The organism is Paraburkholderia sp. SECH2, from assembly GCF_030464795.1.
In the GTDB taxonomy this organism is placed as follows: Bacteria; Pseudomonadota; Gammaproteobacteria; order Burkholderiales; family Burkholderiaceae; genus Paraburkholderia; species Paraburkholderia aspalathi.
On sequence record NZ_JALPRH010000008.1, the window covers coordinates 112192 to 227534 of the forward strand.

Below are 115343 nucleotides of genomic sequence, written 5' to 3' on the forward strand. Positions count from 1 at the left end.
CGGGCGGCCTGGGCTCGCCGGCAGCGATGTATCTGGCGGCGGCAGGCGTTGGCCGTCTGACGCTGGTCGATGAAGATACGGTCGACCTGACCAACCTGCAGCGGCAGATTTTGCATGTGACGGCGTCTGTCGGGCGCAAGAAGGTGGAGTCCGGGCGCGATGCAATCGCCCAGATCAATCCTGAGGTGGTGGTGAACGCGGTGGCCGAACGCGTCGACGATGCATGGCTCGACCGCGAGGTGCCGCACGCCGCAGTCGTGCTCGATTGCACCGACAACTTCGCGACGCGCCACGCGATCAATCGCGCCTGCGTGAAGCATGGTGTGCCGCTGGTCTCAGGCGCGGCCTTGCGCTTCGACGGCCAGATCAGCACTTTCGATTTCCGCGATGCAGCGTCGCCCTGCTATGCGTGCGTGTTCCCGGAAGATCAACCGTTCGAGGAAGTCGCGTGCTCGACGATGGGCGTGTTCGCGCCCACGGTCGGGATCATCGGTTCGATGCAAGCGGCTGAAGCACTGAAAGTGATCGGCGAAATCGGCACGCCGCTGATGGGCCGTCTTACGATGCTCGATTCGCTGCGTATGGAATGGAACACGATGCGCATTGCGCGTCAGCCGGATTGCCCGGTATGTGGGCAACGGCATCAGGCCTGAGCCTACGCAGGCAAGACGCTAAAAGGAAAACGCCGCACATATGTGCGGCGTTTTTCATTTGAACCCACCAATCCGGATTTTCAGTTTCAAGCCAGTATCACGCGCTTGAGCGCCGCCTGCACCTCTTCCGGTTCGAACGAAGCCAACACGTCGGCCACCGGCTTCTCGAGCGTCTTCAGATGCGAGCGCAGGACTTCCTGCTTGACCACCAGCAACTGGCTCGGGTGCATCGAGAACTCGGTGAGGCCCATGCCGAGCAACAGACGCGTCAATGCCGGGTCGCCCGCCATCTCGCCGCACACCGACACCGGCACCCCCGCCCGCTTCGCCTCGCGCAGCGTGAAGGCGATCAGATGCAGCACCGCCGGGTGCAGCGGGTCGTACAGGTGCGCGACCGAGTTATCCGCGCGATCGATCGCCAGCGTGTACTGGATCAGATCGTTCGTGCCGATCGACAGGAAATCCAGCCGCTTGAGAAACAGCGGCAACGCAATCGCGGCGGCCGGAATCTCAATCATCGCGCCGACCTGCACGTTCGGATCGTAGGCAATGCCGGCATCGTCCAGTTGACGCTTGGCCTCGCGAATCAGATCGAGCGTCTGATCGATCTCCTGCGCGTGGGCGAGCATCGGAATCAGAATCTTCACCTTGCCGAACGCCGACGCACGAAGAATCGCGCGCAGTTGCGTCAGGAACATCTGCGGTTCCGAGAGGCTCCAGCGAATCGCTCTGAGCCCCAAGGCGGGGTTCGGCGCGGTTTCGTAGCCGTCGCCCCCAGCCATCGAATCGAGCGGCTTGTCGGCGCCGACGTCGATCGTACGGATCGTCACCGGCAAGCCGTTCATCAACTCGACCGCGCGACGATAGGCCGCAAACTGCTCTTCCTCTTCCGGCAACTGGTGCTTGTGATTCATGAACAGGAATTCGGTGCGGAACAGGCCCACCCCGGTTGCGCCCGAATCGACCGCCGCGCGCGCGTCCTCCGGCAACTCGATGTTCGCGCACAGTTCGATGCGCGTGCCGCAAAGTGTTTGCGTAGGCGAAAACTTCAGGCGTTGCAGCTTGCGCTGCTCCAACGCTTTTTCGCTCTGACGGTACGAATATTCTTCCAGCACGATGGGTGCGGGATCGACGATCACGATGCCGTGATCTCCGTCGACAATGATCAGGTCGTCTTGCCGGATCAACTGGCTCGCATGCTGCACGCCGACCGCAGCCGGAATGCCGAGGCTGCGCGCGACAATCGCCGTATGCGAAGTCCGTCCGCCGAGATCGGTGACGAAGCCCTGAAACGTTTGCGTTTTGAACTGCATCATGTCGGCCGGCGCGATGTCGTGCGCGACCACGATCATCTCGTCGCACGTACCGTGCACGCCGTCCACCAGCGCCACCGATGCGCCGGCGAGCGCCTTCAGCACGCGCTCCACCACCTGTTCGATGTCGGCTTTCCGCTCGCGCAGGTATTCGTCTTCGATATCGTCGAAATGACGCGACAGGCGCTCGAGCTGTTCGGTGAGCGCCCACTCCACGTTGTAACGGCGCGTACGGATCAGGTCGATGGTTTCCTGCACGAGCATTGCATCGTTCAGGATCATTGAATGAACGTTGATGAACGCGCCCATTTCGCTCGGCGCGTCTGCCGCGAGATCGGCGCGCAACGTGTCGAGCTCGTAATGCACATGTTGCTGGGCCGTGCGGAAGCGCTCGATCTCGCCCTCGATCTGGGCGGGTTCGATCAAATAGTGGTCTACGTCAAGTGCAGCCGGGGCGATCAGATAGGCCCGCCCGATGGCGATACCGCGTGACACGGGAATTCCATGCAGCGTGAAGGACACGCGCACCTCCTCTAGTTGTGTGATGCCGCGGCAAACCGCTGCAATGCTCTCAGACTCTGCTGGCCATTATAAATTCCGCGCCCGTTGTAGATACGTTAGGGCTGTGTGCAGCGCAGCACGAAATACCGTAACCATCCACAACAATGCGCCTTCGGCGAACATGCGCTCCGGCAACGCGAACCCCCGCGCGCCGCGAGCAGGCGCTTCTCAAGCTGCGATTGTCTCGCGCTAAAAAAAATGCCGCGGACAGCCGCGGCATTTTGCTTCAGGCAACGGTAACGCGTGAATTCACTGACCTTCGCCGAATTTATCAGCAATCAGTTTCAACAATGCGTCCATGGCTTCTTTTTCGTCGGTGCCTTCTGTTTCGATGAGCACCGTGCTGCCTATACCCGCGGCCAGCATCATCACACCCATGATGCTCTTGGCATTGATACGGCGGCCATTGCGGCTCATCCAGATTTCCGCCTGGTAGTTGCCCGCGAGTTGCGTCAACTTGGCCGACGCGCGCGCGTGCAGCCCCAGCTTGTTCACAATAGTCGTTTCCTGTTGCAGCATGTGATGGTCCGAAGCGCGGGTAAGTGTTGTAGTGAAAGGTGAAACTGCAAACCAGCTGCGATTGGGCGCGACCCAATCGCAATCGTTTAAAGCCGTGAGATCCGCTTACAACCCAGTCGAGCCGGCTTTCTGAGTCAGGTCGGCCTCGGCCGGCAGCGCTTGCAAACAGTCAGCGGCGGCGGCCTCTGGCGGCAAAGCGGGCAAACAGTCACTGGACCCCGCGGGCGGCGCAACCGGCGCCGGCGTGGCAGGCCCGATTGCGTGTACGCCCTTGGTGGCTCCAGCGAGCGCTTTGTCGACCAGCGTGTCGAGCGGCGTTGCGCGATAACAGACTGCGCGCACCAGCATCGGCAGATTGACGCCACACAGCACACGAACGTTCGGCACCGAAGCGAGCCGCCCGGCGATATTCGCCGGCGTGGCGCCGAACATGTCGGTGAGCACGAGTGCGCCGTTTTCTTCCTTGAGCCGCTCGATTTCCGAATGCGCAAACGCGACCTGCTGTGCGGGATCGCAATCCGGCGATACATCGATCACGCCGATGCGAGCCGGCAAGCCACCGTAGATGTGCGAAATACAATCGCGCAACGCGGTGGCGAACGGAGCGTGCGCAATGATCAGAATGCCTGCCATGTCAGCCTTACTGCAAAAGAACGGCCCCGAACCGTGGACCGGGACGAAGCCCGGTTCGTAAGCGCCCTCGACTGGCCGTGGGTCGTGAGGGCCGGAACGCATCACCTGACGAGCGGCCCGCGGCGCCTGATATCGCCAGGGCACAGGCGGGAAACAGCTCGTTCACAGTCCGCAATCCATGCCAGTGGCGTCTGACAGACACCTTCCAGTCGGCTTGGCGCGGAAGAGCGGGCATTGTATCAGGCTCATTTTCTCGCCAAAGCTGGTGTTTCGCTTGATGCGGATTTACTACACAGTTTGGGGGGCTTGGCAGCCATTCAAGGGCTGCGCCTCAAGCGGCCGCGCGCTCCAATGCGTCGATGAACATCGCGGCGACGTCGAAGCCGGTCTGATCCATGATCTCGCGGAAACACGTCGGGCTCGTCACGTTCACCTCGGTGAGCCAGTCGCCGATCGCATCCAGCCCGACCAGCAGCAGACCACGCGCGGCAAGCACCGGTGCGAGCATGTCTGCGATCTTGCGGTCGTGATCTGTGAGCGGGCGCGCCACGCCCAGTCCACCCGCCGCGAGGTTGCCGCGTACTTCATTGCCCTGAGGAATCCGCGCGAGCGAAAACGGCACCGCTTCGCCGCCGATCAGGAGAATGCGCTTGTCGCCTTCCTTGATCTCGGGGATGAACTTTTGCGCCATCACCGAGCGCGCGCCGTCGTGGCTCAACATCTCGATGATCGAACCGAGATTCATGCCGTCGGCCTTCACGCGGAACACGCCCATGCCGCCCATGCCGTCGAGCGGCTTCAGGATCACGTCGCCGTGTTCTTCATGGAAGGCGCGCAAACGGGCGGCGTCGCGCGTCACCAACGTCGGCGCGACGAACTCCGCGAACTCGCCGATCGCCAGCTTTTCCGAATGATCGCGAATCGCCTGCGGCTTGTTGAAAATGCGCGCGCCGCCGCGTTCGGCGATTTCCAGCAACCACGTCGACGTCACGTATTCCATGTCGAAGGGCGGGTCTTTGCGCATCACGACCGCGCTGAAACTCTTCAGCGATTTCGGCGTGGCCGCTTCAGCGGCGTACCACGTGTCGCGATGGAGGTCGGTCACGTCGCCGGTAATCGCAAAGCGCTGCACGTTCGCCTCGACGTCGCCGCCGGTCCACGCCAGATGTTTCGGCTCGCACGTGTAGAGCGTGTGACCGCGGCGTGCGGCTTCGGCCATCATCGCGTAGGTGGAATCTTTGTAGATCTTGAACTGAGTGAGCGGATCGGCAATGAAAAGAATGTCCATGAGGATTCCGGTGCGCCCTTAGGGCTTGGCATTGATCGTCAAATATAGTCGCTGAAAATGACGATGGCGGCACGCATGCCGCCATCGACCATCTCGCGAGGCTTAAACCTGAATTGCTTCCGGATCGGTCTTTTCCAGTTCGACCGATGCGGCCAGCAACCCGAGCCGCGCCACCACGCCGTACATATAGAAGCGGTTCGGCACCGCCGCGCCGGGCTTGGCGTGCGCATCCGGCAAGGCCGTATGCTCGAAGCCGAGCGGCACGAAGTGCATGCCGGGCGCGTTCAGATTCTGATCGCGCTCGCGGCTGCCGTGCACGCGGTAGAAGCCACCCACCACGTAACGGTCGATCATGTACACGACCGGCTCGGCGACTTCTTCGCCGATCCGCTCGAAGGTGTACACGCCTTCCTGCACGATCACGTCATGCACTTCGAGGCCGTCTTTGGTGGCGGCCATCTTGGCGCGTTCGCGCTTGGTGAGCGCGGCCACTTCCGAGGCGTCGTGCACGGTCATCACGCCCATGCCATAGGTGCCCGCATCCGACTTGATGACAACATACGGTTTCTCGGAAATACCGTACTCGCGATACTTCCTGGCGATCTTCTTCAGGACACCGTCGATCGCATCCGTTAGCGCTTCCTCACCGGTGCGCTCCTGGAAATCGACGCCTTCGACGTGCGCGAAGTACGGATTGATCATCCACGGATCGATCTCGACCATCTTCGCGAACTTCTTCGCGACGTCGTCATAGCAGGAAAAGTGCGTCGATTTGCGGCGAACGGCCCAACCGGCATGCAGCGGCGGCAGCAGATACTGCTCGTGCAGATTTTCCAGCACGGGCGGAATGCCGCCTGACAGGTCATTGTTCAGCAGAATCGAGCACGGGTCGAAATTCTTCAGGCCGAGGCGCCGCTGCGAACGCTCGAGCGGTTCGAGGACGAGCTTCTGGCCGTCGGACAATGCGATTGTGACCGGTCCGACGATGCTTTCGTCGAGCGTGCCGAAACGTACGTTCAAGCCAGCCTGGCGCATGATCGCGGCCAGACGGGCGACATTCTCCAGATAAAACGCGTTGCGCGTATGGCGCTCGGGGATCACCAGCAGATTCTTCGCGTCCGGGCAGATCTTTTCGATCGACGCCATCGCGGCCTGCACGGCGAGCGGCAGCACTTCCTGCGGCAGATTGTTGAATGCGCCGGGAAACAGATTGGTGTCGACCGGCGCGAGCTTGAAGCCCGCGTTACGCAGGTCGACTGAACAGTAGAACGGCGGCGTGTGCTCCTGCCATTCGAGCCGGAACCAGCGTTCGATGGCGGGGGTAGCGTCGAGGATCTTCCGCTCGAGGTCGAGCAGCGGGCCGTTTAACGCCGTAACTAGGTGCGGAACCATTGATCACTCGCAGACTGGAGAAAAAAGATTGTAGAGCAAATGCTTTGTCCATTTGGGGACGCTTTCTCCATTCGCAAGCGGATGCGAATGCATTCTCGCTATCGCCATGATAGGCGGGGAAAACTGCTGTTCACAAGAGACGCGTCAAGAAAAAAGCCCGCCATGAAGGCGGGCCAAAGTCGCTGCGCTTGATTCTGATCCGCAAGTCCTGAGACTTGCGGGGGAATCCTTATTCGACGTGTTCGCCGTGCAGGCTCACGTCCAGACCTTCGCGTTCTTCTTCTTCCGTCACGCGCAGGCCCATCACCATATCGATCACCTTCAGCAGGATGTAGCTCACCACGCCGCTGTAGACCAGCGTCGTCAGCACGCCCTTGGCTTGCAGGATGACGCTGCCGTCCGCGCCGCCGATGTCCTTGACCGCGAACACGCCGGTCAGGATTGCACCCACGATACCGCCGATGCAGTGCACGCCGAACGCGTCGAGCGAGTCGTCGTAACCGAGCTTGTGCTTGAGCCACGTTGCCGACCAGAAGCAGATCACGCCTGCCGCGATACCGATCACCAGCGAACCCGCCATACCGACGAAGCCCGAAGCCGGCGTAATCGCCACCAGACCTGCCACGGCGCCCGACACGATACCGAGTACCGACGGCTTACCCTTGGTTGCCCATTCAGCGAACATCCATGCGAGTGCTGCTGCTGCGGTTGCCACTTGCGTTGCGAACATCGCGAAACCGGCACGGCCGTCTGCTGCCACTGCCGAACCCGCGTTGAAGCCGAACCAGCCTACCCACAGCATGGCGCCACCGATCAGCGTGAGCGTCAGGTTGTGCGGCGCCATCGCTTCCTTGCCGTAGCCGACGCGCTTGCCGAGCACCAGAGCACAGACCAGCGCCGCGATACCGGCGTTGATGTGCACCACCGTGCCGCCCGCGAAATCGAGGATGCCCGCGCTAGCCAGCCAGCCGCTCGGTTCCCAGACCATGTGCGCGATCGGCGAGTAGACGATGATCGACCACAGCGTCATGAACACGAGCATTGCCGAGAACTTCATACGGTCGGCGAACGCGCCCGTGATCAGTGCCGGGGTAATGATCGCGAACGTCATCTGATAGACGACGTAGACCGTTTCCGGGATCGTCGGTGCGAGGTGGCTGACGGTCAGCGTCGTGGCCTTGTCACCCTTGATGTAGTTCATGCCCGCCATGAAGAAGCGCGAGAAGCCGCCGATGAACGAGTTGCCCGGCGTGAAGGCGAGGCTGTAGCCCACGATGACCCAGATGATCGACACCAGGCAGGTGATCGCGAAGCTTTGCATCAGGATCGCGAGCACGCTCTTCTTGCGGACCATGCCGCCGTAGAACAGTGCCAGACCCGGGATCGTCATGAACAGGACGAGCGCGGTGGAGGTCAGCATCCAGGCGGTGTCGCCCGAATTGATCTTCGACGAATCGACCGAGAACGGCGCGGTCGGGGCGGCAGGTGCGGCGTCCGATGCTGCCGGCGCGGCTGCAGCGGCGCTGGCAGCCGGTGCGGCGGACGCATCAGCGGCCGGTGCCGAAGCCGCGGCGGCAGCAGGCGCTGCCGAAGCGTCAGGCGCCGGCGCACTCGCCGTCGTATCGGAAGCAGGCGCCGAGGCGGCTGCAGGGGCGGAAGCGTCGTCCGCGAGGGCGGCGCCGATACCGCCCGCGAGCAGCGAACCGGCCATCAGCATGGACATCAATAATTTGCGCATCTTCGTTTCCTCTTGTCGCTATCTGTGTCGCTATCTTTTGGTATTACAGAGCGTCCGCGCCGGTCTCCCCGGTGCGAATCCGAATCACTTGCTCGATCGGCGTGACAAAAATCTTGCCGTCGCCGATCTTGCCGGTGCGTGCCGCGCGTTCGAGCGCCTCGATCGCCTGATCGACGATGTCGTCCGAGACAGCCGCCTCGATCTTCACCTTCGGCAGGAAATCGACGACGTATTCAGCGCCCCGATACAGTTCCGTGTGGCCCTTCTGACGACCGAAGCCTTTGACTTCCGTCACCGTGATGCCTGAGACGCCGATGGCCGACAAGGCTTCGCGCGCCTCATCGAGCTTGAACGGCTTGATGATTGCGGTAATGAGTTTCATGAAATCCCTCGCTAAGTTGCGTAACCCGTTGCGTAACCCTGTTTGCGTATCCTGTAACCCGTTCGCGTGGTCTCGTTCCGCTGCCGGTAAAAAGCACCCGGCAGTGCGCGCGGGGCAGTAACAGCAACTCGCATGCCATGTTGTGTCAGACTTCGTCCGGGGCATGCTGCAGAAGGGGCGCAAGCGGCCTTGGCCGGATGGCCAACGTTGGCGGGGACCGGTGGCGCGGCGTATGGATCGTTGCTAGAGTGTTCGAAGGCTTTTAACGTTTGAGCGCGCACCAAACGGGCTCATACGGCAGCGGCAGGCAACAGGCCATGCACCAAGACGGCCCATTCAACGTGACAAAGCACAGGCGCAATGAAACATGCACATTTTTTGTGCATTAAGGGGAACACCATGAAACAACCGAACGATGTCTTTAACGATTTTCAGGCCCGCATGAGCGAGCTGTTCAAGAACTCGCCGGCCAAAGATGTCGAACGCAACGTGAAAGCCATGCTGTCGCAAGGCTTCTCCAAGCTCGACCTGGTCACACGTGAGGAATTCGATACGCAGACCCAGGTGCTGGTGCGCACTCGCGCGCGCCTCGAGGAACTGGAGCGCCGCGTCGCCGAGCTCGAACAGAAACTGCCGGTCACAACGCCAGCAGCCTGAAGCTTGGCCCGCAGCGCTTTAGCTGCGTAGTGCTGCACATCACTGGCAAGCGAGCCGTGACGTCATCAGCGTTTTAGGGGATTTGCGCGCGCCATCTGCGCGCGGTCCGACGGGAGAAAACATGTCGCTTGCCGTGGTGCGCAGTCGCGCGCCGGCCTCTGGCCGCGCGCCCGAAGTAACCGTCGAGGTCCACCTCGCGAACGGATTACCCTCTTTTTCGATCGTCGGCCTTCCTGATCTGGAAGTGCGCGAAAGCCGCGAGCGCGTGCGCGCGGCGCTGCAGAACTGCAGCTTCGATTTCCCTGTGCGGCGCATTACTGTCAATCTCGCGCCTGCCGACTTGCCCAAGGAGTCCGGCCGCTTCGATCTGCCGATTGCTTTAGGCATTCTGGCGGCGAGCGGGCAGATTCCGGCCGAGTCGCTCCTGCATCGTGAATTCGCCGGCGAACTGTCACTGACCGGCGCGCTGCGGCCGATGCGCGGGGCTTTCGCGATGGCCTGCGGAACGGCCCGCAGCGTTGCTTCTCCTGGCGGCGTGGCGGGCGTGTCTGCTTCTACTTGTACTTGTATTACTTCGGCCGGACCGGCAACGCCTGTTACGCCCGCTCAATCTGCCCCGCAGCTTTATCTACCCGCCGCGAGCGCGGCCGAGGCAGCGCTAGTGCCGGGTGTCGACGTCTATGGCGCCACCGATCTGCCGTCGCTGTGCGCACATCTGGCCGGAGCGCCCGACGCCCGGCTTTACCCTGTCGTGGCCCCCGACCTCAGCGAGACCGCGCCCACCGCCATTCCGGACATGGCCGACGTGATCGGCCAGCGCGGCGCGCGCCGCGCACTTGAAGTCGCTGCGGCCGGCGGACACCACGTCTTGCTGGTCGGGCCGCCTGGCGCGGGCAAATCGATGCTCGCCGCCCGCCTGCCAGGCCTGCTCCCGCCCATGACCGATGACGAAGCGCTCAGCTCGGCCGCGTTGCTGTCCGCCAGCCGGGCCGGCTTTACGCCCTCGCAATGGCGGCAGCGGCCGTTTCGCGCGCCGCATCATTCGTCGAGCGGGCCGGCGCTGGTTGGCGGGCGCAATCCGCCGCAACCCGGCGAAATCACCCTGGCGCATCTGGGCGTACTGTTTTTGGACGAATTGCCTGAGTTCGACCGCCATGTGTTGGAGACCCTGCGCGAGCCCCTCGAGGCCGGCCGCATCACCATCTCGCGCGCCGCCTTGCAAGCGGATTTTCCAGCCGCTTGCCAGCTAATCGCGGCGATGAACCCCTGCCCCTGCGGATGGCGCGGTGACCCCAACGGCCGCTGCCGCTGCACGCCTGAGATCGCGGCGCGCTATCTGCGCAAGCTGTCCGGGCCGCTGCTCGACCGGATCGACATCCAGCTCGAGATTCCTGCGCTCACGCCGGCGGAACTGTCGGCGCGTTCCGCCACCACCGGTGAGTCCAGTGCGGCGATCGCACTGCGGGTGAATGCCGCGCGTGAGCGGCAACTCGCCCGGCAAGGCAAAACCAATCGGGAACTGGGCGGACGGGAAGTGGACGAGGTCTGTCGGCCCGACGCGGAAGGAGAAGCTTTGCTGCGCCAGGCCGGCGAACGTTTCGGCTGGTCGGCGCGTGCTTACTACAGAGTTCTGAAGGTGGCCCGGACCATCGCCGACCTGGCCGGCACCGCCATGCCGAGCGCTGCACAAGTCGGTGAAGCCATCCAATATCGCCGGGCTTTTGGGTCGGTATAAGGCGAAAAATCGGCTGTCAAGACTTGACTTATGCACATGTACGCGTTCCGGATAGATTTTGAAACATCTGAAAGGCACGCGGAAGCATGCATCCAAAAGGCATTGATTCGATTGGACTTTTTCAAGCGACCGGAGCGGACTCGATCTGACAGAATGCCCACGGGATGGGCATCTACGGCAAAAAAAGCGAAGTTCTCAACAGAGTTATCCACAGGACCTGTGAGTAACCGGAAAACTTCAACGTAAACCGGGAATTAGCACGCGATGCTACGAAGGAACCTTCACTGTCTTCCACAAACTTGTCGCCCACCCGGTCGGCCAAAAAACATGCCGCTTTAAACGTTCAGTAGAGCTGGAACGACGAAAAAAACTGGTCGACCTGTTCCTGCTGCACGGGCTTGGAAGCAATGATCGCGGCCTGATACACATGCCGGCCACGCGCGACCAGCCGCGCATAGACGGTGCGCGTTTCGTGCTGCGACCCAGCCTCGCCGCTCAGTTTCATTTCCAGACCCAGCACCTTGCCGCCTGCGGCCAACGGGATTTGCACCGCGTGCGCATCCGGCGCGGCGCCGACGTTACGGGCGAGACCCGTGCGCAGGAATTCGAGGGCGGCGCGTTGCGTCGCTTCGTCATCGCTCGGCAGCATTACGGTGCCGACCGCGAACACGGCGTCGCCGGCTTCGGCTGTCTGCATCGCCATCTGCATCGGCTTGCCGTCGATCTGGACCGCGCGCTGATCGTTGTCCGGCTTGGCCGGCAAGTCGACCGTGTAGCCGTTGTCGTTATTCATGATGGTGCGCCAGTCGAAGGTCGGCGAACACGCTGCCAACGCGCCGCCCAACGCCAGCGTGCAGGCCACCGTGCGGAGAACTGCTCGCGCTCGCTGCAAGGGGAAAGCGACGCCGGCCGGGCGACCGTCTGTCAGGGCGAAACGTGGGGAACGGCTAACGGGGCGGCCAAACGGGATGATCGAGACTCGGGCGAGGAAGCGAAAAGCAGTTCGGAGCATGGGGACAGAAGATCGGGCTGACAGAAACGTAAAGTCCTATTATCGCCTCCCGGGCCGCCCGCTGCCGCGTTGCCGGAATCGGGCTACAATAACGACGCCAAGCAATACCGGATTTAACAGGCCAAATCCACGTACTGTTCCGCGCGTTCTGCGCGACTCTTGAGGTTCCGTTCATGAGCTCCACCCCGTCCACTGCCGCACGGCGCGCGAATCCGCTTCGCGCCATCATCATCGCCGTCGTGGCCATCGCGATTGCGACTGCCGGCTATTTCGCGTTCGCCGGCCAGCAGCGCGTGCCCGATGCGACCTTCACGTTGCTCTCGGGCCAGAAGGTCTCCACTGCCGATCTGAAAGGCAAGGTCTACCTGGTCAACTTCTGGGCGACCAGCTGCGACACCTGCATGAAGGAAATGCCGCAGATGGTCCAGACCTATAACCGCTTCAAGGGCAAAGGGCTCGAATTCGTCGCCGTCGCAATGAACTACGACGCGCCGATGTACGTGGCCAACTACACGCAAACCCGCCAGCTACCGTTCAAGGTTGCCATGGACGACGGCTCGGCCGCCAAGCAGTTCGGCAACGTGCAGCTCACGCCGACGACCTTCCTGGTCGACAAGGACGGCAAGATTCTGAAGCGCTATGTCGGCGAACCGCAATTCGCGGAACTCGACCAGTTGCTGGAAAAAGCGCTGAACGCTGCCTGATTGCAACGAAAGCCTGAATTAAACAACACCCAGATTCAAACACGCCGGCGCCGAGGTTATACCGCCTCGCCGCCGGCGTTTTTAATTCTCACCGCTCCCCTTCCCCTTTGGCCGCGAGGCCATATCGCTTGATCTTCTCGTAGAGCGTTGCCTTTCCAAGCTGCAGCTTGTCTGCCGCGACCGCCACTACGCCGCCCGCCTGCTCCAACGCCTCCGCGATCACCGCCCGCTCGAATTGCTCCACACGTTCCTTCAAGGGTTGTGTCGCTACGCCGTCGTCGGCGAATGACATGACAGGATCGTCGGCCACACCGAGCACGAAGCGGTCGGCGGCATTGCGCAGTTCGCGCACATTCCCCGGCCATTCCCGTTGCATCAGGCTCGCACGCTGCCGGTCGGTGAGAATCGGTGCGGGGCGTTGATAACGCACCGCCGCATCCAGCAGGAAGTGTTCGAAGAGCGGCACGATGTCCTCGCGACGCTCACCCAACGGTGGCAGCGCAATCGTCACCACGTTCAGCCGGTATAGCAAATCGCGACGGAACGAGCCGTCCGCGACATGCTCCGCCATATCGCCCTTCGCGGCAGCCACCACACGGCAATTCACGCGAATCGGCTGGTTCGAGCCGAGCCTTTCCAGCACGCCGTCCTGCAACACGCGCAGCAGCTTGACCTGCAACGCGAGCGGCATGCTCTCGATTTCGTCGAGAAACAGCGTGCCGCCCGAAGCGTGTTCGAGCTTGCCGATCCGGCGTTTTGCCGCGCCGGTGAATGCACCGGGTTCATAGCCGAACATTTCCGACTCGAACATCGGTTCCGGCAGCGCGCCGCAGTTCACCGCGATAAACGGTTTGTCACGGCGCGGCGACAGTTCATGCAGACTGCGCGCGATCAACTCCTTGCCCGCGCCGGTGTCGCCGTTGATCAGCACCGAGGCGTCGGTCGGCGCGATATTCGCGATCAGCCGCCGCACCTGCTCGATCGCCGGACTACGGCCGATGATGCGCGGCGCCACCGTGTTCTGTCCGGCCAGTTCACGCCGCAGCGCGAGGTTCTCCAGCACCAGCTTGCGGCGCTCCAGCGCACGTCGCACGGTTTCGATCAGACGCTCGGATGCGAAGGGCTTTTCGATGAAGTCATACGCGCCGTCGCGCATCGCCTGTACGGCCATCGAAATATCGCCATGGCCGGTAACCAGAATCACCGGCACGTCGGGCGCGCGTTCGTGGCACTGCGCAAGCAATTCGAGTCCACTCGCGCCAGGCAAGCGAATATCGCTGACGATCACCCCGGAGAAGTCCGCGCTAATCATCTTCGCCGCGGATTCCGCCGACGCATGGCCGATCACCTCGAAGCCCGCCAGTTGCAGACTCTGCACGCTGGCGCGCCGCACCAGTTCGTCGTCTTCGATATACAGCACTTGCAGGCCGTCGTTCAGCATGTTGTTCTCGTCTGATTCAGGAACCCGTGGTGAGCGGGTCCGATGTGTAGCTCGTCTGCACGCGCGCGCGGCGCAGCGTCAATACGAATAATGCACCGCCATCCGGCGCGTTGCGCGCCACCAGTGTGCCGCCGCAGTCGCGCGCAATCGACGACGAAATCGCGAGGCCGAGCCCCAGCCCCTGACCCATTTCTTTCGTAGTGAAGAACGGTTCGAACAGACGCGGCAGCACATCGTCCGGAATGCCTGGGCCGTTGTCATGCACAGCGAACGACACGCTCGACTCAGCGGTTTCGATCTCGATCGAAATGCGCGGCGGCATCAGCCCCGCCGTTGCGTCCAGCGCGTTGCCGAGCAGATTGATCAACACCTGCTCAAGTCGCAGATCGTCGCAATTGGCAACCAGATCGGCGGGATCGTCGGCGAGATTCAGCGGCGTGCGCACGCCGGCGCCGGCATCGAGCAAGGCGACCTCGACTTCCACGCCTTGCAGGCGTTTCTGCAGCAGCGCGATGACGTTGCGCAACGCTCGCATGACCGGCGCACGCGCACTGCGCGGCCGCGCGCGGCCGACAAACAATTTCAACTGATTGGTGATCTTGCCCATGCGCTCGGTGAGCGCCGCGATCGCTTCGAGATTTTCGAACGCCGACGCCTGATCGCCGCGTTCGAGCAGCACGCGTGTGTTGTCCGAGAAACCGCGCAGCGCGGCAAGCGGCTGATTCAATTCATGCGTGATGCCCGCCGCCATCTGACCGAGCGCGGCGAGCTTGCTGGCCTGAATCAGTTCGTCGTGCGCGTCGCGCAGTTCCTGCTCGGCGCGCGTCCGCTCGGCGACTTCTTTGTGCAACTGCTCATTCGCCTGCGAGAGATCCGCGGTGCGCTCCGCCACTCGCCGGTTCAGTTCAGCGTAGGCCTTTTGCAGCAGCGAACGGCTGCGCATTACTTCGCGCACCCGGGCGCGACGCATTCTCCAGTAGAACGCGAGCAACACCAGCGACACGTAGCCGAAGCCCGTCACAATGGTCGCCTTGCGCGCATCGGCGTCGACAGGACCGACGGGCGACATCGTAATCAGATGCCAGTCCGGCTCGCCCATGCCGCGCCGCGACGCCAGATAACGCGGTGCATAGCGGCCACCGCCGATCCGCACGATCTGCGCATTGCCTTCGAGCGTGCGCTCGATCGTCACCGGCAGTGGCGCGATCGGTTGCTGCGCATACTGGCGCGCCTGATAGATCGAATCGGCGACTTGCCCCGATAACGGGCGGATCGTGTGATATTTCCACGCCGGCACCGACGACAGAAAGATCACGCCGTGATCGTCGGCGACAACCAGAGGCTCGGACGCATCCGCGCCCTGAAACCATTCGAGATCGAGTTTGACGACGGCCACGCCGACGATCTTGCCGTCGCGCCGCACCGCCTGGGAGATGTAATAACCCGGCGCCTGCGAAACCGTGCCGATACCAAAGAAGCGGCCCACGCCACCCTTCACCGCATCGAGAAAATACGGCCGGAATTGATAGCCCGCGCCGATGAAGCTGCCCGGCCCGTGCCAGTTGCTCGCGGCGACGCAATAGCCGTCGAGCGGAATGATGTAAGTGACCGTTGCCCGCGCGTGACGGTTGAGGTCTTCGAGATAGAGATTGGCGCGTTCGACGTTGGCAGGGCTGGGATCGACCAGCACGTCTTGCACAATGGGATGCTCGGCCAGCAGATAAGGCAGCGATTCGTAGCGCTCGAGCGTGCTTTTCAGCGCGCTGGTCGTGCGATCGACCCGCACCGCGGCGTTGCGCCGCAAATTGTCGATCCCGCTCTGCCACGCGATGGTGTAAGTCAGCCCGCACGCCACCACGAGCCCGGCGACGAGCGCGAAGAGGATCAGCAGGCGGCGCGTCACGTTGGCAATATCCGATCGGTAAGGATCGGATATTGTGGCATAAGGCGCCGCGTCGCCGGCGTAAGCTTCGTCGGCCGACGGCGCGGGGGCCGGGCTCGTGGTCGCCGCTTTCATAGGTGGGCGTCCGCGGCCGAAGTCGTGCTCGTGACGGTTGCCTGGCTTACGCCTCGGCCGGCTCTTTGACCGCCACGTCACCCCGCAACGCAGCGTTCAGCTTGTTGCGGTCCAGTTCCTTTTCCCATGCCGACACCACCACCGTCGCCACACCGTTGCCGACAATGTTCGTCAGCGCGCGGCATTCGCTCATGAAGCGGTCGATACCGAGAATCAGCACCATGCCCGACAACGGAATGGTCGGCACCACGGCGAGCGTGGCGGCCAGCGTGATGAAGCCTGCACCCGTCACACCGCTCGCGCCCTTCGACGTCAGCATCGTCACCGCCAGCAGCGTGAGCTGCTGCGTCCACGTGAGGTCGGTGTTGGTGGCCTGAGCGATGAACAACACGGCCATCGTCATGTAGATGTTGGTGCCATCAAGGTTGAACGAGTAACCGGTCGGCACCACGAGGCCCACCACCGAGCGCGAGCAGCCGAGCTTTTCGAGCTTCAGCATCAGTTGCGGCAGCGCGGCTTCCGACGAGCTCGTGCCGAGCACGATCAGCATCTCTTCCTTGATGTAGGCGACAAAGCGCAGGATGTTGAAGCCCACCGCACGCGCGATGATGCCGAGCACGACCACCACGAACACGATCGAAGTCAGGTAGAACGTGCCGATCAGCTTGAGCATCGGCAGCAGCGAGCCGATGCCGTACTTGCCGATGGTGAACGCCATCGCGCCGAAGGCGCCGATCGGCGCCAGCTTCGTGATGATGCGCACAATGCCGAACAGAACATGCGAGAGCCCGTCGATGAAGTTCGTGACGACCTTGCCCTTCTCACCAGCCGTGGCCAGCACCGCGCCGAACAGCAGCGCGATCAGCAGGATCTGCAGGATTTCGCCCTGTGCGAACGCCGATACCAGCGTGTCCGGGATCAGGTGCATCAGGAAATCGACCGTGGTCTGGCCGTGCGCCTTCGCGGCATACGAGGCGACCGCCTTGCCGTCGAGCGTGGCCGGATCGATGTTAAAGCCGACACCGGGCTTCAGCACGTGGGTCGCGATCAGGCCGAGCACCAGCGCGAACGTCGAGACGATTTCGAAGTACAGCAGCGCCTTACCGCCGACGCGCCCGACCTTCTTCATGTCTTCCATACCGGCGATACCCGTCACCACCGTACAGAAGATGATCGGCCCGATCACCATCTTGATCAGCTTGATGAAGCCGTCGCCGAGCGGTTTCATGTCGACGGCGAAGTCCGGCGAAAAATGGCCGAGCGCGATGCCGATGATGATTGCCACGATCACCTGGACGTACAGCACTTTGTGGATAGGTTTCTTCACGATGTTTCCTGCGATATGGGTGAGCTCAAGGCCTGCCACGCTGCGCATCATGCGAACGAATAGTCGTCACGCCTGTGCACGGCATTAGGCCGCGACAAGACGACGAATTCAGAAATACCGGGAGGGGAAATCAGACATCGTTGTCTCCTTGCTTTAGTTGTCGGACCGTTGCGGCCGCGGTTTCTAAATTGCAAGGTCGATGCCAGCTTGATGCAAAGCGAATCGCTTTGATTTTTATAGGTTTTTTGGCGTGTTACAGCACCCGCCGTCCGGGATTCCGGAAATCCGGACGAGGGGTGTCGGGGAATCCGGAATCCGTACAGGCCGCGAATCCGGGAAAACCCGGAGAGCCTTTGGGGCTGCGGCTTTCGCCTGTTTCAGCCGAAACCGCCTGGTCTGTACGCGGGGTTTTCGCCCACGTCAGACACTGCTGTTCGGCTTCTATGCACCACCCTCTTCCAGCACCAGCAAGTTCTCGTGCGAGAAACCCAGCGATACCGGTTGACCCCGTTCGGGCAAGCCGCGATTCGGGTCGTTGAACACATCGAGTGAAATCACCGCGTCTTTCACGCGCGTTCTGATGCGCACCACCGCGCCGAGGAAATTCACTTCTTCGACAGTCGCGTTCAGCGTATTGCGACCCGGCGCGGCCGGTTCCAGCACAATGGCTTCGGGGCGCAGGGCGAGCATGCGCTTTTTGCCCGCATCGTCTGCCGGCAGTTCTTGCGTGGTGGTCAGCTCCTGACCGTCGACGGCCATCTTGCCGGTTTTCGGGTCGATCACATGCCCCGCCAGAATGTTCAGCGTGCCGACGAATGACGCGACGAAGCGCGTGCGCGGATAGTTGTAGATCTCCGAGGGCGAGCCGATCTGTTCGACGCGCCCCTCGTTCATCACCACGATGCGGTCGGAAATGGACAGCGCTTCTTCCTGATCGTGCGTGACGAAAATCGACGTGATGCCCAACTCGCGCTGCAACGCACGGATGTCTTGCCGCAACGAAATGCGGATCTTCGCGTCGAGCGCCGACAGCGGTTCGTCGAGCAACAGCACCTGCGGCTTGCCGGCGAGGGCGCGCGCCAGCGCCACGCGTTGCTGCTGGCCACCCGACAACTGCCACGGATAGCGTTCACCGAGATGCGGCAGCTTGATCAGTTGCAGCATCTCCTCGACGCGCTTCTTGATCTCCGCCTGCGGACGGTGCGTGATCTTCAAACCGAAGCCGATGTTATCGGCCACCGTCATGTTCGGAAACAGCGCATACGACTGGAACACCATGCCGACCTTGCGCTGCCGGGTACGCAGGTGCGTCACGTCCTTGTTATCCAGCCGGATGATGCCGCGCGTCGGCGTTTCGAAGCCGGCGATCATGCGCAGCACCGTGGTCTTGCCACAGCCGGACGGCCCAAGAAACGTGATGAATTCGCCGCGCTCGATCTTCATGTCGAAGTGATGCAGCGCCGTGTTCGCCCCGAAGGACTTATGCAGATTTTCGATCTCAAGGAATGCCATGATTCGCTGCCTTAGTCGGTCAAATTAGTCCGTCAAATTTTCTGGCCGCTAAGCGCGCGTGCCGAGCCGAATACCTGAATCAAACCCATCGACGCCCATGTGATCACAAACGCGATGATCGCAAGCGCCGACGGTTCATACGCGCGGTTCGCGCCGATCAATTGCAGATACGGGCCGAACGCGGGGCGGTCGAGCAGACTTGCCAGCGTGAACTCGCCGATCACCACCGCAAAGGTGAGAAACGCGCCGGACAGAATGCCCGAGCGGATATTCGGGAAGATCACCTTGAACAGAATCGTCGGCCAGTTCGCCCCGAGGCATTCGGCGGCCTCGGTGAGCGAGCGCACATCGACCGCGCGCAAACCGGCGTCGACCGCGCGATACATATACGGCAGCGAGAGCGTCACGTAACCGAACACCAGCAACAGGTCGGTCGCGCGTTCGTTGGCCGTGAGCGGCAGAATCGAACTGCTGTTGTAGATGCGCAGATAACCGAACACGATCACGATCGCCGGCACCACCAGCGGCAACAGCGTGATGAATTCGACAACCGGCCGCAGTTTCGGCAGCCGCAACTGCACGTAGTAAGCGGTCGGGACCACCAGCAATACGCCGACAATGATCGTCAGCACCGCCATCAGGATCGAATAACCGAACGAGGCCTGAAAGCGCGGATCGCTCAGCACGACGCTATACGCCTCGAAGCTGTACACGCCGCGCTTCATGCGCAGGCTGAATTCGAAAGTGGCGAGTAACGGAATCAGAAAGTACAGCGAACCGACGATCATCGCGGTCCATGCACCCACACGCGACTGGCTTTTCATCGACGGCCCCTTTCAGCGCGTGAACGCAGCCAGATGTAGCCGCCATTCGACAAGCCCGTCACGAGCACCATGCCGAGCGCGAGCGCGTAGCCGAGGTTCTGGTTGTGCATCACGTCGCCGCGAATCTGCGCGTACAGCAGGATCGTGACGATGTTCAGCGAACTGCCGGTCAGTGCGTAAGCCGTGGCGACCGCGCCGAACGAATTGGCGAACAGCAGCAGCGTCGCGCCAAGCACGCTCGGCCACAACACCGGCAACGCCACGTGACGCCAGTATTGGAAGGCCGTACCGCCAAGGCAGTCACAGGCTTCGCGCCACTCGCGCTTCAGGCCGTCGAGCGCGGGCGTGACGATCAGCACCATCAAGGGAATCTGGAAGTACAGGTAAGTCAGCGTCAATCCCGAGAAGCTCAGAACGCTGAAGCCCGTCGAGTACAGATTGAAGCCGAGGTACTTCTTCAGCAATACGGTCACGAGACCGACGCGCCCGAGCGTACAGATGAAGGCGAACGCGAGCGGCACACCGGCAAAATTCGAGGCGACACCGGAAAACGTCATCAACGTAGGACGAATCCAGCCCGGCAATTTGCCTTGCACCGCCGCCCACGCGAGCAGCGAGCCGATCAACGCGCCGCCGAGCGCGGAAGCGGCGCTCACCTTGAAGCTGATCCAGTAGGCGTCCAGCACCGTGGGCTGGAGCAGGTCGCGAAAGTTGCCGAGTGTGAAGTGGCCTTGCGGATCCTGAAACGCGCCGACCATCAGGAAGCCGGTCGGCAGAATCAGGAACAGCAGTGCGAAGGTGAAAAACGGCACCACGCCGATCCAGGCGAGAAACTGCGACGCGCGGCCCGGACCGTTGACGCGAGGCGTTGGCGTGGGCACAGGCGGAACCAGCAATTCCGGCTGCACCGATCCAGCATCCGATGAAGCGCTCATAGCTCACCCTTAGGCAATCTGGCTAACGCGTGGCGCGCCGCGCTCATGGAGCGGCACGCTATCTTTGAAACTGCGCGTTGCGGTTAGAGGCGGCGGCGTGTGCAGCCTGCGATTGCTCGCTGCTGCATGGCCGCCGCAACCGCGTGCGCCGCGGCAATTACTTGACGTTCGCGCCGACCGTTTCGTCCCAGTGCTTCGTGATGGTGTCCTTATAAGCGTCCTGTTGGGACAGCGTCGGGAACACCACATTCTTGTACGACGACGGCGGCGGCAGCTTGTCGAGCAGCGCTTGCGGGACCTTCTTCGCTGCCACCAATTCGTTATAGCGCATCGGGTGGCAATAGCCGGTCAGCCAGCCGATCTGGCCTTCGTCGGAGTACAGGTATTCCATCCACAGCTTGGCGGCGTTCGGATGCGGTGCGTAGGCGCTGATCGCCTGAACGTACACACCCGCGACCACGCCCGTCTTCGGAATCACCACCTGCACCTTCGGATTGCCCTTCAGCGTGTCGCGATCGGCTAGCGCGTTGTAGTCCCAACGCACGACGATCGGCGTGGTGCCTTGCGCGAGCGATGCGGCCTTGCCGATCACCGGCACGAAGTTGCCGTTCTTGTTCAGGTCGGCGAAATACTTGAGGCCGGCCTTGTCCGCCTTGCTCACATCGCCCTTGCTTTGCGACAGACCTGCCGCGAACACGGCCTGGATCGCCTGATTGGCCGTGCGCGGGTCGCCGGCCAGCGAGACGGCGTTCTTATAGTCTGACTTGAGCAGATCGCTCCAGTCGGACGGCGCCTTGTCGATCATGTCGGCGTTCACTTCAAACGACAGCACGCCGTAGTAATCGCCATACCAATAGCCATCGGCGTCTTTCGACTCTTTGGGAATCGAGTTCCACGAAGCGACCTTGTACGGCTGCAGCAAACCCTCGGCCTTCGCGGTCGGACCGAACGACAGACCCACGTCGATCACGTCAGGCGCTTGCGGACCCTTATTGCCCTTGTTCGCCTTGATGGCTTCGACTTCGTCGCCCGAACCCGCATCCGGATTCAGCTCGTTGATCTTGATGCCGTATTTCTTCTGAAAGCCGGCCACCAGTGCACCGTAGTTGCACCAGTCGTGCGGCAACGCGATCACGGTGAGTTGGCCTTCCTGCTTGGCGGCTGCGACCAGTGCGTCGAGCGGCGCGGCCGAGGCGCTGCTCACGCCGGCTGCGGCGACACCCGCAGCGGCCGACATCGAAAGTAAACGAGCTAACGCGGTGCGCTTCATAGTTATCCCCATCCTCTGCCGAAATTGCTACGTTTGGAAAATTTCTAATTTCTAGCTCTATGGGCGCACACCTGTGCAAGCTCGCACTCGCGCACCCGCGCCATGCCCGGTCCGGCTCAGTCTGGATTCACCGGCGCCGAAAACATGTCGTGCTCCAGTCTATCGATGCGATCTGTACAAATCATGTCGACGCCCCATTGCGCCAGCAACTGCGCGCGCTCGGGATCGTTTACCGTGTAGGCCAGCACGCGCAGTCCGGCCGCCTTGATCTCGGCGACGAGCGGCTCGGTCAGGTACCGGTGGCTCGCATGCAGCGACACGCAGTCCAGTTCCCGCACGATGCGCAGCCAGTCAGCCGGCACCTCTTCGAACAACATGCCGCGCCGCAGCGAGGGTGCCGCCTCGCGCGCAGCAGCCAGTGCCTCGAACGAAAACGATGACAGCAGTGGCGGCGTTTGCCCTTGCCACAAAATCAGCGCGCCGCTTGCGACCAGGCGCCCGGTGATCTCGTCGCGCCCTGGGCAGGGTTTGATTTCGATGTTGGCGGCGATGTCATCTTGTGCACAGCGCGCGGCGGCCTCGGCGAGCGTCGGCAGATGCGTGCCGACGAACTGCGGCCCGAACCAGGCGCCGGCATCGAGCGCGGCCAACTGGTCCCATGTGTGATCGGCAGCGGCGCCATGACCGTTGGTGGTGCGTTCCAGCGTGTCGTCGTGCAACAGAAAGAGCTGGTTGTCAGCAGAGAGTTTGGCGTCGAACTCGACCATGCGGTAGCCGCAGCGCACGCATGCGTCGAAGCCGGCCAGCGTGTTCTCCGGCGCCAGCGTGCCGCCGCAGCGATGCGCAACCAGCCTCGGATACGGCCAGTCTGCGGATAAGGTGCGATCAATCCCGTTTCCCACGTCTCGTTACCTTCCAGATAGAGCGGGTTAAATATGCTCTCGACACGTTCCCAGCTGCCACTGCCGTCATGCCACACCTGCGCCATGCAGCCTTTACGCGTGAGCCCCGCGCGTAGTATCGCGCCAATGGGCGACGCTGCGATAGCTGGCTGCACTGCCAACGCCGCGCACTGCCGCAATCTTATTGTCAGGATGCCGAACCGTACGGCTTCCCGGCAGCGAGGTATACAGTAGCGAACGGTTCAGACGGCAGATCCCAAGATCCATTATGGCGACGACATGTGTCTATCAAATTGCCAAAAAACGCCGCGAAATGCTCGAAATCGGACATTTCAATTCCTTTTCGAACATTTGATGTTCGAAATATGCGCCGCGCTTCGATCTGCGAAGGCTAAGGTTAAATACACAAACTTGCAAGCTGCCAAAAAAATACAACACAATTCGACTAAAGTAGTACGCTTGTCATTGTCCGGACACACATCCATGTCCACGATGACACTATTAAAACAAGCTGTGTGAACGCGCGTTCGCATCCAAGGAATAATGCATGTGGCAGGAAGACCGTCATCAGAGAATTCGCGCGTTGCTGTCCACGCTTCAACGCGTGTCGACCGAACGGATCATGGCGGACCTTGGGGTGTCGCGCGAAACGGTGCGGCGCGATCTGCTCGACCTGGAGGCACTTGGTGAATTGCGGCGCGTGCATGGCGGCGCAATCAAACCTGCCGACGAAGCGCCGATCGCCGAGCGCGCTCACACGCGCGTCAAATCCAAAACGGCAATTGCCAAGGCGGCCATCGGTTTGATCGCGAGCGGCCAGACGCTTTTCATCGACGCGGGCACCACCACCGCGGCGCTCGCTGAAGAGCTGGCGAAACTGGCGAACCTGACGATCGTCACCAATTCCATCGACGTCGCGCTGAAAATGCGTGGCGCCGTGGATCAAACGGAAACAGCCAACGAAGTGATTCTGCTCGGCGGCTCGATCAGCGATCGGGCGATGGCGACCACCGGCGCGACCACTGTGCTCGACATCCAGCGCTATCGTGCTGACATGGCCCTGCTCTCGCCGGTCGGCATCGATCACCGGCACGGCGCGACCAACTACGATCACGCTGAAACCGAAGTGGCGCGCGCCATGGTCGCCAACGCAGACCGCGTCGTGATCCTCGCCGACTACAGCAAGATCGGTCAACGCAGCCGGATTTCGTACTGTCCGGTCGATCGGATCGATGTGCTGGTCACCAACAAAAAGGCGGCCGAAGCCGCCGACTTTGCATCGCTGAAAAAGAAGCTGGAAGAGATCGTTCTGGCTTAGGGCGCCGGTGCGTTCGGCGCTTTGCACGAACGCTTCAAGGAACACTTCATGGAGCGCTGCAAGCGCGCCGCGCAAGCCGCTTATTCCTTCACATGCATCGTGTCGAGCACGCGCTTGCGCAAGCGCGTGTCGCGCAGCGCGCCGGCAGCTTCGAGCACCGGATAGGCCGTCGAGCAGAACAGCGAATTGAGCCGCTTCATGTCGCTGATCAGATCCAGATGCAACGCGCTGGTCTCGATGCTGCGCAAGGTTTGTCCGGCGAGCCGATCCAGGTGCTTGTATGAATACGCGCGCTCCAGATCGCGAAAGCGCTCTTTCTCCGCCAGCAGCCGCTCGGCGCAACGCAGATCGTTATTCAGAAACACCGAGAGGCCAAGCTGCAGATTGCTGACGAGCCGTGCCTGAAGGTCGTCCAGTTCGCCCAGCCCCTCCTCCGAAAACGACAGCCGGTGCGCGATCTTCTTTTCCTCGATATCGCCGACGATCCGCTCGATGATGTCGCCCGCATGCTCCAGGTTAATCGTCAACGAGATGATGTCGGTCCAGCGGCGGCTATCGGCTTCGTCGAGTTGCTCGCGCGAGATCAGCGTCAGATAGGTTTTGACCGCGGCGTAGAGCTGGTCGACGTCGTCGTCCATCCGGACCGTTTCGCGCGCCTTGTCGAGGCTGTTTTCATGGATCAGGCCCGCAACGTTATCGAGCATGGTGCGCACAATGTCGCCAATGCGCAGCACCTCGCGTGCGGCGTTCGCGAGTGCGAGCGTGGGCGTGGAAAGCGCGGCGGCATCCAGATGCAGCGGCCGCAGTTCACCGTTGGGCTGCGGCCGGTTCGGCAACACCCGCGTGCAGATACGCGCCACCGGATCGATCAGCGAGAGACATGCGCAGCAACGCAGCGTGTTGTAGATCACGTGAAAGCCGACCACGGCTTCGCGTGGATTCGCGATCAGCACCGGCAGCCCGCGTGCAAGCAGCGGCGCGAACGGCAGGATCAGCAACGCGCCGGCCAGCTTGAACGCCAGACTGCCCAGGGCCAGACGCCGCGCCGCCGCGTTCTGCGCGAGGGTGCCCATCAGCGCCAGCAAGCCGCTGCCGAGATTCGCACCGATCACGAGACACAGCGCCACCTTGAGCGAGATCACGCCCGACGAGGCAAGCGTTGCTGTCAGCAGGACCGCCGCGAGACTCGAATAAGACAGCATGGCAAATGCCGCACCGACCAGCGCGTCGAGCATGGTGTCGCCGGTCAGCGCGCCGAACATCACGCGTACGCCGGCGCCTTGCATCATCGGCTGGGCGGCTTCAACGATCAGGTGCAGCGCCAGCAGGATCAAGCCAAGCCCGATCAGCGTACGCCCGACCTGGCCCGTGCGGGTTTGCTTGCGCGACAAAAAGAGCGGCACGCCGAACAGAATCAGGATCGGCGACAGCCATGTCAGATCGAGAGTCAGCAGCCGCGCCATCAGTGCGGTGCCGACGTCGGCGCCAAGCATGATGGCGAGGCCGCTGGTGAGCGGCAGAAGACCTTGCGCGGCGAACGAGGTGACGATCACCGCCGTTGCATTGCTGCTTTGCACGAGGCTTGTGACGCCAACGCCAGAAAGGAAGGCGCGCCAGCGGCTACTGGTGCTGCGCCCGAGGACAGTACGCAGATCGGCGCCGAGCACGCGCAGGATGCCGGTACGTACGATGTGCGAGCCCCACACGAGGAGCGCCACACCAGCCAGAAGGTTAAGGAGAATCAACATAAGGCACTGCGCATCCGTTCCTGCTGCCATGACCCGAACCGCATGCCGCGTGAACCGGCACCCGGGGCGTTTATGACAGTAGTGTTGCACATTTTTGCCTTATTGTAATTTTGTGCTTTTAAATATACGCTCGTGCCGAACCGTGGATTGCTGTGTACCGGCTCGTCGTCCGGACCGCAATTCACTCGATCACTTCGTTTGCCCACTTCATCACAAGGACTCTGGATGAGCCGCAACCTTGCGCTGTTCGACCTGGACCATACGCTGCTGCCGCTCGATAGCGATCAGGCGTGGGCCCATTTCATCGCCGGACTGGGCATAGAAGGCGCTGCGCAGCACGCGGAAGAAATCGACGATTACTACCGGCAGTATGTGGCCGGCACGCTCGATATGGCCGCCTATCTGAACTACACGTTGGCGCCGCTCGCTCGCCACTCGCGCGAACAGCTCGACGCGTGGCATGCGCAGTTCATGAGGGATGTGATTGCGCCGGCGATCCTGCCGGCTGCACGGGAACTCGTGCAACGTCATATTGAAGCGGGCGACCTGTGCTGCATCGTCACCGCCACCAATGTGTTCATTACGAAACCGATCGGCAAGGCACTCGGCTTTGAACATCTGCTGGGGATCGATCTCGGCACCGAAGGCGGCGATCCTTTGGCGCGCTTTACCGGAACCGCTGTCGGCGTGCCGACCTTCCGTGAAGGCAAAATCACGCGCACCGAGAGCTGGCTGGCTTCGCTCGGTCATCGTCTGCAGGATTTTCCGCAGAGCTGGTTCTATAGCGATTCGATCAACGATGTGCCTTTGCTCGAGCTCGTGACGCATCCGGTCGCGACCAATCCCGACCCGCGCCTGCGCGCCATTGCCACAGATCGCGGCTGGCCGGTGATTGAATTGTTTGCTTGAGATTGCGCGGACTCTCGGCGCGGGCGGCGGCTACACACGGCCCTTCCACGGCACCAGCCGCCGCTCCAAAGCACGCATGCCAAGATCGAACAGCCACGCGATCAGTCCGATCAGCACGATGCCCATCACCACCACATCGGTACGCAGAAAGCTCGACGCGTTGAGCACCATCTGACCCAAGCCGGCAGTGGCCGCGACCATCTCGGCGGCAACCAGGGTGGTCCAGCCGAAGCCGATGGCAATCCGCAAGCCGGTGAGGATCTCAGGCAACGCCGCCGGCAGGACCACATAGCGCACGATCTGCCCGAAGCGGCCACCCAGCGAATACGCCGCATGAATCTGCTCGATGGTCGCGCTGCGCACACCGGCACGCGCCGCCATTGCAATCGGTGCAAAGCAGGCGAGATAGATCACGACGATCTTCGCGGTCTCGTCGATGCCGAACCAGATCACCACCAGCGGCAAATACGCAAGCGGCGGCAACGGCCGGTAGAACTCAAGAGGCGGATCGAGCAAGCCGCGTGCAACCCGGCTTACGCCCATCATGATGCCGACCGGCACCGCCGTGACCGCCGCCAGCGCGAACGCACCGAACACGCGCAGCGCACTCCATGCGAGATGCTCCGAGAGTGGCAAGCCGCCTTGAATACGGCCGTGCCAGGCGTCCAGAAATGCGGCCCAAACCGACTCGGGTGTCGGCAGAAAGAGTGGGGGCAGCCAGTGCAGATGCGTGGCAAGCCACCATAGCGCCGCGAGCGTCGTGACCGAGACCGCGCTCAGCGCAGCAGTCGGGCCTTCGCCCGGCAAACGCCAGCCACGTACCGCCCGTGTTTTACGCCGCGGCGGCTCGCTTGTCTGGGTCAGGGGCACGGTGCCCAACGATTCACGTGAGACCGTCACGACAGCACCTCTTCCTGGTCCTGGTTGCGCTCACCCCGTTCGTGCAGGCGGTGCACCAGCCGTTCGCGCCACTCGATGAAATCCGGCGACGACTTCACCGCACGCGCGTCGCGTGTCTCGAGAAAACGCTGCGCGAATGGCAGGTCGTAGCTCTCGGCGATGCGCCCGGGTCCCGGTGTCATCACAACGAGGCGTGTCGCCAGAAACAGCGCTTCCTCCACGCTATGCGTAATGAAGAACACCGTCTTGCGTGTGCGGCCCCAAACGTCGAGCACGAGTTCCTGCATCGACTCGCGCGTCATCGCGTCGAGCGCGCCCATCGGTTCGTCCATCAGCAGCACTTGCGGATCGCTTGCCAGCGCGCGTGCAATGCCCACGCGCTGCTGCATGCCGCCCGACAGCGCGTAGACCCGCGAGCGCGCATGCTTCTCAAGCCCAACCAGCGCCAGCATCTCCAGCGCGACACGCTCGCGCTGCGCCTTCGGCACACGCTGAAAACGCAGGCCGAGCGCGACATTGTCGAGTACGTCGAGCCAGGGCATCAGCGCGTATTTCTGAAACACGACGCCGCGATCCGCGCCCGGTCCAAGCACGGGTTCGCCGTTCAGACGCACCTCGCCTTCGGTCGGCTGAATGAAACCGGCGATGCAGTTCAGCAAAGTCGTCTTGCCGCAACCGGACGCACCCAGCGCAACGACGAACTCACCCGGTTCGATGTGCAGATCGACGTCAGCGAGCGCGATGTGCGGCGCCGCGCCACGTGCGCCTTCGTAGGCGACGTGCAGCCGCCGTATCTCAAGACCGCTCATCGCCATGCTCCATGATGCTGATGGGTCAGCACGTTTAAAAAGTTAATGCGCCGCACGCTGTACGAACTGCGGATCGACGCCGGTCGAGTAATCGGCCAGCACGTTCTGAATCGTGCCTTGCGTCTTCAGGAATGCAGCGGTTGCGGCGAGCGATTTAGCCGCGCCGGATTGTGCACCGCCGCCAAGCCATGCATTCGAGGCCTGCTGAGCCGGCGTCGGGAATGCATACAGTGCGAGGCTCGCCGGCACTTCCTGCGCGGTGGCGCCGGACTCCTTCGCAACCGCCTCGACCTGCGGCGACGTCGCGGTCCATGCCGACGTGTGATCGCGATAGCTCGCATCGGTCGCGGCCAGCACCTTCACGAAGCGCGCGACGAACTCGGCGTTCTGGCTCGCGAACTTGCGATCGACGACGAAGCCGTCGAACGTCGCCTTGCCGGTTTGCTGCGCGACCTGCCCGGACGTGATCAACACCTTGCCGTTCTTCTTCACCTTCGCCAGCACCGGGTCCCAGATGTAAGTCGCATCGATGTCGCCGCGCTCCCACGCCGCTGCGACTTCAGGCGGACGCAGATTAACGATCTTCACATCCGACGGATTCACGCCGGCGCTCTGCAGTGCAACCAGCGTATGAAAGTGCGAAGTCGACACGAACGGCACGCCAATCTTCTTCCCCTTCAGGCCGGCGACACTGGTGACATTGGAACCGTCTCGCGCGACCAGCGCTTCGGCGTCGTTGATGTTGTCGAGAATCCAGAACAGCGAAATATCGACGCCCTGCGACAGTCCGGCGGCAATCGGACTCGACCCCGCTTCGCCGAGTTGTACCGAGCCCGAAGCCAGCGCGCGGATCACGTCGGCGCCGCTGCCGAGCTTGCGATAGGTGACCTTGTAGCCGGTGGCTTTCTCGACTTCGCCCGTGGCCTGCGCATAACGCCAAGGCACGACCATGTCCTGATACGCGATCACGACTTCTTTGGTGTCGGCGTGTGCAATGGAAGAAAGCGGCGCGGACAGTGCGAGCAGCGTAGCGAACGCGGCGAGCGGACGAAGCAAGCGGTTCATCGAGAAACCCCTTTAGTGTGTGTTGCCTGGGAGGCTTTCGACTATAGGGAGTTTGTCCGCGGACGGTTCCAATTAATCCGCGATTGCTAATGACGCTGTTCGAGCATTGCTTTTCACGCTGAGTTGGATCGGCGCGACTGCTGCGGTGGCCAGTAGATGGGTTCTAGCGAAAGGTTACGGATTGGGATGCCTTTGCGCAAGCTGGCCGTTCGGTGGATTGTCGTGCTTCCGCGGCAACGGCATGATCAGCGAGTTGCCTTCAATCCGCATTCCTATGGTCGATTTTCTTAGCCGCTTGAGCTGGTTGTTTTTCAATATCGGCGTGCCTGTTTTTGCGCCGATTGCATTACTTCCTCTGTTGAACTTTTCGCGCTACTACCGGCACGCGGCGAAAGGTATTACACGGCGATCCATTCAGGATGGCCAGCTTTTCTGGGTCGTCATTTCGATGTGTGCCAGCGCATGCTACGAGATTGGAGGTGCGTTGAGCGAAGCGCCGACGCACAGCAGGTTAGCGCTCATGTTGGCCGCACTTCTCTGGCACGTGCTCTTTATCGTCGCAGCGTCAATACTAGTGTGCCTGGGTGCGGCCGATGCAGCGGCTCGCCAAGTGCGTCACGCGGGAGAACAGGAGCGTGATGGTTGGTTGATGTGGTTTTCGCTGCTCATAACCGTTGTCGTCGCAGTCTCCTTTTCCGCATCTCATTATTCGTTTACCTAACTAAATTCGGCGCTCTGATCTATAATTTTCATCCTAGTCTCACGGAGATCCAGCATGCCCAATTTGATCGACCGCCTCATCGAAGACCGCGCACTGCGCCATCGCTTCATCCTCTTTCTTTACCCGTTCACGATCATCGGCGGAATGATATCCGTTACTTGCAGTCTGCTCGCACGTTACTACCGCTAGGCAACGCAGGCAGATCTCAGGGCGGAACTGCTGAACCACCCACTTCCGCGCCCAAAAAACAAAGCCCGCAACATGTGCGGGCTTTGCATTTTCAAACTGACAACACACTAAACCGTTTAAACCACTCCGGCTCCATGCGCCTGCAGATCGGCGTGGTAGCTCGAGCGAACCATCGCGCCCACAGCGGCGTGCGTAAAGCCCATCTTGTACGCTTCTTCCTCGTACATCTTGAACGTGTCCGGATGCACATACGAGCGCACCGGCAGATGGTGTTCCGACGGCTGCAGATACTGGCCGATCGTCAGCATGTCCACGTCGTGCTCGCGCAGATCGCGCATCACTTGCAAAATTTCTTCTTCGGTCTCGCCGAGGCCGACCATCAGGCCGGACTTGGTCGCGACGTCCGGATGCAGCGCCTTGAAATCCTTCAGCAGCTTCAGCGAATGCGCATAGTCCGAACCGGGGCGCGCTTCCTTGTACAGACGCGGCACCGTTTCGAGGTTGTGGTTCATCACATCAGGCGGTGCGGCATTCAGAATGCCGAGCGCGCGATCCAGACGGCCGCGGAAGTCCGGCGTCAGAATTTCAATACGCGTCTCCGGCGACAGTTCTCGCGTCTGACGGATACATTCCACGAAGTGAGCAGCGCCACCATCGCGCAGATCGTCACGGTCGACGCTGGTGATCACCACGTACTTCAGCTTCAGGGCGGCGATGGTGCGTGCCAGGTTGCCCGGCTCATCCACGTCGAGCGGATCGGGGCGGCCGTGGCCGACGTCGCAGAACGGGCAGCGGCGCGTGCACTTGTCACCCATGATCATGAACGTCGCAGTGCCCTTGCCAAAGCATTCACCGATGTTCGGGCAGCTCGCTTCTTCACACACCGTGTGCAGATTGTGTTCGCGCAGGATCTGCTTGATTTCAGAAAAGCGCGAATTGCCGGTGGCCGCTTTGACGCGGATCCAGTCCGGTTTTTTCAGCTTTTCGATCGGGATGATTTTGATCGGAATACGGGCGGTTTTGGCTTGGGCTTTCTGCTTCGCGGTGGCGTCGTAGGCAGCGGCGGGAGCCGGCACGGCATCAGGAGCGGGAGAAGCTGCGAGGTTCGCGGTAACGTCAGTCATTCGTTCGGTCCAGTCAGGCGGTGAGGGCACCGGCCTGCGGTTGGGCGACGGCCGCGGGACTGCCGTCGAGGTTTGCGGTGAGGCGTGCTGCAAAGGTACGGGCCACGTCGTCCCAGCCGGCGGCAACGCCCAGCGTTGCCATGTCGACTGTTTCGAGCCCCGCGTAGCCACACGGGTTGATGGCCAGAAACGGCCGCAAGTCCATGTTCACATTCAGGCTCGCGCCGTGATAGCTGCAGCCGTTGCGGATTTTCAGACCCAGCGCGGCGATCTTGGCGCCGGCATGCAACCCGGCGTCCGGCCCGGGCGCCACGTAGATACCGGGGGCGCCTGCCTTGCGTTCTCCGGCGAGATTATACGCCGCGAGGGTGTCGATCACGGCCTGCTCGATCCGGGTGACCATCTCGCGCACCATCAGCTTGCGTCGGCGCAGGTCCAGCAACAGGTAGGCAACCACCTGTCCGGGGCCGTGATACGTGATCTGCCCGCCCCGGTCGACTTTCACAAGCGGAATGCCGCTGTCGGCGGCCAGCAGATGCGCCGGATCGCCGGCCTGGCCAAGCGTGAAGACGGGGGGGTGTTCAACCAGCCAGATCTCGTCGGGTGTATCGGCGGTGCGCGCGTCGGTGAACGCGCGCATCGCTTCAAAACTGGCTTCGTAAGGTTCGTTGCCGAGCCAGCGCAGCGTAAGCGGCGCCGTGGCGGGCAAGGGAGACGGGGAAACCGGGGTGGTGCACATGATCCCGACAGTTTACCGAAATCTGGGCATCCCCGCCGGACGCGCCCACTTTGGGACTCGGGGCGCTTCGTTTCGCGCCTGAGCGCCGTTCAACTTCAGCGCCGCTCCGCCATCGCGTCACGGCGCCGCCAGCGCTCACACCGTGCGCCAGCCCCCACGCATGCGGGCCGCCAGCCGTTCGCCCACCCGCGCGAGCCAGTTGAGCGCACGCTCATCGCAGCGTGTCGGCACTGAAAACGCGACCTTCGCATGCGTGCTGCCCTCGGCGCTCAACCATAGCCGTTCGCCGCGCCGCAGCCGTAGCGTATGGCCGGGCTGCAGCCAGTAGTCTTCGGTATCGTCGCTGCGCGTGACCCACACCGCACCACCATGCACGACCAGCTTGGTGCTGCGTGCTACCTTCATAGGAATGGTTTCGCCGTTGCGGATTTCAAAGCCGATACTAGAGGAAATTTCTCGCATGATGCCCTCGCCAAAATTCGTTTCGTGACTACAATCCTAGGCGTAGCAAGGGTTTACGCAAAACGATCTATTTTCACCTCTATGTGAGAAATATTGCGATGGATCTCCGGCAATTGCCTCCGCTGAACGCCATCAAGGCGTTCGAAGCCGCCGCCCGCCACGAGAGCTTCTCGCGCGCCGCCGACGAGCTGTTCGTCACGCACGGCGCCGTCAGTCACCAGATTCGCGCGCTGGAGGAGGAATTGGGCATCGCACTGTTCGCCCGCGACGGCAAGCGCGTGCGGCTCACGGATACGGGCCGCCGCTATGCCACGCGCGTGCGCACCGCGTTAATGGCGCTGGCTGACGCCACCCGTGAAGTCCGCGCCGGCGACCGCGAACGGCGCCTCGTCGTGTCCATGCTGTCCTCGTTTGCGGCGCGCTGGGTGACGCCGCGCATCGGCAGCTTTATCGAGGCGCATCCCCAGTGGGACCTCGAACTGCTGTCCACCAACGCGCTGACGGACTTCGCGCGCGACGACGTCGACGTGGCGATCCGCTTCGGCTACGGCAAATATTCGGGGCTGCACGCGGAGTTGCTGCTGGAGGAGATCTTCTTTCCGGCTTGCGCGCCGAATTTCAACGGCGGCAAGCTGCCGCAAACGCCGGCCGATCTGGCCAAGGTTCAGTTGCTGCGCTCGGACGACGAACTCTGGCGCCCGTGGTTCGACGCCGCCGGCCTCACAGACTGGCCTGAGCCGAAACGCGGTGTGTTGTATCAGGATTCGTCGAACCTGCTGCAGGCGGCCATCGACGGCCAGGGAGTCGCGCTCACGCGCCGTTCTCTGGCGATGCACGAGATCGCGGCAGGCCGCCTTGTGCGGCTATTCGATGTGGATGGACCGAGCCCGTGGCAGTACTACTTCATCTGCCCGCCGCAGATGCTCGAAACCGCGCGTGTCAAGGCGTTCCGGGCTTGGGTATTCGAAGAAGTGGGACGGTTCAAACAGCTTTTCGAGCAGGCTTGCGAGGTGGGCTCTGCTGCAAGCGCCGATCTCCCGGCGGACGCATTGCGCGTCACGCCGTAATCCGGAGGCATCCGTAGGCACAGAGCCTGGCTGGCCTTAAAGCACCACCTTCACCATAGGATGACCAGTAAGCGCGCGATAGATATCGTCGAGCTGCGCCTGGCTGGTCGCGCGCACAGTAACCGTCAAACCGGTGTAATTGCCGCCGCTGGACGGCCGCGTTTCCACGCGAGCAGGATCGACTTCGTTATCGAACTGCCGAACCACCGTGACGATCGTCTCGGCGAACTCGGGATGCGACTTGCCCATGATCTTGATGGGAAAGTCGCACGGAAACTCAAGCAATGATTCTTTCGCTGGATTCACTTTCTACTCCTTGCTGCGCTTCTTGCGCTTCCTTGGCCTTGGCGCGCTGATAGGCCGCGTACAACGCCGCAAACACCGCGCCCGGCTTGCCGTTACCGACCGGCTGGCCGTCCAGCTGCGTGACCGGCAGCACTTCCTTGGTGGCGGAGCTGACCAGAATCTCGTCGGCGGCACGCAACTCGGCTTCGGCGATCTCGCGCGCTTCGAAGCGAATGCCGCATTCGCCCGTCAGCTCTTCGATCAGACTGTAGCGAATCCCTTCGAGAATCTTGTGGCTGCGCGGCGGCGCATACAACACGCCGTCCTTCACCATCCAGATATTCGACGACGAACCTTCGGTCAGCATGCCGTCGCGAAACTGGATCGTCTCGAACGCGTCGTTTTCGGCCGCATACTGCGCCATCAGAACATTGCCGAGCAGCGAGACCGATTTGATATCGCAATTGAGCCAGCGGCGGTCTTCGGCGGTGACGCAGCGCACGCCCTGCGCGCGCTGGGCAGCGTCCGGCAGATTCAGCGGCGTGACCATCACGAACACGGTCGGCTGGATGCCGGCCGGGAACGCGTGACCGCGCTTCGCGACACCTCGTGTGATCTGAACGTAGGCAATCGCGTCCTGATCGGCGCGCAGGCCGGCGTCTGCTTCATTGGCCGCGACTACGTGGTCGATCAGCTCCCGCCAGCCGGTATCGTCGAACGGATTGACGATGCCGATCTTGTCCAGCGAACGCGCGAGGCGCGCCAGATGATGCCGGAAGCGAAACGCCGTACGGCCGCTCGCATGCGGATACAAGGGCGCGACTTCGTAAATGCCGTCGCCGAAAATAAAGCCGCGGTCGAGAACCGGCACGCGCGCTTCGGACAAGGGCACCAGCTCGCCGTTCAGATAAACGATCGGGTCGAGCGAAACATCGGAAACAGCGGTCATCGCAATCGGGCTCTTACTTCTTCTTGTTGAACATCAGCATCAGCGAATCCCACACGCGGCCGACCACACCGGCTTGCGGAACAGCCTGCAACGCGACGATCGGGAATTGCGCCAGCACCTTGCCGTCGGCCACGAGCTTCGCGGTGCCGACCTGCTGACCGTTCGCGATCGGTGCGATCAGCGGATCGATCTGCTCGATCTGCGGCTTCACCTTGTCGCCCATGCCCTTCGGCACGGTGATGTACTGATCGCCCTTCACGCCGATCTGCACGGTGTCCTGCGCACCCTTGTAGACGCGCGGCGTGCCCAGCACCTGGTTCGCCTTGTACAGACGCACCGTGTCGTACGCGGTGTAGCCGTAGTTCAGCATCTTCAGGCTGTCCTGCACGCGGTCGTGTTCCTTGACCTCGCCCATCATCACCGAGACAAGACGGCGCGAGCCGTCGGCCGCGCCCGGCAGCGGACGCTTCGCGCTGGCGATCAGGCAATAGCCGGCCGCTTGCGTATGACCGGTCTTCAGGCCGTCCACCGTCGGGTCGATCCACAGCAGACGGTTGCGGTTCGGCTGCTTGATCTTGTTGTACGTGAATTCCTTGACCGAAAAGATGTTGTAGTAGTCGGGGAAGTCACGAATCAGGCGCGCCGACAGCACCGCGAGGTCGCCCGCCGTGGTGTAGTGCTGCGCGTCGGGCATGCCGTTCACATCGGCGAAATGCGTGTTCTTCATGCCGAGTTTCTGCGCTTCGGTGTTCATCATGTTGACGAACTGCGCTTCGCTCCCGCCCACCAGTTCGGCCAGCGCGATCGCCGCGTCGTTACCCGACTGGATGATCATGCCGTACACCAGATCGTGCACGGTCACCGGCTTGTTCGCTTCGATGAACATGCGCGATTCGTCGGTGCGCACACGGCGTACCGCTTCGCTCGGCATCACCGTCTGGTCCATCGTGATCTTCTTCGTCTGCAGTGCTTCGAAGACGAGGTACGCGGTCATCAGCTTGGTCAGCGAGGCCGGTTCGACGCGTTCGTCGGCATTGCCCGAGGCGAGCACCTGATTGCTGGTGGCGTCGACAAGCACCCACGAGCGCGCGTTCACCGCGGGCGGCGGCACCTGCGCGAACGCCGTGCTGGCAACGAGCGTTGCCGGCAGCACGATGCCGAGGGTCACGGCACGGCTAAGCGTAGTGGGAACGAAAGAAGAAACTGACGGGAATGACGTGCGGCCGGAGGTGGAGAAACGCATAGGGTCGATTCGTGCGGAAAAATACATCGCGCGCAGGGCGCACAGATTGGAGGAGCCGGTCGGCGAGCGTCAGGCCGTAAAAACGGCGCGGCGCCCATTGGACTTCCGGCGACGCGATCGGTTCGCGCAGCACGCCTCGCATCCGGCACCGCTGCGCACGAGCAAGAAGCTACTCGTCGCGCGAACTGCCGGGTGGGCAATGCTGCGCCCAAAAAAGAGCGCTCATTATACGCGCGCTATCCTGGTATCTTTGAGCAAAGGTCGGCGATTAATTTGCGTTTGCACATACCTGTACCCCGGAAAACACGCGCGGCGCCCTCCGCGTGTGTCCCCAAGTGTGCCCCTTAGCGCCACGCGTCGACGATGATCCGCTTCAGAACGTGCAGCTTGCGATGCAGAAAATGCTCTGCCCCCGGAATCACGACCACCGGCAATTCCTGCGGCCGCGCCCAGTCGAAAACCGACTGGATAGGAACGGTATCGTCGATTTCGCCGTGAATCACGAGCGTGTTTTCCGGCACAGGCGCGACTTCCCAGCGGCTCGCCGCAGTGCCCACGAACACGATCCGCTCGATCGCCTGGCCTTCTTCGCGCAGCTTCGCGGCCACGTGCGAGAGCACAAAGGTGCCGAACGAAAAACCCGCCAGTACGAGGGGCAGATCGCCCTGCCCTGCCTGGGCGCGCATGTGATCGAGAACGGCGCGCAGATCGTCGCGCTCGCCGACACCGGCGTCATGCTCGCCTTGCGTTTCGCCGACACCGCGGAAATTCGAGCGGTACGTCACGTAGTTCAACTGCACGAGCGTGCGGGCGAGCGTCTGCGCGACCTTGTTGTCCATCGTGCCGCCAAACAGCGGATGTGGGTGCGCAACCAGCGCGATGCCGCGCGGCGCGGCGCCGTTCTCACGCATCTCGTCGGGCAGATCCAGCGCGACTTCGATCTTGCCGACCGGGCCGTCGATCAGATACTTCTTCGTATGTACATTCATGGCGCGGTTTATTGATCGATTTTCAGACGCTCGACGACTTTGCCGTTCACAAGATGCGAATCGACGATTTCATCGATGTCGCTCTCGTCGACATACGTGTACCAGACGCCTTCCGGATACACGACGAGCGCCGGGCCGAGTTCGCAACGCTCGAGACAGCCGGCCTTGTTGATACGCACCTGACCCGGGCCTGCAAGGCCAAGTTGCTTCACGCGCTTTTTCGCGTGTTCCTGCATCGCCTGCGCGTTGCAATTCGCGCAGCTCGGACGCTCCGCGCCGGGATCGCGCTGATTGAGACAGAAGAAGACGTGATACTTGTAGTAAGAATCCATGATGTCCGGAGAGGCGAGACTGTAAGAGTGGGGATGGCGCTGGAAGCGCCGCAGCGCGCCTGTTGTGCGGAAGATTATAGCGAGCGGGGCTGACGGTCGCTGAACGGCGGACGGCGGGCCGCACGCATGCGCCGCCGCTGCTTCATGCGCGCTTCATGCACCCCTCACGCGCCGCTTGAGCCACACCTGTTCGACCAGATAGGCGAGCCACACCAGCGCTGCATACGGCCAGATCCACGCGATCCAGTGCGCGAGACCGTTGAAGTGCAGATACCGTCCCTGGCGCCAGTCCGCCAGTACGGCATCGAAATACGGATTGACCGGCAGCAGATTGACGAACACCAGCGCGACCGTCAGCGCGCATCCCGCGAGCGCCGCCCGCGACCTGCGCCGCAAGCGCAGCGCCAGCAATGCGGCGACGGTGCCGCACACGAGCCCCATCAGTGCGCCGGGCGTCGCCCAGTCGAACGCAAGACCGGATTGCGATTGCAGAAAGGTCGCGCCCGCCTTCACGCACAAGGTCATGACGATAAACACGATCAACAGGCGCACGAGCGGCGCATGGCGGCGCACCGGCAGCGAGGCGAGAGCCAGTGCGGCGAACAGATTGAGCGTGGTGATGACGGCTTCCCAGGCGTCGTCCGGCAGCCAGGCGGCCACCAGCGCCGGCCACGCGCCGACGTGCCAGGCCGTCGGCGTCCACGCGAGCAAGGCATCTTGCGTCGTCGAATCGAAACGCAGCCACAGCTCGCGCGGCCAGTTACCTAGACCGAAAAGCCGCGGCGCCGGGTACATGGTCGCGAACGGCCACAAGGCGACGAGACAGGCAAGCGCTGCCGTGTCGCGCTCGAACCAGAGGAGTCGCGCACGCCGCAGCAAACCGCGATCGAGCAACGCGCCGGTGGCCGGCGACATGATCGCCGCGCCGAGCAGCGCACCGAGCGCATTGGCGGCCAGGTCGAGGTTGGAGGCCACGCGCGTCGGCAGATAGGTTTGCACCGCTTCCATCACGCCCGACAGCAAGCCACCGAGCACGAAGGCCAACGCGACCGCCAGCGTGCCGCGCCAGCGCGGATACACCGCGAGCACCACCAGCGCGCCGAACGGCATATAGCCGAGCACGTTCGTGACGACGTCGAACGCCGTCAGGTACTGCGGCATGGGATCGGACAGATAGGCAAACGGAGCGAGGCCGAGCGAACGCCAGCCGGAAAACGGATACCACGAACCGTAGACGATCAGCGCCGTATACAGCCCCAACGTCTGCCGGGCGAGCGCCGACGGGCGGCGCTGCCAGGGCTTAACGCTCATGCAGCGCTCCGTTCTTTGCGCTGCGAGCCGGTCATTGCGCGGCGACCAGCGCCTGCACGCCGAGCCATGCACCGATCTGCGCGACGAGGTCGTCGCTGGCCGTAGCGAGTGCCTGCGCACCGCCGGCGGCATCCGCCGAACTGGACGGCGCGCGTGCGAGGAAGGTACGCTGGCCGATCACTTTGCCGTTTTGCGTCAACGTGGCGCGCGCGGTCACCGCGGCGTGGCTTTCCGACTGGCTATCGAAGACCTGTTCGAACTCGCTCAGATCGACTTTCAGAACCGCTGCGTGCACGCCGTCGGCCCCGGTCAGCACGGTGCCACGCGAACTGAGCGCACCGCGCAGCCGCTGGGTCAGCAGTTGCGACGGCGCCATGGTCCAGTGGCTATTCGCGTACGACGCCGTTTGCTGCGCGTCGGCGTAGCTGAGCCGGTAAATCAGCTTGTCGGATTCGAGGTTGTCGGGCGCGGTGACATCGAGTACCTTCACCGCCGGCAGCGTGCCGGCCGAGACCGCCGGGTTCGGCGGCCCGAGGTCGTAGCGGATGTCCGAGATCGCCGCGGGGGTGCCGGCGCAACCCGCGGCCAGCACGCCGAACGCGAGCAGCATCGCAAGCGTGGCGCCAGAGGACAACAATCGGTGGGTCAAGCGTGACATGACAATCTTCCTTCTTCAAAACCTGCAAATCATTTCATTTGGCGACGGGTGTAACCCCGGGCGCAGCAGCGCGCGCGGCGGGCCATGAGAAACCGGCCTCTCCAGGACCCGGCGCCACACGCGGCGCACCGAACAGCACGCTGCGCGGATTGGTGCTGAACGTATCGGCAGCGCGGTCCACGGAACGGGCCGCCGAGCGCACGTCTTCGGCGAGCGAATTGACGCGCGGCAGCGTGTCGTAACCGACGCGCGCCGACAACTCCTGGATCGAACTGTCCATCGACACCAGTGCGTCGCCCGCTTGCTGCGCCGCCGTCCCGACCTTGTTCAGGTTGGTCTCGAACGGCCCGTCGGGACGGTTCAGACTGGTGATCAACTGATTGGTCGACGCCAGCGTGCGATCCAGTGCGTTGATCGTGCCGGGCAGCTTGCCGGCTGCCGGCGCCATCTGCTGGGTCAGCGTGGCGACGCCGTCGGCGGCCTTCTGAAGGCTCGCTACCGTGCCCTGCAACTGGCTGACCATTTCCGGCGACAACAGATTGTCGACGTCGTCGGTGACTCTTTCGAGTTTGCGCAGCAAAACGTCGCCGCGTTGCTGCAATTGATCGAGCAAGCCCGGACGCATCGGCAATTGCGCCACCGCTTTCGCCGACGACGCGAGCGGCGTCGGATCGCGCCCACTGTCATCCAGCTGGATGAAGGCGATACCCGTCACGCCCTGGAACCCGAGGCTGCCGAACGTGGAATGCGTAATCGGCGCGTGCGTGTCGACGAGGATGCGGATCAGGATTTGCCCAGGATGATCCCGATCGAATTTGATCGACTGCACCTTGCCGACGTCGAGCCCGCGATAGCGCACCGCCGCGTCGGTATAGAGCCCCGTGACGTTGGTGCGCGCAATCAGATCGTACGGCACCCGCACGGAACGGTCGACGTTGAACAAAAAAGCCGCCACTGCGATCGCAGCCAGCAAGGCCACCGTGAAGATCCCTGCCCAGAAGGCATGTGATTTGTTTTCCATTGTCAGGTTCCCTGGTTCACAGCGGCAATTCGGACGATGCCGATTCGAGCGCGGCGCGCGGCAATTTCGCGCGGCGTTCCGGCGGCAGCGCCTGCAGCGCGCGACGCCCGCGCAGGCCGAGGAAATATTCCCGGATAAAAGGATGATCGACGCCCGCCGCCTCTTCGACTGGCGCGGCGACCAGCACCTTGCGATCCGCCAGCACGGCGACGCGGGTGGACAGCGCGATCATCGTGTCGAGATCGTGCGTGACCATCACCACCGTCAGACCGAGCGCGCGATGCAGCGCGGAAATCAGTTCGACGAATTCATCTGACGCCTGCGGATCGAGGCCGGCGGTCGGTTCGTCAAGAAACAGCAACTCGGGCTCGAGCGCGATGGCGCGCGCAATGCCCACGCGCTTGATCATCCCGCCCGACAGCGCCGACGGCATCTTCGACGCGTGCTTGCACGGCAGACCGACCATTTCGAGCTTGAGCATCACGATGTCGCGCAGCAGGTCGCTGGGCACCTTGCCGAGTTCGCGCAAGGGCTGCGCGACGTTGTCGAACACCGAGAGCGACGAGAACAGCGCGCCGCGCTGAAACAGCATCCCGGAGCGGCTACGCATGAGCAGCGCATCTTCCGGCGAAATGGTCGCAATGTCCTGACCAAACAGCTTGATGGTTCCCGACGACGGCCGCTCCAGGCCCAAAATCTGCCGCACCAGCGTGGTCTTGCCCGAGCCCGAGCCGCCCACGATCGAGACGATCTCGCCGCGCCGCACGTCGAAATTCAGATGCTGATGCACGATGTTGCGGCCGTAGCGCTTGGTGATGTCGATCACCTCGATCACCGGCTCCGCGATCTCGGGCATCGGTTGGCCGCGTACGGCCTGGGTGAGTGGCGCGATCATCCTAGCCCCACGTTCTGGAAGAGGATCGCGAACACCGCGTCCGCGAGAATCACGATGGTGATCGAGGTCACCACCGAGGTCGTCGTGCCTTCGCCGAGGCTTTGCGAATTCGCCTTGATACGGAAGCCGAAGTGACAGCCGACAATCGCGATCAGCATGCCGAACGCAACGCCTTTGCCAAGGCCGATCCACAAATTCGCGACCGGCACCACGCCCGGCAAGGCGCGCGCGAAGTAGCTCATGTCGATTCCGAGGACGATCTTCGCGGCGAGCGCGCCGCCCGTCAACGCGATGATGTTAGTCCACATCACGAGGAGCGGCATGGCGACGCCGAGCGCGACCACGCGCGGCAAAATCAATCGCAGGCCGTGCGGGATGCCCATCACACGCATCGCGTCGAGTTCTTCGGTGACGCGCATCACGCCGATCTGCGCGGTAATCGCCGAACCCGAGCGGCCCGCCACCAGAATCGCCGACAGCACCGGCCCCAGTTCGCGAATCACCGACAGCCCGAGAATATTGACGATGTACTGATTCGCGCCAAAAAGCCGCAGTTGCTGCGCCGACAGATAGCTCAGCACGATGCCGATCAGAAACGCGACCAGCGCGGTGATCGGCAAGGCCTTGGCGCCGGCGTTATAGATGTTCGCGGAGATCTCAGTCCACGGCGTGATCTTCGGTTTGCGCGCGATCGCGAGAAGATCGAGCACGACCTGCCCGAGCATGCCGAACCCGCCGTACAGGTGCTCGAAGAACGAGAAGATCGAGAGGCCCAGCCGGGTGAACGGATCGAACTTGACCACCGGCTCGACTTTTTCGCGCGCCGTGTCGAGCAGCGCGATGCGCTCGAAAATGTCGCGTTGCGTATCGGTGAGCGTGGTGTCCGGGGGCATCTTGTGGCCCCACACGCGCCACAGCGCCTGACCGCCGACGTGATCCATCCGGTCGATACGCGACAGGTCCCACTGGCGGATGCCCGTAGCGCCAGCCAGCGAGTGCAACAGCGGGATCACGTGGCCAGTGGCCTTGTCGCGTGCGAGCGCGAGCGCCGTCCACTGGCCCGAAAGCCGGACGATCTTGCCTTGGCTGCCGGCCGCGACTTCAAGGCCGGGCGGAGTGTCGTAGTTCAAGGATCGCTGGAATCTGGTTATCGGATTAGGGGTCATTGTAACGAAGGCGCGGCGCTTGAACCGTGCTCACGGACTCCTGGCGTTCGCAGTGGCTACAATATGAGACATGAACGCCTCCAAGACCCCACCCCAAGCCGCTGCGGCCTCCGACTGGCGCATCGACCGTGAGCGCGCCGTCGCGCTGTTCGGTGCGCATGCGCACGACTGGCCGATCGAAATCGTCGAGGAAACCGGCTCGACCAACGCCGACCTGATGACGCGCGTCAAGGCATTGCCGCGCAAGGCCGGCGCACTGCCGCGACCGATCGTGCGGGTCGCGTATCTGCAAACCGCGGGCCGCGGCCGTCGTGGCCGCCCATGGTATGCGGAACCGGGCAATGCGTTGTTGTTTTCGGTGGCATGTGTGCTGCCGCGCCCGCTTGAAGGGCTGGCGGGCTTGAGTCTCGCGGTGGGCGTGGCGCTGGTCGACGGGCTGCGTTCGTTACCGGTCGCGGGTCCGGGGCAGATCGCGCTGAAGTGGCCCAACGACGTCCTGCTCGAAGGCGACAAGCTGGCCGGCATCCTGATCGAAACCGCTTGGAGCACGGACGAAGCGAGCGCCGTGGTGATCGGTATCGGCACCAATGTAAAGGGTGCGGACGAGCTCGCCGCCAAGGTCGGCGCGCTCAACGCGAACGTGCCGGCGCAAGCGCGCGGCGCCACACCGACTGCGCTGCAACGCGCGCTGCCGAATGCAAACCTCACCGACACGCTGGCGGCGGAACTGAACGCGCTCGAACCCGCGCTGCAGCGCTTCGGCACGGAAGGCTTCGCACCGTTCCAGACGCGCTGGAACGCGGTGCACGCCTATGCAGGCCGTGAAGTCGTGCTGTTGGAGCAAGGTAAAGAGCTGGCGCGCGGCGTGGCCGCGGGCGTCGACGAAAGCGGACAACTGCTGCTCAATACGGCGGCCGGGCGTCTCGCCGTCGCGACCGGTGACGTCTCGCTGCGTCTGGCCGACGATACGGCATGACGAGCGGCGCGCCTTATCTGTTGATCGACGCGGGCAATAGCCGCGTCAAGTGGGCGCTGGTGCAGCCGGACGGTACGCAAATCGCAGCCGGCGCGCTCGCGCACGGCGGCGTTGACCTGCCGGACTGGTCGACGTTGCCGACGCCGAGCGGCGCATGGTTATCCAACGTGGCGGGCGAAAGCGTCGCGGCACGGATTGCCGCGCTACTCGACGCTCACTGGCCGCAACTGCCGCGCACGACGATCCGCGCCTCTGCGCAGCAGTGCGGCGTGATCAATAGCTACACGACGCCGCATGCGCTCGGCAGCGATCGCTGGGCGGGCCTGATCGGCGCGCACGCGGCGTTTCCCGGCGAGAACCTGCTCATTGCAACGTTCGGCACGGCAACCACGCTTGAAGCGCTGCGTGCGGACGGTAGCTTTGTCGGCGGCCTGATTGCGCCAGGTTGGACTCTGATGATGCGCTCGCTCGGCGAGCACACGGCGCAACTGCCGACGCTCGACGCCCACGCAGCGCGCGGCTTGCTCGATGCGGATGCTCCGTCTGAGCGCGAGCGTCGCGGCCCATTCTTCGCGACGGACACGCCGCGCTCGTTGTCGGCCGGATGCACGTTGGCGCAAGCCGGTCTGATCGAACGCATGTGGCGTGACTTGCAGGACGAATGGCAGGTGCCGGTGCGCCTGGTGGTAAGCGGCGGCGCCGTGGACGAAGTGACAAGTGCGCTAAAAGTGCCGCATACTCGCCACGATTCGCTGGTGCTGTCGGGGCTTGCGCTGATTGCGGCCGAGCACGCGATGGAACGCGACGCCTGAGCCGCGACCTTCCGAACAACGGCGGGATAGCAGCGCGAGAACGGCGGCTGAACTTATTAACGGGGAATACTAACGATGCTGCGCTGGCTGATCGCCATCCTGTTTCTTGCCAATATGCTGGCATTCGTCGCGATGCGCGGCGTATTCGGCCCGACGCCCACAGCCGGCGGCCGCGAGCCGAACCACCTGAACCGCCAGCTCCATGCGGAGTGGTTGAAGGTGCGGCCCGTCACGGCAGCCGAAGCCGCCGACCAGGCCGTGGTAGGCGGCCCGGCGCCGACGGCGCCGATCGCGGCATCGGCGCTGCCGCAGTAAGGATCACCCTTGCGCGCGAACCTTCTTCAATAACGCGGTAGTCGAGCGTTCATGCTCGAACGGAATCGCCAAAGCCTTGCCGCCCCAGCCCCGCACAATAGCCGACTCCGGCAACACATCCATGTCGTAGTCGCCGCCTTTGACAAGCACATCCGGACGCAGCGCCGAAATCAGCTCTACGGGCGTCTTCTCGCCAAAACAAACCACGTAATCGACGCTCTCCAGCGCCGCCAGCAAAGCCATCCGGTCAGCCTCGTTATTGATCGGCCGGTCATCGCCTTTGCCTAGCATGCGCACAGAGGCATCGCTATTGACGCCGACAATCAGGCAAGCGCCGAGTGCTTTGGCGTCGGCCAGATATGTCACATGCCCGCGATGCAGGATGTCGAACACACCATTGGTAAATACAACCGGTGCGGACATCGAAGCGCGGAGCTTCACCAGCGCATCGCGCGTAAAAATCTTGCGTTCAAAAGTAGCGGCCATGACGGAGTCGCAAAAGAAAAAAGAAGTGCCGCCACGATACACGCCGGACGGCATGAAGCAAAACGGCCCAGCAAGCTCACGCCTGCCGGGCCGTTCCTGAAACTTTAAAACCGCGAACCTGAACCCATCAAGCCGGCTGTTCAGCCGATTTCTGATCGGCCTGCAGGCGCAGCACGACTTCCTTGCGATAACGGTTCAGTTCCTGCGCCGTGTTGAACGTGCGCTCGAACAGAATCGACAGGTTATGCAGAATCCGCTCGACTACCTTCTTTTCCCAACCGTCGTCAAAACGGATCTGCTCGTCGAGCCAGCGTTCGAGCCATTCCGGATCCGGCAGACGCGATTGAATCGTGTCGCGCGGGAACAGCGCCTGATTCACGTGCAGGTTGGTGGGATGCAGCGGCTTTTCCGTGCGGCGCGCCGATGCCATCAGGACGCCGATCTTGGCGAACGCAGCACGCGCGATGTCGCCGGTTTGCACCATCGCTTTCTTCATGTAGCGCAGGTATGCGCCGCCATGACGCGCTTCGTCGCGCGAAATGGTTTCGTAGATGGCCTTGATGACCGGCTCGGTGTGCCATTCGGCAGCACGGCGATACCAGTGATTCAGGCGGATTTCGCCGCAGAAGTGCAGCATCAGCGTTTCGAGCGGCGGCGCCGGATCGAATTCGAAGCGCACGGCGTGCAGTTCTTCTTCGGTCGGGCACATTTCCGGCTTGAAACGGCGCAGATATTCCATCAGCACCAGCGAATGCTTCTGTTCTTCGAAGAACCACACGCTCATGAACGCGGAAAAATCGCTGTCGTGATGGTTGTCACGGAGGAACATTTCCGTGGCGGGCAACGCCGACCATTCGGTGATCGCGTTCATCTTGATCGTCGCTGCCTGCTCGTCGGTCAATAGCGATGCATCGAACTTGTCCCAGGGAATGTCTTTCTCCATGTCCCATCGAACGGATTCGAGCGATTTATAAAGTTCCGGATAAAGCATGGTGTTCATAGTCCCACCCCTGTTCTGCGCATACTGTCTGTGTCTGTAACTACTACGTGTAGCACTTTTGCTTATGACGAACGAAACGCACCGTTTTGTGCACCGTTTATCGGCCAAGCATTCAATTTTACGCGGTAATCGGCCGCCTAGATGCACCGGGCAGCAAAGAAGTCCGGCGTTTGCGCGGCGCTGCTAACCAGAAGTTACGCGCTGCGCGGCCAACCGTGGGTGAGGGATACCCTATGCCTGAGGTCGAGCCAGTCTGCGATGAATCCGCACCGTCCAGCTCTGCGCCGGTGGTACCGGCGGCGAATGGCGCAAGGACGGGTCGCATGGGTTGTTTTCAGCGCACGCCCAAAAGCCAAATGAAGCTTACACAATGATAGCACGCTGACTTTACGGTTCCCGTGCCTTAGCAGACGCAATTCCCGCGCCTGATTGACTTCTCTCAATAAACAGCCCGATTCACGGAGTGTGGCGGACGATCGGGGTCAAAACCATGACAGGCGGCGAATTCACTTCGTTAGCGCCGCCGGTCGGCACGGCTGCGCACGCTGTCGGCGCACAGATCGCGCCGACCCGTTTCATTCCCGCCGTCAAATGTCCTTTTTCGTCGCTCGGGGAGCGGCGCTCGCGCTGCCTGCGCGCTTCGCGGCCGTTGAAGCCGACGTCGCTGCCCGTTTCGCTGCAGGCTTTTTGGCTGCGGTTCCCTCCGGCACGTCAGCCGCCTCGCCTGCCGATGCTGAAGCGCTCGCCGCGCCTTCTGGCGAGTCCATTACCGAACCTTCCGCCGCGGCGCCTGGCTGCGTCATCGCAAACTGGGCAATCTGATTGAACTGCGATTGCAGCAGATTCCACCAGCCGGAGGCATCGAACGGCGGTGCCGCGGCGGCTTCGCCTTCTTCGGCTGCCGGTTCGGGCGCGGCCGATGAGCTTGCACTGGCCGAAGCCGCAGAGGCTTCCGGGTGCGGCCAGCCGGTCGGCGAGGGACTCGGCGCGGCAGCCGCGGAAGCCGGCTGCGCCATCGACGACTGCGCGAACGCACCGAACGCACGCAGCGTCGCGAGCGTGGCGCGCTGCACTTCGAGCGCCTGAATGGCGGACTGCAGCATGTTCAGGTTCAGCTTGAGCCACTGCTCGACCGCGCGCATATCGGTGATGCGCTTATCGAGTTCTTCAACGTTGGTGAGCGGCGCCATCATGTCGGACATCATCGACAGCGACGGCCCGAGGTTGCTGCCAGGCTGCGCACCCGAAAACGCTGAGCCGAATGGCGAGAGACGCATCATGCCCCACATGCGTTCGAGCATTTCAGCGGGCGGAAAACCGGGAAAGCCGGGAAAGGGCGGCGTGGTGCCAGATGTATCAGTCATGCTTGTCGCCTCGCTGCATAAAGGGAAGGAAATAGCGCCGTCCCGCGCGCGTCCGATTCGATCATACCGCGCGTGGTGCTGCGAATCGCGCTTAGTTTGGGCTGCTGCATGCCCCATGTTTGCCCCGCTCGCGCAGCACCTCAAGATGCCGACCAGCGGGGCTTTGCGCAATATGCGCCGGCCTCCGGTTTCAGGAGCGCCCACCGCCCGATGCGCCGCCGCCAGGTGTGTGCCGCGGCTGCCCATTCCACGGGTCCGCGCCACCAAAATCCGGCGCACGCCGCTCACGCAGCGAGTTCACGCCTTCGCGCACATCCGGCCCGGCGAAGCCCATGAATTCCAGTGCCAGCGACGTATCGAACGCCGGCCCCGCCGAGCGCAGCCAGTTGTTCAGCGCGTACTTGGTCCAGCGAATCGCCGTTTGCGAGCCGTTGGCCAGTTTTTGAGCGACTTCGAATGCTTTGGGCCGCAGATCGTTTTCGTCGACGGCGAGCGACACGAGACCGATCCGCTCAGCCTCCTCGCCGCTCACCGGCTCGCACAGCAGCAGGTAATACTTGGCCTTCGCCATGCCGCACAGGAGCGGCCAGACGATGGCCGCGTGATCTCCGGCGGCCACGCCCAAACGCGTATGGCCGTCGATAATGCGCGCCGACTTCGTCGCGATCGAGATGTCTGCGAGCAGCCCGGCCACGAGCCCCGCGCCGACCGCAGGACCGTGCATTGCCGAAACGATCGGCTTGCTGCAGTTGATCACGTTGTAGACCAGGTCGCGCGCCTCGCGCCACACACGTGCGCGGACGTCGAAATCGGTCGCCATGTCTTCGACCAGTTGCAGGTCGCCACCGGCCGAAAAGCCCTTACCCTCGCCGCGAATGATCGCGACACGCGTGTCGGGATCCCGATCGATATCGCGCCAGATTTCAGCGAGTTCGAAGTGCATCCGCGCGTTAGCGGTGGCGAGGCCGCTCTTGTTCGCACCCTCGCCGCTCATCACGACTTCGAGCACGCCATGCGGATGGCGGTGCAATTGCAGCGAGTGGTAGTGCGCGTAAAACGCGTCGTTACTGTGTGGTGCCTGAGACATGATGAGCAATCCGTCTATCGGTATGTCGGTTGAAACCACCGCCCTAAGCTAAGGGCACATTTGCCATATTCCGCGCTAGATCCGCGCAAACCCAGCAAAATTTCAATGCGGCTGATAAACCCACTTCGCATTCATGATCTCGACCATTACACGCGCCCGTTGATCGAGTCCGAGATGATCAGTGGCGCTCATGTTGACCACGCCGTTGGTATCCGCAAGACCACGCGTCGCTTCGAGCGCATCGCGTAACGCACCGCGAAATTCCGGCGTGCCGGGGGCGGCCACCTTGAGCGCGATCGGTACCGCGTTACTGAGCAGCATGCCGGCGTCCCACGTGTACGAGCCGAACGCCGACACGCTGCCCGGTCCACGCAACGCCTCGAAGCGCGCGATGTAGTCGAGCGCGAGACGTTTGGCCGGATGGTCCGCCGGCAATTGCGCGGCGACCAGCACCGGGCTCGCGGGCAGGAACGTGCCGTTGCAGTCGGCGCCGCACACCCGCAGGAAGTCGTTATTGCCCACGCCATGATTGTGATAGATGAGCCCTTTGTAGCCGCGTTCCCTGAGGGTCTTCGGCGGCAGCGCGGCGGGCGTGCCGGCCGCGCCGACCACCACTGCATCCGGATGGGTCGCGAGAATCTTCAGAACCTGGCCGGTCACGCTCGGATCGGTGCGATTGAAGCGCTCGCTCGCCACCACGTTGATGTGATGCAGTTGCGCGAACTTCGCGACTTCGGTGTAGAAGGTTTCGCCGAGCGCGTCGGCCTGGCCGATGAACGCGATCGTTTTGACGCCATGCGTACTGGCGTGAGCGGCAATCGCCGAGGCCATCATCGCATCGGTCTGCGGGGTCTTGAATACCCAGTGGCGTTTCGCATCCACAGGGTCGATGATTTTCGCCGACGAGGCCAGCGAGATCATGGGTGTTTCACCATCGGCAACCACGTCGATCATCGCGAGCGAATTCGGCGTGATCGACGAGCCGATGATCGCGTCGACGTGATTCTCGGAGATCAGCTTCTTGGTGTCCTGCACGGCCTGCGTGGTGTCGGACGCGTCGTCGAGCACGATGTATTCGACGCTCTGACCGCCGATCTGTTTAGGCAGCAGTGTGACTGTGTCGCGCGCGGGAATACCGAGCGAAGCGGCCGGCCCGGTCAGCGACAGCACGAGGCCGATCTTCACCTGCGCAATGGCGATGGCGGGCAACGCGGCACACAGCGCGGCGGCAAGACGGGCGAGTCCGCGACACGATGGTGTTGCGCGTACGCTCAATGCGCGAGCGCCCTGGATTCCTCGTTCGGTGGTTTCAAATCGCGGCATGCTGTCTCCTCACCTCGGTTTTTCGTTTTGATGTAGCGCCGATGTGCTGCTTGGGTGTTACTTATGTGTTGCTTATGTCCTGCTCACGTGCGGCTTCGCGATGGTTTTGCATTGGTTTCGCGATCAACGGACAGCCGCTATCCCGGGGCCGCCGCCGCGCCAGTCAGTGTAGCGGCGCGTCGTGACGGCGGCATCGGGCGAAACCCTTTCGTAAGCAATGAAGCGCACGCGGCGCGGTCCTGATTGCCGCGGTCCGCACCAAACCGGCGCATCAATCCAGCGGCGCGATGCCCTGATCGATTGAACCGAAAATCGACTTGCCGGCTTCGTCGAACATCTCGATCTTCACGGTATCGCCAAACTTCATGAACTCGGTTTGCGGCGCGCCGTGCTCGATGGTCTCGAGGCAGCGCTTTTCAGCGATACAGCAATAGCCGCGCTTAGCGTCCTTGTTCGACACCGTGCCCGAGCCGACAATCGCACCGGCGCGAAGGTTGCGCGTTTTCGCCGCGTGCGAGATCAGTTGGCCGAAATGGAACACCATGTCGGTGCCGGCATCGGGCTGGCCGACCTTCTTGTTGTTCCAGTGCACGATCATCGGCCGATGCAGGCGCCCTTCGCGCCAGCTTTCGCCGAGTTCATCCGGCGTCACCGCGACCGGCGCAAACGACGTGGCCGGCTTGCTCTGGAAAAAGCCGAAGCCCTTCGCGAGTTCGGCGGGGATCAGATTGCGCAGCGAGACGTCGTTGACGAGCGTCACCAGACGTACGCTCCTGAGCGCCTGGTCGGGCGTGGCGCCCATCGGCACGTCGGTGGTGATCACGGCGACTTCCGCTTCGAAGTCGATACCGAATTCTTCAGAGGCGCACAGCACATCGTCTTTCGGGCCGATGAAGTCGTCGCTGCCGCCCTGGTACATCAGCGGATCGGTCCAGAATTCCGGCGGCATTTCCGCGCCACGCGCGCGGCGCACCAGCTCCACATGATTCACGTACGACGAACCGTCGGCCCACTGGAACGCTCGCGGCAGCGGCGCCATGCATTCTTTGGCGTCGAACGGGAAGGTGTTGCGCGCCCGGCCCTGGTTGAGCGCGTCGTACAGATCCTGCAATTGCGGCGCGTAGAAGGCCCAGTCGTCGAGCACGCGCTGCATGGTGGGCGCGATCGCGTCGGCGACGGCCGCGGTATGCAGGTCGCGGGACACGACGATCAGCTGACCGTCGCGCGTGCCGTCCTTCAGCGTGGCAAGTTTCATAGGGGAGTGAACCGTTAGTGACGATAGAAGGAATCTATTCTACGATGGTGAATCGGCGCGGCCCAAGCGCCCTTGCGTCTAACGCCTCTCTCACTGTCTTTTGAACGCGCTCGATGCGCCTCGCTCATGCCTCCAATTGCCCGCTCCGGCGCGATCCGCACCGATACCGACTCCGCTTCCGCTGAACCGCAGGAGCCGCTCGACGCGCCCGAATCCGACGACGAAAGCGTCGAAACCGGCGAGGAAAAACTGCGCTCGGGCATCCAGTCGATCGAAGTCGGTTTCAGATTGCTCGAGGTGCTCACCCACGAACCGCGCGCGATGATGCTGCGCGATCTGGCGCAGCGTGCCGGTATGAGCCCGGCGAAAGCGCACCGCTATCTGGTGAGCTTCCTGCGCCTCGGCGTGGTGGCGCAGGATCCGCTGTCGGGCCGCTACGAACTGGGCGGCTTTGCGTTGCAATTGGGGCTCGCGCGGCTTGCGCGCGTCGACGGCGTGAAGCTCGCGCGCATTGCGCTTGCCGAACTGCGCGACCGGCTCGATCTGACCGTGGGCATCGCGGTGTGGGGCAATCAGGGGCCGACGATGGTCCACTGGATGGAATCGAGTCATCCGGCCAAGGCCTCGCTCAAGCTCGGCGACGTGATGCCGCTGCTCAGTTCCGCCACCGGCCTGCTGTTTGCCGCCTATCTGCCGTCGAGCAAGACCGCAGCGATGCTGGAGCGCGAACTGGCCGATTCACGCCGCTCGTCGCACATGGGCGGGCCGCGCACGCGGGACGAGGTCGAACGGGCGCTGACGGAGGTGCGGCAGCACGAAGCAGCGCGTGTGGAAGGCATGTTGCTGCCCACCATCCACGCGTTCTGCATGCCGGTCTTCGACTCGACCGGTGATCTCGCGCTGGGCCTGGTCGCGCTCGGTCATGAGGGTGCATTCGATATCCGCTGGGGCGGCGAGATCGATACGGCGCTGCGCGAATGTGCGCAAAAGCTCTCGTATGAGCTCGGGTATAGTGCGACGCCACGCTGACGATTCGCCTATGTCCTCACCTTCCACCGCACAACGCTCTGATCGCACGCCGCCCGTCGGGCCGCGCGCCGGTTTGCGGGTGGGGCGATGGCTTGCGGTTCTGCTGGCGGTGGCCGTTCTGCACTGGATTGCGGCGCAATGGGTCGAGCGCAACCGCGCGTCGCTGAATCCATCAGACAACGAACGTGTCCCCGTGCAAGTTGCACTGCTGACACCCGAGCGTATCGAACGCAAACCCGCTACCGACACGCAGCAAGCAGCAACGCCGGCTCCGACGCACAAGGCCGTCGCAAGCAAGCCGCGCGAACACGTATTGACGGCAACGCAACCGGCAAAGCAGGCACCCGCGGTCGCGGCCGCGTCGGATGCCGCGGCGAGCGCATCGGCTGCAGCGAGTCACCCCGATGCCAACGCCAAGGCGGGCGCAACCGCCGCCGGCACGGCCAGCGCCCCCGCCGCTGCGAGCGCGCCTCAAGCTGCCGCGGGCGTGAAGTTCTCCGTTCCGCCATCCGGTGAACTGCAGTACGACACGTTCTACAACGGCGTGCGTAACCAGCCGGGCACCATCCACTGGACCAGCAACGCACAGAGTTACGAGATGGTCGTCTCCGTGCCGTTGCCGTTCGTCGGCACATTCGTGTATTCGAGTCATGGCCGCATCGACGCATTCGGCCTCGCGCCGGATCAATACATCGAAAAGCGCGGCCGTCGTCCGGAAGACGTGGCGATCTTCAATCGGACCGACAAAAATATCGCCTTCACGCGTACCCCGACCACGCTGCCGCTGCCCGACGGCGCGCAAGACCGTTTCAGCATGGTGATGCAACTCGCCAGCCTCGTGCGCGGCGACCCGGCCGCCTATAAGCCGGGCGTGACGCGGCAATTCTTTGTGGTCGATAACAACAGCGGCGAGAACTGGCCAGTCGAGACGATCGGCGACGAAACCATCCGCACCGCGCAGGGCTACCTCGAGACGCGCCACTTCAAACGCTTGCCTCGCCATGACGGCGATCTGCGCCGCATCGACGTTTGGCTCGCGCCTTCGCTTGGCTGGCTGCCCGCGCGAATCATGCAGACCGAGCCGAATGGCACGCAATTCGAACTGGTGTGGCGCGGCAAGCTCAATGCGGACGGTACGGGCAGCAGCGTTGACAGCACGAGTGGTTCTAATGGCACCAGCGGCGCCGGCAATACCTCGCCTGACAATTCGGCAAACCAATCACCCGCCAACCCACCCGCACCAACGCCCGAAACTACCCCCTCGGTCGATACGACCGTGCCCGGCAACGCGCCCGAAAAACCCTGAACCCGAGCAGGGTCTCGAACAGATCGTTGAAACTTCCGCGACGCGGCTCACTCGCACGTGAACCGCAACCGTTCGCGCGGCCGCCACGTAGGTATAGTGAAGGCGGGAGAAGCGCGCAAACGGCTCTTTCCACCGCGTTCCCTTCAAGGAGCCTGCATGCAAGTGAAAATCAACGGTATCGAGACGCGCTATGTCCTGAGCAATGAGGGCGGCGGCCCGTGGCTGACGTTCATTCATCAGCTCGGCGGCGATCTGTCTGTCTGGGATCAACTCGCCGGCTATTTCCGCGACGAGTACACCGTGCTGCGCTACGACCTGCGCGGCCACGGCAAGACCGCGGTATCGAGCGAACCATTCAGCGTCGCCGATCTGTCCCGCGATCTCGCCGCGCTGCTCGATGCGCTCGGCGCACCCACCACGCATCTCGTCGGCATGTCGATGGGCGGCATGATCGCGCAGCAATTCACGCTGGACTACCCGTCGCGCGTCGACACGCTGACCGCTGCCGACACCACGAGCGGCACGCCGCCCGAAGGCCGCGCGATATGGGATCAACGTGCGGCAACGGCGCGCACGGAGGGCATGGCGTCCCTCGTGCCAGCGACATTGAGCCGCTGGCTGACGCCCGATTTCCAGGCAGCACATCCCGAAGCCGTCGAGCAAATTCGCGACGTCCTGAGCCATACGTTGCCAGAAGGCTACGCCATGGCGTGCGAAGCCCTGCGCGATTTCGATCTACGCGGTAAGCTGGGAACAATTCGTTGCCCGACGTTGGCCGTGGGAGGCCGCCATGACACGGGCACGCTACCTGCTGCTACGCAGGCAATAGCAGACGCCATCCAAGGCGCGCAGTTCGAACTACTCGATGCCGCTCATCTCGCGCCCATCGAGCAATCTCACCGTTTTGCTGCACTGCTTGAAACGTTTCTTGGAAAGCCGGTCTAACCGGTAGGTTCGGAACTGTACAAGCGTCAATCCGGACCCACCCCTTGAATTCCACACCACAAGCTCCACCTATGGCGCAGGAATGGCCAGGAGCCAACGGAAATAAGGAGTGTCGCCATGCAAATGATCTATAACAGCCCCAACTATTGTGTCGTCGAGTTTCCGCCGCAGGAAGGCCCGCTGGCCATGAAATCAGGCGGCTACGAGATCGTCGACAAGAACATGCAGCGCGAAATCTACATTGATGGTGCAATGGCAGCGCGTTTCCGCGAGCATGTGCAAAAGCTGATCGAAGAGGAACCGTCGCTGGATGAGGTAGACGAATTCCTCGGGCAATTCGACAGCCTGATGCATCAACCGGTGATTCTTCACTAACTGAAGGGTTGAACGTAACGGTTTGGCGACATATATCGACCGCGCCGACCGGCTTAGCCGACGGCCTTTATAAGGCGGTCAGTTGACGTAACGCGGCCCAGCAGGCTTTCACCTGACTGGGCCGTTTTGTTTCCCTTGTAGTTTCCTTTGTCATTTCCTCTGTTTGTTTCCGCTGCGGCCACAGCCCCGGCCACCGTTGCCGCGGCACGCGCATCCGCCTGCTGAGCGCGCGCCGGGCGGGACCGCCCCACAGCGGCTACAATGACAGGTTTCCCGAAAAAGTCGGCGCAAGCCCTCGTCCGCCATGAATCAGCCTGCTCAATCCGCCACGCTCGTCCGTCCCGACGCCGCCTACACGCGCGGCACGGCGCTGCCCGCGCTGCTCAAGTCGCGCATCCTGATTCTGGACGGCGCAATGGGCACGATGATCCAGCGCTACAAGCTCGACGAAGCCCGCTATCGTGGCGAGCGCTTCAAGGACTACGGGCGCGACATCAAGGGCAACAACGAGTTGCTGTCGATTACGCAGCCGCAGATCATTGGCGAGATTCACGAGCAGTACCTCGCGGCGGGCGCGGATATCATCGAAACCAACACGTTCGGTGCGACCACGGTTGCGCAAGCCGACTACGGAATGGAAGACCTCGCCATCGAGATGAATCTCGAATCGGCGAAGCTGGCACGCGCCGCCTGCGACAAATACTCGACGCCCGACAAGCCGCGCTTTGTCGCCGGCGCGATCGGACCGACGCCGAAAACAGCGAGCATTTCTCCTGACGTGAACGATCCGGGCGCACGCAACGTGACGTTCGACGAACTGCGCACGGCGTATTACCAGCAGGCAAAGGCTTTGCTCGACGGCGGCTGCGATCTGTTCCTCGTCGAAACCATCTTTGACACGCTCAACGCGAAAGCCGCGCTGTTCGCACTGGACGAGCTGTTCGAAGACACCGGCGAGCGTCTGCCGATCATGATTTCGGGCACCGTCACGGATGCATCGGGCCGGATTCTCTCGGGACAAACCGTTGAGGCCTTCTGGAACTCGCTGCGTCACGCCAAGCCGCTCACCTTCGGCTTGAACTGCGCGTTGGGCGCGGCGCTGATGCGCCCGTACATCGCCGAACTGGCGAAACTGTGCGACACCTACGTGTCGTGCTATCCGAACGCCGGTTTGCCGAATCCGATGAGCGATACGGGCTTCGACGAATTGCCGGCCGATACATCGGGATTGCTGAAGGAGTTCGCTCAGGCAGGCCTCGTGAATATCGCCGGCGGCTGCTGCGGCACGACGCCGGAGCATATTGCGGCGATTGCCAAAGCGCTGGCTGAAGTGAAGCCGCGCCAATGGCCGACGCAATACCGCGACGCAGCCTGAGTCCGGCGGCTCGATCCTGATCCGCCGCACGTCCGCTATCGAACCCGACGCAAGTAATCGCACGCAACCGAACCGCACCTACGCCATGACCGATCACACCATGCGCCTTTCCGGCCTCGAGCCGTTCAACGTCACGACCGGGACGCTCTTCATCAACGTCGGTGAACGCACCAACGTGACCGGCTCGAAGGCGTTCGCGCGAATGATCCTGAACGACCAGTTCGACGACGCAATCGCAGTCGCGCGGCAGCAGGTCGAAAACGGCGCGCAGATCATCGACGTCAACATGGACGAGGCGATGCTCGATTCGAAAGCGGCGATGGTCCGCTTCATGAATCTGATCGCCTCGGAACCGGACATCGCGCGCGTGCCGATCATGATCGACTCGTCGAAGTGGGACGTGATCGAAGCCGGTCTGAAATGTGTGCAAGGCAAGGCAATCGTCAATTCGATCTCGCTAAAGGAAGGCGAAGAAGCGTTCCGTCACCACGCGAACCTGATTCGCCGTTACGGCGCGGCTGCGGTCGTGATGGCGTTCGACGAGCAAGGCCAGGCCGATACGTTCGAACGCAAGACGCAGATCTGCAAACGCTCCTACGACTTCCTCGTGAACGAAGTCGGCTTCCCGCCGGAAGACATCATCTTCGATCCGAACATCTTCGCGATTGCGACCGGCATCGAAGAGCACAACAACTACGCCGTCGACTTCATCAACGCCACGCGCTGGATCAAGGAAAACCTGCCCTACGCAAAGATCAGCGGCGGCGTGTCGAACGTGTCGTTCTCGTTCCGCGGCAACGATCCGGTGCGCGAAGCGATCCACACCGTGTTCCTCTATCACGCGATTCAGGCGGGGATGGACATGGGCATCGTCAACGCGGGTCAGCTCGGCGTGTATGCCGACCTCGACCCGGAGTTGCGCGAGCGGGTTGAAGACGTCGTGCTGAACCGCCGTGAAGACGGCACCGATCGTTTGCTGGAAATCGCCGACAAGTTCAAGACCGGCGCCGCGAAGAAGGAAGAGAACCTCGAGTGGCGCAATCAGCCCGTCGAGAAGCGTCTGTCGCATGCGCTGGTACACGGCATCACCAACTTCATCGTCGAAGATACCGAGGAAGTGCGCGCGAAAATCGCCGCAGCCGGCGGTCGTCCGATCAATGTGATCGAAGGCCCGCTGATGGATGGCATGAACATCGTCGGCGACCTGTTCGGTCAGGGCAAGATGTTCCTGCCGCAGGTCGTGAAGTCGGCGCGCGTGATGAAGCAGGCGGTCGCGCATCTGATCCCGTACATCGAAGAAGAAAAGAAGCTGATGGCCGAAGCCGGCGCCGATGTGCGCGCGAAGGGCAAGATCGTCATCGCTACGGTGAAGGGCGACGTGCACGACATCGGCAAGAACATCGTCTCGGTGGTGCTTCAGTGCAATAACTTCGAAGTGGTCAACATGGGCGTGATGGTGTCGTGCAACGACATTCTCGCCAAGGCGAAGGTTGAAGGCGCGGACATCATCGGCTTGTCCGGACTGATTACGCCTAGCCTCGAAGAGATGGCCTACGTCGCCTCGGAAATGCAACGCGACGACTACTTCCGCATCAAGAAGATTCCGCTGTTGATCGGCGGCGCAACTACCTCGCGCGTGCACACCGCGGTCAAGATCGCGCCGCACTATGAGGGACCGGTGGTGTATGTGCCGGACGCTTCCCGCTCAGTCTCCGTGGCGTCGAGCCTGCTGTCCGATGAAGGCGCAGCGAAATACGTCGACGACCTCAAAGCCGACTACGACCGCATCCGTGACCAGCACGCCAACAAGAAAGCGCTGCCCATGGTCACGCTCGCCGAAGCCCGCGCGAACAAGACCAAGGTCGATTGGGCCGGCTACAAGCCGGTCAAGCCGAAGTTCATCGGCCGCCGCGTGTTCAAGAACTACGATCTGAACGAGCTGGCGAACTACATCGACTGGGGTCCGTTCTTCCAGACCTGGGACCTGGCCGGCCCGTATCCGGCGATCCTGAACGACGAGATCGTCGGCGAATCGGCCCGCCGCGTGTTCTCGGACGGCAAGTCGATGCTCGCGCGCCTGATTCAGGGCCGCTGGCTGCAGGCCAACGGCGTGATCGCGCTGCTGCCGGCCAACACGGTGAACGACGACGACATCGAAATCTACACGGACGAATCGCGCTCGGAAGTCGCGCTCACGTGGCGTAACCTGCGCCAGCAAAGCGTGCGGCCAGTGGTGGACGGCGTGATGCGCCCGAACCGGTCGCTGGCCGACTTTATCGCGCCGAAGGACTCGGGCGTGGCCGACTATATCGGCATGTTCGCGGTCACGGCGGGTCTGGGTGTGGACGTGAAGGAAAAGCAGTTCGAAAAGGATCACGACGACTACAGCGCGATCATGCTCAAAGCGCTCGCCGACCGCTTCGCCGAAGCCTTCGCTGAAGGACTGCATGCCCGCGTGCGGCGCGACCTGTGGGGCTACGCGAACGCCGAAACCCTTTCCAACGAAGACCTGATCGCCGAAAAGTACCACGGCATCCGCCCGGCGCCGGGCTACCCGGCCTGTCCGGACCACCTCGTGAAACGCGACATGTTCGACGTGCTGCAAGCCACTGAAATCGGCATGAGCGTGACCGAATCGCTGGCCATGCTGCCGGCGGCCAGCGTCTCCGGCTTCTATCTGGCGCACCCGGACAGCACCTATTTCTCGGTTGGCAAGATCGGCCAGGACCAGCTGGAAGACTACGCAAAACGCATGTCGTTGTCGAAAACAGACGCTGAGCGGGCGCTCGCGCCTTTGCTGTAAGCCTTGCGGGGCGGGCGACCTACTATATCGGGCACGCTAGGCTGAATATTTGCGGCAGTGTAATTTTCGGCTTTGTAGACTGAAACGGCATCAACCCGCCAGACGCGGCCAAAACGCGTCGGCTTATCAAATTGCAATCGTCAACGGAGAAAATCGTATGAAGAAGCTGACGCTGTTATTGACTGCTGTTTCGCTCGCCGCAGGCGCCTCGGTGGCGCTGGCCCAGCCCGCCGCTCCGGCCGGCTCCAGCGCGGTCAGTTCGTATTCGCCGCCCACCGTGAAGCACGTCAAGAAGCCCAAGAAGCAAAAAGCCAAGAAGGGTGCGTCGGCACCGGCGGCTGCCCCGGCGGACGCCGCCAGCCAGTAAGCCGTTTCGGCAGGCGGGCCGCAAGACCCGTGAAAAACAAAGAGCCCGCAGATGCGGGCTCTTTTCATTGACACGTCACGACCAGCGCCGCGAGCGCGGCGAACTCCACCGCCAGCGGACCGCCGCGGGATCAGATACCCCAGACGATATCCGCGTTTTCCTTCTGCGCGGCGCGCAGCATGTCGAGGAACGGATACGCACGCTGGGCGAGTCCCGGCGGGATCTCATGATGCTCGTGGCCGTCTTCGCCTTCGTGAAAATGGCCGTCGTGCTCGGCACGTTCCTGTTTGTCGACGCTGATCGCCGATTCGAGTTTCGTGATCGCGACGCTCAGTTCGTCGTGGGTGATGACACCACGCTCACCCAGACGCTTGCCGACAATGCCGACCAGGTACTGAGCGAGATTTTCCAGCATCATCACGTCCGGCGCGGCGCGACATTTGAAAGTAATCAGCATGACTGTTCCCTTTTTCGTTATGTTGGATTGACGCGCGAACGGCTGTAAGCCGACCGTCGGCGCGCGTTACGTTGACACGCCGATCAGGCACGGCGGCCACGGCCCTTGGTGGGCATCTCATTGAACATATTAGCACCTGCTAAAATCCGTCTGGACGGAAAAGCGCGCCGCACACCGCGCCAGACGCGTTGCACGCCACGTGCCCGATGACGCCCCGACGTGCCCGGCGCATCCCGGCCGGTGCAGCGCCGCTTTCCACGCTTCTGACGAATCGGCTGCGCCTCGCGCGCGGCCGCCGCTTCTTCCGCATCACCGGATTGCCTCACTGGACTCGCAACAAGCATGCTGCCTGCACATAAACATACCCTCGAAACCCTGCTCGCCGACACGGTGAAGCAGGTTGCTGACGCAACCCAGGGCGCGAGCGAAGCCGCCTTCGTGTCGCCCACGATCACGCTGGAGCGTCCCAAGGTCGCCGCGCACGGCGACGTCGCCTGCAATGTGGCGATGCAACTCGCCAAGCCGCTGCGCGCCAACCCGCGCCAGCTGGCGCAACAGATTGTCGACGCGCTGCTCGCGCAACCGCAAGCCAAGGGTCTCGTGGAAGCCGCCGAAGTGGCTGGCCCCGGCTTCATCAACCTGCGCCTCGCGGCCGCCGCCAAGCAGGCCGTGATCGCCGCGGTGTTCGCTGAAAAGGACGCCTTCGGCCGTTCGCAGCGCGAAGCCGGCAAGCATGTGCTGATCGAATTCGTCTCGGCCAACCCGACCGGCCCGCTGCACGTCGGCCACGGCCGCCAGGCCGCACTCGGCGACGCGCTCTCGAACGTGCTGGCCTCGCAAGGCTGGGACGTGCACCGCGAGTTCTACTACAACGACGCCGGCGTGCAGATCCAGACGCTCGCCCTGTCGACCCAGGCGCGCGCCCGCGGCCTCGCCCCGGGCGATGAAGGCTGGCCCGCCTCGGCGTACAACGGCGAGTACATCGCCGACATCGCCAAAGACTATCTGAACGGCGTCACGGTTGCCGCGAGCGACGGCGAACCCGTCACGGGCGCGGCCGACGTCGAAGACCTCGAAGCGATCCGCCGCTTCGCGGTCGCCTACCTGCGCCGCGAGCAGGACATGGACTTGCAGGCCTTCGGCGTGAAGTTCGACGAGTACTATCTGGAGTCATCGCTGTACAAGGAAGGCCGGGTCGAGAAGACCGTCGCGGCGCTGATCGCCGCCGGCAAAACCTACGAACAGGAAGGCGCGCTGTGGCTGCGCACCACCGACGACGGCGACGACAAAGACCGCGTGATGCGCAAGACCGACGGCACCTACACGTACTTCGTGCCGGACGTCGCCTACCACGTCGCCAAGTGGGAACGCGGCTTCACCAAGGTCATCAACATTCAGGGCTCGGACCACCACGGGACGATCGCGCGGGTGCGCGCCGGCCTGCAAGGTCTCGGCATCGGCATTCCGAAGGGCTATCCCGACTACATCCTGCACAAGATGGTCACGGTGATGCGCAACGGTGAAGAGGTGAAGATCTCGAAGCGCGCGGGCAGCTATGTGACCGTGCGTGATCTGATCGAATGGTCGGGCGGCGCGACGCCGGGTTCGGAAGCCGCCGTCGACCTGATCGACGAAGAGACGATTCGCCGCGGCCGCGACGCCGTGCGCTTCTTCCTGATCTCGCGCAAGGCCGATACGGAATTCGTGTTCGACATCGACCTGGCGTTGAAACAGAACGACGAAAATCCGGTGCACTACGTGCAGTATGCGCACGCGCGGATCTGCTCGGTCATCGCGGAATGCAAGGCGCGCTACAACACGGACGAAAGCACGCTGGCCGCAGTGGACGTGTCGCCGCTCACCAGCGAACGCGCCATGGCCTTGCTGAACAAGCTCGCCGAATTCCCGGACATGCTGGAGCATGCCGCCGGCGAGCTCGCGCCGCACGCGGTCGCGTTCTATCTGCGCGACCTCGCCGGGGAATTCCACTCGTTCTACAATGACAGAGCCGAACGCGTGCTGGTCGACGACGCTGCCGAGCGCAATGCACGCGTCGCGCTGCTTGCGGCCACACGTCAGGTGCTGGCCAACGGTCTCGCGACGATCGGCGTCTCCGCTCCCGTCAAGATGTAAGTCCTCCGGCGCAACATGCATGCGGCCGTCGTTATAATCGACGGCCGTTCCAGGATTCTTTTTGCAGGTGATTCATACGATGGCAAAACCACGCCGCACAACAAAGCAATCGCAATCGAAACAAACCGGGGGGACTTTTCTCGGCATCGTGCTAGGCCTGATCGTCGGTCTCGCGATCGCGGTAGTGGTGGCGCTGTATATCACCCGTGCGCCTACGCCGTTCGTCTCGAAGGTCGCGCCGCCCGCGGCGCCCGATACCGGCGCGAGCCAGGCGCAGCAATACGACCCGAACCGTCCGCTGCAAGGCAAGACGCCGGGCCAGCCGGTGCCGCAAGCCGCGCAACCGGCGCCGCCGAACACCGCGCCGGGGCAGACCAATGCGCAGACGCAGTCGGGCATGCTGGAAGAGCCGCAGATCGTTGAAGTGCCGCCGTCGAATGGCAATGCGAACGGCACGGCAGTCGCACCGAAACCCGCGCAGGATAACGGCAACGGCACGGCCACCGGTACGGTGAAAAAGCCGCAAGGTGCAAGCGCACCGGCCGCCACCGCGGCAGGCTCCGCGCCGAAGGGTACGTCGTCCGCCACGGCTGCCAACGCCAAGCCGGGTTCAGGCGCGGCGCCGACAGCGGGCGACGCGAACACCGGTTACTTCCTGCAAGTAGGCGCCTACAAGACCTCGGCCGACGCCGAGCAGCAGCGCGCGCGGCTCGCCTTCCAGGGCTTTGAATCGAAGGTCACGCAGCGCGATGCAGGCGGCGTGACGTACTACCGTGTGCGGATCGGCCCGTTCTCGAAGTTCGAGGACATGAATTCGAGCCGTCAGCGTCTGTCCGACGCGGGCGTGGATACAGCCGTGATCCGCTTTACGAAGCAATAAGCCAACAATAAACAAACCGTGATTTACCGGAACGCGCCGCCGCCGAACTATCGGCGTGCGGCGCGAGTCACAAGCTCAACCGGCAAACACAACCGACAAGCACAACGGACGACTAGAGCGTCTAACGCCGACATTAAAAACGGTGACGGGCATTTGCGTGGCGCCACCGTTTTACCGCCTACTTGGGTTATCACAACATGAAAAAACTGCTGAGCATTCTGTTCCTCTCGCTGGGCCTGGTTGCCGCCACGGCGCATGCATCGCCGGCCGCACCGGTTTCCGGCAAGGACTACACCGTGCTGTCCACGCCGCAACCTACGGACGTGCCGGCCGGCAAGATCGAAGTGACCGAATTCTTCTGGTACGGCTGCCCGCACTGCAATGAATTCAACCCGTACCTCGAAGCATGGGTGAAAAAGCAAGGTCCGGACGTGGTGTTCAAGCGCGTGCCGGTTGCCTTCCGCGACGACTTCATTCCGCACTCGAAGATGTACCACGCGCTTGACGCACTCGGCCTCGCCACGCAACTCACGCCGAAGGTCTTCAATGAAATCCACGTCAACAAGAACTACCTGCTGACGCCGGAAGACCAAGCCAAGTTCCTCGCGAAGAACGGCGTCGATCCGAAGAAGTACATGGACGCGTACAACTCGTTCTCGACGCAAAGCGCGCTGCAAAAAGACAAGAAGTTGATGGACGACTACAAGATCGACGGCGTGCCGACGCTGGCCGTGCAAGGCAAGTATGAAACCGGCCCGGCTGCGACCAACAGCCTGCCGGGCACGATCCAGGTGCTCGACTATCTGGTGCAGCAGGTCCGCGCCAAGAAGATGTGATGTCGAAGGCGCCGGAATGAGCTCCCCCCTGAAGGTCTTCATTACCGGCGCCTCGAGTGGCATCGGCCTCGCGCTCGCCGCCGAATATGCGCGGCGCGGCGCGATTCTCGGCCTGGTCGCCCGCCGCGGCGACGCTCTCACCGCTTTCCAGCAGTCCCATCCGCAGAATTCCATCTCTACCTATTCCGTCGACGTCCGTGACGCCGAGGCGCTCGCCGAAGCGGCCGAGCAATTCATCGCGCAGCACGGCTTGCCGGACGTCGTGATCGCCAATGCCGGCATCAGTCGCGGTGCGCTCACCGGGCACGGCGATCTGCGCACGTTCCGCGAAGTGATGGATATCAACTATTTCGGCATGGTCGCCACCTTCGAGCCGTTCGCCGCCGCGATGGTCGCGGCGAAGAAAGGCACGCTGGTCGGGATCGCCAGCGTGGCCAGCGTACGTGGCTTGCCGGGGTCGGGCGCGTACAGCGCGTCTAAGTCGGCGGCGCTCAAGTATCTGGAAGCGTTGCGCGTCGAGATGCGGCCGCTTGGCGTCGGCGTGGTCACGATCGCCCCCGGCTATATTCGCACGCCGATGACCGAGCACAATCCCTACACCATGCCGTTCCTGATGGACGCCGACCGCTTCGCGGTGAAGGTCGCCGGGGCGGTCGAGCGTCAAACCGCGTTTGCCGTGTTTCCATGGCAGATGCGCATCGTGGCCATGCTGCTGCACGTGCTGCCGCGCTGGCTCTACGACCGGGCCTTCGAACGCGCGCCGCGCAAACCGCGCGCCGCCACCGAGTAAGTCATGCAGCCTCGTGCGGTCGATGCAGCCGGCGTCGCGCACGAAATTGGGGGCGCAGGTGCCCGCATCGTCTCGCTGGTGCCAAGCATCACCGAGTTGCTGTTCGCTCTGGGGCTCGACAGGCAGATTGTCGGACGCACCGGTTTTTGCGTGCATCCCCACGACAAGGTCCGGCAGGTGCGCAAGGTCGGCGGCACCAAGGCTGTGAATGTCGATGCGATCCGTGCTTTGCGCCCCACCCATCTGATCGTCAATATCGACGAAAACGAGCGCGATACCGTCGAGCAATTGCGTGCGTTCGTGCCGCATATCGTCGTGACCCATCCACAGACGCCGCAGGACAATCTCTCGCTGTACGCGTTGCTGGGCGTGATCTTCGACCGCGAGCAGGAAGCTCAGCGCCTGAGCGAGGCGCTCGAAATACGTCTGCACGAGGCCGCGGCGCAGGTGTTTCCCAAGCAAAACGTGTTGTATCTGATCTGGCGCGAGCCATGGATGACGGTAGCGCGCGATACCTATATCGCCTCGATGCTGAGGCTCGTGAACTGGCAGACGCTACCCGACGTGGAAGGCGGCGCGACCGGTGCTGCTCGTTATCCCGTGCTCGACTTCGACCGCGCGCCGTGGCTTGCCGGCGTCGATCGCATACTGCTCTCCAGCGAGCCCTATCGCTTCACACAAGCGCATGGCGACACGCTGAAGCGTGACCCGCGTCTGGCCGGCAAGCGCATCGAGTTGATCGATGGGGAGTTGGTGTCGTGGTACGGCGTGCGCGCGATCGAAGGCATCGGTTACCTGATGCAGCGCGCGGCGGCATCATGAGCGGCGTCATGAGCAGCAACACCCTCAGCCCATATGGATATGCGGATTAAATTGTTGTCGCCGCAACCACCCTTCGATAAGCTTTCGCGAAGGCGAGGACGTGCATGTAGCGCAGCAGCCAAAGCATGCGCCAGCGCCGGAAACGTATCACAATAAAGACGACGGCCAGACCGGTCGCCACCCGTCAACGGAACATAACCACACAACCAGACGCACTGCCTGACTGCGCTTGTTATGGGAGATCCTATGCGCTTCAAACTGCTCGCAGCCGCCGTACTGTTCACGGCGCCCGCGCTCGTGCTCGCCAAACCGCTGACCGTCTGTACCGAGTCGAGCCCCGACGGCTTCGATGTCGTGCAGTTCAATTCGCTCGTGACGACCAATGCGTCGGCCGACGTGATCTTCAACTCACTGGTCTCGTACGACGAGGCCGCGAAGAAAGTCGTGCCCGCGCTGGCCGACAAATGGGACGTGAGCGCCGACGGCCTCACCTACACGTTCCATCTGCGCCCGAACGTGCAGTTCCAGACCACCGACTACTTCAAGCCCACCCGCGCGCTGAACGCCGACGACGTCGTCTTCACGTTCGACCGCATGCTCAACGACAGCAATCCGTGGCACAAGGTGGCGGGCGCGAGCGGCTTCCCGCACGCGCAGTCGATGGGCTTGCCGAAGCTCATCAAGTCGATCAGCAAGGTCGACGACAACACCGTCAAGTTCGAACTGAACGCACCGGACGCCACCTTCGTGTCGATCCTGACGATGGGTTTCGCCTCGATCTATTCGGCTGAATACGCCGACCAGTTGCTCAAGGCGGGCAAACAGGTCGACCTGAATGCGAAGCCGATCGGCACCGGTCCGTTCGAATTGAAGAGCTACACCAAAGACGCGGTGATCCGCTACGACGTGAACCCGACGTACTGGGGCACGAAACCGAAGATTGACCGCCTGATCTACGCGATCACGCCGGACGCCACGGTGCGCGCGCAAAAGGTGAAGGCCGGCGAATGCCAGATCGCGCTGTCGCCGAAGCCACAGGATCTCGCCGAAGCAAAGGGCGACAAATCGCTCGCCATCGTGCAGACACCGGCTTTCATGACCGCCTTCGTCGCGCTGAACACGCAGAAGAAGCCGCTCGACAACCAGAAGGTGCGCGCTGCCCTGAACATGGCGTTCGACCGCACCACCTACCTGAAGGCGATCTTCGACAACACCGCGACGCCGGCCGTCAATCCGTATCCGCCGAACACGTGGAGCTACGACAAAGCCGTGAAAGCGTGGCCGTACGATCCGGTGAAGGCAAAGAAGCTGCTCGCGGACGCGGGCTATCCGAACGGCTTCGAAACGACGATCTGGGTGCGTCCGAACGGCAGCGTGCTGAACCCGAACCCGAAGGCCGGCGCCGAACTGCTGCAAGCCGACTTCGCGAAGATCGGCGTGAAGGCGGAAGTGAAGGTGATCGAATGGGGCGAGCTGATCAAGCAGGCCAAACAAGGCCAGCATGACACGTTGTTCATGGGCTGGGCTGGCGACAACGGCGATCCGGACAACTACCTGTCGCCGCTCTTCAGCTGCAATGCGGTGAAGTCTGGGATCAATTTCGCGCGCTTCTGCGATCAGGATCTGGACAAGCTGATTGCCGACGGCAAGACCACGCCTGATCAGGCCAAACGCGCGAAGGCGTATGAGCAGGCGCAGCAGATCATCCACGATCAGGCGCTGTGGATTCCGCTGGGTTACCCGACCGCAGCGGCCATCACGCGTACGAACGTGAGCGGCTATCACGTGAGTCCGTTCGGACGGCAGAACTTTGCGACGGTGGCGGTGCAGTAAGACTCTGTCTCGCCGATTAAAAAAAAGCCCGGTTGCTTTTCGCAACCGGGCTTTTTTTATCGACGTATCGATCTGTCGACGCGATCACGCCGAGAACCGGATCACCCCATCCGCATCCTGCGTGCGCTTCAACTCGCCGGCCAGCCACAGCAGATGCAAATGCGCTAACGCCTCGCCCATCGCGAATGTCATCTGATGGATGTCGAGCTGGCGCTTGAACATCAACGGCACGATATCCGCAGCGCTCTGCGGCTTCTCCGCACAGGCCTCGCGCACTTCAGCCAGACGCGCGTCATGATGCTCACGCAATTGCTTGATCCGCGTACGCACGCCGCGAAACGGCTTGCCATGCGACGGCAGCACGAGCGTGTCTTCAGGCATCGTCTCGTAGCGACCGAGCGATTCCAGATACAGCGCGAGCGGCGTGCTTTCGGGCTCCATGTCGAACACCGAGACGTTGGTCGAAATACGCGGCAGCACCATGTCGCCGGAGATCAGCGTGCCCGTCTCTTCGCAATGCAACGCGCAGTGTTCCGGCGAATGGCCGAAGCCCGTCACCACGCGCCACGTCTTGCCGCCGATCTTCACGCCATCGGCTTCGCGCAGGCGGCGGTACTGCCCAGGAATCGCCGGCACGAGGCTCGAGTAGTAGCTCGTGCGATTGCGCAGCTTCTCGAGCGACGCCTCGTCGTTCAGGCCGTGACGTGCGAAGTGGCGCGCCGCGCCCTCGCCGCCCGCATTCGAGCCGTCGCCGGCCGCCATCACGCGGGCCTGCATGTATTCGCCAAGCGTCATCCACAAGCGCACGTCCCAGCGTTTCTTGTCGCCGCCGCTGCAGATCCAGTGCGCAAGGCCGATGTGATCCGGGTGGCAATGCGTGACGATCACGCGCAGCACCGGCAGGCCGTCGAGCGCCGAGTCGAACACTTTCTCCCAGTTCTCCTTGATCGTGTCCGACGTAATACCGCAGTCGACTACCGTCCAACCTTGCTGGCCGTCGATCTCATCGCGTAGCAGCCACAAATTGATGTGGTCAAGTGCAAACGGCAGCGGCATGCGCAGCCAGAAGACGCCGGACGCGACTTCCATCGCCTGGCCCGCTTCGGGCAAGGTGTCCTTGAACGGGTAGTCGAGTTGATGTTCGAGTGCATTCATTGTGCTTGTCTTCCTCCGTCGGCCATCCGGCATGGCGAGGTATGCGATGCCGGACGGCGTGGTTGCGGCCCGGCCGGGACATGCCGGTGCCGTATTGCGCCGTAGTTGCGTTTCGATCAAGTTGACGATAACGTAAACGTCGATTCTATCGTTCAATCCGATTTTCTGCCCGGCTACGGGATGCCCCGATGAACACGCAATACACGATCACCGAGCTCGCGCGGGAATTCGACGTCACGCCGCGGGCGATCCGCTTCTACGAAGACCAGGGTTTACTCTCGCCCAGCCGTGAGGGATCGAGCGGCTTGCGGCGCGTCTATTCGGGCCGCGATCGAACCCGCCTGAAGCTCACGCTGCGTGGCAAGCGGCTCGGCTTCACGCTGTCGGAAATCCGCGATCTGCTCGACGTCTACGAGTCGCCGACCGACACCGTGCCGCAATTGCAGGCCTTCCTTGCTACAGTGGCGCGCCATCGCGACGTGCTCGAACGTCAACTGGAAGATCTGAACGCCACGCTCGAAGACCTCGCGCAGTACGAAACCCAGGCGCGCGCGTTGCTGGAAGGCGGTTCACGCGAGACCAGGTCCGCCTGAGCGGAGAACGGCGCGACGCGCCGCGGGTGCACCCGGACGATACAATCACGGGTGTCTTCACGACATGGGATGAATGCACGGCCGACATGAATCACTTTCCCAAACTGCTGTCGTCACAGATCGGCTTTGACGTCGCCCAGACGATGCTCGAAGGATTCGATCGGCACTACCGCATCTTCCGTGACGCCGCGATCCGCGCCAAAACGCTCTTCGAAGCTGCCGACTGGCATGGGCTGCAAACGCTGGCGCGCGAGCGCATCACCTCGTATGACGATCGTGTCGAGGAATGCGTCGAACTGCTCGAAGACGAATACGACGCCGAGAATATCGACGACGAAGTGTGGCAGCAGATCAAGCTCCACTACATCGGCCTCCTGACCACGCACCGCCAGCCCGAGTGCGCGGAGACGTTCTTCAATTCGGTGTGCTGCAAGATCCTGCACCGTTCGTACTTCAACAACGACTTTATTTTCGTGCGCCCGGCGATCTCGACCGAATACATCGAGAACGACGAACCGGCGGCGAAGCCGACCTATCGTGCGTATTACCCCGGCAAGGACGGTCTTGCCGCGACGCTCGAGCGCATCGTCACGAACTTCCAGCTGGAGCCTCCGTTTGAGGATCTGACGCGCGACGTCGAATGCGTGATGCAAGCGATCCACGATGCGTTCGGCGTGTTCGACGAAGCGCCCAACTTCCAGATTCACGTGCTTTCGTCGCTGTTTTTTCGGAACAAGTCGGCGTATATCGTTGGACGGATCATCAACGGCGATCTGTTGCTGCCATTCGCAGTGCCGCTGCGCCATGTGAAGCCCGGCGTGCTCGCGCTCGATACGGTGCTGCTCAAACGCGACCAGTTGCTGATCATCTTCAGCTTCTCGCATTCGTACTTCCTGGTGGACATGGAAGTGCCGTCCGCCTATGTCGAGTTTCTCGGCACGATCATGCAGGGCAAACCGAAGGCGGAAATCTATACCTCGGTGGGTTTGCAGAAGCAGGGCAAGAATCTCTTCTATCGCGATCTGCTGCACCATCTGAAGCATTCCAGCGATCCGTTCATCATCGCGCCCGGCATCAAGGGGCTCGTGATGCTGGTGTTCACGCTGCCGTCGTTTCCGTACGTATTCAAGCTGATCAAGGACCACTTTCCGCCGCCGAAGGAAACCACGCGCGAGCAGATCAAGCGAAAGTATCAGCTCGTCAAGCGTCATGACCGTTTGGGCCGCATGGCCGACACGCTCGAATATTCGAGCGTCGCGCTGCCCATTTCGCGGCTCGACGAAGCGCTGCTGCGCGAACTCGAAAAGGAAGTGCCGTCCTTGATCGAATACGATGGCGACAACCTGGTGATTCGTCATATGTATATCGAACGCCGCATGGTGCCGCTCAATCTGTTCCTGCAAAACGGCAGCGACGACGATGTCGAGCACGGCATCAAGGAATACGGCAACGCGATCAAGGAATTGATGCAGGCGAACATCTTCCCTGGCGACATGCTGTACAAGAACTTCGGCGTGACGCGTCACGGCCGCGTCGTGTTCTACGACTACGATGAAATCGAATACCTGACGGAATGCAACGTGCGCGCAGTGCCGGCGCCACGTTACGAGGAAGACGAAATGTCGGGCGAGCCGTGGTATTCGGTCGGCCCGCACGACATTTTCCCGGAGACATACGGCACCTTTCTGCTCGGCGATCCACGCGTGCGCCGGTCCTTCATGCAGCATCACGCGGACTTCTTCGATCCAGCGCTGTGGCAACGGCACAAGGATCATCTCTTGAAAGGCGAACTGCCCGACTTTTTCCCGTACGACAGCAGCGTGCGCTTCTGCATCCGCTATCCGGAACGATTCGCCGATACGGCGTCCGGACCCGCGGAGAATCAGGCAGATGAACGCACCGTGCGCGTGGCGTGAGCGCTATGCGCTGCCCGCATCGTTGAATGCATCGTCCGAACCTTATGCAACGACATCGACCGGTCAATCGGTCGAGCAACCGCCAAGACTCAACATGAACACGAACGCTTCTCCCGCTGCCAATCCGCTTGCCCATCTGTTCGATAACAACGACGCGTGGGTGGCCCGCAAGCTCTCCGAAGATCCGGAGTACTTCTCGCGTCTCGCGCACCAGCAGACACCCGAATATCTGTGGATCGGCTGCTCCGATTCGCGCGTGCCGGCCAACCAGATCATCGGCCTGCCGCCAGGTGAAGTGTTCGTGCACAGAAATATCGCCAACGTGGTGGTGCATACGGATCTGAACTGCCTGTCGGTGATCCAGTTCGCCGTCGATCTGCTGAAGGTCAAGCACATCATGGTGGTGGGTCACTATGGCTGCTCGGGCGTCGGCGCGGCGCTGCACGGCCGGCGTGTGGGTCTCGCGGATAACTGGCTGCATCACGTGCAGGACGTGCGCACCAAGCATGCTGCGCTGATCGAAGAATGGCCGCTCGGCGAGGCGCGCCATCGGCGGCTCGTCGAACTGAATGCGATCGAACAGGTCATGAACGTATGCCGGACCACCATCATCAATGACGCGTGGGCACGTGGCCAGGAACTCACGGTGCACGGCTGGGTGTATGGCGTGCATGACGGCAAGGTGCGCGACCTCGGCATGACAATCAACGACCCCACGGCGCTCGATGCAACCTATAAGCGCTGCATCGCGGCCGTATCGGCCGGCGGTGCGTACCAGGAAGACAACGATGCGGCGGCCGCCGAAGCGGCCCAGCTCGGCGACGTGCCGGCCATCGTCGAAGGTGTGATCAAACAACTTAAGCACGAATGAAACCCACATGAGTGAGACAAACATGAGCGAGACAAAGTCTGATCCGATCGTAATCGTAGGTGTGGCCCGTACGCCGATGGCGGCATTTCAGGGCGATTTCGCAACGCTAACCGCGCCGCAGTTGGGTTCGGTTGCAATCGAAGCCGCCGTGCTGCGCGCAGGCTTGAAGCCTGAGCAGATCGATGAAGTGGTAATGGGTTGCGTGCTGCCCGCCGGCCTCGGCCAGGCGCCGGCGCGCCAGGCTGCGCTCGGCGCCGGCTTGCCTTTGAGCACCGGCAGCACCACCGTCAACAAGATGTGCGGCTCCGGCATGCGCGCGGCGATGTTCGCGCACGACATGCTGGCCGCGGGCTCGGCCGACGTGATCGTCGCGGGCGGCATGGAGAGCATGACGAACGCGCCGTATCTGTTGCCGAAAGCGCGTAACGGCATGCGCATGGGTCACGGCCAGGTGATCGACCACATGTTCTACGACGGTCTCGAAGATGCCTACGAAAAAGGCCGTCTGATGGGCACCTTCGCCGAGGAATGCGCGGCCTCGTTCGACTTCACACGCGAAGCGCAGGATGCATTCGCCGTCGAGTCACTGAATCGTGCAAAGCGTGCGAATGAAGACGGTTCGTTCACGTGGGAAATCGCGCCGGTGAAGGTGGAAAGCCGCAAGGGCGACGTGACCATCGATCACGACGAGCAGCCGTTCAAGGCGAACCTCGACAAGATTCCGACGCTCAAGCCCGCGTTCAGCAAAACCGGCACGGTGACGGCAGCGAATTCATCATCGATTTCCGACGGTGCCGCGGCGCTCGTGATGATGCGTGAATCGACCGCGAAGCGTCTCGGCGTCGAGCCGCTTGCTCGCGTGGTCGGCCACTCCACCTTCGCTCAGGAACCCGCGAAGTTCACCACCGCACCGGTCGGTGCGATTCGCAAGCTGTTCGAGAAGAACGGCTGGCGCGCCGACGAAGTGGATCTGTACGAAGTCAACGAGGCGTTCGCGGTGGTCACCATGGCCGCAATGAAGGAACATCACCTGCCGCACGATAAGGTCAACGTGAACGGCGGCGCCTGCGCACTCGGCCATCCGATCGGCGCATCGGGCGCGCGGATTCTCGTCACGCTGATCGGCGCGTTGAAAAATCGCGGTCTGAAGCGCGGTGTCGCGACGCTGTGCATCGGCGGCGGCGAAGCGACCGCGATGGGCATTGAACTGGTTTGACGCGCTGTTACCGGGTGTTTGCAAGCTTGAGGTGATTCGATGAAGACAGTGTTGATCGTCGGTGCATCGCGCGGCATCGGCCAGGAGTTCGTGCGGCAATACATAAAGAGCGGCTGGCGCGTGCTCGCCACCGCGCGCGATGGCGCCGCTCTCGACGCGCTGAAGGCGCTCGGCGCGGAGACGTTTTCACTCGACGTCACCGCACCCGAAGAAATCGCCGCGCTCGGCTGGAAGCTCGACGGCGAGCGGCTCGACGCAGCGGTGCTGGTGTCCGGCGTGTACGGCCCGCGCACCGAGGACATCGAGACGATTACGGCGGAAGACTTCGACCAGGTGATGCATACCAACGTGCGCGGTCCGATGCAGTTGATGCCGATCCTGCTGCCCCTCGTCGAAGAAGCAGGCGGTGTGTTCGCGGTGATCTCGAGCAAGATGGGTAGCATCGGCGACGCAAGCGGCACGACCGGCTGGCTGTATCGGGCGAGTAAGGCTGCGCTGAATGACGCGCTGAAGATCGCGTCACTGGACGCCACGCGCGCAACCTGTATTTCGCTGCATCCTGGCTGGGTGCGCACCGATATGGGTGGCGCGCAAGCGGCGATCGATCCGGTGCGCAGCGTCACCGGCATGCGTGAAGTGCTTGCGCAGGCCGCGGCCGCACATGAAGCATTCAACGGCCGCTTCTACCAATACGACGGCACGGCGCTCGACTGGTGAAGAAGCGAGTGAAGAGACAAGTGGGGAGACTAATGAGGAGACCGAGCCATGGTGCTTGATCAGGATCATCAGATGGTCCGCGACGCGGTGCGCACGTTCGTGCGCGAAGCCGTTACGCCGTACGCGGCGCAATGGGACCGCGAGCGCACCTTTCCGAAGGACGTGCATCGCCAGCTCGCCGAGCTCGGCGCGTATGGCGTGCTGGTGCCCGAAGCCTACGGCGGCGCCGGCATGGACGCGCTGGCGCTCGCGCTGATCCTCGAAGAAATCGCTGCGGGCGACGGCGGCACTTCGACCGCGATCTCGGTCAACAACTGCCCGGTGTGCAGCATTCTGCTGACCTATGGCAACGACGCGCAGAAACGCGACTGGCTCACGCCGCTCGCGCGCGGCGAGATGCTCGGCGCGTTTTGCCTGACCGAACCGCAAGCGGGCTCGGACGCCTCCGCGCTGCGCACCACCGCGACACGCGATGGCGACAGCTACGTGTTGAACGGCGTCAAACAGTTCATCACGAGCGGCAAGAACGGCAACGTCGCGATCGTGATGGCCGTGACCGACAAGGCGGCGGGTAAGCGCGGCATCAGCGCGTTCATCGTGCCCACCGATACGAAGGGGTACATCGTCGCGCGCGTTGAAGAAAAGCTCGGTCAGCATTCGTCGGACACCGCGCAGATTATTTTCGAAGATTGCCGCGTGCCGGCCGCGAACCTGATCGGCGCGGAGGGCGAAGGTTATCGGATTGCGCTATCAGGGCTCGAAGGCGGGCGCATCGGTATCGCCGCGCAAAGCGTCGGCATGGCGCGCGCCGCGTTCGAAGCGGCGTTGGGCTATGCGAAGGAGCGCGAGAGCTTCGGCCAGCCGTTGTTCTCGCATCAGGCCGTGCAATTCCGCCTCGCCGATATGGCGACCCAGCTCGAAGCCGCGCGCCAGTTGATCTGGCACGCGGCTTCGTTGAAAGCCGCCGGGCAACCTTGTCTGACGGAAGCCGCAATGGCCAAGCTGTTTGCATCCGAAGCCGCTGAGCGGATCTGCTCGGCCGCCTTGCAGATTCATGGCGGCTACGGCTATCTGAGCGACTTTCCTGTAGAACGCATCTACCGCGATGTACGCGTGTGCCAGATCTACGAAGGCACCAGTGACATCCAGAAAATTTTGATCGCACGCGGCCTTGCCTGAAAGTCTGATGAATAAGCCATTGTTGTCAACGCAACGACCGTCCGACTGCCCCTGCGGCGGCGCCGCGCCCGATCAGCGCAGCGGCGCCAAACCGCCGCGCTTTGCGCAATGCTGTGGCCGCTATATCGATGGCGGTGAAACAGCGCCACGCGCGCTCGAACTGATGCGCTCGCGTTACAGCGCGTATGTTGTGGGCGCAACGGATTATTTGCGCGCGACCTGGGCACCGCACACCTGCCCCACGGATCTCGACGCCGACCCTGCCGCCCCCGACGCGCCACGTTGGCTCGGACTGCAGATCAAAGCCTTCGCTGAAACCAGCGCCGATCATGCGACAGTCGAATTCGTCGCACGATATAAGGTGGGTGGCCGCGCCCACCGGCTGCACGAACTGAGCCGCTTCATACGCGGTGAGGACGGACGCTGGCGCTATGTCGACGGCGACGTAAACGAATAAGCTGCACCTTCGAAAGCCTTACACGGCTTGGCGGTGCGCAATAAAACCGTCATCACATATGGCCCTCAAACGAGGGCCTTTTTTTCGTGTTGGCTCGACACCACAGCGCGCATATTTCGACAAATTACTTCGGGCAGCCAAGCGCTGCGAGGCAGGCGGTTTCGGCCTTCCGCCGGGGCGAACACGCCCTGATCTGCACCCGGCAATTATTGCGTCGCGGGTTCTCCTTTATTGCACAAAACAAAATTGTCGTGCCAGGATGAGGCCGTAGGTTTGTGACGTCACGTTGCGAGAACAGGTCCATACCGATTCCGCAAAATGCGCAGGCAGCTGCCGATAGCCCACCAGCAAGGGTTCGGCGGCGGTTCCGGGCAGCATGTGTGGCGCTCATCATCGGCGCGTGGGGTCGCGTCGGCCGTTTGGGTTCATCCCGTGCGATCTCGATCAGCGTGCGTGCGCTTGCCGCACTACGTACGCGAGTGTGTTTTTGTTTGTCGAAAACGCCGATGAAAGGCAATTGTCATCGACGATATTCGACAGACAAAACGTCACGGTGTTAAGGGCAGGTTTTTGAGGCAGGTGCGTCAATGGTGTTCAGCAAGGTTCTGACGAAGTGCGCGGTGACTTGTGCAGCAGCGATGTGCGCCATCGCACTCGCGCATGCCGAGCCGCTCGCCGACACCCAGGCGGGGCCTCTCACTCGCGCGCACGTGCCGCGCATCGCACTCGACGACGACGTCTATCTGCCCACCGCGGGTCTCAACGAACAGATCATCCGCGTGCCGGTTAACGCTGCCGGCACCGTCACACTCGAAACCACGATCTACAAACCGGACGGCGCAGGCCCGTTTCCGATGATCGTTTTCAACCACGGCAAGATTCCCGGCGACCCACGCACGCAGGAACGCAGCGACCCGCGGCCGTTCGCGCGCGAATTCGTGCGCCGCGGCTACGTAGTGGTGGCGCCGAACCGTCAGGGCTTCGGCCATTCGGACGGCACGTATCAGCAGGACGGTTGCGACGTCGAACGCAACGGCATCGGCCAGGCCGGCGACGTGGCCGCGACGATCGATTTCATGTCAAAGCAGCCGTACGTGGATGCCACGCACATCGTCGTGGCCGGCACCTCGCACGGCGGTCTCGCGACGATTGCTTACGGCCCCGAGGCTGCATCGGGCGTGCGTGCCTTGATCAATTTCTCGGGTGGCTTGCGGCAGGACGCGTGCACCGACTGGCAGGGCAATCTGACGCATGCATTTGGCGCCTATGGCGAGAAGACAAAGGTGCCGTCGCTGTGGTTGTACGGCGATAACGATTCGGTGTGGACCGCGCCGCTGGTGGCCGGCATGTATGCCGCGTATGCCGCGCACGGTGCGAGCGCGAAGATGGTGGATTTCGGCAATTACAAGAATGACGCGCATCGGCTCGTGGGCGATCGCGATGGCGTGCAGATCTGGTGGCCTGCTGTCGAGGCGTTTCTTGCGCGCGTTGGGATGCCTACGGGCGTGCAGTATCGGGTCGATGATCCTTCGGCGCCGAAGGCGAGCGGTTTTGCTGCTGTCGATGCGGTCGACTCTGTTCCGTTTGTTGATGAAGCCGGGCGTAACGGTTATCGCAACTTCTTGCATCAGTATCCTAGCCGGGCTTTTGCTGTGTCGGATTCGGGGGCCTGGTCGTGGGCGGAAGGTGGTGATAATCCGATGTCTGTTGCTATTGCTAATTGCCAGAAGCAGAGTTCGGCGCCTTGCCGGTTGTATGCCGTTGACAACTCCGTTGTATGGGGGAAGGGGTCTTCGCAGACGGCGGATTCTGGTTCTTCGTCGGCAGCTGGGGCTGCTAATGATCGGCGCGCTATTGCTAGCCGGAATTGAAGGTTTTGATTTGCCTTCGCGGCGTTTGTTTGCTTGCCTGCGTGGCGCTTTTTGTCCGTGTTCTTAGGGCGTTGGCCTTTCCTTGATCTGGCTTTGGTGCCTTTCCTTGAATTGTTAGTGGTCTATTAGCGTTGCCCCTGTGCGGGGCGGCACTTACTTTCTTTGCCGCCGCAAAGAAAGTAAGCAAAGAAAGCGGCTAGAAGCCCCTGCTAAGCGGGTCCCGCAGCTCGCTCAGGGTAGTGGTGCATCTGGAATCTGTGTTCGTGCCCCTGCATACGCTTGTGACAAGGGCGTCATACTTCCGGCGGCGCTCCGCGCGCCGAAGAGTACTTCACAAAACCTCCCTCTACGTTTCAACTCCCCCGTTTCGCTCAGCTCCCACGCATCGCAACCGAAGCCCCTGGTTTCCCATGCAAACCCGTCCGCGACGCACGCAGTGCGGAGTGGGAGCTGATGACTCCTTTGTCACTAACGCGGAACGTGGGAGAGCACGGATTCCAGTCGCACCACTACCCGCAGCAGACCACGGTGCCCACTTAGCAGGGGCTTCTAGCCGCTTTCTTTGCTTATCTTTCTTTGCGGCGGCAAAGAAAGTAAGTGCCGCCCCGCACAGGGGCAACGCTAATAGACCACTAACAATTCAAGGAAAGGCACCAAAGCCAGATCAAGGAAAGGCCAAAGCCCCAAGAACACGGACAACAAGCGCCAAGCAGACCAAAACCCTCGCCAAAAATCCGCCGAGCAGGCACCAAACCCCAAATCCCCGCCCATAAGGCGCAACTACTTTGACGTCGTCAACTCCCCCCATCAGCGGCCTTCAAACCAAAACAGAAACCACCTGCCGCGAACAGCACCCAACCCCATCGCCGAAGGCAAAAACCACCCCTCACCCCCTAGTGCACAGCGAGAAATAAACCGCTAATCTCGACCCCGCAAGCCTCCCCAAAGGCCGCGCGCAGCGCAAGAAACAACCCGCGCCGCGACTGAAATGGCCCTAAAAAAGCCAGCCGTGCAACGGCAAAAAAGCACCTCGGAGTACCTTTTGGAAAAGTCAGCATCCCCTGAAGACTGGATCACCCGCAGCCTGCGTGCCGTCTGGCACCCCTGCACCCAGATGAAACATCACGAACGTCTGCCGCTCATCCCGGTCGCGCGTGGTCAAGGCGCGTGGCTCTACGACCGCGCGAACAACCGTTATCTGGACGCGATCAGCTCCTGGTGGGTCAACCTGTTCGGCCACGCCAACCCGCGCATCAACGCGGCATTGAAAGATCAGCTCGATACCCTCGAACACGCAATGCTCGCCGGCTGCACGCACGAGCCAGCCATCGAACTAGCGGAGCGCCTCGGCGCGCTCACCAACAACACGCTCGGTCACGCGTTCTTCGCGTCCGATGGCGCATCGGCCGTTGAAATCGCGCTGAAGATGAGCTTCCACTCGTGGCGCAATCGCGGCTTCGCGGACAAGCAGGAATTCGTCTGCATCGCCAACAGCTATCACGGCGAAACCATCGGCGCGCTCGGTGTCACCGATGTCGCGCTCTTCAAAGACGCCTACGACCCGCTCATCCGCAACGCGCATGTCGTCGCCTCGCCCGATGCGCGCCTCGCACAAGCAGGCGAAACCACCGCCGACGTCGCGCGCCGCGCGCTCGATCAGGTTCGCTCGTTGTTCGAAGCACGCGCGACGAAAATCTCGGCGCTGATCGTCGAGCCGCTCGTGCAATGCGCGGCCGGCATGGCAATGCACGACGCGTCGTATATCGCCGGCTTGCGCGCGCTGTGCGATCAGTACGGCGTGCATCTGATCGCCGATGAAATCGCTGTGGGTTGCGGTCGCACCGGTACGTTCTTCGCGTGCGAACAGGCCGGCATCTGGCCGGACTTCCTGTGTCTGTCGAAAGGGATCAGCGGCGGCTATCTGCCGCTCTCGATCGTGTTGTCGCGCGATGAGATCTTCGACGCCTTCTATCACGACGATACCGCGCGCGGTTTTCTGCACTCGCATTCGTACACGGGCAATCCGCTCGCCTGCCGCGCGGCGCTCGCCACGCTCGATCTGTTCGCGAGCGACAACGTGCTCGCCGCAAACGTACAGAAATCCGCCAGGCTGAAGGCCGCGCTCGCGCCGCTCGCCGAACATAAGCACGTGCGCAATCTGCGTCAGTGCGGCACGATCTTCGCGTTCGATGCCGTGATCGACGATGCTCAGCAAGCCAAAACATTCTCGCGCCGTTTCTTCGAAAACGCGTTGCGGCGCGAACTGCTGCTGCGCCCTATTTCGACCACGGTGTATCTGATGCCCCCCTACATCCTCGACGACGAAGAAATCGCGCTGCTCGCCTCGCGCACACGCGAAACTTTTGAAGCCACGCTCGCGGAGACCCGCTAATGCATCTGCTCGACACACTCACCGAAGGTCTCAAGGAAATCGATGCGCGTGGTCTGCGCCGCCATCGTCGTACCGCTGACACGCCGTGCGCCGCGCACATGACAGTCGACGGCCGCGCGATCATCGGCTTCGCCAGCAACGACTATCTTGGCCTCGCCGCGCATCCGAAACTGATCGCCGCAATCGCTGAAGGCGCGGAACGTTATGGCGCCGGCAGCGGCGGTTCCCATCTGCTCGGTGGCCACTCGCGCGCGCACGCGCAACTCGAAGACGATCTGGCCGAATTCGTCGGCGGCTTCGTCGACAATGCGCGCGCGCTCTACTTCAGCACCGGCTACATGGCGAATCTCGCGACGCTCACTGCGCTCGCTGGCCGCGGCACGACGCTCTTCTCCGACGCGTTGAATCACGCGTCGCTGATCGACGGCGCGCGTTTGTCCCGCGCTGACGTGCAGATCTATCCGCACTGCGATACGGAAGCGCTAAGCGCGATGCTCGATGCCTCGGACGCCGAAGTCAAAGTAATCGTCTCCGATACGGTCTTCAGCATGGACGGCGACATCGCGCCCCTGGCACGTCTGCTTGAACTTGCAGAGCAGCACGGCGCATGGCTGATCGTCGACGACGCGCACGGTTTCGGCGTGCTCGGTCCGCAAGGCCGTGGCGCGATTGCAGAATCCGCGTTGCGCTCGCCGAATCTGATTTCGATCGGCACGCTCGGCAAGGCCGCGGGGGTGTCGGGTGCATTCGTCGTCGCTCACGAGACCGTCATCGAATGGCTCGTGCAGCGCGCGCGTCCGTACATCTTCACGACTGCGTCGGTGCCTGCTGCGGCACATGCGGTGTCGGCGAGCCTGCGCATCATCGGTGGCGAAGAAGGCGATGCGCGCCGTGCGCATCTCAAGAAACTGATCGAACGCGCGCGCGCGATGCTCAAAGCGACGCCGTGGCTGCCGGTCGATTCGCACACTGCCGTGCAGCCGCTGATCATCGGCGCGAACGATGCCACGCTCGACATCGCGGCCACGCTCGATCGTGCCGGTCTCTGGGTGCCGGCGATCCGTCCGCCGACCGTGCCCGCGGGTACATCGCGGCTGCGCATTTCGCTTTCCGCCGCGCATTCGCAAGCGGATCTGGATCGGCTCGAAGCAGGCTTGCAACAACTCGGAGCGAAGGCGGCATGAGTAGCTCGAGTCAAAGCGCCCTGTCTCTATTCGTCACCGGTACAGATACGGAAATCGGCAAGACCTTCGTCTCCGCAGCGCTGCTGCGCGGTTTCGTTCGCGAAGGCCTGCAAGCCGCCGCGATGAAGCCGATCGCCGCGGGCGCGTTCGAAGTGAACGGCGTGCTGCATAACGAAGACGCCGATCAACTCGACGCCGCGTCGAGCGTCCTGCTGCCCCCGGAGATTCGCACGCCGTATCTGCTGAAGGAACCGGCCGCGCCACACATCGCCGCCGCACTGGAAAACGTCACGTTCGATATCGATCACATCGTCGATTGCCATGCGCAGGCTTTGAAGCAAGCCGAGATCGTCGTGGTGGAAGGCGTGGGCGGTTTTCGCGTGCCGCTGACTGCAACGCAAGATACCGCCGACCTCGCCGTCGCGCTGAAGCTGCCGGTCGTGCTGGTGGTCGGCATGCGCCTCGGCTGCATCAGCCATGCACTGCTCACCGCCGAAGCGATCGCCGCACGTGGCTTGACGCTCGCCGGCTGGGTGGCGAACCGTGTCGATCCGGACATGACCTTCCCAGACGAAAACATCGCTTCGATTCGCGAGCATCTTGCGCGTGAATACGACGCCCCCTTGCTCGGCATCGTGCCGCATTTGAGCCCGGCTTCGCCCGAGCTTGCGGCGGATCAACTCGACATCAACCGACTCCTGCAGACGCTGCGCCACGCGCAGCGCTGAAAACCCATTACATCCATCCATGAGGATTGACGACATGACGCAACTGAACATCGCTCCGACGCCAGCCGACACGGCCGCCGCCAACAACAACGCAGCAGCAGGCGCCAAGCCGATGGCCAAGTGGCGCGTCGCCGACATCGTCGCGTTGTATGAACTGCCGTTCAACGACCTGATGTTCCGCGCGCAACAAACTCATCGCGAACACTTCGACGCCAACACCGTGCAGCTGTCGACGCTGCTGTCGATCAAGACCGGCGGTTGCGAAGAAGATTGCGCGTACTGTCCGCAGTCGGTGCATCACGACACGGGCCTGCAAGCCGACAAGCTGATGCCGGTCGATGAAGTATTGGCCGCCGCCAAGGTCGCCAAGGAAAACGGCGCGACGCGCTTCTGCATGGGCGCGGCATGGCGCAATCCGAAGGACCGTCACCTCGAGCCGATCAAGGACATGATCCGCGGCGTGAAGGCGATGGGCCTCGAAACCTGCGTGACGCTCGGCATGCTGGAAACGCATCAGGCGCAAGGTCTGCGCGAAGCGGGCCTCGATTACTACAACCACAACCTCGATACGTCGCCGGAGTTCTACGGTCAGATCATTTCGACGCGCACGTATCAGGACCGTCTCGACACGCTGGAACGCGTCCGGGATGCGGGCATCAACGTATGCTGCGGCGGGATTGTCGGTTTGGGCGAATCGCGCCGTGAGCGCGCCGGCCTGATCGCGCAACTGGCGAACATGGAGCCGTATCCGGAATCGGTGCCTATTAACAACCTGGTGCAAGTGGAAGGCACGCCGCTGACCGGCACCGAAGCGATCGATCCGTTCGAATTCGTCCGTACGATTGCAGTTGCACGTATCACGATGCCGCGCGCGATGGTGCGTCTGTCGGCAGGCCGCGAGCAGATGGACGAAGCGTTGCAGGCGCTGTGCTTCCTCGCCGGCGCGAACTCGATTTTCTACGGTGACCAGTTGCTGACCACGAGCAACCCGCAAGCCGAAGCGGACCGCAAGCTGCTCGAACGCCTTGGCATTCGCGCAGAAGCAGCGCAGCAGATGCCGTTGGATCAGAGCGGTTGCGAGCATGGCTGCGCGCATGAGCAAAACGCGCACGCTGCGCCGAACTAAAGAACTACGCGTATGAAGCGCGTGCGATAAATCGCACGCAATTTAAAAAGGCCACCTCGTTTCCGAGGTGGCCTTTCTACTTCCGGGCAAAGATTTACTTCTTGTCGACGATGATCTGATCGAACGTCCCGCCATCGGAGAAATGCGTTTGCTGCGCTTTCTGCCAGCTACCGAACATCTCTTCAACGGTGAAGGTCTTGATCGGTTTGAACTCGCCCGCATGCTTCGCGAGCACATTCTTGTCACGCGGACGCAGGTGGTGTTGCGCAATGATTTCCTGCGCGGCCGGCGACCACAGATAGTCGAGGTACGCTTGCGCTTCCTTGCGCGTGCCGCGCTTGTCGACCACCTTGTCGACGATCGACACCGGCGGCGCAGCCAGCAGGCTCACCGACGGATACACCGCTTCGAAATTGCCCGCGCCCACGCCCGTGTCGATCAACGACACTTCGTTTTCGAATGTCACCAGCACGTCGCCGATACCGCGTTGCGTGAAAGTCGTCGTCGCACCGCGGCCGCCTGTGTCGAGAATCGGCACGTTCTTGAAGATGGCCTTTTCGAAATCGATCGCCTGCGCATCGGTGCCTCCGTGTTGTTTGCGATAACCCCATGCGGCCAGATACGCGTAGCGGCCGTTACCCGAAGTCTTCGGATTCGCGATCACCACTTGCACGCCGGGTTTGGCGAGGTCGTCCCAGTCCTTGATATGCTTCGGGTTGCCCTTGCGCACGAGGAACACCATCGTCGTGGTGTACGGAGCGCTGTCGTCCGGCAGGCGCGCACGCCAGTTGGCGGGCACCAGTTGGCCCTTTTCGGCGAGCAGGTCGATATCGTTCGGCTGGTTCATCGTCACGACGTCAGCCTGCAGTCCTTGCAGCACCGACAGCGCCTGCGCGCTTGACGCGCCATGCGACTGGCGAATCGACACGGTCTCGCCGCTCTTCTCTTTGTATGCCGTGATGAAGCCGGCGTTGATGTCCTTGTACAGCTCGCGCGTCACGTCGTACGACACGTTGAGCAGCGACGTGTCCGCGTGCGCCGTCGAGATGCCGCCGAGCGCGAGCGTCATTGCCGTCATGCCGGCTGCCAGCCAGCGCGATGTCCCCGTCTTGCCTGCCATCTTGTCCCCGCCTATCGATGATGAAAACCGGTGGCCGCACAAACGTGCAGCGTGAAGCGGGATTCTAACGGATCGCTTACTGGTTCACTCGCGCTCATCTGCGGGCTCAACTGCGCGCTCAACTACGTGTTCAAGTCCTCCCTCACTCAGACATACGCGTGCTGCGCGACCTCGAACGTCTCTTCACGAAACCGCAGCGGCGCCGCGCAATGCACCAGCGTATCGACGAAATACTTGGCACGTGGCCACGGGCCGAATCCCGCCGCCGTATTGATATGTCCCGCGTCGCCGAGATTGACGAACGCGCTGCCGAAACGCTGCGCGAGATCGCGCGAACCGGCGAGCGGCATCCACGGGTCGGTTTCACTGCCGATCAGAATCGACGGCACGCCGAGACGCCGCGCGTCGAACGGTCCGGCGAAGGCGAACTTCTCCGGGCTTGCAGGTGCGACGAACAGCACGCCGACCACATCGTTCGCATATGACGCCTGCTGCAACGCGTGCGCAGTCGCGAGGCAACCGAAGCTGTGGGCGGCCAGCACGAACGGCCCGCGTTCGCGCGCGAGCAGATCGCGCAGCGACTTCGCCCAGACGGCGACGTCCGGGGCGTCCCAGTCGGCCTGTTCGACGCGCAGCGAACGCGCGAATTGCCGTTCGAGCCATGTTTGCCAATGCGCGCCCTCGCTGCCGTGCAGGCCGGGAACGGTGACGAGCCGCGGCGGCCATGTCGATTTGGTGCATGAAAGCATGTCTGTCCCTCGCTGCCGGAATCCGGGAAATGATTGTCCCGCCGGGCGTCGCAAGGGCGAACCAAGTTTTTGTGCTTTGTTTATGGGGCAAACGCGCGGCCATGTAGTAGCGGCAAATCGCACGCCCGTGCGCAAACGCGCGCGATTCGCGGCGAAAAAGTAGAATGAAGCCTATCCGTAAAAGGAGGAGGCCCATGCCGCAAGCGTCGTGTGAAGTGCCGCGGGCGTTGCAGCCGTTCTACCGGGCCTCTCCCGTCATCCGACTCGACAAAGCACGCGCCTTCCGGACCGTATGAAAATCCTCTTCTACATGCCGCATTCCGACGCCGCCGCGTGGCTTCACGACTTCGCCCATGCGCTGCCGGAAGCCGATCTGCGCGAATGGCAGCCGGGCGACACCGACCCAGCCGATTTCGCGGTCGTGTGGCGCCCGCCGCGCGAGATGCTGGCCGGCCGCGACGGTCTGCGCGCGATCTTCAATCTCGGCGCGGGCGTCGATGCGATCCTCGGACTCGAACACGAGCAACCCGGCACGTTGCCGCGCAGCGCCCAGTTGATCCGGCTCGAAGACACCGGCATGGCCCTGCAGATGGCCGAGTATGTGACGCATGCGGTGCTGCGCTACCTGCGCCGTTTCGACGAATACCAGACGCTGCAAAACGAACGCCGCTGGGAAGTGCTCGATCCGCATCCGCGCGAGACCTTCACGGTTGGTGTGCTTGGCCTCGGCGTCCTCGGTACGCATGTCGCGCAAGCAGTCGCGGCGTTCGGCATGCCGGTGCGCGGGTATAGCCGCAGTGCGCGGCAAATCGACGGCATCACGACCTTCGCCGGCGAAGCACAGTTCGACGCGTTTCTCGACGACGTGAAAGTGCTGGTCAATTTGCTGCCGCATACGCCGGATACGGGCGACGTGCTGAACACCCGCACTTTCTCGAAGCTTGCGAAGGGTGCCTATCTGATCAACGTCGCACGCGGCGGGCATCTGGTCGAACAGGATCTGCTCGAAGCGCTGGCAAGCGGCCAGGTCGCCGCCGCGACGCTGGACGTGTTCCGCGAAGAACCGTTGCCGCCCGATCATCCGTTCTGGCAGGAGCCACGCATCACGATTACGCCGCATATTTCCGCGCTGACCTTGCGCGAAGAGAGCGTCGCGCAAGTCGCGCGGAAAATGACGGCGCTGATGCGTGGCGAAACGGTGAGCGGTGTGGTTGATATTGAGCGTGGGTACTGAGCGCGGATACTGAGCAAAATATCGAGCACGGGTTTTGCACACCGCCGAATTCATCTGAAGGAGCGCCGCCACGCGCGGGCTCATTGCATGGGAGACACATCATGGCCTTGCCCCAACGCGTCAAAATCGTCGAAGTCGGTCCGCGTGACGGACTGCAGAACGAGAAAGAATTCGTCCCCACCGCGATCAAGATCGAGTTGATCAATCGCTTGTCGGCAGCCGGCTTTCGCAACGTCGAATCCGCCTCGTTCGTCTCGCCGAAATGGGTGCCGCAGATGGCCGACGGCGCCGAGGTGATGGCCGGCATCGAGCGCCGCGCCGGCACGATCTACTCCGTGCTGACGCCGAATCTGCGCGGTTTCGAAGGCGCACTCGCCGCACGGGCGGACGAGATCGTGATTTTCGGCGCCGCCAGCGAAGCGTTCTCGCAGAAGAACATCAATTGCAGCATCGCGGAAAGCATCGATCGATTCGCGCCCGTCGCGCAGGCGGCGAAGGAACATGGTCTGCGGATTCGCGGCAGCGTGTCGTGTGCGCTCGGCTGTCCGTATCAAGGCGAAGTGCCGGTGGCGTCGGTGGTCGATGTGGTCGAACGTTTCGCGGCGCTCGGTTGCGACGAGATCGATATCGCCGACACCATCGGCGTCGGCACGCCGAAGCGCACGCGCGAAGTGTTCGAGGCAGTCACCAAGGCGTTTCCGCGCGAACGTCTGTCGGGGCATTTCCACGATACCTACGGTCAGGCGCTCGCGAACATCTACGCGGCCTTGCAGGAAGGCATCGAGATCTATCACGCGTCGGTGGCGGGGCTCGGCGGCTGCCCGTATGCGAAGGGCGCAACCGGCAACGTCGCGACCGAAGACGTGCTGTATCTGATGAACGGCCTCGGCATCGAGACCGGCGTCGATCTCGCGCAAGTCGTCGCGATCGGTGATTTCATTTCGACGTCGATCGGCCGGCCCAATGTCTCGCGCGCCGGTAAAGCCTTGCTTGCCAAGGCCCGCAGCGAGCAGGCCAACTGCGTTTGACGCAGGCCACACACTTAGCCAAATCATTCAGGACCTGAAACGATGACGGATCACGCTTCCCTCGACGCCGACGATCTCGCCGCATTGCCTGACTCCGCACGCCGTGTCGCGCTGTTATTGCGCGAACGCGGCCACGCTGGACGGATCGTGATGCTGCCGGAAACTGGCAAGACTTCCGCCGAAGCCGCAGCCGGCCTTGGCTGCTCGGTTGCGCAGATCGCCAAGTCGATCCTGTTTCGCCGCCGCGAAGACGACGCGCCGGTACTGGTGGTCGCGAGCGGCGCGAATCGCGTCGACGAAAAGAAGGTAGCGGCGCAAGTCGGCGAGATCGGCCGTGCGGATGCGAAGTTTGTCCGCGAGAAAACCGGTTATGCGATCGGCGGTGTTTGCCCGATCGGCCACGCCACGGCGCCCGTCACGCTGATCGATGCCGACCTCCTGGAACTCGACAGCCTGTGGGCCGCCGCCGGTCATCCGCATGCGGTGTTCAATCTGACGGCGCAGGAACTGATTGCGTTGACGGGCGCGCCGGCGCTCGACGTGGCGCTGCGCGAGACAGTGTGAAGCAATGACAGCGGGCATCGATAACGAAGACGACGAGGCTGCCGTGCCGTCACCGTGCATCAGCGTGTGCAGGATGGACGCTTCGACCGGTTGGTGCGAAGGCTGCTTGCGCACGATCGACGAGATCGCCAGCTGGTCGTCGTTCGACGACGACGCGAAGCGCACCGTCTGGGACGCAATCGAGGAACGCCACGCGGAGTTCATGGCCAGGCAGGCAAAGGTGCAGCGGTGAACGCCGCGCCGCGCATCGTAACGATCGGCGAGACGTTCAGCTCGACACTCGAGCTATCGGCGGAATCGGTAAAGTCGTTCGCCACGCTCGTCAACGATCTCAACCCGCTGCATCACGACGACGCCTACGCCGCGCAAAGCCGCTTCGGCGGTTTGATCGCGTCCGGCACGCAACCCACCGCGTATTTCATGGCGCTACTGGCGACCTATTTTTCGACGTACGCGCAGCCGCTCGGCCTCGAGTTCGATATCAAGCTGAAGAAAGCCGTGCACGCGAACGATACGTTGACGATCACGTGGCGCGTGCGCGACGCGTACTGGAAGCCGAGTCTGAACGGCGATCTGACGCATCTCGAAGGAAGCGTGGTGAATCAGCGCGGCGACACCATGTTGATCGGCACGTCGACAATCCTGGTGATGCCGAAACCCGAAGCATCGGCGAATGCTGACGCAAGCACAAACCCGGACACAGGCGCACCATGATCAACCTACCGGCATCGGTCCGAGTGTTCGAACGCGGCTGGCTTTCGTCGAACAATGTGCTGCTGATCGACGACACATGTGCCGCTCTTGTCGATACCGGCTACGCGACGCACGCGCCGCAAACCGTCGCGCTCGTACGGCAAGCGCTCGGCGCGCGACCGCTCGATCTGATCGTCAACACGCATCTGCATTCGGATCACTGCGGCGGCAACGCGCTGTTGCAGTCGACGTGGCCGTGCCGTACCGCGATTCCCGCATCCGAAGCCGACGCGGCGCGCGATTGGGACGAAACCCGTCTGACGTTTCGCGCCACCGGCCAGACCTGCGAACGTTTCACCTTCACCGAGACAATCGCGCCCGGCGCGCAACTGCGGCTCGGTGCGCTCGATTGGCAAGTGCTCGGCGCGCCCGGTCACGATCCGCATTCGCTGATGCTGTATTGCCAGGATGAACGCATCCTGATCAGCGCGGACGCGCTGTGGGAAAACGGCTTTGGCGTGATTTTTCCCGAACTGGAAGGTGAAAGTGGCTTCGCTGAAGAACAGGCGGTACTTGAAGCCATTACGAAGCTCGACGTGCGGCTCGTGATTCCCGGCCACGGCTCGCCCTTCACGAATGTCGAGCAGGCGCTGGAACGGGCATTTTCACGCGTCGCGTGGCTACGGGCCGATCCGGCACGTAATGCGAAGAATGCGTTGAAGGTGTTGATCGTGTTCAAGCTGCTCGAAGTCCGCGCGATGAGCTTCGACACCTTGCTGCGGATGCTCGACGATGCCGTGGCAATGCGCGCCGCCGCGACCATGCTCAAGCCGCGTGGTGAATGGTCCACATTGGTGCACACGATCGTCGAGGAGTTGGCGGCCAAAAACGGGCCATTGGAGATCGATGGCGAGCGCATCATCGCCCGCCAGGCTTGACGCACAGGGGGCCGGCGGCCGCGCGGCAAGCACAACACCAAAACCGTCGCGCCAAAAAGAAAGCCGCTCGACCATCAAGGCGAGCGGCGGAAATTCTGTCGGACGTGATCAGCGTCGATATGAATGATACGCGTGCCGGTTTTTTGACCGCATCAGTGATTTCCCTACAGAAGCTTGACACTGCCTTTTAAACCCGCATACAGACAGCATTACGAAGCTTCGTAGCCGCGCGCGTTGGGCGTCATTGGTCCGTCCATATGAACAATTGAACGCGCCGATTGCTCCGGAATCCGTACTATTGCCGAGTGATCCATCGGCATCTCAGCCATTCCATCAGGTCGAAGACAGGCGTTTCTGCGGCACGATCCGCCAGCCGAGATTCACACCGGCGGCCGCGAGCAGGATCAGCACCGCACCGAGCACCTGAATCCACGCGAGTGTCTGCCCGAACGCAACCCGGTCGACGATGATCGCCACCACCGGATAGATGAACGACAACGCGCCGGTCATCGAAGTCGGCAGCTTCTGGATTGCGCCGTAGAGCAGCACGTACATGAGCCCCGTGTTGACGATACCGAGCACGATCAATTCGAGCCACTGCACGCCGTTGGTCGGTAGCGCATCGAAGCGCACGAACGGCGCCAGCATCACGACGCCGAGCGACACCTGGATCAGCGCAATCAGATGCGGCGGCGTACCCTTCAGGCGCTTCGTGATAATCGACGAGACCGCGTACATTGCCGCTGCGCCCACGGCATAGGCGACTCCGACCAGATACTGGCCCGGCACCGCCAACACCGCCGGCTCGACCTTCACCACGAACACGAGGCCGATGAACGCGACCACCAGCCAGGCGATCGTCGACGCGCTGACGCGCTCGCGAAACACCAGCGCGCCAAGCGCGACCAGCATAAACGGCTGCGTGTTGTAGACGGCGGTCGCCATCGAGATCGACGCGCGTGAATAGGCCGCGAACAGCAGCACCCAGTTGATGACGATGGCCGCGCCGCCCAGCAGCGCGAGGCCGAGCATCTTCCAGGAAAAGAGCTTGCGCCTGAACAGGCCGAGCACGGCGCACACGAGCGCCAGCGTCGCGCCACCAAAAATACAGCGAAAGAACACCACGTTGAACGGACTCTGCTGCGACGACACCACCAGCCAGCCGATGGTGCCGGACATCAGCATGGCCATGGTCATTTCCGCCGCGCCGCGGCGAATCTCATTTGACGCCATGATTCGATCCTCGAATTGATTCCTGCATGAGAAGCAGTGTAATTAATCCGATCGCCCGAATACAGGGCTAAACTTAAGTCTTCCTGCGAAGAAACCTAATAATCGAAGGCCGTCATGACGAAACGCCTTGCTCCTGCCACACCCGCGACACTCGATGAAACCGACCGCGCGCTGCTCGCCGCGCTGGCGGCGGACGCCCGCCAGCCGGTCAGCGAACTGGCGCGCCGGGTTGGCCTCTCGGCGCCAAGTACGGCCGAGCGCGTCCGCAGGCTCGAAGCGCAAGGCGTGATCGAGCGCTTCACCGTGCAGATCGATCCGCGCGCGCTCGGCTTCACGCTGCAGGCAATCGTGCGCGTGAAGCCCCTGCCCGGGCAGCTGCATCTGGTGGAAGACGTGATCCGGCGAATTCCGGAGTTTGTCGAATGCGACAAGGTGACCGGCGACGACTGCTTCATCTGCCGCCTCTACCTGCATTCGATCGAGCAGCTCGACGAGATTCTCTCGAAGGTGACCGAGCGCGCGGAGACCAGCACCGCCATCGTCAAGTCGACGCCGGTCGCGCGCCGCTTGCCGCCGCTAGGCTGAGCGGAGCGCGCGGCAGTGCCGCGCGCTGAACGAAACCACTTACTGCTCGACCGCCTCGAAGAACGACAGCATTTCCGTGACCAATTCCTCCGACGCCTCTTCGGGAATGTAATGGCCGCACGGCAGTGAGCGCCCGCTCACGTCCCGCGCAACGTGACGCCATTCCGCCAGCGCGTCGAAGCACTTCTCGATCACCCCCTGCTCGCCCCACAACACACGCAGCGGACAGCCGATCTTGTGGCCGCGCTCGATGTCGGCACGGTCGTGTTCAAGATCGATGCTCGCCGACGCCCGGTAGTCCTCGCACATCGCATGCACGGCGCCGGGCTGCGCCAGCGCGCTGCGATACGCGTCAAGCGCTTCGGGCGCGAACGGCGCAAGGCCCGCGTGACGGCTCCCCATCACCGCATCGACATAGGCGGCCGGGTTCGCGCCGATCAGCGTTTCCGGCAGCGGCTCCGGCTGGATCAGGAAGAACCAGTGGAAGTAATGGGTCGCAAAGGCGCGGTCGGTGGCTTCGTACATCGCGAGCGTCGGCGCGATGTCGAGCAGCATCAAACGCTCGACGGCGTCGGGATGATCGAGCGCCATCCGGTGCGCGACGCGGGCGCCGCGATCATGAGCGCACACGAGGAACCGTTCGAAGCCGAAGTGGCGCATCACGGCAACCTGGTCGGCCGCCATCGCGCGTTTGGAATACGGCCTGTGGTCGGCGTCGCTGGGCGGTTTGCCCGAGGCGCCGTAGCCGCGCAGATCGGTGGCAATGACGGTGAAGTGCTCCGCCAGTTGCGCCGCGCACCGCTGCCAGATCAGATGCGACTGCGGGTGACCGTGCAACAACAGCAGGGGCGGCCCTGACCCGCCCTTCACTCCGAAAATATCGACGTCGCCCACGGCGACACGAAAGGGCGTGAAATCCTCGAAGGCCATAGCGGGTCTCTTGTCGTTTGGGAGTCAAACCATTGTAGAAGCGCAATGTGTCGATGCGGGGTGGGATAGCCCACGCAGGCATAGAACCTGAACACTCCTTCCAACTGTTCTAAACGGACACGATGCGGCCGCTTCGCCTATAATCGAACGATCGTTCTTAAATTTTTGAGCGGTCATGGCAAACGCATGGCAAATGCGGAGTGGGATCGTGGCGGCAGCACGGCTGCTGGCCAGTCTCGACGCACCACAGGTCATGTGCCGCTAAACTCATTATCGCCGGGCGCTCTACACCGCACCGGCCCGTTTATCAGGAGACTCGCACCATGGCATTGCCCGCCGTCCTGCAAAAACTCGCGCTGCCCGTCGTCGCTTCGCCGATGTTCATCGTCAGCTATCCCGAACTCGTGTTGGCTCAATGTAAGGCCGGTATCGTCGGCTCGTTCCCCGCGCTGAACGCTCGCCCGGCCGAACTGCTCGACGAATGGCTCACGCAGATTCAGGCACAGCTCGCCGAGCACAAGGCGGCTAATCCGGACGCGATCATCGGGCCGATCGCCGTCAACCAGATCGTCCATCAGTCGAATACGCGGCTCGAGCACGACGTGCGTGTGTGCGTCGAACACAAGGTGCCGATTTTCATCACCAGCCTGCGGGCACCGGCGCGTGAGATTGTCGACGCAGTGCATAGCTACGGCGGCATCGTGCTGCATGACGTGATCAACCTGCGGCATGCGCAGAAGGCACTGGAAGCAGGCGTCGACGGGCTGATCCTGGTGGCGTCGGGCGCCGGCGGCCATGCGGGCACGACCTCGCCGTTCGCGCTGGTCGGCGAAGTGCGGCGCATGTTCGACGGCCCGATCGTGCTGTCCGGCTCGATCGCCAACGGCGGCTCGATTCTCGCCGCGCAGGCCATGGGCGCGGACCTCGCCTACATGGGCACGCGTTTTATCGCGACCAAAGAAGCACATGCGGTCGACAGCTATAAGCAGGCGATCGTCAATTCCACGGCCTCGGACATCATCTACACGAACCTGTTCACCGGCGTGCACGGCAACTACATCCGCGAAAGTATCCTGAACGCAGGGCTGGATCCGGATGCGTTGCCGGAATCGGACAAGACCGCGATGAACTTCGGCAGCGACAAGGCGAAGGCGTGGAAAGACATCTGGGGTGCAGGCCAGGGCGTCGGCCTGATGGACGACGTGCCGAGCGTTGGTGAGCTGGTTCAGCGTCTGACGAAGGAATATGACGACGCGAAAACGCGGCTGGGAATCGCGCGGTAAATGGCTGGTTAAGGTGTTTTGCTGCGGGTCCCGGTTTTGGAGCCGCAGCATGTCCGGCCCCTACATATTGCGGCGGTATTGCCCGCCCACTTCAAACAACGCGTGCGTGATTTGCCCTAGCGAGCAGACGCGCACGACGTCCATCAGCACCGCGAACACGTTGTCATCGTCGATCACTGCGCGCTTGAGGCGTTCAAGCGCCGCGGGTGCGTCGTCACGATGCTGTGCCTGAAAATCGCGCAGACGCTTCAACTGGCTCTGTTTTTCTTCGTCGGTGGAACGAGCGAGCGCGATCGGCTGCGGCGCTTCGTGCGGATGCGTGCTCAAGAACGTATTCACGCCCACGATCGGATATGAGCCATCGTGCTTGCGATGCTCGTATAGCATCGACTCGTCCTGAATCCGTCCGCGCTGATAGCCGGTTTCCATCGCGCCCAGCACGCCGCCGCGCTCTGTAAGTCGATCGAATTCCACCAGCACCGCTTCTTCCACCAGATCCGTCAGTTCCTCGATCACGAAGCTGCCCTGATTCGGATTCTGATTCTTCGCGAGCCCCCATTCACGGTTGATGATCAACTGGATTGCCACCGCACGGCGCACCGAATCCTCCGTGGGCGTGGTGATCGCTTCGTCGAATGCGTTGGTGTGCAGTGAATTGCAATTGTCGTAGATCGCGATCAGCGCCTGCAGCGTGGTGCGGATATCGTTGAAGTCGATTTCCTGCGCATGCAGGCTGCGGCCCGAGGTTTGCACGTGGTACTTGAGCTTCTGGCTGCGTTCGTTCGCGCCGTAGCGTTCGCGCATTGCAATGGCCCAGATGCGTCGCGCGACACGGCCGAGCACCGTGTACTCCGGGTCCATGCCGTTCGAAAAGAAGAACGAGAGATTCGGCGCGAAGTCGTCGATCGACATGCCGCGCGCGAGGTAGGCCTCGACATAGGTGAAACCATTCGCGAGCGTGTAGGCCAACTGCGAGATCGGATTCGCGCCGGCCTCGGCGATGTGATAGCCGGAGATCGACACCGAATAGAAATTGCGCACGCCGTGGTCGACAAAGTACGCCTGAATATCGCCCATGACTTTCAGGCTGAACTCGGTTGAAAAGATGCACGTGTTCTGGCCTTGGTCTTCCTTCAGGATGTCGGCCTGTACCGTGCCGCGCACGTTTTCCAGCGCTGTGCGGCGCGCGACCGCGAGTTCTTCGCTGGAGGGTTGGCGTCCTGCCTGTTGCAGCCTGTCATTTAAACGCGCGATTTGCTGATCGATCGCGACGTTGAAGAACATCGCGAGAATCGTCGGCGCCGGGCCATTGATTGTCATCGATACCGACGTCTCTGGCGCGCACAGATCGAAGCCGTCGTGGAGCGTTTTCATGTCGTCGAGCGTTGCGACGGAGACGCCTGAATTGCCCACCTTGCCGTAGATGTCGGGGCGCTCGTGCGGCTCTTCGCCGTAGAGCGTGACCGAATCGAAAGCAGTCGAAAGACGTTTGGCCGGCATGCCTTCGGAGAGCAATTTGAAACGGCGGTTAGTGCGGAACGGATCGCCTTCGCCGGCGAACATCCGTGTCGGGTCTTCGTTTTCGCGGCGGAACGGAAACACGCCGGCGGTGAACGGGAAGTAGCCGGGGAGATTGTCGAGCATCAGCCAGCGCAGGATTTCCCCGTGGTCGACGAATTTCGGCAGCGCGACTTTGCGGACTTCGGATCCGGATAGTGTCGTGACGGTGAGCGCGGTGCGAATTTCGCGGTCGCGTATGCGGACGATGTGTTCGTCGCCGGAATAGGCGGCCACGGTTTGCGGCCAGGCGTCGAGGAGTTTGCGTTCACGTTCGCCGAGGGCGGCGGTGCGTTGGGTGATGAGGGTGTCGAGTTGGGCTTGGGGTGTGTTGGCGGAGTTTGCCGCGACACTTGAGTCTGAACCTGTGGAGGCAGTGGCAGCGGCATCAAATGACGCGCCTGTGCCTGCATCACCTTCGGCGAGCATGCGGCGTGCTTCTGTTAGTTGCCAGCGCTCACGCGCCACCCGCGCTTGTGCATCGGCACGCTCGCGATACGCGTGAACAGTCTGCGCGACATCCGCCAGATAACGCACGCGTGCCGGCGGCACGATGGCATTTCTGCCGCTCGAAAAGCGCAATTCATCAAGCACAGGCAGACGGCCGCCGCCTGAACGCAGACCGTGCGTACGCAGCGCCTCAGCGACGTGCTGATACAGCGCGGTCACCCCGTCGTCGTTAAAGCGCGAGGCGATCGTGCCGAACACCGGCATCGCGTCGGGCGCCTTCGCGAAGTCGCCACGGTTGCGCTGCACCTGCTTCGCGACATCGCGCAACGCGTCCGGCGCACCTTTGCGGTCGAACTTGTTGATCGCGACGAAGCTGGCGAAGTCGAGCATGTCGATCTTTTCCAGTTGGCTCGCCGCGCCGAATTCCGGCGTCATCACATACAGCGATTCGTCGACGAACGGCACGATCGCCGCATTGCCCTGCCCGATCCCGGACGTCTCGACGATGATCAGATCGAAACCCGCGGCCTTGCACAACGTGAGCACATCAGGCAACGAATCGGTGATTTCGCTCGATGCGTCACGAGTCGCCATCGAACGCATATAGACGCGCGCGCCGCCGCCCCAATCGCCGATCGCGTTCATGCGGATGCGGTCGCCGAGCAGCGCGCCGCCGGATTTGCGACGCGACGGATCGATGGCCAGCACGGCAATCGTGAGGGCGTCGCCGTAGTCGAGCCGGAAACGGCGGATCAGTTCGTCGGTGAGCGAGGATTTACCGGCGCCGCCAGTGCCGGTGATGCCGAGGACGGGGACATCGATCGCTTCGGCGAGGACCGATAGTATTTCCTGCTCGGCTGATTTGACGCGGCCCGCTTCGTACGCGCTGACCAGTTGCGCGAGTCGGCGGAAGGTGAAGGCGGCAGGATCGGGTTGTTCGGCTGCATTCGTGGTGCCAGCGATCTCGCTGCCTTGGAGCGCTCCACCTGCCTGCCGCGCCTTCCCGGAAACATCGCGCGCGTTGGCGTGATCATCAGCCCGCGTCTCAACATGCGACGCAGCACGCGGCTCGAAACGCGGCAGCCCATTCGCCGACAGATCGGCCACCCACTCACCAACCGGACTCTCCCGAACGGCGGCAGCGGCGCGCGCCACTTCAGCGCAGCGCGCAATCATGTCGTCGATCATGCCTTGCAGGCCGAGCCGCTGGCCGTCATGCGGCGAGTAGATCTTTTCGACACCATAACGCTCGAGCTCGGCGATTTCGTCAGGAACGATCACGCCCCCACCTCCGCCGAACACCTTGATGCGCTCGCCGCCGCGCGCACGCAGCAAGTCGACGAGATAGCGGAAGTATTCGTTATGGCCGCCCTGATAGCTGGACACAGCGACGCCGTCGGCGTCTTCGTGCAGCGCGGCGGTGGCCACTTCATCGACGGAGCGGTTGTGGCCGAGGTGGATCACCTCGACGCCGCTCGCTTGCAGGATGCGCCGCATGATGTTGATCGACGCATCGTGGCCGTCGAACAGGGCAGCAGCGGTGACGAAACGCAGGCGCCGGCCCGCAGGCAGCTTGTGGCCACCGGCGCGCTGCGGCGTGGACAGATCGGTCATGTCTCCCCCAGATCGTTACGCGTATGGGTGCTGGCAACCAGTATAGCTAAACGGGTAGGAGCGACTCGACCGGGCCGCCTATCGCACCGCGAGCGCCTTGATCTGCTCGAGCGAAGGCCACAGCGATTCGTTCGCGAACCGCTCGGCCAGGAAGTCGACAAACGAACGCACCTTGGCCGACAAATGCCGGCGGCTCGCGTAGACGACATGGATTGGCAACTCGCGCGGCGGCACGTCGTCCACCAGCAGCGGCACGAGACGCCCCGTGGCCAGATCGTCGCCGATCACCTCGGTGCCGAGCATCGCGATGCCCGCGCCTTGCAGCACGATCACGCGTTGCGCCTCCAGGTGGTTGACGATCAGATTGCCGGACAGACGCACGCGCGGCGAGCTATCGCCGGTCGTGGGCGCAATTTCGAGCGCGGATACGCCCGCGTACTGCAGGTAATTGTGGCGCGCCAGATCGGCGACGGTCTTCGGCGTACCGTGTCGGCGCAGATAGGCCGGCGACGCGCATAGCACCAGATGGGCGGTCGCAATCTGCCGCGCGATCAGTGAGGACGACTTCAGTCCGTTCGGCGAAGCCCGGATCGCGACGTCGAAGCCTTCGTCGATCAGTTCGACCACCCGGTCGGACAGGGTCATGTCGACGGTGACCTGCGGATACTGCGCGGCGTAGTCGGCCACCGCGGCCATCACATGGCTCAAACCGAATGCCGATAGCGACGACACCCGCAAGCGCCCTTGCGGCACGACGCTCGCCGCGCCGACCACCTGCTCAGCTTCTTCGAGTTCGCTGAGCACCTGGCTCAAGCGCTCGTAGTATTCGCGGCCCGCCTCGGTCGGTGCGACACGGCGCGTGGTGCGGTTCAGCAAACGCGCGCCGAGCTGCTGCTCGAGGTGCATCACGTGCTTGCTCGCCATTGCCGCCGACATCTCCATCCGTTCGGCCGCGCCGACGAAGCTGCCGACTTCGACCACATGGCGAAACACTTTCATGCTGACCAGGGTATCCATCTCAATCGCTCGCCTCAGGAATCAATCGACGCCATTTTGCCGGGTTTATCAAAGACTGGGCGGCAAATCGGACGAACGCGGGCACCAGAAACGGACGTCAGAAGCAGCAAAGCCCACCTTCCGGGGAAGGTGGGCTTTGCAGGTATTGCCTGGTCCGACAGGGTTGGCATCACGCGGCACCTGCTCAGAGGCGCCGCTCGCCTTGGCTCCAGACGCTTAGAACTTCGCGCGGAGGCCCACGCCGTACGTGTCGCCGCTCGACTGGCTGCTGATCTTGTCGTACATGTAAGCCGCGTAGATGTCCGTGCGCTTGGACAGCGGATAGTCGTAGCCGACTGAAGCCGTTTGACGGGTCTGGTTGAAGCCGCCGCCATCACGCGAATAGGCGTACGACGCCATCACCGAGCCCGGGCCGGCCGGGACCGTCACGCCGCCCTGCCCCGTATTCACGTGCCAGCTCGAAACGGTCTGCTGGTTATACGTGTACATGTACTGGCCATAGAACTTCACGAATTTCAGATCGTACGACGCGCCGACTTGCGCGACGCTCTGGCTCTTCAGGCCCGGAACGCCCGACGTACTGAAGCTGCCGAGGTCGCCCGGCACGCTGTTGAAGTTCACGTACTGGTAGACCGCGGTCGCCGCAAACGGGCCGTGGAAATACAGCACCTGGCCGCTCCACTTCTTCGAGCCGTTCTCGCCGGCCGTGTTGCCGAGCGCGTACATCGCCGTTGCGGACAGGCCGTTGAAGTTCGGCGACGAGTACGACACCGCGTTACTCCAGCCCGAATCGCCCGTCACGCCCATATCGGTCGAGTAGGTCGGGAATGTGCCGAGACCGAGATAGGTGTGCCATACCATCGGCGAGAACTGGTACGAGTCGACGAACGGGTTGAACAGAATCGTCGACACGAACAGCGGCGTGGTTAGACGGCCTGCTGTCACCGTGCCGTACGGCGACTCGATACCGACGTAGGCGTTACGCGAGAACATCGTGTCGCCCGTGAAGCGGCCGTACTGGCCGTTCTGCGCGAGGAAGAAGCCTTCAATCGTGAAGATCGCCTTGTAGCCGTTGCCCAGATCCTCGGCCCCCTTCAAGCCCCAGTACGACGTCGACATACCGCCACCGGACACCTCAGCAGCCGACTTGCCGCCCGGGAATTTCTGCGCGCCAACCCATTCGTCGACCTGACCGTAGAGTTGTACGCTCGATTGCGCAAAAGCAGACGATGCACTGGCCAGCAGGGCGGCACACGCGGTTACCTTGAGGGTGGTCTTCAGCGCACTGCTGATGCTTGTTTTCATGGGTTCTCCTGTCTTTGTCAAAAAGGTAAGGCTGTGCGAAAGGGGGAGCTCGCGCGAATGATTGTTGTTGTCCGTTCGATCATCGAGCCAATCTGGGCGGGACCATCTTTGCGGACCATTTTTATGGACAAAAATATCGTGGGTTATTGCGGGTATAGCGATCTGATTAGTTTTGTCACTTATCGGCCTGATAAAGCAGAGGCCTTGTACGTCCTCACTGCATCGCCGCGGACTTCGCGGTCCGGCGCAAAGCGTTACTGACATTGCGCCCGACTGGGTGATAACGGTTCAGATGACAGGCGGATGACGCGCCGCGGCGAAAACGACCAAATTTGACGACGGGAGAGGGTTTGCTGCCGAATGTTTTCAAAAAAGTGTGGCGTCGAAACGTCACATTGACAGGGGCTTTTTGGACGGCGGCGACGCGCAATACCGCAGCAATCGATTTGAAAGCCGGCAAAGCGGATTTGACGAAGCGTGGGAGAGGAGTTCGGTGAAACGAACGGTAAGGCGAGGAGCGATGTCAGACCGCGTTAGGCGGGAGCATGACTCCCGTACTGCCGTTAGTTACGGTAAGGCGAACCTTCCTGCTGACGCGGGTCGTCCCCCGGGCGCTGCATTGCGCGCGACGTGCCGCGCTCTTCGTTGTAGCGGGCGACATCGGCGCGAATCGAACCGGTGCGAACCGGCGCGTTGGGCGGCGGACGCGGTACCGCGCGCGATTCGGCGCTGACAGGCGTGATAGCGCCGGCATACTGCATGCCACCGCGGCCGTCGTTTGGATATCCGGCCGGCCCGGTAGCGCGACGCATGCCTGGGTTGTAAGCGCCGAAGCCGTTGGCGTAGCCGCCGGTAGCGAAGTTCGCGCCGCCACGGGGCAGGCGCGCGTTGTTGTCGGCGACGTTGTTGCGAGCTGGTCTTGTATTGGCGGCGCCGTAGTAATAGCCGTTGTTGCGCGCATCGCCACGCATTGCGTGGCCCGCGGGAGCATGCGAATAACCGCCACCACCACCGTGCGGTACGCCCGGCACTTTCGCATAGGCGAACGAGCACAGCGCAGCGATAACCGCGCCCAACGCCCAGTGCTTCGTTCTCGACAACCCGTCCACCAAGTGACTCACATGCCCGAAGACCTGCCTGAAGCCCACCGTTCGAGCTGCGATGGACTTGTTCTGGGACCGGCGCGAGCGCTGCGTATCTTTCGCGGCGCGGGGCATCCCGATGGCCTTTGAGCAGTAATTTATGGGTCCCGGCAAAGGGTGTCGAGCCAAAAAGTGTTAGGCCCGGACCGCTGTTGTAACACCTTGTTACTGCGACGTTTTTCTGCGACAGAGCCCTTGCGCGAAAGCCTTGAAACAGCTTGGCTGAGCGGCTTTTGCGAGATTAGTTGAAGGTGCTTGCGTATGACAAATCCAGGCCGGTTTTTTTCGCCGGATTGTCAAAACGGCAGTGGACCAAACAGATACGGTCGCCAATACTGGAACTGCCCATGGGCGCCGCATGAGACCGTCATGGCAACGCATCTGATGCGTGATGCTCATTAATCGATTCGGCAAATGAATTTGCGTATTTAATCAATTTTCGACAACAATAGGCGTTTTCCATAGCCTGAGTCGGGCGCCTTCGTGCGCGCCCTGCTTTCCGCATCACCGAATCGAGATTCCGCCATGGCTCGCCCGAAACTGCTTCCCGACAATTTCACCTTGTGCCTCGTAGGCACCGTGATCCTTGCCAGCTTCCTGCCGGTTCATGGGCAGGCCGCCGTCGGGTTCAACTGGGTGACGAACGTTGCGGTCGGCCTGCTGTTTTTCCTGCACGGCGCCAAGCTCTCACGCGAAGCGATCGTGGCCGGCGCGACGCACTGGCGTTTGCATCTGGTAGTGCTGCTCAGCACGTTCGCGCTGTTTCCGCTGCTCGGCCTCGCGCTTAAGCCGCTCCTTTCGCCACTTGTCACGCCGGCGCTCTATGCGGGGGTCCTCTTCCTCTGCACGCTGCCGTCGACGGTTCAATCGTCGATCGCGTTCACCTCCATTGCCAAAGGCAACGTGCCGGCCGCCGTATGCAGCGCGTCGGCCTCGAGCCTCTTGGGCATCTTCATCACCCCCGCGCTCGTCAGCCTCGTCGTCACCAATCAGGCGGCGAGCGGCGGCGCCTCGCCGTGGCATACGGTGGGCAACATCGTTTTGCAACTGCTGGTGCCGTTCGTGGCCGGGCAGTTGCTGCGCCCGCTGATCGGCAAATGGATCGAGCGTAATCGCGGCGTGCTGAAGTTCGTCGACCAGGGCTCGATCCTGCTGGTGGTGTACGGCGCGTTCAGCGAGGCCGTTGACGAAGGCCTGTGGCACCAGATCCCGCTGTCCGCGCTTGGCGGCCTGCTGTTGATCAGCATTGTGCTGCTCGCGCTCGCGCTGGCCGTGACGATCCTGGTCAGCAAGCGGCTCGGCTTCAACCGCGCCGACCAGATCACGATCATCTTCTGCGGTTCGAAGAAAAGCCTCGCCGCCGGCGTGCCGATGGCCAAGGTAATTTTCGCCTCGCATGCGGTGGGCGCCGTGGTCTTGCCGCTGATGCTGTTCCACCAGATCCAGCTGATGGTCTGCGCCGCGCTCGCGCAGCGCTGGGGCGCGCGCGACACCAGCGGCGAAACTCGCGTGGCTTCGCGCGAGCGGCCCGCCGCCGCTGTCGCGCGCCGTTGAATACGCGCGCAATGCAAACAGGACATTCATAAGCGCCCTCCCTGAGCGTCATTTGAAGAAAGCCGCCTCGTGCGGCTTTTTTGTTATTTCACGCTCAAACGCCTTTGCTGTCGCCTCAGCCGGATGGCATAGGCAAAGTCCTGGCCGTGGCAACACCCGCCGGCAGCGGGCCCGAGCCGCGACGCACCACCCCGGTGCAACGCTTCACTAAAACTTCACTTAACTCCTGGCTGGATGAGTCGATAAGACGAAGGTCGATCGCTACGCCTAACTGCCATGCAACCTCGTTCGCCCTCCCGATCCGCTACGCCGCGCATCGAGGAGTTGATCGCCCGGCGTGACTTGTCCGCCGTATTCCAGCCGATCATCGATTTCGACGACGGTGCGATCCTCGGCTACGAAGGTCTGATCCGCGGCCCCGCCGGCACACCGCTCGAAACGCCGTTCGCCCTGTTTTCGCAAGCGCTCGCCGAGGGTTGCGCGCTTGAACTCGAGCAGGCCGCTGCGCGCACCTGCATCAACGCGTTCGCGAAGCTCGATTTCGACGGCAAGCTGTTTCTCAATTTCAGCGCGGGCGCGATCCTTCAGTTGGCCGACGCGCAAGAGGACACACTCGCGCTGCTGCGTCATCGCGGCGTCGATCCGCAACGGATCGTGATCGAGCTGACCGAGCAAAGCACGATTCTGGATGTCGCCAGTTTCCTGCCGGTGATTTCGACGTTGCGCGCGGCCGGCGCGCAGTTCGCGCTCGACGATTACGGCACCGCGAACGCCAGCATGAATCTTTGGGTGCGCCTGCAACCGGACGTCGTGAAGATCGATCGCTTCTTCATCCACGGCATCGCCAGCGACTCGCTGAAATTCGAAGCCGTGCGCGCGATGCAGCACTTCGCCAACGCAAGCGGCGCGCGGCTGGTGGCCGAAGGCATTGAAGACGAAGCGGATCTGATCGTGGTGCGCGACATGGGGATCGGCTGCGGGCAGGGGTTTTTCTTCGGCCGGCCGCATGCCCAGCCGGCCAGCAGCGTCACCGACGACGCCCGCGACGCACTGCGCGCCGGGCACATCGCCGTATTTCCGGAGACCACGCGCACAGCAAGCAGCGCGTCGCCGTCGGGCGGCATGGCATCGGCGAAGATGATGGTGCATGCGCCCGCGCTGCCGCGTCACGCGACCAACAACGACGTGCTCGAACTGTTCAATCGCCTCCCCGATCTGCATGCGGTAGCGGTGGTCGAACACGACGAGCCGGTTGCACTCATCAACCGCCGCAGCTTCATGGACCGCTACGCGCTGCCTTACCACCGCGAGTTGTTCGGCAAGCGGCCGTGCCTGCAGTTTGCGAACGCGTCGCCGGTGATCATCGAGCAATCGATGACCGTCGAACAGATGGCCAAGCTTCTCGCCAGCGACGATCAGCGTTATCTCGCCGACGGCTTCGTCATCACCGACAACCACGGCAAGTACGCCGGTCTCGGCACCGGCGAGAAGCTGGTGCGCGCGGTCACCGAGGTGCGCATCGAAGCCGCGCGCTACGCGAACCCACTGACCTTCCTGCCGGGCAACATCCCGATCAGCTCGCACATCGCCCGCCTGTTGGGTCACGACGCGGGCTTCTACGCGTGCTATGTCGACCTGAACCACTTCAAGCCCTTCAACGATCAGTACGGCTACTGGCAAGGCGACGAAGTGCTGAAATTCGCCGCCGCCGTCCTCGCCGACGTCTGCGACCCGACCCGCGATTTCCTGGGTCACGTCGGCGGCGACGATTTCCTGATCCTGTTCCAGAGCGAGGACTGGCGGGAACGTGTACTGCGCGCGATTCACCTGTTCAACGAAGGCGCGCAGCGCTTCTACGCGCCCACGGACCGGCTGGCCGGCGGCATCCACGGTGAAGACCGGCGCGGCAATCCGACCTTCTTCGGCTTCGTGACGATGGCGATCGGCTGTGTGCGCGTCGAGTCGGACGGCGGGCCGTCGTTTTACAGCAGTGAGGAAATTGCCTCCGTCGCAGCGCTGGCGAAGCGGCGCGCGAAGCACGAGACAAGCGGCTTCGTGCTGATCGATGCGGATGAGAGCGTGGCGCTGTTACGAGGGCAAGCCGACATGGCGGCGCTGCCCGTCGACTGAGTACGCCGGCGCGCCGAGGGCAGCGTCCACGCCTTGTTTAGTTTATTTTACTAAACAACATAAATCAGGCCAGCAGTGCTTCCTACGGGTATTTCCGGGTACGGATCACACGTTTCCAAGGCTGTTTTAGCGACGTTTTACTATACAATCGGCCGAACCCAAACACCGTGCGGCCGCCCCACTTGCGGCCGCTTCATTCGATGGCCACAACCATCCGCGACGTCGCCCGCGCGGCCAGCGTGTCGATCGGCACCGTCTCACGCGCGTTGAAGAACCAGCCCGGCCTTTCCGAGGCCACCCGCGAACGCGTGGTCGAAGCGGCGCGGCAACTCGGCTATGACGCAGCCCAATTGCGTCCGCGCATCCGCCGCCTGACCTTTCTGTTGCACCGTCAGCACAACAACTTCGCTGTCAGCCCGTTCTTTTCGCACGTGCTGCACGGCGTGGAAGACGCGTGCCGCGAACGCGGCATCGTGCCTTCCGTGCTGACCGCCGGTCCGACCGAAGACGTAATCCAGCAGATGCGCCTGCATGCGCCGGACGCGGTAGCGATCGCCGGTTTCGTGGAGCCCGAGACGCTGACCACGCTGGTGGCGATGCAGCGCCCGCTCGTACTGATCGACCTGTGGGCACCGGGCCTGCGCTCGGTGAATCTCGACAACGCCGCGGGCGCCACGCTCGCCATGCGGCATCTGTTCGAACAGCAGCGCAAGCGCGTCGCCTTCATCGGCGGCTCGCTTGCGCACTTCAGCATCGCCCAGCGCGCGCTCGGTTACCGGCGCGCGTTTTTCGAAGCAGGCCTGCTGTTCGACCCCTCGCTGGAACTCACGATCGACGCCGGTCTCGATCCCGACAGCGGCGCCGCGCGCGCGATGCACCAGTTGCTCGACGCGCCCGGCCCGCGACCCGACGCCGTATTCGCCTACAACGACGCCGCCGCGCTCGCCGCGCTGCGCGCGTGCCTCGCACGCGGCGTCCGCGTGCCCGAGGACATCGCGATCATCGGCTTCGACGACATTCCCGCCGCCGCTCACGCCACGCCGCCCCTGTCGACCATTTCGGTCGACAAGGAAGCGCTCGGCCGGCGCGGCGTCGAGTTGCTGCTTGAAGACACACCCGCTGAACTCGAAGTCCGCTTGCCCGTCCATCTCATTGCCCGTGCCAGTACTTTGGTAAAAACGCCATGACGCAATCCGATCCGCTTCACCCCGCTAACGGCGCCGCCGCGGCGCCGCCCGTCGACAGCTTTCGCAGCCGCGACTTCCTGCTCTCTCATGTGCAGGACACGCTGAAGTTTTACGCGCCGAACGTGCTCGATCCGAGCGGCGGCTTCTTCCATTTCTTCCGCGACGACGGCTCGGTCTACGACAAGACCACGCGGCATCTGGTGAGCACGTGCCGCTACGTTTTCAACTACGCGATGGCGTATCGCCAGTTCGGCGACCCGCAGCATCTCGAGTACGCGCGCCACGGTTTGCGCTTCCTGCGCGACGCGCATTGGGACGCTGAGCACCAGGGCTACGACTGGGAACTCGAATGGCACGACGGCCGCAAACGCACACTCGACGCGACGCGTCACTGCTACGGCCTCGCGTTCGTGCTGCTCGCGTATTCGCATGCGGCGATGGCCGGTATCGAGGAAGCCAAACCGATGATCGGCGCGACCTTCGAGTTGATGGAACATCGCTTCTGGGACGCCGCCGCCGGCCTCTACGCCGACGAAGCGACGCCCGACTGGCGTGTCAGTTCGTACCGCGGTCAGAACGCGAACATGCACACCACCGAGGCACTGCTGACCGCCCACGAGGCAACCGGACACCTGGTCTATCTCGATCGCGCGGAACGGGTGGCGTCGAACATCACGCTGCGCCAGGCGAAGCTGTCGCAAGGTCTCGTGTGGGAGCACTTTCACGCGGACTGGTCGGTCGACTGGCATTACAACGAGGAAGACAGTTCGAACATCTTCCGTCCGTGGGGTTTCCAGCCGGGACACCAAACCGAGTGGGCCAAGCTGCTGCTGATTCTGGAACGCTATCGCCCGTTGCCGTGGCTGCTGCCGCGCGCGATCGAACTATTCGACGCTGCGATGACGCATGCGTGGGACGAAGACCACGGCGGCCTCTACTACGGCTTCGGCCCCGATGGCACCGTGTGCGACCACGACAAGTATTTCTGGGTTCAGGCAGAGACGTTCGCCACCGCGGCGCTGCTTGCCAAGCGCACTGGCAACGAACGCTTCTGGGACTGGTACGACGAGATCTGGCGCTACAGCTGGGCGCATTTCGTCGATCACAAGTACGGCGCGTGGTACCGCATTCTCACGTGCGACAACCGTAAATACAGCGACGAAAAGAGTCCCGCCGGCAAGACCGACTATCACACGATGGGCGCGTGCTACGAAGTGCTGGCGCACGCACTGCCTGACGGCGCGGCCGCTGCGTCCGAATCCGCGGAGTAAGCAAAATGAGCAACTTGAACGCGAACACCGAATTCCCCTTCTTCGTCTCGGCCGGCGACATCCTCACCGATCTCGTGCGGACCGGCGCCTCGCAATGGCTCTCGCGTCCTGGCGGCGCCGGCTGGAACGTCGCACGCTGCGTGGCGCGACTCGGCTTGCCGACTGCGTGCGCCGGCTCACTGGGCGTCGACAATTTTTCCGATGAGTTGTGGAACGCGAGCATCGCCGCAGGACTCGACATGCGCTTCATGCAGCGCGTGGAGCGTCCGCCGCTGCTGGCAATCGTTCATCAAACGCATCCGCCTGCGTACTTTTTCATGGGTGAGAACGGCGCCGATCTGGCGTTCGATCCGGCACGCTTGCCGGCTGGCTGGATCGGCCAGGTGAAGTGGGCGCATTTTGGCTGCATCAGCCTGGTGCGTCAGCCGCTTGGCGACACGCTGGCCGCGTTGGCCGCCGAGTTGCGCTCGCGGGGAGTGAAGATCAGTTTCGATCCGAATTACCGGAATCTGATGGAGCACGACTACGAGCCCACGTTGCGGAAGATGGCCGCGCTGGCCGATCTGATCAAGGTGTCGGACGAAGATTTGCGCATGCTGTTCAAGACAGACGACGAGGCCGGCGCGCTTGCACAGCTGCGTGCGATGAATCCGGCCGCCACCGTGCTGGTCACGCGTGGGCCGGAGACGTCCATGTTGATCGACGGCGCCATGGTCGTGGAAGCTCGGCCGCCACGGGTGGAAGTAGTCGATACGGTTGGAGCTGGGGATGCGTCGATTGGCGGTCTGCTGTTCAGCTTGATGACGGCGCCGCAGCGAGCGTGGCCGGAGCACCTGGCCTTTTCTCTGGCCGCCGGCGCCGCGGCGTGCCGCCATGCCGGCGCGCATGCACCTTCTTTGGATGAGGTGGTGGCGCTCCTGTAGTTTTTTTGCCTTGTGCGGCGCGTATTGTTGTCGACACCGGTCGCCAACATCGGGCGCCGCGCAGGCGAAAAACCGAAGCCCAGTCATCGTGCTAGGATGAAAAAATCCAACCCTTTGGAACAAGGAGCGTCGCCATGGATGACATCACCTACACCAAAGGCATCTACACGGCCACCGCGTCGATAAGAGAAGTACAAAGCGACACGTGGCAGGGCACGGTTACCCTTTCCCGCGACGACGGCGACGCAAGCACCGACCAGGAAACCACGGTCTACGAAGTCGAAGCAACCTCGTCCACGCCCGAGGAAGCGCTCGAGGAAGCCAAGGCGCTCGCCCACCGCATCCTCGGGGAAATCGAACTCTAGGCAACCCGGCGCCGCGCCCATCACGCTGCGCCACATCTGAATCAACCGGCTGGAGGCGATCATGGCTGAACAGCTCTTCCTCTACGGCGTGTATTCGATTCACGTCCGCCCTATCGAACTCAACGGTGCACGCTGGGACGCGGAATACGAGATCCGGCATCGCGAGAAAGCGGTGAAGTCGTGGACTACCGTCGGCGGCGACAACGGCTACGCGGACGAAACCGAAGCCGTCGCCGCAGCGCACCAGCAAGCGGTCGACGACATCGAACACGGCGCCGGCATTCCGAAGCCGCGGGCCTTTCCGTAACCGCAAAACAGGCGCATCAGGCGGCGCGCACGCGCGAAGCGTGCTTAGCAGCGGCACACGCTGGGCGCAACCCGAATCGCGCTAAACGCCCGGTCCGGACGCCGCCTTCACCGCCTGCGCGGCACGCCGAAAATCACCTTTAGCACGCGAGGCGGCGTGCTACGCTTTGCGCGTTTTCATCCTCACGAGCACGCGATGGCTACCGAACCGTCAGACCGCTTTTCCGCCATCGGCGACACCGAAACGGAAGCCGAGGCACAAGCGCGAAAACGTCGCCCGCGCGGTAGCCGCGAGATGCGCCTGGATGATCGCGTGGTCATTGCCCACGGCATGCCGACGCCGCTCTGGCAGGATCTCTATCACCGTGCGCTCGTCGTCCGCTGGCCGATGTTTTTTATCTCGCTCGGCGTCCTGTTCCTGCTGCTGAATATCTTTTTTGCCGCGCTCTACATGCTCGGCAACGCGCCGATCGCCAATCAGTTTCCGTCGGGCTTCGGCGGCGCATTTTTCTTTAGCGTCGAAACGCTCGCGACGGTCGGCTATGGCGACATGCATCCGCAAACCGTCTACGCACACTGGGTCGCGACGTTCGAAATCTTTGTCGGCATGTCCAGCATCGCCTTGGCGACGGGGCTGATTTTTGCGCGCTTCTCCCGCCCCCACGCAAAGATCATGTTTGCCCGCTATGCGGTCGTGCGGCCGCTCGACGGCCGTATGACGCTGATGGTGCGCGCGGCCAACGCGCGCCAGAATGTGATTGCCGAAGCGCGTGCGAGGCTGCGCATCATGCGTCTGGACACCACCGTAGAAGGTTTTACGCTGCGCAAGCTCTACGATCTGACGCTGGTGCGCGACCAGCATCCCGTGTTCAAGCTGGGCTGGGTCCTGATGCACGTCATCGACGAAAACAGCCCGCTGTTCGGCGAAAACGCCGAAACGCTCAAAGGGCGCGACGCGTCGCTGCTGCTTACGCTAGAAGGCGTCGACGAATCGACCTCGCAGACCATGCAGGCGCGTCACATGTGGCCCTGCGAGCAGATTCTCTGGCAACACCGCTTCGTCGACGTCATGCGTGAGGAGAACGGCGTGAGCCACATCGACTACTCGCATTTCGACGAGGTCGTACCGCTCGATTCGGCGCCTGTTGCCGCGCCTATGGCGAAGGCGCCCGTGCCGTAAAAACAGGACTGAAACGCACCAGGGCATACCCGAATCCGTCCGTCACGTGGCAGATCCATCTCAAAACTTCATTAAAACGCGCGCGCCGTCGCGCTGTTTCGCTGAACGCGTCGCCAAGTAGAAAAAATTCACTCCAATTGGCGCTAAAAAATAGAGTCTCTTTCGCCGCGCCGCCTTTTGTGGCCCCCACCCCACGGCACGCGGATGCAAAACAATGGAGACTCACCCATGACCGCTCGCCTGCCCATCGACGGCACGCCCGCTCTCGCCGACTACAAGCTGTCCGATAACCTCACCGCCACGCGCGGCCGGATCTTCCTGACCGGAACGCAGGCGCTGGTGCGCCTTGCGCTGATGCAGCGCGCCGCAGACCGCGCGCAGGGCCTGAACACGGCCGGCTTCATCAGCGGCTATCGCGGCTCGCCGCTCGGCATGGTCGACCAGCAGTTGTGGAAAGCGAAGAAACTGCTCACGGCGAGTGATATTCGCTTTTTGCCCGCGATCAACGAAGAACTCGGCGGTACCGCGGTGCTCGGTACGCAGCGGGTGGAGTCGGACCCGGAGCGCACCGTCGAAGGCGTGTTCGCGATGTGGTACGGCAAAGGCCCCGGCGTGGATCGCGCGGGCGATGCGCTGAAGCATGGCAACGCGTACGGCTCGTCGCCGCACGGTGGCGTGCTGGTGGTGGCGGGCGACGACCACGGCTGCGTGTCGTCGTCGATGCCGCATCAGAGCGACTTCGCGTTGATGGCCTGGCATATGCCGGTGGTGAATCCGTCGAACATTGCCGACATGCTCGAGTTCGGCCTGTACGGCTGGGCGCTGTCGCGTTTCTCGGGGGCGTGGGTCGGCTATAAGGCGATTTCGGAAACGGTCGAATCCGGTTCGACGGTGGACCTCGATACGCTGCAAACCGAATGGGCCACCCCACAGGACTTTCAGGAACCGGCTGGCGGCCTGCATAACCGCTGGCCCGATCTGCCGAGTCTCACGATCGAAGCACGGATGCACGCGAAACTCGACGCGGTTCGTCATTTCGCACACACCAACAGCATCGACAAATGGATCGCGCCGAGTCCGCATGCGAACGTCGGCATCGTCACGTGCGGCAAAGCGCATCTGGACTTGATGGAAACGCTGCGCCGGCTCGATCTGACGGTCGCCGATCTGGAAGCGGCCGGCGTACGCATCTACAAGGTCGGCTTGTCGTTCCCGCTGGAAATGACGCGCATCGACGCGTTCGTGTCCGGTTTGTCCGAAGTGCTGGTGATCGAGGAGAAAGGCCCGGTCATCGAGCAGCAGATCAAAGACTATCTGTACAACCGCACGCAAGGCACGCGGCCGATCGTGGTCGGCAAGAACGCCGAAGACGGCACGCTGCTGCTGTCGTCGCTGGGTGAATTGCGGCCGTCGCGCATTCTGCCGGTGTTCGCGAACTGGCTCGCGAAGCACAAGCCGGCGCTCGATCGTCGCGAGCGCGTGGTCGATCTGGTGGCGCCGCAAATCCTCTCGAATGCGGCGGATAGCGTGAAACGTACGCCGTATTTCTGCTCAGGCTGCCCGCACAACACGTCGACCAAAGTGCCTGAGGGTTCGATCGCGCATGCGGGGATCGGCTGTCACTTCATGGCGTCGTGGATGGAGCGCGACACCACCGGCCTGATTCAGATGGGCGGCGAAGGCGTCGATTGGGCCTCGCATTCGATGTTCACGAAAACGCGCCACGTATTCCAGAATCTCGGCGACGGCACCTACTTTCACTCCGGCATTCTCGCGATCCGCCAGGCGGTGGCCGCGAACACCACCATCACCTACAAGATCCTCTATAACGATGCCGTCGCGATGACGGGCGGCCAGCCGGTCGACGGCAGCATCTCGGTGCCGCAGATCGCACGTCAGGTGGAAGCCGAAGGCGTGTCGCGTTTCGTCGTGGTCAGCGATGAGCCGGAGAAATACGACGGCCATCACGACCTCTTCCCGAAAGGCACGACGTTCCACCATCGCAGCGAAATGGACACGGTGCAGCGCGCGTTGCGCGATATCGACGGCGTGACCGTGCTGATCTATGACCAGACCTGTGCGGCTGAAAAACGGCGTCGCCGGAAAAAAGGCGAATTTCCCGATCCGGACAAGCGTCTCTTCATCAACGAAGAAGTTTGCGAAGGCTGCGGCGATTGCGGCGTGCAATCGAATTGTTTGTCGGTCGAGCCGCTTGAGACTGCGTTGGGACGCAAGCGCCGTATCGATCAATCGTCGTGCAATAAAGACTATTCCTGCGTGAATGGTTTCTGCCCGAGCTTCGTCACAGTGGAAGGCGGCAAATTGAAGAAAGCCGCGGGGGCCGCATTCGATCCGGCCGCGCTCGCTGCTCGCGTCGATGCGCTGCCGATTCCCGCGACGCATCTCGATGCCGCGCCTTACGACATTCTGGTGACCGGTGTCGGCGGCACGGGTGTCGTGACGGTCGGCGCCTTGATCAGCATGGCCGCGCATCTGGAAGGCAAGAGCGCGTCGGTGCTCGACTTCATGGGCTTCGCGCAAAAGGGCGGCTCGGTATTGTCGTTCGTGCGCTTCGCCGCGCGCGACGAGTGGCTCAATCAGGTTCGCATCGACACGCAACAGGCCGACGTGCTGCTCGCCTGCGATATGGTGGTGGGCGCGAGCGCCGATGCCTTGCAAACGGTGCGTCACGGCCGTACGCGTATCGTCGTCAATACGCATGCAATCCCGAACGCGACCTTCGTGCAGAACCCTGATGCGACGCTGCATGCCGACGCGTTGATCGACAAGATGCGCCATGCGGCCGGCGACGATCGCATGTCGACGTGCGACGCCCAGGCGCTCGCCACGCGTTTTCTCGGCGACACCATCGGCGCGAACATTCTGATGCTCGGTTATGCCTGGCAACTTGGCCTCGTGCCGGTGTCGTTCGCCGCAATGATGCGCGCGATCGAATTGAACAACGTTGCGGTGCAGATGAATCAACTGGCGTTTTCGATTGGACGTGTTGCAGCGGAAGACCCCGCTGCGCTCGAATCGCTGTGGCAGGCGCGGCATCTGGCGAAGCAGGCGGTGCGCGTCGATACGCTCGACGAACTGATCGCGCATCGCGAGGGCCGTCTGCAAACGTACGGTGGCGCGAGCTATGTGAAGCGGTATCGCGCGCTGGTCGATGCGGCGCGTCGTGCCGAAGCCGCGGTCGATGCAAAGAGCGAGCGCATCGCGCGCGCAGTGGCGACGACGTTCTATCGCCTCCTCGCGGTGAAGGACGAATACGAAGTCGCGCGCCTGCATACGGATGCGGCCTTCCGCGAAGCACTGGAAGCGCAATTCGAAGGTGTCGCGGGCAAGGACTTCGGCATCAAGTTCAACCTCGCGCCGCCGACGCTCACACGTCCTCAACCGGGCGTGAATCCGACCAAGAAGACCTTCGGTCAATGGATGTGGCCGGTGCTCGGCGTAATGGCGAAGTTCAGCGGCTTGCGTGGCACGATGCTCGATCCGTTCGGCCGCACGCTCGAACGCAAGATGGAGCGCGAACTCGCCGGCGACTACGAAACCACGCTGCAACGCGCGTTCGCAAAGCTCAACGCGAACAATCTGGAAGACGTCGCGAAGCTCGCCGATCTGCATGCGCGTGTACGCGGTTATGGTCACGTGAAGCTCGCGAATCTGGCGGGCGTGAAGCGCGGCGAACGCGATCTCGCGGCACGCTTGCAGATTGAAGCAGCGACGAGCGTGTCGGTGAAGAAGTCGCTGGAAGAGATGAAGGGCGCCGGACAGTTGCGCGGAATTCCGGTGGTGGTCGCGAAGTAATTCTTTCGCTTTGTGGATGAAAAATGCCGCTTCGGGTTGAACCTCGAAGCGGCATTTTTTTGCCTGGTGGTTTAGCAGCGTTCAGCTACGCGTTACGTCGAGCAGCGCTCTCACCTGCGCGACTTTCGCCGCATCGACGGGAGCAAGACCATTGCCGCCAACGCGCACACCCGAACCGAAGTGAACCGCTTGAACTTGCGTCGCACTCACGAAGCCAGCTACTGCATCGATGGTCAAACCTGCGCCTGCCAGCACCGTGCAGTGTGAGCCCGACGCTTGCCGTACCAGCTCACGCACGATTGACTCCGCCTGCAGCACAGAAGGTTTTCCGCCCGAGGTCAGCACATTCGTCACGGCATCGAAACCGAGCAGCACGTCGAGCGCTTTCTGCAGATCCCGCGTCTCGTCGAACGCACGATGGAAGGTGATCGCCAAGCCATCCGCCGCATCGATCGCACGCGCGAGGCCTTCGCGGTCGATCTCGCCATCCGCCTTCAGCATGCCGATCACCACGCCGTTCGCGCCGGCCGCCTTGACTGCGCGCACGTCGCGCAGCATCACGGCGTAGTCGTCGGCGTCGTACACGAACGAGCGGCTATGCGGTCGCACGATCACGTTCACGGGCACGACGCTCGCGGCAACCACCGCTTCGATCAAGCCAAGGCTCGGCGTCAAACCGCCCTCGCCCATCGCGGTGACGAGTTCGAGACGGTTCGCACCGGTCTGCGCAGCAAGCCGGGCGTCGGCAACGGTCGTGGCGATGACTTCGAGTAGGACTGACATGAGCGCGGCTGTGGGTCGTTAAAAACGACATGATCTCAGAACCGCCGCGCGCCCTGCCAATCGAAGCATCCGAATCGCTATTCTTCGACCCAATCGATATCGCCGCACAGCACGCACGTCTGATCACCGACGCGCGTCGCCACCGACAGCGTCACACACGGCAACGCCTCGTTGATCGACAGATACGGACGCGTCACATGCACGCGCTCCGGCGCATTGATCGCCGCACGGAAATACGGACGACGCAGCCAGTTCGCCCCTTGCGCGTCGGCAAGCGGCAAAAAGCGCGTCTCATGCGCCGCGCGATCGGCACGCAACACGACGTTGCGGCCCGCCTGCTTGCCCTTCGCATCGAGCAGAAAACAGCGCGCGGCATGGTCGAGTGCGAGGAAATTCCAGCATACTTCCTCGAGCGGTTCGCCGGCGGCGAGCCGTTCCGCGGCGCGCTCGAACGCCCGCAGATACGGTGTGAGACGGCTCGCATTGCGGCGCTCGCGCGCTTCGGCCTGGTCGCGATAACGGTCGGTGACTTCGCTGATGCAAGTCGCGGCGTGCGCCGCGTCGGCTGCCCCTGGATTCGGTCGGCCGAAGAAAAACCCCTGCACGAAGTCCGCATCGCAAGCGAGCGCCATCTGCGCTTCATGCTCCGTCTCGACACCTTCGATCAGCACGAGCTTGCCGGCTTCGTGCAGCAGCGCCACCAGCCCCGGCAGAATCGTCGCCATGTCAGCGCGATGCGCTGCGTGCGACAGCATGATGCGGTCGAGCTTCACGATGTCGGGATTCAATTGCCAGATCCGTTCGACGTTGGAATGGCCCGCGCCGAAGTCGTCGAGTGCAATCAGGAAACCACGCTCGCGGAACTGACGCACCGCGTCCGCGAGACGCTCGAGATCTTCCGCGCGTTGCTCGAGCACTTCGAGCACGATTCGCCGTGGCGACAGATCGAGCCGCTTGAGGTTGGCCAGCAAGGCGGCGGCGAGATACGGGTCGGTGAGCGCGCCGGGATGGACATTCAGAAACAGCCATTCGCGTTCGGCGCCGAGTACCTTGAAGTTCTCCAGATGCAGGGTCTGGGCGAGCCGGTCGACTTGCAGCACGTCGCCCAGACGCGCCGCCTCGCCGAAGACGTCGAGCGGCGACACGGGCCGGTCGAGCGCATCGTGCGCGCGCAGCAGCCCCTCGTAGCCCACTGCCCGCATATGCGACAGGCTGAAAATGGGTTGAAACACGCTAGTCAACGTCAGCTCGCCATGCTGCACCGAAAAACGTTCGAGCCCCGACGTCACCTCGACGTCGAAGCCGTGCGGCGCGCTGGCCGTCCTTTCCTGTTGCGCAATCGTCATGCAATCCTCTCACGCGAGAGCCGGGCCGGTCCGAACGCGGAAGCGAACAACCTCGGCACCGTTTCTCAAAATGTGCGTCATCGATATTCCTTAAGCAAGCTCCATGCGCACGCTGGCGCACATTCGAATGAAATTTGCATGAAAGATTGCACCGATGAACGAGCCGATGCGCCGCGCGTGGGCGCAGAACGCACCGTTAAGGTGCATTGCCTTACCTGGACGCTTACCGACCGCTCTCGCGGGACCTTGCGGGGTTAACAATGACGTGACGCTGCAGCGGGCTAAACTTCTGCCTTGTGCCTCACGCGCGCCTCGTGATCGATATGCGGCCGCATCGTCGACGATCGCAGA

Annotated in this window: 105 protein-coding genes (1 of these 105 running past the window's edge); 54 read left to right on the plus strand and 51 right to left on the minus strand. The window is 62.6% G+C overall.

The features are described from left to right. A protein-coding gene (locus M0D66_RS16230) for a molybdopterin-synthase adenylyltransferase MoeB (protein WP_200651368.1) crosses the window boundary here: on the plus strand, positions 1-653 show its 3' portion. Its footprint begins 106 nt before the window's first position; 653 of the gene's 759 nt are visible here — the last part of the coding sequence; its start codon lies beyond the left edge, outside the window; it ends in the stop codon at positions 651-653. 86 nt (positions 654-739) lie between these two features. Here the strand turns inward: M0D66_RS16230 and ptsP are convergent, their stop codons facing one another. The 7 genes from ptsP to M0D66_RS16265 form a co-directional block, all read right to left on the minus strand. Next, positions 740-2488, minus strand: a complete 1749-nt coding sequence (gene ptsP / locus M0D66_RS16235; protein WP_093643772.1) for a phosphoenolpyruvate--protein phosphotransferase — start codon at positions 2486-2488, stop codon at positions 740-742. Positions 2489-2776: 288 nt separating this feature from the next. Then, positions 2777-3046, minus strand: a complete 270-nt coding sequence (locus M0D66_RS16240; RefSeq protein WP_054035732.1) for an HPr family phosphocarrier protein — start codon at positions 3044-3046, stop codon at positions 2777-2779. 105 nt (positions 3047-3151) lie between these two features. Further along, the gene (locus M0D66_RS16245; protein ID WP_093643774.1) at positions 3152-3679 is read right to left on the minus strand and encodes a PTS sugar transporter subunit IIA; all 528 of its coding nucleotides are present in this window, start codon (positions 3677-3679) and stop codon (positions 3152-3154) included. A 331-nt stretch (positions 3680-4010) separates the two neighbouring features. After that, a complete protein-coding gene (gshB, locus tag M0D66_RS16250) occupies positions 4011-4967 on the minus strand; it encodes a glutathione synthase (protein WP_093643776.1) in 957 nt (318 codons plus the stop codon). Positions 4968-5069: 102 nt separating this feature from the next. Beyond that, complete coding sequence (gene gshA / locus M0D66_RS16255; protein ID WP_093643778.1) at positions 5070-6359, minus strand: glutamate--cysteine ligase; 1290 nt, start codon at positions 6357-6359, stop codon at positions 5070-5072. A gap of 229 nt (positions 6360-6588) precedes the next feature. Continuing rightward, positions 6589-8097 (minus strand): ammonium transporter, encoded by a 1509-nt coding sequence (locus M0D66_RS16260; protein WP_211702870.1) that lies wholly within the window; start codon positions 8095-8097, stop codon positions 6589-6591. 43 nt (positions 8098-8140) lie between these two features. After that, positions 8141-8479 carry a P-II family nitrogen regulator gene (locus M0D66_RS16265; RefSeq protein ID WP_006048089.1) on the minus strand — a complete coding sequence of 113 codons (339 nt, stop codon included), beginning with the start codon at positions 8477-8479 and terminating at the stop codon, positions 8141-8143. Positions 8480-8878: 399 nt separating this feature from the next. Between M0D66_RS16265 and M0D66_RS16270 the strand changes: the two genes are divergently transcribed. After that, a complete protein-coding gene (locus tag M0D66_RS16270) occupies positions 8879-9136 on the plus strand; it encodes an accessory factor UbiK family protein (protein WP_093645600.1) in 258 nt (85 codons plus the stop codon). A 121-nt stretch (positions 9137-9257) separates the two neighbouring features. After that, positions 9258-10871: a YifB family Mg chelatase-like AAA ATPase gene (locus M0D66_RS16275; protein ID WP_093645602.1), complete on the plus strand. Its 1614-nt coding sequence runs from the start codon at positions 9258-9260 to the stop codon at positions 10869-10871. A gap of 343 nt (positions 10872-11214) precedes the next feature. On the opposite strand, the gene M0D66_RS16280 is transcribed toward M0D66_RS16275, so the two are convergent. Continuing rightward, positions 11215-11883 (minus strand): hypothetical protein, encoded by a 669-nt coding sequence (locus tag M0D66_RS16280; RefSeq protein ID WP_256455601.1) that lies wholly within the window; start codon positions 11881-11883, stop codon positions 11215-11217. Between the two features lie 173 nt (positions 11884-12056). Here M0D66_RS16280 and M0D66_RS16285 point away from each other — a divergent pair, with 173 nt between their 5' ends. Next, the gene (locus M0D66_RS16285) at positions 12057-12587 is read left to right on the plus strand and encodes a TlpA disulfide reductase family protein (RefSeq protein WP_093645606.1); all 531 of its coding nucleotides are present in this window, start codon (positions 12057-12059) and stop codon (positions 12585-12587) included. Between the two features lie 88 nt (positions 12588-12675). Here the strand turns inward: M0D66_RS16285 and M0D66_RS16290 are convergent, their stop codons facing one another. The 8 genes from M0D66_RS16290 to ugpQ all read right to left on the minus strand — a co-directional run bounded on the left by M0D66_RS16290 (position 12676) and on the right by ugpQ (position 22815). Next, positions 12676-14028 (minus strand): sigma-54 dependent transcriptional regulator, encoded by a 1353-nt coding sequence (locus tag M0D66_RS16290; protein ID WP_200651366.1) that lies wholly within the window; start codon positions 14026-14028, stop codon positions 12676-12678. Between the two features lie 16 nt (positions 14029-14044). Next, positions 14045-16045, minus strand: coding sequence for an ATP-binding protein (locus M0D66_RS16295; RefSeq protein WP_266211014.1), 2001 nt, complete (start codon positions 16043-16045; stop codon positions 14045-14047). Positions 16046-16091: 46 nt separating this feature from the next. Beyond that, a complete protein-coding gene (locus M0D66_RS16300) occupies positions 16092-17372 on the minus strand; it encodes a dicarboxylate/amino acid:cation symporter (RefSeq protein WP_093645738.1) in 1281 nt (426 codons plus the stop codon). Between the two features lie 441 nt (positions 17373-17813). Further along, entirely contained in the window at positions 17814-18884 is a 1071-nt protein-coding gene (locus M0D66_RS16305; protein WP_054035689.1) for an ABC transporter ATP-binding protein, read from the minus strand. Between the two features lie 32 nt (positions 18885-18916). Next, positions 18917-19708 carry an ABC transporter permease gene (locus tag M0D66_RS16310; RefSeq protein WP_093645611.1) on the minus strand — a complete coding sequence of 264 codons (792 nt, stop codon included), beginning with the start codon at positions 19706-19708 and terminating at the stop codon, positions 18917-18919. Next, positions 19705-20643, minus strand: a complete 939-nt coding sequence (locus M0D66_RS16315) for an ABC transporter permease subunit (protein ID WP_093645614.1) — start codon at positions 20641-20643, stop codon at positions 19705-19707. The genes M0D66_RS16310 and M0D66_RS16315 overlap by 4 nt, the downstream gene beginning before the upstream one ends. Before the next feature lie 157 nt (positions 20644-20800). Continuing rightward, positions 20801-21913 carry an ABC transporter substrate-binding protein gene (locus tag M0D66_RS16320; protein WP_093645616.1) on the minus strand — a complete coding sequence of 371 codons (1113 nt, stop codon included), beginning with the start codon at positions 21911-21913 and terminating at the stop codon, positions 20801-20803. A gap of 116 nt (positions 21914-22029) precedes the next feature. Next, positions 22030-22815 carry a glycerophosphodiester phosphodiesterase gene (gene ugpQ, locus M0D66_RS16325; protein WP_266211015.1) on the minus strand — a complete coding sequence of 262 codons (786 nt, stop codon included), beginning with the start codon at positions 22813-22815 and terminating at the stop codon, positions 22030-22032. 547 nt (positions 22816-23362) lie between these two features. Here ugpQ and M0D66_RS16330 point away from each other — a divergent pair. After that, positions 23363-24133, plus strand: coding sequence for a DeoR/GlpR family DNA-binding transcription regulator (locus tag M0D66_RS16330; protein ID WP_093645621.1), 771 nt, complete (start codon positions 23363-23365; stop codon positions 24131-24133). Between the two features lie 80 nt (positions 24134-24213). On the opposite strand, the gene M0D66_RS16335 is transcribed toward M0D66_RS16330, so the two are convergent. After that, the gene (locus M0D66_RS16335; protein WP_200651363.1) at positions 24214-25881 is read right to left on the minus strand and encodes a Na/Pi cotransporter family protein; all 1668 of its coding nucleotides are present in this window, start codon (positions 25879-25881) and stop codon (positions 24214-24216) included. A 225-nt stretch (positions 25882-26106) separates the two neighbouring features. Here M0D66_RS16335 and M0D66_RS16340 point away from each other — a divergent pair, with 225 nt between their 5' ends. Beyond that, positions 26107-26790, plus strand: a complete 684-nt coding sequence (locus M0D66_RS16340) for an HAD family phosphatase (protein ID WP_266211016.1) — start codon at positions 26107-26109, stop codon at positions 26788-26790. A gap of 30 nt (positions 26791-26820) precedes the next feature. Here the strand turns inward: M0D66_RS16340 and M0D66_RS16345 are convergent, their stop codons facing one another. The 3 genes from M0D66_RS16345 to tauA are packed head-to-tail and all read right to left on the minus strand — an operon-like array spanning position 26821 to position 29564. Next, complete coding sequence (locus tag M0D66_RS16345; protein WP_266211061.1) at positions 26821-27654, minus strand: ABC transporter permease subunit; 834 nt, start codon at positions 27652-27654, stop codon at positions 26821-26823. A 32-nt stretch (positions 27655-27686) separates the two neighbouring features. After that, on the minus strand, positions 27687-28499 hold the full coding sequence (locus M0D66_RS16350) for a taurine ABC transporter ATP-binding protein (RefSeq protein ID WP_200651360.1): 813 nt from the start codon (positions 28497-28499) through the stop codon (positions 27687-27689). A gap of 42 nt (positions 28500-28541) precedes the next feature. Then, positions 28542-29564, minus strand: a complete 1023-nt coding sequence (gene tauA / locus M0D66_RS16355; protein ID WP_200651359.1) for a taurine ABC transporter substrate-binding protein — start codon at positions 29562-29564, stop codon at positions 28542-28544. A gap of 241 nt (positions 29565-29805) precedes the next feature. Here tauA and M0D66_RS16360 point away from each other — a divergent pair, with 241 nt between their 5' ends. Both M0D66_RS16360 and M0D66_RS16365 read left to right on the plus strand, forming a co-directional pair. Next, positions 29806-30285, plus strand: coding sequence for a hypothetical protein (locus M0D66_RS16360; protein WP_266211017.1), 480 nt, complete (start codon positions 29806-29808; stop codon positions 30283-30285). 54 nt (positions 30286-30339) lie between these two features. After that, a complete protein-coding gene (locus M0D66_RS16365; RefSeq protein WP_266211018.1) occupies positions 30340-30474 on the plus strand; it encodes a hypothetical protein in 135 nt (44 codons plus the stop codon). 116 nt (positions 30475-30590) lie between these two features. On the opposite strand, the gene lipA is transcribed toward M0D66_RS16365, so the two are convergent. From lipA to M0D66_RS16380, 3 genes are all read right to left on the minus strand, one after another. Beyond that, positions 30591-31598 (minus strand): lipoyl synthase, encoded by a 1008-nt coding sequence (lipA, locus tag M0D66_RS16370; RefSeq protein WP_054035853.1) that lies wholly within the window; start codon positions 31596-31598, stop codon positions 30591-30593. 13 nt (positions 31599-31611) lie between these two features. After that, entirely contained in the window at positions 31612-32337 is a 726-nt protein-coding gene (gene lipB / locus M0D66_RS16375) for a lipoyl(octanoyl) transferase LipB (protein ID WP_175051934.1), read from the minus strand. A 135-nt stretch (positions 32338-32472) separates the two neighbouring features. Then, on the minus strand, positions 32473-32799 hold the full coding sequence (locus tag M0D66_RS16380) for a DUF2917 domain-containing protein (RefSeq protein ID WP_093645639.1): 327 nt from the start codon (positions 32797-32799) through the stop codon (positions 32473-32475). A 98-nt stretch (positions 32800-32897) separates the two neighbouring features. Here M0D66_RS16380 and M0D66_RS16385 point away from each other — a divergent pair, with 98 nt between their 5' ends. Continuing rightward, positions 32898-33866: a transcriptional regulator GcvA gene (locus M0D66_RS16385; RefSeq protein ID WP_093645641.1), complete on the plus strand. Its 969-nt coding sequence runs from the start codon at positions 32898-32900 to the stop codon at positions 33864-33866. A gap of 36 nt (positions 33867-33902) precedes the next feature. Here M0D66_RS16385 and M0D66_RS16390 read toward each other — a convergent pair whose 3' ends face one another. The 10 genes from M0D66_RS16390 to M0D66_RS16435 all read right to left on the minus strand — a co-directional run bounded on the left by M0D66_RS16390 (position 33903) and on the right by M0D66_RS16435 (position 42679). Further along, the gene (locus M0D66_RS16390; protein ID WP_054035680.1) at positions 33903-34172 is read right to left on the minus strand and encodes a DUF493 family protein; all 270 of its coding nucleotides are present in this window, start codon (positions 34170-34172) and stop codon (positions 33903-33905) included. Then, positions 34144-35100, minus strand: a complete 957-nt coding sequence (locus M0D66_RS16395) for a D-amino acid aminotransferase (protein ID WP_266211019.1) — start codon at positions 35098-35100, stop codon at positions 34144-34146. Before M0D66_RS16395 ends, M0D66_RS16390 begins: the two co-directional genes overlap by 29 nt. 13 nt (positions 35101-35113) lie before the next feature. After that, positions 35114-36343: a D-alanyl-D-alanine carboxypeptidase family protein gene (locus M0D66_RS16400; protein WP_200651357.1), complete on the minus strand. Its 1230-nt coding sequence runs from the start codon at positions 36341-36343 to the stop codon at positions 35114-35116. A 344-nt stretch (positions 36344-36687) separates the two neighbouring features. Continuing rightward, on the minus strand, positions 36688-37332 hold the full coding sequence (locus M0D66_RS16405; RefSeq protein WP_200651356.1) for an alpha/beta hydrolase: 645 nt from the start codon (positions 37330-37332) through the stop codon (positions 36688-36690). Positions 37333-37340: 8 nt separating this feature from the next. Then, positions 37341-37664, minus strand: coding sequence for a ferredoxin (locus M0D66_RS16410; RefSeq protein ID WP_054035677.1), 324 nt, complete (start codon positions 37662-37664; stop codon positions 37341-37343). Positions 37665-37817: 153 nt separating this feature from the next. Beyond that, positions 37818-38975 (minus strand): VanZ family protein, encoded by a 1158-nt coding sequence (locus M0D66_RS16415; RefSeq protein WP_266211020.1) that lies wholly within the window; start codon positions 38973-38975, stop codon positions 37818-37820. A gap of 31 nt (positions 38976-39006) precedes the next feature. Then, positions 39007-39633: an ABC-type transport auxiliary lipoprotein family protein gene (locus tag M0D66_RS16420; RefSeq protein ID WP_266211021.1), complete on the minus strand. Its 627-nt coding sequence runs from the start codon at positions 39631-39633 to the stop codon at positions 39007-39009. A gap of 34 nt (positions 39634-39667) precedes the next feature. Beyond that, a complete protein-coding gene (locus M0D66_RS16425; RefSeq protein ID WP_266211022.1) occupies positions 39668-40654 on the minus strand; it encodes an MlaD family protein in 987 nt (328 codons plus the stop codon). A gap of 16 nt (positions 40655-40670) precedes the next feature. Next, a complete protein-coding gene (locus tag M0D66_RS16430; protein WP_093645659.1) occupies positions 40671-41549 on the minus strand; it encodes an ABC transporter ATP-binding protein in 879 nt (292 codons plus the stop codon). Next, positions 41546-42679: an ABC transporter permease gene (locus M0D66_RS16435; protein ID WP_093645661.1), complete on the minus strand. Its 1134-nt coding sequence runs from the start codon at positions 42677-42679 to the stop codon at positions 41546-41548. Before M0D66_RS16435 ends, M0D66_RS16430 begins: the two co-directional genes overlap by 4 nt. 106 nt (positions 42680-42785) lie before the next feature. Between M0D66_RS16435 and M0D66_RS16440 the strand changes: the two genes are divergently transcribed. From M0D66_RS16440 to M0D66_RS16450, 3 genes are all read left to right on the plus strand, one after another. Continuing rightward, positions 42786-43691 carry a biotin--[acetyl-CoA-carboxylase] ligase gene (locus tag M0D66_RS16440; RefSeq protein WP_266211023.1) on the plus strand — a complete coding sequence of 302 codons (906 nt, stop codon included), beginning with the start codon at positions 42786-42788 and terminating at the stop codon, positions 43689-43691. After that, positions 43688-44503 carry a type III pantothenate kinase gene (locus M0D66_RS16445; protein WP_266211024.1) on the plus strand — a complete coding sequence of 272 codons (816 nt, stop codon included), beginning with the start codon at positions 43688-43690 and terminating at the stop codon, positions 44501-44503. Before M0D66_RS16440 ends, M0D66_RS16445 begins: the two co-directional genes overlap by 4 nt. Positions 44504-44578: 75 nt before the next feature. Continuing rightward, a complete protein-coding gene (locus M0D66_RS16450; protein ID WP_093645669.1) occupies positions 44579-44818 on the plus strand; it encodes a hypothetical protein in 240 nt (79 codons plus the stop codon). 3 nt (positions 44819-44821) lie between these two features. Here M0D66_RS16450 and rfaE2 read toward each other — a convergent pair whose 3' ends face one another. The 6 genes from rfaE2 to M0D66_RS16480 all read right to left on the minus strand — a co-directional run bounded on the left by rfaE2 (position 44822) and on the right by M0D66_RS16480 (position 51333). Next, complete coding sequence (gene rfaE2, locus M0D66_RS16455) at positions 44822-45304, minus strand: D-glycero-beta-D-manno-heptose 1-phosphate adenylyltransferase (RefSeq protein ID WP_054035671.1); 483 nt, start codon at positions 45302-45304, stop codon at positions 44822-44824. A 127-nt stretch (positions 45305-45431) separates the two neighbouring features. Then, positions 45432-46304 carry a ferritin gene (locus M0D66_RS16460; RefSeq protein WP_054035670.1) on the minus strand — a complete coding sequence of 291 codons (873 nt, stop codon included), beginning with the start codon at positions 46302-46304 and terminating at the stop codon, positions 45432-45434. Positions 46305-46891: 587 nt separating this feature from the next. Continuing rightward, complete coding sequence (locus M0D66_RS16465) at positions 46892-47668, minus strand: PhaM family polyhydroxyalkanoate granule multifunctional regulatory protein (RefSeq protein WP_200652560.1); 777 nt, start codon at positions 47666-47668, stop codon at positions 46892-46894. Between the two features lie 190 nt (positions 47669-47858). Further along, a complete protein-coding gene (locus M0D66_RS16470) occupies positions 47859-48755 on the minus strand; it encodes an enoyl-CoA hydratase/isomerase family protein (RefSeq protein WP_256455614.1) in 897 nt (298 codons plus the stop codon). A gap of 102 nt (positions 48756-48857) precedes the next feature. After that, a complete protein-coding gene (locus tag M0D66_RS16475) occupies positions 48858-50078 on the minus strand; it encodes an ABC transporter substrate-binding protein (RefSeq protein ID WP_200652558.1) in 1221 nt (406 codons plus the stop codon). 271 nt (positions 50079-50349) lie between these two features. Beyond that, complete coding sequence (locus M0D66_RS16480) at positions 50350-51333, minus strand: fumarylacetoacetate hydrolase family protein (RefSeq protein ID WP_093645679.1); 984 nt, start codon at positions 51331-51333, stop codon at positions 50350-50352. A gap of 126 nt (positions 51334-51459) precedes the next feature. Here M0D66_RS16480 and M0D66_RS16485 point away from each other — a divergent pair, with 126 nt between their 5' ends. The 7 genes from M0D66_RS16485 (at position 51460) to M0D66_RS16515 (ending at position 59533) form a co-directional block, all read left to right on the plus strand. Further along, entirely contained in the window at positions 51460-52362 is a 903-nt protein-coding gene (locus M0D66_RS16485) for an IclR family transcriptional regulator (RefSeq protein ID WP_266211025.1), read from the plus strand. Positions 52363-52372: 10 nt separating this feature from the next. Then, positions 52373-53668, plus strand: coding sequence for a DUF3108 domain-containing protein (locus M0D66_RS16490; RefSeq protein WP_266211026.1), 1296 nt, complete (start codon positions 52373-52375; stop codon positions 53666-53668). Positions 53669-53824: 156 nt separating this feature from the next. Next, positions 53825-54613 (plus strand): alpha/beta fold hydrolase, encoded by a 789-nt coding sequence (locus M0D66_RS16495; protein ID WP_200652554.1) that lies wholly within the window; start codon positions 53825-53827, stop codon positions 54611-54613. 117 nt (positions 54614-54730) lie between these two features. Further along, positions 54731-54988: a DUF3567 domain-containing protein gene (locus M0D66_RS16500; protein WP_007179533.1), complete on the plus strand. Its 258-nt coding sequence runs from the start codon at positions 54731-54733 to the stop codon at positions 54986-54988. 304 nt (positions 54989-55292) lie between these two features. After that, positions 55293-56363 carry a homocysteine S-methyltransferase family protein gene (locus M0D66_RS16505; RefSeq protein WP_200652553.1) on the plus strand — a complete coding sequence of 357 codons (1071 nt, stop codon included), beginning with the start codon at positions 55293-55295 and terminating at the stop codon, positions 56361-56363. Positions 56364-56400: 37 nt separating this feature from the next. Then, positions 56401-59166, plus strand: a complete 2766-nt coding sequence (gene metH, locus M0D66_RS16510; protein ID WP_266211062.1) for a methionine synthase — start codon at positions 56401-56403, stop codon at positions 59164-59166. 157 nt (positions 59167-59323) lie between these two features. Next, positions 59324-59533, plus strand: coding sequence for an acid-shock protein (locus tag M0D66_RS16515; RefSeq protein ID WP_093645696.1), 210 nt, complete (start codon positions 59324-59326; stop codon positions 59531-59533). Positions 59534-59663: 130 nt separating this feature from the next. Here the strand turns inward: M0D66_RS16515 and M0D66_RS16520 are convergent, their stop codons facing one another. Next, positions 59664-59990, minus strand: a complete 327-nt coding sequence (locus M0D66_RS16520; protein WP_093645699.1) for a DUF1840 domain-containing protein — start codon at positions 59988-59990, stop codon at positions 59664-59666. Positions 59991-60332: 342 nt separating this feature from the next. On the opposite strand from M0D66_RS16520, the gene argS reads away from it, so the two are divergent. From argS to M0D66_RS16550, 6 genes are all read left to right on the plus strand, one after another. Next, positions 60333-62123 (plus strand): arginine--tRNA ligase, encoded by a 1791-nt coding sequence (argS, locus tag M0D66_RS16525; RefSeq protein ID WP_211702855.1) that lies wholly within the window; start codon positions 60333-60335, stop codon positions 62121-62123. Positions 62124-62184: 61 nt separating this feature from the next. Further along, complete coding sequence (locus tag M0D66_RS16530) at positions 62185-63003, plus strand: SPOR domain-containing protein (RefSeq protein WP_093645706.1); 819 nt, start codon at positions 62185-62187, stop codon at positions 63001-63003. Positions 63004-63200: 197 nt separating this feature from the next. Beyond that, a complete protein-coding gene (locus M0D66_RS16535; RefSeq protein WP_093645709.1) occupies positions 63201-63839 on the plus strand; it encodes a thiol:disulfide interchange protein DsbA/DsbL in 639 nt (212 codons plus the stop codon). A 16-nt stretch (positions 63840-63855) separates the two neighbouring features. Next, entirely contained in the window at positions 63856-64629 is a 774-nt protein-coding gene (locus tag M0D66_RS16540; RefSeq protein ID WP_266211027.1) for an SDR family oxidoreductase, read from the plus strand. A 3-nt stretch (positions 64630-64632) separates the two neighbouring features. Next, positions 64633-65451: a cobalamin-binding protein gene (locus tag M0D66_RS16545; RefSeq protein WP_266211028.1), complete on the plus strand. Its 819-nt coding sequence runs from the start codon at positions 64633-64635 to the stop codon at positions 65449-65451. 246 nt (positions 65452-65697) lie between these two features. Next, on the plus strand, positions 65698-67284 hold the full coding sequence (locus tag M0D66_RS16550) for an ABC transporter substrate-binding protein (protein WP_093645716.1): 1587 nt from the start codon (positions 65698-65700) through the stop codon (positions 67282-67284). Between the two features lie 84 nt (positions 67285-67368). Here the strand turns inward: M0D66_RS16550 and M0D66_RS16555 are convergent, their stop codons facing one another. Then, positions 67369-68439: an MBL fold metallo-hydrolase gene (locus M0D66_RS16555; RefSeq protein ID WP_266211029.1), complete on the minus strand. Its 1071-nt coding sequence runs from the start codon at positions 68437-68439 to the stop codon at positions 67369-67371. A gap of 188 nt (positions 68440-68627) precedes the next feature. On the opposite strand from M0D66_RS16555, the gene M0D66_RS16560 reads away from it, so the two are divergent. From M0D66_RS16560 to bioB, 12 genes are all read left to right on the plus strand, one after another. Beyond that, positions 68628-69032, plus strand: coding sequence for a MerR family DNA-binding transcriptional regulator (locus M0D66_RS16560; RefSeq protein WP_054035656.1), 405 nt, complete (start codon positions 68628-68630; stop codon positions 69030-69032). Between the two features lie 86 nt (positions 69033-69118). Beyond that, positions 69119-70948 (plus strand): bifunctional isocitrate dehydrogenase kinase/phosphatase, encoded by a 1830-nt coding sequence (gene aceK, locus M0D66_RS16565; protein ID WP_266211030.1) that lies wholly within the window; start codon positions 69119-69121, stop codon positions 70946-70948. A 94-nt stretch (positions 70949-71042) separates the two neighbouring features. Continuing rightward, complete coding sequence (can, locus tag M0D66_RS16570) at positions 71043-71819, plus strand: carbonate dehydratase (RefSeq protein ID WP_093645740.1); 777 nt, start codon at positions 71043-71045, stop codon at positions 71817-71819. 7 nt (positions 71820-71826) lie between these two features. Next, entirely contained in the window at positions 71827-73035 is a 1209-nt protein-coding gene (locus M0D66_RS16575; protein WP_266211031.1) for an acetyl-CoA C-acetyltransferase, read from the plus strand. Between the two features lie 39 nt (positions 73036-73074). Continuing rightward, positions 73075-73752 carry an SDR family oxidoreductase gene (locus M0D66_RS16580; RefSeq protein WP_093645726.1) on the plus strand — a complete coding sequence of 226 codons (678 nt, stop codon included), beginning with the start codon at positions 73075-73077 and terminating at the stop codon, positions 73750-73752. Positions 73753-73800: 48 nt separating this feature from the next. Next, positions 73801-74931, plus strand: coding sequence for an acyl-CoA dehydrogenase family protein (locus M0D66_RS16585; protein WP_266211032.1), 1131 nt, complete (start codon positions 73801-73803; stop codon positions 74929-74931). A 7-nt stretch (positions 74932-74938) separates the two neighbouring features. Further along, positions 74939-75388: a YchJ family protein gene (locus tag M0D66_RS16590; protein ID WP_093645731.1), complete on the plus strand. Its 450-nt coding sequence runs from the start codon at positions 74939-74941 to the stop codon at positions 75386-75388. Positions 75389-75975: 587 nt separating this feature from the next. Then, on the plus strand, positions 75976-77259 hold the full coding sequence (locus M0D66_RS16595; RefSeq protein WP_093645734.1) for a dienelactone hydrolase family protein: 1284 nt from the start codon (positions 75976-75978) through the stop codon (positions 77257-77259). 1042 nt (positions 77260-78301) lie between these two features. Continuing rightward, positions 78302-79651, plus strand: a complete 1350-nt coding sequence (gene bioA / locus M0D66_RS16600) for an adenosylmethionine--8-amino-7-oxononanoate transaminase (protein ID WP_266211033.1) — start codon at positions 78302-78304, stop codon at positions 79649-79651. Next, positions 79651-80835, plus strand: coding sequence for an 8-amino-7-oxononanoate synthase (gene bioF / locus M0D66_RS16605; protein WP_266211034.1), 1185 nt, complete (start codon positions 79651-79653; stop codon positions 80833-80835). Before bioA ends, bioF begins: the two co-directional genes overlap by 1 nt. Continuing rightward, positions 80832-81563: a dethiobiotin synthase gene (gene bioD, locus M0D66_RS16610; RefSeq protein ID WP_093644748.1), complete on the plus strand. Its 732-nt coding sequence runs from the start codon at positions 80832-80834 to the stop codon at positions 81561-81563. Before bioF ends, bioD begins: the two co-directional genes overlap by 4 nt. A gap of 34 nt (positions 81564-81597) precedes the next feature. Next, complete coding sequence (bioB, locus tag M0D66_RS16615; protein WP_211703931.1) at positions 81598-82689, plus strand: biotin synthase BioB; 1092 nt, start codon at positions 81598-81600, stop codon at positions 82687-82689. Positions 82690-82783: 94 nt separating this feature from the next. Here the strand turns inward: bioB and M0D66_RS16620 are convergent, their stop codons facing one another. Together M0D66_RS16620 and M0D66_RS16625 are read right to left on the minus strand one after the other, a co-directional pair. Continuing rightward, positions 82784-83809 carry a sulfate ABC transporter substrate-binding protein gene (locus M0D66_RS16620; protein ID WP_093644752.1) on the minus strand — a complete coding sequence of 342 codons (1026 nt, stop codon included), beginning with the start codon at positions 83807-83809 and terminating at the stop codon, positions 82784-82786. A gap of 146 nt (positions 83810-83955) precedes the next feature. Then, on the minus strand, positions 83956-84558 hold the full coding sequence (locus tag M0D66_RS16625; protein WP_093644754.1) for an alpha/beta hydrolase: 603 nt from the start codon (positions 84556-84558) through the stop codon (positions 83956-83958). 292 nt (positions 84559-84850) lie between these two features. Between M0D66_RS16625 and M0D66_RS16630 the strand changes: the two genes are divergently transcribed. From M0D66_RS16630 to M0D66_RS16655, 6 genes are all read left to right on the plus strand, one after another. Beyond that, positions 84851-85792: a glyoxylate/hydroxypyruvate reductase A gene (locus M0D66_RS16630; protein WP_200652542.1), complete on the plus strand. Its 942-nt coding sequence runs from the start codon at positions 84851-84853 to the stop codon at positions 85790-85792. Positions 85793-85893: 101 nt separating this feature from the next. Further along, positions 85894-86820 (plus strand): hydroxymethylglutaryl-CoA lyase, encoded by a 927-nt coding sequence (locus M0D66_RS16635; RefSeq protein WP_211703932.1) that lies wholly within the window; start codon positions 85894-85896, stop codon positions 86818-86820. A gap of 42 nt (positions 86821-86862) precedes the next feature. After that, on the plus strand, positions 86863-87384 hold the full coding sequence (locus M0D66_RS16640) for a YbaK/EbsC family protein (RefSeq protein WP_093644760.1): 522 nt from the start codon (positions 86863-86865) through the stop codon (positions 87382-87384). 4 nt (positions 87385-87388) lie between these two features. After that, positions 87389-87616, plus strand: a complete 228-nt coding sequence (locus M0D66_RS16645) for a DUF1289 domain-containing protein (protein WP_266211035.1) — start codon at positions 87389-87391, stop codon at positions 87614-87616. Beyond that, the gene (locus tag M0D66_RS16650; protein WP_266211036.1) at positions 87613-88098 is read left to right on the plus strand and encodes a MaoC family dehydratase; all 486 of its coding nucleotides are present in this window, start codon (positions 87613-87615) and stop codon (positions 88096-88098) included. The genes M0D66_RS16645 and M0D66_RS16650 overlap by 4 nt, the downstream gene beginning before the upstream one ends. After that, a complete protein-coding gene (locus M0D66_RS16655) occupies positions 88095-89015 on the plus strand; it encodes an MBL fold metallo-hydrolase (protein WP_266211037.1) in 921 nt (306 codons plus the stop codon). Before M0D66_RS16650 ends, M0D66_RS16655 begins: the two co-directional genes overlap by 4 nt. Positions 89016-89348: 333 nt before the next feature. Here the strand turns inward: M0D66_RS16655 and M0D66_RS16660 are convergent, their stop codons facing one another. Continuing rightward, complete coding sequence (locus M0D66_RS16660) at positions 89349-90248, minus strand: DMT family transporter (RefSeq protein ID WP_054037814.1); 900 nt, start codon at positions 90246-90248, stop codon at positions 89349-89351. Between the two features lie 114 nt (positions 90249-90362). Between M0D66_RS16660 and M0D66_RS16665 the strand changes: the two genes are divergently transcribed. Beyond that, on the plus strand, positions 90363-90833 hold the full coding sequence (locus M0D66_RS16665) for an Lrp/AsnC family transcriptional regulator (protein WP_093644768.1): 471 nt from the start codon (positions 90363-90365) through the stop codon (positions 90831-90833). A gap of 39 nt (positions 90834-90872) precedes the next feature. Here the strand turns inward: M0D66_RS16665 and M0D66_RS16670 are convergent, their stop codons facing one another. Continuing rightward, positions 90873-91763: an alpha/beta fold hydrolase gene (locus M0D66_RS16670; RefSeq protein ID WP_200652535.1), complete on the minus strand. Its 891-nt coding sequence runs from the start codon at positions 91761-91763 to the stop codon at positions 90873-90875. 323 nt (positions 91764-92086) lie between these two features. Here M0D66_RS16670 and M0D66_RS16675 point away from each other — a divergent pair, with 323 nt between their 5' ends. Further along, positions 92087-93046, plus strand: a complete 960-nt coding sequence (locus M0D66_RS16675; RefSeq protein ID WP_093644771.1) for a nitronate monooxygenase family protein — start codon at positions 92087-92089, stop codon at positions 93044-93046. 60 nt (positions 93047-93106) lie between these two features. Here the strand turns inward: M0D66_RS16675 and M0D66_RS16680 are convergent, their stop codons facing one another. The 4 genes from M0D66_RS16680 to M0D66_RS16695 all read right to left on the minus strand — a co-directional run bounded on the left by M0D66_RS16680 (position 93107) and on the right by M0D66_RS16695 (position 100098). Further along, a complete protein-coding gene (locus tag M0D66_RS16680) occupies positions 93107-96667 on the minus strand; it encodes a methylmalonyl-CoA mutase family protein (protein ID WP_266211038.1) in 3561 nt (1186 codons plus the stop codon). A gap of 78 nt (positions 96668-96745) precedes the next feature. Further along, entirely contained in the window at positions 96746-97684 is a 939-nt protein-coding gene (locus M0D66_RS16685; protein WP_093644775.1) for a LysR family transcriptional regulator, read from the minus strand. Between the two features lie 216 nt (positions 97685-97900). After that, entirely contained in the window at positions 97901-98989 is a 1089-nt protein-coding gene (locus tag M0D66_RS16690; protein ID WP_093644785.1) for a porin, read from the minus strand. A 563-nt stretch (positions 98990-99552) separates the two neighbouring features. After that, entirely contained in the window at positions 99553-100098 is a 546-nt protein-coding gene (locus tag M0D66_RS16695) for a hypothetical protein (protein WP_266211063.1), read from the minus strand. Between the two features lie 558 nt (positions 100099-100656). Here M0D66_RS16695 and M0D66_RS16700 point away from each other — a divergent pair. From M0D66_RS16700 to M0D66_RS16740, 9 genes are all read left to right on the plus strand, one after another. After that, complete coding sequence (locus M0D66_RS16700; protein ID WP_093644787.1) at positions 100657-101685, plus strand: bile acid:sodium symporter family protein; 1029 nt, start codon at positions 100657-100659, stop codon at positions 101683-101685. Positions 101686-101961: 276 nt separating this feature from the next. Continuing rightward, positions 101962-103815: a phosphodiesterase gene (locus M0D66_RS16705; protein WP_256455638.1), complete on the plus strand. Its 1854-nt coding sequence runs from the start codon at positions 101962-101964 to the stop codon at positions 103813-103815. A 200-nt stretch (positions 103816-104015) separates the two neighbouring features. Further along, a complete protein-coding gene (locus M0D66_RS16710; protein WP_054037826.1) occupies positions 104016-105002 on the plus strand; it encodes a LacI family DNA-binding transcriptional regulator in 987 nt (328 codons plus the stop codon). Next, a complete protein-coding gene (locus M0D66_RS16715) occupies positions 104999-106273 on the plus strand; it encodes an AGE family epimerase/isomerase (protein ID WP_054037828.1) in 1275 nt (424 codons plus the stop codon). Before M0D66_RS16710 ends, M0D66_RS16715 begins: the two co-directional genes overlap by 4 nt. Positions 106274-106278: 5 nt before the next feature. Then, positions 106279-107196, plus strand: coding sequence for a carbohydrate kinase (locus M0D66_RS16720; protein ID WP_093644791.1), 918 nt, complete (start codon positions 106279-106281; stop codon positions 107194-107196). Between the two features lie 134 nt (positions 107197-107330). Continuing rightward, positions 107331-107561, plus strand: coding sequence for a hypothetical protein (locus tag M0D66_RS16725; protein ID WP_093644793.1), 231 nt, complete (start codon positions 107331-107333; stop codon positions 107559-107561). A gap of 61 nt (positions 107562-107622) precedes the next feature. Then, entirely contained in the window at positions 107623-107868 is a 246-nt protein-coding gene (locus tag M0D66_RS16730) for a hypothetical protein (protein ID WP_054037832.1), read from the plus strand. Positions 107869-108063: 195 nt separating this feature from the next. Then, positions 108064-109047 carry an ion channel gene (locus M0D66_RS16735; protein WP_256455641.1) on the plus strand — a complete coding sequence of 328 codons (984 nt, stop codon included), beginning with the start codon at positions 108064-108066 and terminating at the stop codon, positions 109045-109047. 228 nt (positions 109048-109275) lie between these two features. Next, entirely contained in the window at positions 109276-112863 is a 3588-nt protein-coding gene (locus M0D66_RS16740; RefSeq protein WP_266211039.1) for an indolepyruvate ferredoxin oxidoreductase family protein, read from the plus strand. An 81-nt stretch (positions 112864-112944) separates the two neighbouring features. Here the strand turns inward: M0D66_RS16740 and M0D66_RS16745 are convergent, their stop codons facing one another. Then, positions 112945-113646, minus strand: a complete 702-nt coding sequence (locus M0D66_RS16745; protein WP_266211040.1) for a copper homeostasis protein CutC — start codon at positions 113644-113646, stop codon at positions 112945-112947. A 77-nt stretch (positions 113647-113723) separates the two neighbouring features. Next, complete coding sequence (locus M0D66_RS16750) at positions 113724-114992, minus strand: EAL domain-containing protein (RefSeq protein WP_093644803.1); 1269 nt, start codon at positions 114990-114992, stop codon at positions 113724-113726. Positions 114993-115343: the final 351 nt, after the last annotated feature.

Excerpts from the sequence above, each read along its gene's own strand:
- M0D66_RS16440 (WP_266211023.1), top strand. The coding sequence starts at position 42,786 with ATGAACGCCTCCAAGACCCCACCCCAAGCCGCTGCGGCCTCCGACTGG.
- M0D66_RS16645 (WP_266211035.1), top strand. The coding sequence starts at position 87,389 with ATGACAGCGGGCATCGATAACGAAGACGACGAGGCTGCCGTGCCGTCA.
- M0D66_RS16715 (WP_054037828.1), top strand. The coding sequence starts at position 104,999 with ATGACGCAATCCGATCCGCTTCACCCCGCTAACGGCGCCGCCGCGGCG.
- M0D66_RS16685 (WP_093644775.1), bottom strand. The coding sequence starts at position 97,684 with ATGGATACCCTGGTCAGCATGAAAGTGTTTCGCCATGTGGTCGAAGTC.
- M0D66_RS16520 (WP_093645699.1), bottom strand. The coding sequence starts at position 59,990 with ATGCTGATTACTTTCAAATGTCGCGCCGCGCCGGACGTGATGATGCTG.
- M0D66_RS16265 (WP_006048089.1), bottom strand. The coding sequence starts at position 8,479 with ATGAAACTCATTACCGCAATCATCAAGCCGTTCAAGCTCGATGAGGCG.
- M0D66_RS16350 (WP_200651360.1), bottom strand. The coding sequence starts at position 28,499 with ATGAGCGGTCTTGAGATACGGCGGCTGCACGTCGCCTACGAAGGCGCA.
- gshB (WP_093643776.1), bottom strand. The coding sequence starts at position 4,967 with ATGGACATTCTTTTCATTGCCGATCCGCTCACTCAGTTCAAGATCTAC.
- bioB (WP_211703931.1), top strand. The coding sequence starts at position 81,598 with ATGACGCAACTGAACATCGCTCCGACGCCAGCCGACACGGCCGCCGCC.
- can (WP_093645740.1), top strand. The coding sequence starts at position 71,043 with ATGAACACGAACGCTTCTCCCGCTGCCAATCCGCTTGCCCATCTGTTC.
- M0D66_RS16735 (WP_256455641.1), top strand. The coding sequence starts at position 108,064 with ATGGCTACCGAACCGTCAGACCGCTTTTCCGCCATCGGCGACACCGAA.
- M0D66_RS16555 (WP_266211029.1), bottom strand. The coding sequence starts at position 68,439 with ATGAATGCACTCGAACATCAACTCGACTACCCGTTCAAGGACACCTTG.
- M0D66_RS16340 (WP_266211016.1), top strand. The coding sequence starts at position 26,107 with ATGAGCCGCAACCTTGCGCTGTTCGACCTGGACCATACGCTGCTGCCG.
- M0D66_RS16330 (WP_093645621.1), top strand. The coding sequence starts at position 23,363 with ATGTGGCAGGAAGACCGTCATCAGAGAATTCGCGCGTTGCTGTCCACG.
- rfaE2 (WP_054035671.1), bottom strand. The coding sequence starts at position 45,304 with ATGGCCGCTACTTTTGAACGCAAGATTTTTACGCGCGATGCGCTGGTG.
- M0D66_RS16335 (WP_200651363.1), bottom strand. The coding sequence starts at position 25,881 with ATGTTGATTCTCCTTAACCTTCTGGCTGGTGTGGCGCTCCTCGTGTGG.
- M0D66_RS16640 (WP_093644760.1), top strand. The coding sequence starts at position 86,863 with ATGACGGATCACGCTTCCCTCGACGCCGACGATCTCGCCGCATTGCCT.
- M0D66_RS16475 (WP_200652558.1), bottom strand. The coding sequence starts at position 50,078 with ATGCCGCGATTTGAAACCACCGAACGAGGAATCCAGGGCGCTCGCGCA.
- M0D66_RS16305 (WP_054035689.1), bottom strand. The coding sequence starts at position 18,884 with ATGGCATTCCTTGAGATCGAAAATCTGCATAAGTCCTTCGGGGCGAAC.
- M0D66_RS16625 (WP_093644754.1), bottom strand. The coding sequence starts at position 84,558 with ATGCTTTCATGCACCAAATCGACATGGCCGCCGCGGCTCGTCACCGTT.
- lipB (WP_175051934.1), bottom strand. The coding sequence starts at position 32,337 with ATGTGCACCACCCCGGTTTCCCCGTCTCCCTTGCCCGCCACGGCGCCG.
- M0D66_RS16480 (WP_093645679.1), bottom strand. The coding sequence starts at position 51,333 with ATGAAACTTGCCACGCTGAAGGACGGCACGCGCGACGGTCAGCTGATC.
- M0D66_RS16745 (WP_266211040.1), bottom strand. The coding sequence starts at position 113,646 with ATGTCAGTCCTACTCGAAGTCATCGCCACGACCGTTGCCGACGCCCGG.
- M0D66_RS16505 (WP_200652553.1), top strand. The coding sequence starts at position 55,293 with ATGAATCAGCCTGCTCAATCCGCCACGCTCGTCCGTCCCGACGCCGCC.
- M0D66_RS16485 (WP_266211025.1), top strand. The coding sequence starts at position 51,460 with ATGCCTCCAATTGCCCGCTCCGGCGCGATCCGCACCGATACCGACTCC.
- M0D66_RS16635 (WP_211703932.1), top strand. The coding sequence starts at position 85,894 with ATGGCCTTGCCCCAACGCGTCAAAATCGTCGAAGTCGGTCCGCGTGAC.
- gshA (WP_093643778.1), bottom strand. The coding sequence starts at position 6,359 with ATGGTTCCGCACCTAGTTACGGCGTTAAACGGCCCGCTGCTCGACCTC.
- M0D66_RS16415 (WP_266211020.1), bottom strand. The coding sequence starts at position 38,975 with ATGAGCGTTAAGCCCTGGCAGCGCCGCCCGTCGGCGCTCGCCCGGCAG.
- M0D66_RS16405 (WP_200651356.1), bottom strand. The coding sequence starts at position 37,332 with ATGAATGTACATACGAAGAAGTATCTGATCGACGGCCCGGTCGGCAAG.
- M0D66_RS16240 (WP_054035732.1), bottom strand. The coding sequence starts at position 3,046 with ATGCTGCAACAGGAAACGACTATTGTGAACAAGCTGGGGCTGCACGCG.
- M0D66_RS16700 (WP_093644787.1), top strand. The coding sequence starts at position 100,657 with ATGGCTCGCCCGAAACTGCTTCCCGACAATTTCACCTTGTGCCTCGTA.
- M0D66_RS16495 (WP_200652554.1), top strand. The coding sequence starts at position 53,825 with ATGCAAGTGAAAATCAACGGTATCGAGACGCGCTATGTCCTGAGCAAT.
- M0D66_RS16515 (WP_093645696.1), top strand. The coding sequence starts at position 59,324 with ATGAAGAAGCTGACGCTGTTATTGACTGCTGTTTCGCTCGCCGCAGGC.
- M0D66_RS16585 (WP_266211032.1), top strand. The coding sequence starts at position 73,801 with ATGGTGCTTGATCAGGATCATCAGATGGTCCGCGACGCGGTGCGCACG.
- M0D66_RS16550 (WP_093645716.1), top strand. The coding sequence starts at position 65,698 with ATGCGCTTCAAACTGCTCGCAGCCGCCGTACTGTTCACGGCGCCCGCG.
- M0D66_RS16285 (WP_093645606.1), top strand. The coding sequence starts at position 12,057 with ATGAGCTCCACCCCGTCCACTGCCGCACGGCGCGCGAATCCGCTTCGC.
- M0D66_RS16490 (WP_266211026.1), top strand. The coding sequence starts at position 52,373 with ATGTCCTCACCTTCCACCGCACAACGCTCTGATCGCACGCCGCCCGTC.
- M0D66_RS16460 (WP_054035670.1), bottom strand. The coding sequence starts at position 46,304 with ATGAACACCATGCTTTATCCGGAACTTTATAAATCGCTCGAATCCGTT.
- M0D66_RS16595 (WP_093645734.1), top strand. The coding sequence starts at position 75,976 with ATGGTGTTCAGCAAGGTTCTGACGAAGTGCGCGGTGACTTGTGCAGCA.
- M0D66_RS16290 (WP_200651366.1), bottom strand. The coding sequence starts at position 14,028 with ATGCTGAACGACGGCCTGCAAGTGCTGTATATCGAAGACGACGAACTG.
- M0D66_RS16590 (WP_093645731.1), top strand. The coding sequence starts at position 74,939 with ATGAATAAGCCATTGTTGTCAACGCAACGACCGTCCGACTGCCCCTGC.
- M0D66_RS16730 (WP_054037832.1), top strand. The coding sequence starts at position 107,623 with ATGGCTGAACAGCTCTTCCTCTACGGCGTGTATTCGATTCACGTCCGC.
- M0D66_RS16500 (WP_007179533.1), top strand. The coding sequence starts at position 54,731 with ATGCAAATGATCTATAACAGCCCCAACTATTGTGTCGTCGAGTTTCCG.
- M0D66_RS16450 (WP_093645669.1), top strand. The coding sequence starts at position 44,579 with ATGCTGCGCTGGCTGATCGCCATCCTGTTTCTTGCCAATATGCTGGCA.
- M0D66_RS16260 (WP_211702870.1), bottom strand. The coding sequence starts at position 8,097 with ATGCGCAAATTATTGATGTCCATGCTGATGGCCGGTTCGCTGCTCGCG.
- M0D66_RS16750 (WP_093644803.1), bottom strand. The coding sequence starts at position 114,992 with ATGACGATTGCGCAACAGGAAAGGACGGCCAGCGCGCCGCACGGCTTC.
- M0D66_RS16540 (WP_266211027.1), top strand. The coding sequence starts at position 63,856 with ATGAGCTCCCCCCTGAAGGTCTTCATTACCGGCGCCTCGAGTGGCATC.
- M0D66_RS16665 (WP_093644768.1), top strand. The coding sequence starts at position 90,363 with ATGACGAAACGCCTTGCTCCTGCCACACCCGCGACACTCGATGAAACC.
- aceK (WP_266211030.1), top strand. The coding sequence starts at position 69,119 with ATGAATCACTTTCCCAAACTGCTGTCGTCACAGATCGGCTTTGACGTC.
- M0D66_RS16680 (WP_266211038.1), bottom strand. The coding sequence starts at position 96,667 with ATGACCGATCTGTCCACGCCGCAGCGCGCCGGTGGCCACAAGCTGCCT.
- M0D66_RS16655 (WP_266211037.1), top strand. The coding sequence starts at position 88,095 with ATGATCAACCTACCGGCATCGGTCCGAGTGTTCGAACGCGGCTGGCTT.
- M0D66_RS16620 (WP_093644752.1), bottom strand. The coding sequence starts at position 83,809 with ATGGCAGGCAAGACGGGGACATCGCGCTGGCTGGCAGCCGGCATGACG.
- bioF (WP_266211034.1), top strand. The coding sequence starts at position 79,651 with ATGCATCTGCTCGACACACTCACCGAAGGTCTCAAGGAAATCGATGCG.
- M0D66_RS16430 (WP_093645659.1), bottom strand. The coding sequence starts at position 41,549 with ATGATCGCGCCACTCACCCAGGCCGTACGCGGCCAACCGATGCCCGAG.
- M0D66_RS16280 (WP_256455601.1), bottom strand. The coding sequence starts at position 11,883 with ATGCTCCGAACTGCTTTTCGCTTCCTCGCCCGAGTCTCGATCATCCCG.
- tauA (WP_200651359.1), bottom strand. The coding sequence starts at position 29,564 with ATGAACCGCTTGCTTCGTCCGCTCGCCGCGTTCGCTACGCTGCTCGCA.
- M0D66_RS16445 (WP_266211024.1), top strand. The coding sequence starts at position 43,688 with ATGACGAGCGGCGCGCCTTATCTGTTGATCGACGCGGGCAATAGCCGC.
- M0D66_RS16310 (WP_093645611.1), bottom strand. The coding sequence starts at position 19,708 with ATGAAAAGCCAGTCGCGTGTGGGTGCATGGACCGCGATGATCGTCGGT.
- M0D66_RS16420 (WP_266211021.1), bottom strand. The coding sequence starts at position 39,633 with ATGTCACGCTTGACCCACCGATTGTTGTCCTCTGGCGCCACGCTTGCG.
- M0D66_RS16580 (WP_093645726.1), top strand. The coding sequence starts at position 73,075 with ATGAAGACAGTGTTGATCGTCGGTGCATCGCGCGGCATCGGCCAGGAG.
- M0D66_RS16630 (WP_200652542.1), top strand. The coding sequence starts at position 84,851 with ATGAAAATCCTCTTCTACATGCCGCATTCCGACGCCGCCGCGTGGCTT.
- M0D66_RS16320 (WP_093645616.1), bottom strand. The coding sequence starts at position 21,913 with ATGAAGCGCACCGCGTTAGCTCGTTTACTTTCGATGTCGGCCGCTGCG.
- M0D66_RS16365 (WP_266211018.1), top strand. The coding sequence starts at position 30,340 with ATGCCCAATTTGATCGACCGCCTCATCGAAGACCGCGCACTGCGCCAT.
- M0D66_RS16560 (WP_054035656.1), top strand. The coding sequence starts at position 68,628 with ATGAACACGCAATACACGATCACCGAGCTCGCGCGGGAATTCGACGTC.
- M0D66_RS16725 (WP_093644793.1), top strand. The coding sequence starts at position 107,331 with ATGGATGACATCACCTACACCAAAGGCATCTACACGGCCACCGCGTCG.
- M0D66_RS16545 (WP_266211028.1), top strand. The coding sequence starts at position 64,633 with ATGCAGCCTCGTGCGGTCGATGCAGCCGGCGTCGCGCACGAAATTGGG.
- M0D66_RS16380 (WP_093645639.1), bottom strand. The coding sequence starts at position 32,799 with ATGCGAGAAATTTCCTCTAGTATCGGCTTTGAAATCCGCAACGGCGAA.
- M0D66_RS16690 (WP_093644785.1), bottom strand. The coding sequence starts at position 98,989 with ATGAAAACAAGCATCAGCAGTGCGCTGAAGACCACCCTCAAGGTAACC.
- M0D66_RS16315 (WP_093645614.1), bottom strand. The coding sequence starts at position 20,643 with ATGAGCGCTTCATCGGATGCTGGATCGGTGCAGCCGGAATTGCTGGTT.
- M0D66_RS16425 (WP_266211022.1), bottom strand. The coding sequence starts at position 40,654 with ATGGAAAACAAATCACATGCCTTCTGGGCAGGGATCTTCACGGTGGCC.
- M0D66_RS16740 (WP_266211039.1), top strand. The coding sequence starts at position 109,276 with ATGACCGCTCGCCTGCCCATCGACGGCACGCCCGCTCTCGCCGACTAC.
- M0D66_RS16675 (WP_093644771.1), top strand. The coding sequence starts at position 92,087 with ATGGCATTGCCCGCCGTCCTGCAAAAACTCGCGCTGCCCGTCGTCGCT.
- M0D66_RS16710 (WP_054037826.1), top strand. The coding sequence starts at position 104,016 with ATGGCCACAACCATCCGCGACGTCGCCCGCGCGGCCAGCGTGTCGATC.
- M0D66_RS16275 (WP_093645602.1), top strand. The coding sequence starts at position 9,258 with ATGTCGCTTGCCGTGGTGCGCAGTCGCGCGCCGGCCTCTGGCCGCGCG.
- M0D66_RS16705 (WP_256455638.1), top strand. The coding sequence starts at position 101,962 with ATGCAACCTCGTTCGCCCTCCCGATCCGCTACGCCGCGCATCGAGGAG.
- M0D66_RS16395 (WP_266211019.1), bottom strand. The coding sequence starts at position 35,100 with ATGACCGCTGTTTCCGATGTTTCGCTCGACCCGATCGTTTATCTGAAC.
- M0D66_RS16465 (WP_200652560.1), bottom strand. The coding sequence starts at position 47,668 with ATGACTGATACATCTGGCACCACGCCGCCCTTTCCCGGCTTTCCCGGT.
- M0D66_RS16295 (WP_266211014.1), bottom strand. The coding sequence starts at position 16,045 with ATGAAAGCGGCGACCACGAGCCCGGCCCCCGCGCCGTCGGCCGACGAA.
- M0D66_RS16575 (WP_266211031.1), top strand. The coding sequence starts at position 71,827 with ATGAGTGAGACAAACATGAGCGAGACAAAGTCTGATCCGATCGTAATC.
- argS (WP_211702855.1), top strand. The coding sequence starts at position 60,333 with ATGCTGCCTGCACATAAACATACCCTCGAAACCCTGCTCGCCGACACG.
- M0D66_RS16535 (WP_093645709.1), top strand. The coding sequence starts at position 63,201 with ATGAAAAAACTGCTGAGCATTCTGTTCCTCTCGCTGGGCCTGGTTGCC.
- M0D66_RS16720 (WP_093644791.1), top strand. The coding sequence starts at position 106,279 with ATGAGCAACTTGAACGCGAACACCGAATTCCCCTTCTTCGTCTCGGCC.
- M0D66_RS16660 (WP_054037814.1), bottom strand. The coding sequence starts at position 90,248 with ATGGCGTCAAATGAGATTCGCCGCGGCGCGGCGGAAATGACCATGGCC.
- M0D66_RS16410 (WP_054035677.1), bottom strand. The coding sequence starts at position 37,664 with ATGGATTCTTACTACAAGTATCACGTCTTCTTCTGTCTCAATCAGCGC.
- bioD (WP_093644748.1), top strand. The coding sequence starts at position 80,832 with ATGAGTAGCTCGAGTCAAAGCGCCCTGTCTCTATTCGTCACCGGTACA.
- M0D66_RS16245 (WP_093643774.1), bottom strand. The coding sequence starts at position 3,679 with ATGGCAGGCATTCTGATCATTGCGCACGCTCCGTTCGCCACCGCGTTG.
- M0D66_RS16670 (WP_200652535.1), bottom strand. The coding sequence starts at position 91,763 with ATGGCCTTCGAGGATTTCACGCCCTTTCGTGTCGCCGTGGGCGACGTC.
- M0D66_RS16400 (WP_200651357.1), bottom strand. The coding sequence starts at position 36,343 with ATGCGTTTCTCCACCTCCGGCCGCACGTCATTCCCGTCAGTTTCTTCT.
- lipA (WP_054035853.1), bottom strand. The coding sequence starts at position 31,598 with ATGACTGACGTTACCGCGAACCTCGCAGCTTCTCCCGCTCCTGATGCC.
- M0D66_RS16385 (WP_093645641.1), top strand. The coding sequence starts at position 32,898 with ATGGATCTCCGGCAATTGCCTCCGCTGAACGCCATCAAGGCGTTCGAA.
- M0D66_RS16360 (WP_266211017.1), top strand. The coding sequence starts at position 29,806 with ATGATCAGCGAGTTGCCTTCAATCCGCATTCCTATGGTCGATTTTCTT.
- M0D66_RS16470 (WP_256455614.1), bottom strand. The coding sequence starts at position 48,755 with ATGTCTCAGGCACCACACAGTAACGACGCGTTTTACGCGCACTACCAC.
- M0D66_RS16270 (WP_093645600.1), top strand. The coding sequence starts at position 8,879 with ATGAAACAACCGAACGATGTCTTTAACGATTTTCAGGCCCGCATGAGC.